This window comes from Mesorhizobium loti, assembly GCA_014189435.1.
In the GTDB taxonomy this organism is placed as follows: Bacteria; Pseudomonadota; Alphaproteobacteria; order Rhizobiales; family Rhizobiaceae; genus Mesorhizobium; species Mesorhizobium loti_G.
This window is the reverse complement of sequence record CP050293.1, coordinates 2,584,812-2,700,154: the sequence shown is the minus strand read 5'-3', so window position 1 is coordinate 2,700,154 and position 115,343 is coordinate 2,584,812. Positions and strand designations below refer to the sequence as shown.

At 59.6% G+C, this 115,343-nt stretch carries 105 protein-coding genes, 1 tRNA gene and 15 pseudogenes (1 of these 121 only partly in view); 55 read left to right on the top strand and 66 right to left on the bottom strand.

Annotated elements, in window-relative coordinates; all coding sequences use genetic code 11:
* The 4 genes and pseudogenes from HB777_13085 to HB777_13070 all read right to left on the bottom strand — a co-directional run.
* On the bottom strand, window positions 1-3,297 hold the beginning of the coding sequence (locus HB777_13085) for an autotransporter domain-containing protein (protein ID QND64722.1). The gene continues 3,324 nt to the left of window position 1, outside the view; the window shows 3,297 of its 6,621 coding nt (coding positions 1-3,297); it begins with the start codon at window positions 3,295-3,297; the stop codon falls past the left edge of the window.
* A 312-nt stretch (window positions 3,298-3,609) separates the two neighbouring features.
* The gene (locus HB777_13080; GenBank protein QND64721.1) at window positions 3,610-5,283 is read right to left on the bottom strand and encodes a hypothetical protein; all 1,674 of its coding nucleotides are present in this window, start codon (window positions 5,281-5,283) and stop codon (window positions 3,610-3,612) included.
* A 338-nt stretch (window positions 5,284-5,621) separates the two neighbouring features.
* Window positions 5,622-5,740 (bottom strand) — tRNA-Ser (locus HB777_13075).
* Window positions 5,741-5,767: 27 nt separating this feature from the next.
* Window positions 5,768-6,007 (bottom strand): annotated as a pseudogene (locus HB777_13070) (Lrp/AsnC family transcriptional regulator).
* Window positions 6,008-6,255: 248 nt separating this feature from the next.
* Between HB777_13070 and rocF the strand changes: the two are divergent.
* From rocF to HB777_13055, 3 genes are all read left to right on the top strand, one after another.
* A complete protein-coding gene (gene rocF / locus HB777_13065) occupies window positions 6,256-7,188 on the top strand; it encodes an arginase (protein QND64720.1) in 933 nt (310 codons plus the stop codon).
* A gap of 2 nt (window positions 7,189-7,190) precedes the next feature.
* Window positions 7,191-8,246, top strand: coding sequence for an ornithine cyclodeaminase (locus tag HB777_13060; protein ID QND64719.1), 1,056 nt, complete (start codon window positions 7,191-7,193; stop codon window positions 8,244-8,246).
* 229 nt (window positions 8,247-8,475) lie between these two features.
* Window positions 8,476-8,946 carry a MucR family transcriptional regulator gene (locus tag HB777_13055; protein ID QND64718.1) on the top strand — a complete coding sequence of 157 codons (471 nt, stop codon included), beginning with the start codon at window positions 8,476-8,478 and terminating at the stop codon, window positions 8,944-8,946.
* 132 nt (window positions 8,947-9,078) lie between these two features.
* Here the strand turns inward: HB777_13055 and HB777_13050 are convergent, their stop codons facing one another.
* Window positions 9,079-9,996: a LysR family transcriptional regulator gene (locus HB777_13050; protein QND64717.1), complete on the bottom strand. Its 918-nt coding sequence runs from the start codon at window positions 9,994-9,996 to the stop codon at window positions 9,079-9,081.
* A gap of 272 nt (window positions 9,997-10,268) precedes the next feature.
* On the opposite strand from HB777_13050, the gene HB777_13045 reads away from it, so the two are divergent.
* From HB777_13045 to HB777_13030, 4 genes are all read left to right on the top strand, one after another.
* Entirely contained in the window at window positions 10,269-10,928 is a 660-nt protein-coding gene (locus HB777_13045) for an ABC transporter permease subunit (GenBank protein QND64716.1), read from the top strand.
* Between the two features lie 13 nt (window positions 10,929-10,941).
* Window positions 10,942-11,691: an ABC transporter permease subunit gene (locus HB777_13040; protein ID QND64715.1), complete on the top strand. Its 750-nt coding sequence runs from the start codon at window positions 10,942-10,944 to the stop codon at window positions 11,689-11,691.
* Between the two features lie 51 nt (window positions 11,692-11,742).
* A complete protein-coding gene (locus HB777_13035; protein QND64714.1) occupies window positions 11,743-12,591 on the top strand; it encodes a transporter substrate-binding domain-containing protein in 849 nt (282 codons plus the stop codon).
* 74 nt (window positions 12,592-12,665) lie between these two features.
* Window positions 12,666-13,919 (top strand): CapA family protein, encoded by a 1,254-nt coding sequence (locus HB777_13030; protein QND64713.1) that lies wholly within the window; start codon window positions 12,666-12,668, stop codon window positions 13,917-13,919.
* A 16-nt stretch (window positions 13,920-13,935) separates the two neighbouring features.
* On the opposite strand, the gene HB777_13025 is transcribed toward HB777_13030, so the two are convergent.
* Window positions 13,936-14,448, bottom strand: a complete 513-nt coding sequence (locus tag HB777_13025; protein QND64712.1) for a helix-turn-helix transcriptional regulator — start codon at window positions 14,446-14,448, stop codon at window positions 13,936-13,938.
* A 166-nt stretch (window positions 14,449-14,614) separates the two neighbouring features.
* Between HB777_13025 and HB777_13020 the strand changes: the two genes are divergently transcribed.
* Window positions 14,615-14,851 (top strand): helix-turn-helix domain-containing protein, encoded by a 237-nt coding sequence (locus HB777_13020; GenBank protein QND64711.1) that lies wholly within the window; start codon window positions 14,615-14,617, stop codon window positions 14,849-14,851.
* Between the two features lie 279 nt (window positions 14,852-15,130).
* Entirely contained in the window at window positions 15,131-15,376 is a 246-nt protein-coding gene (locus HB777_13015) for a helix-turn-helix domain-containing protein (protein QND68768.1), read from the top strand.
* A 186-nt stretch (window positions 15,377-15,562) separates the two neighbouring features.
* Here the strand turns inward: HB777_13015 and HB777_13010 are convergent.
* The 15 genes and pseudogenes from HB777_13010 to HB777_12940 form a co-directional block, all read right to left on the bottom strand.
* A pseudogene (locus HB777_13010) lies at window positions 15,563-16,562 on the bottom strand (hypothetical protein).
* Window positions 16,563-16,640: 78 nt separating this feature from the next.
* Entirely contained in the window at window positions 16,641-17,465 is an 825-nt protein-coding gene (locus HB777_13005; GenBank protein QND64710.1) for a deoxycytidine triphosphate deaminase, read from the bottom strand.
* Window positions 17,466-17,467: 2 nt separating this feature from the next.
* Window positions 17,468-18,049 carry a hypothetical protein gene (locus HB777_13000; GenBank protein QND64709.1) on the bottom strand — a complete coding sequence of 194 codons (582 nt, stop codon included), beginning with the start codon at window positions 18,047-18,049 and terminating at the stop codon, window positions 17,468-17,470.
* On the bottom strand, window positions 18,046-18,864 hold the full coding sequence (locus HB777_12995) for a hypothetical protein (GenBank protein ID QND64708.1): 819 nt from the start codon (window positions 18,862-18,864) through the stop codon (window positions 18,046-18,048). The genes HB777_13000 and HB777_12995 overlap by 4 nt, the downstream gene beginning before the upstream one ends.
* Window positions 18,861-19,391: a C1 family peptidase gene (locus HB777_12990; protein ID QND64707.1), complete on the bottom strand. Its 531-nt coding sequence runs from the start codon at window positions 19,389-19,391 to the stop codon at window positions 18,861-18,863. The genes HB777_12995 and HB777_12990 overlap by 4 nt, the downstream gene beginning before the upstream one ends.
* A 119-nt stretch (window positions 19,392-19,510) precedes the next feature.
* Window positions 19,511-20,530 (bottom strand): ImmA/IrrE family metallo-endopeptidase, encoded by a 1,020-nt coding sequence (locus HB777_12985; GenBank protein ID QND64706.1) that lies wholly within the window; start codon window positions 20,528-20,530, stop codon window positions 19,511-19,513.
* On the bottom strand, window positions 20,523-20,879 hold the full coding sequence (locus tag HB777_12980) for a helix-turn-helix transcriptional regulator (GenBank protein QND64705.1): 357 nt from the start codon (window positions 20,877-20,879) through the stop codon (window positions 20,523-20,525). The genes HB777_12985 and HB777_12980 overlap by 8 nt, the downstream gene beginning before the upstream one ends.
* Window positions 20,880-20,888: 9 nt before the next feature.
* Window positions 20,889-21,251 (bottom strand): hypothetical protein, encoded by a 363-nt coding sequence (locus tag HB777_12975; GenBank protein ID QND64704.1) that lies wholly within the window; start codon window positions 21,249-21,251, stop codon window positions 20,889-20,891.
* Between the two features lie 70 nt (window positions 21,252-21,321).
* Entirely contained in the window at window positions 21,322-21,708 is a 387-nt protein-coding gene (locus HB777_12970) for a 4'-phosphopantetheinyl transferase superfamily protein (protein ID QND64703.1), read from the bottom strand.
* 720 nt (window positions 21,709-22,428) lie between these two features.
* Window positions 22,429-27,615 carry an AAA family ATPase gene (locus tag HB777_12965; protein QND64702.1) on the bottom strand — a complete coding sequence of 1,729 codons (5,187 nt, stop codon included), beginning with the start codon at window positions 27,613-27,615 and terminating at the stop codon, window positions 22,429-22,431.
* Between the two features lie 129 nt (window positions 27,616-27,744).
* The gene (locus tag HB777_12960; protein ID QND64701.1) at window positions 27,745-27,900 is read right to left on the bottom strand and encodes a hypothetical protein; all 156 of its coding nucleotides are present in this window, start codon (window positions 27,898-27,900) and stop codon (window positions 27,745-27,747) included.
* A 40-nt stretch (window positions 27,901-27,940) separates the two neighbouring features.
* Window positions 27,941-28,369 carry a hypothetical protein gene (locus tag HB777_12955; protein QND64700.1) on the bottom strand — a complete coding sequence of 143 codons (429 nt, stop codon included), beginning with the start codon at window positions 28,367-28,369 and terminating at the stop codon, window positions 27,941-27,943.
* Window positions 28,370-28,859: 490 nt separating this feature from the next.
* Window positions 28,860-29,051: pseudogene (locus tag HB777_12950) on the bottom strand (peptidase S26).
* 68 nt (window positions 29,052-29,119) lie between these two features.
* Window positions 29,120-29,368 (bottom strand): annotated as a pseudogene (locus HB777_12945) (DUF2840 domain-containing protein).
* 110 nt (window positions 29,369-29,478) lie between these two features.
* Window positions 29,479-29,940 (bottom strand): hypothetical protein, encoded by a 462-nt coding sequence (locus HB777_12940; GenBank protein QND64699.1) that lies wholly within the window; start codon window positions 29,938-29,940, stop codon window positions 29,479-29,481.
* Window positions 29,941-30,097: 157 nt separating this feature from the next.
* Between HB777_12940 and HB777_12935 the strand changes: the two genes are divergently transcribed.
* Complete coding sequence (locus HB777_12935) at window positions 30,098-30,853, top strand: hypothetical protein (protein QND68767.1); 756 nt, start codon at window positions 30,098-30,100, stop codon at window positions 30,851-30,853.
* A 35-nt stretch (window positions 30,854-30,888) separates the two neighbouring features.
* A complete protein-coding gene (locus tag HB777_12930) occupies window positions 30,889-31,233 on the top strand; it encodes a hypothetical protein (GenBank protein ID QND64698.1) in 345 nt (114 codons plus the stop codon).
* A gap of 2 nt (window positions 31,234-31,235) precedes the next feature.
* Here HB777_12930 and HB777_12925 read toward each other — a convergent pair whose 3' ends face one another.
* From HB777_12925 to HB777_12900, 6 genes are all read right to left on the bottom strand, one after another.
* Entirely contained in the window at window positions 31,236-31,829 is a 594-nt protein-coding gene (locus tag HB777_12925; GenBank protein ID QND64697.1) for an SOS response-associated peptidase, read from the bottom strand.
* Window positions 31,830-31,901: 72 nt separating this feature from the next.
* Window positions 31,902-32,060, bottom strand: coding sequence for a DUF982 domain-containing protein (locus tag HB777_12920; GenBank protein ID QND64696.1), 159 nt, complete (start codon window positions 32,058-32,060; stop codon window positions 31,902-31,904).
* On the bottom strand, window positions 32,061-34,100 hold the full coding sequence (locus HB777_12915) for a phosphatase PAP2 family protein (protein QND64695.1): 2,040 nt from the start codon (window positions 34,098-34,100) through the stop codon (window positions 32,061-32,063). It abuts the gene before it with no gap.
* Between the two features lie 11 nt (window positions 34,101-34,111).
* Window positions 34,112-34,663 carry a phosphatase PAP2 family protein gene (locus HB777_12910; protein QND64694.1) on the bottom strand — a complete coding sequence of 184 codons (552 nt, stop codon included), beginning with the start codon at window positions 34,661-34,663 and terminating at the stop codon, window positions 34,112-34,114.
* Between the two features lie 86 nt (window positions 34,664-34,749).
* Entirely contained in the window at window positions 34,750-35,967 is a 1,218-nt protein-coding gene (locus HB777_12905) for an MFS transporter (protein ID QND64693.1), read from the bottom strand.
* Between the two features lie 32 nt (window positions 35,968-35,999).
* Window positions 36,000-36,542, bottom strand: coding sequence for a chromate resistance protein ChrB (locus tag HB777_12900; GenBank protein ID QND64692.1), 543 nt, complete (start codon window positions 36,540-36,542; stop codon window positions 36,000-36,002).
* Window positions 36,543-36,650: 108 nt separating this feature from the next.
* On the opposite strand from HB777_12900, the gene HB777_12895 reads away from it, so the two are divergent.
* The 3 genes from HB777_12895 (at window position 36,651) to HB777_12885 (ending at window position 39,356) form a co-directional block, all read left to right on the top strand.
* Window positions 36,651-37,580, top strand: coding sequence for a diacylglycerol kinase family lipid kinase (locus HB777_12895; GenBank protein QND64691.1), 930 nt, complete (start codon window positions 36,651-36,653; stop codon window positions 37,578-37,580).
* A gap of 21 nt (window positions 37,581-37,601) precedes the next feature.
* Window positions 37,602-38,483: a metallophosphoesterase gene (locus tag HB777_12890; GenBank protein ID QND64690.1), complete on the top strand. Its 882-nt coding sequence runs from the start codon at window positions 37,602-37,604 to the stop codon at window positions 38,481-38,483.
* A 213-nt stretch (window positions 38,484-38,696) separates the two neighbouring features.
* Window positions 38,697-39,356 carry a cation transporter gene (locus tag HB777_12885; GenBank protein QND64689.1) on the top strand — a complete coding sequence of 220 codons (660 nt, stop codon included), beginning with the start codon at window positions 38,697-38,699 and terminating at the stop codon, window positions 39,354-39,356.
* Here HB777_12885 and HB777_12880 read toward each other — a convergent pair.
* Window positions 39,341-39,538, bottom strand: a complete 198-nt coding sequence (locus tag HB777_12880; GenBank protein QND62433.1) for a hypothetical protein — start codon at window positions 39,536-39,538, stop codon at window positions 39,341-39,343. The two genes, HB777_12885 and HB777_12880, sit on opposite strands and share 16 nt — an antisense overlap.
* Between HB777_12880 and HB777_12875 the strand changes: the two genes are divergently transcribed.
* The 10 genes from HB777_12875 (at window position 39,455) to HB777_12830 (ending at window position 48,246) form a co-directional block, all read left to right on the top strand.
* A complete protein-coding gene (locus HB777_12875; protein ID QND68766.1) occupies window positions 39,455-39,850 on the top strand; it encodes a hypothetical protein in 396 nt (131 codons plus the stop codon). The genes HB777_12880 and HB777_12875 overlap by 84 nt on opposite strands.
* Before the next feature lie 107 nt (window positions 39,851-39,957).
* A complete protein-coding gene (locus HB777_12870; GenBank protein QND64688.1) occupies window positions 39,958-41,439 on the top strand; it encodes a multicopper oxidase family protein in 1,482 nt (493 codons plus the stop codon).
* Window positions 41,440-41,469: 30 nt separating this feature from the next.
* Window positions 41,470-41,910, top strand: coding sequence for a CopG family transcriptional regulator (locus HB777_12865; GenBank protein QND64687.1), 441 nt, complete (start codon window positions 41,470-41,472; stop codon window positions 41,908-41,910).
* 14 nt (window positions 41,911-41,924) lie between these two features.
* Window positions 41,925-42,452, top strand: coding sequence for a TlpA family protein disulfide reductase (locus HB777_12860; protein QND64686.1), 528 nt, complete (start codon window positions 41,925-41,927; stop codon window positions 42,450-42,452).
* 25 nt (window positions 42,453-42,477) lie between these two features.
* A complete protein-coding gene (locus tag HB777_12855; protein QND64685.1) occupies window positions 42,478-42,789 on the top strand; it encodes a hypothetical protein in 312 nt (103 codons plus the stop codon).
* Window positions 42,790-42,827: 38 nt separating this feature from the next.
* The gene (locus HB777_12850; protein QND68765.1) at window positions 42,828-43,532 is read left to right on the top strand and encodes a redoxin domain-containing protein; all 705 of its coding nucleotides are present in this window, start codon (window positions 42,828-42,830) and stop codon (window positions 43,530-43,532) included.
* A gap of 46 nt (window positions 43,533-43,578) precedes the next feature.
* Window positions 43,579-44,367, top strand: coding sequence for a DsbA family protein (locus HB777_12845; protein QND64684.1), 789 nt, complete (start codon window positions 43,579-43,581; stop codon window positions 44,365-44,367).
* On the top strand, window positions 44,364-44,927 hold the full coding sequence (locus tag HB777_12840) for a hypothetical protein (protein ID QND64683.1): 564 nt from the start codon (window positions 44,364-44,366) through the stop codon (window positions 44,925-44,927). Before HB777_12845 ends, HB777_12840 begins: the two co-directional genes overlap by 4 nt.
* A gap of 358 nt (window positions 44,928-45,285) precedes the next feature.
* The gene (locus HB777_12835; GenBank protein ID QND68764.1) at window positions 45,286-47,025 is read left to right on the top strand and encodes a DUF882 domain-containing protein; all 1,740 of its coding nucleotides are present in this window, start codon (window positions 45,286-45,288) and stop codon (window positions 47,023-47,025) included.
* Window positions 47,026-47,262: 237 nt separating this feature from the next.
* Window positions 47,263-48,246, top strand: a complete 984-nt coding sequence (locus HB777_12830) for a murein L,D-transpeptidase (protein ID QND68763.1) — start codon at window positions 47,263-47,265, stop codon at window positions 48,244-48,246.
* Window positions 48,247-48,338: 92 nt separating this feature from the next.
* Here the strand turns inward: HB777_12830 and HB777_12825 are convergent, their stop codons facing one another.
* Window positions 48,339-48,929 carry a transglutaminase-like cysteine peptidase gene (locus HB777_12825; protein QND68762.1) on the bottom strand — a complete coding sequence of 197 codons (591 nt, stop codon included), beginning with the start codon at window positions 48,927-48,929 and terminating at the stop codon, window positions 48,339-48,341.
* 427 nt (window positions 48,930-49,356) lie between these two features.
* On the opposite strand from HB777_12825, the pseudogene HB777_12820 reads away from it, so the two are divergent.
* Window positions 49,357-51,329 (top strand): annotated as a pseudogene (locus tag HB777_12820) (M23 family metallopeptidase).
* A gap of 136 nt (window positions 51,330-51,465) precedes the next feature.
* The gene (locus tag HB777_12815; GenBank protein ID QND68761.1) at window positions 51,466-52,134 is read left to right on the top strand and encodes a DUF1007 family protein; all 669 of its coding nucleotides are present in this window, start codon (window positions 51,466-51,468) and stop codon (window positions 52,132-52,134) included.
* Between the two features lie 105 nt (window positions 52,135-52,239).
* Here HB777_12815 and HB777_12810 read toward each other — a convergent pair whose 3' ends face one another.
* On the bottom strand, window positions 52,240-52,980 hold the full coding sequence (locus tag HB777_12810; protein QND64682.1) for a pyridoxine 5'-phosphate synthase: 741 nt from the start codon (window positions 52,978-52,980) through the stop codon (window positions 52,240-52,242).
* A gap of 668 nt (window positions 52,981-53,648) precedes the next feature.
* Between HB777_12810 and HB777_12805 the strand changes: the two genes are divergently transcribed.
* A complete protein-coding gene (locus HB777_12805; protein QND64681.1) occupies window positions 53,649-54,065 on the top strand; it encodes a DUF305 domain-containing protein in 417 nt (138 codons plus the stop codon).
* Between the two features lie 45 nt (window positions 54,066-54,110).
* Window positions 54,111-54,443, top strand: coding sequence for a four-helix bundle copper-binding protein (locus HB777_12800; GenBank protein ID QND64680.1), 333 nt, complete (start codon window positions 54,111-54,113; stop codon window positions 54,441-54,443).
* 209 nt (window positions 54,444-54,652) lie between these two features.
* On the opposite strand, the gene HB777_12795 is transcribed toward HB777_12800, so the two are convergent.
* Entirely contained in the window at window positions 54,653-55,462 is an 810-nt protein-coding gene (locus tag HB777_12795; protein ID QND64679.1) for a YdcF family protein, read from the bottom strand.
* A gap of 60 nt (window positions 55,463-55,522) precedes the next feature.
* Here HB777_12795 and HB777_12790 point away from each other — a divergent pair, with 60 nt between their 5' ends.
* The gene (locus HB777_12790) at window positions 55,523-56,119 is read left to right on the top strand and encodes a cytochrome b (GenBank protein QND64678.1); all 597 of its coding nucleotides are present in this window, start codon (window positions 55,523-55,525) and stop codon (window positions 56,117-56,119) included.
* On the opposite strand, the gene HB777_12785 is transcribed toward HB777_12790, so the two are convergent.
* The 4 genes from HB777_12785 to HB777_12770 form a co-directional block, all read right to left on the bottom strand.
* The gene (locus tag HB777_12785; GenBank protein QND64677.1) at window positions 56,102-56,536 is read right to left on the bottom strand and encodes a DedA family protein; all 435 of its coding nucleotides are present in this window, start codon (window positions 56,534-56,536) and stop codon (window positions 56,102-56,104) included. The genes HB777_12790 and HB777_12785 overlap by 18 nt on opposite strands.
* Window positions 56,537-56,542: 6 nt before the next feature.
* Window positions 56,543-58,048, bottom strand: a complete 1,506-nt coding sequence (locus HB777_12780) for a multicopper oxidase family protein (GenBank protein QND64676.1) — start codon at window positions 58,046-58,048, stop codon at window positions 56,543-56,545.
* Between the two features lie 49 nt (window positions 58,049-58,097).
* Window positions 58,098-58,562 carry a Cu(I)-responsive transcriptional regulator gene (gene cueR / locus HB777_12775; protein ID QND64675.1) on the bottom strand — a complete coding sequence of 155 codons (465 nt, stop codon included), beginning with the start codon at window positions 58,560-58,562 and terminating at the stop codon, window positions 58,098-58,100.
* Window positions 58,563-58,637: 75 nt separating this feature from the next.
* Window positions 58,638-61,172 (bottom strand): heavy metal translocating P-type ATPase, encoded by a 2,535-nt coding sequence (locus tag HB777_12770; protein QND64674.1) that lies wholly within the window; start codon window positions 61,170-61,172, stop codon window positions 58,638-58,640.
* Between the two features lie 189 nt (window positions 61,173-61,361).
* Here HB777_12770 and HB777_12765 point away from each other — a divergent pair, with 189 nt between their 5' ends.
* The 3 genes from HB777_12765 to HB777_12755 all read left to right on the top strand — a co-directional run bounded on the left by HB777_12765 (window position 61,362) and on the right by HB777_12755 (window position 65,240).
* Window positions 61,362-61,565 carry a heavy-metal-associated domain-containing protein gene (locus HB777_12765; GenBank protein QND64673.1) on the top strand — a complete coding sequence of 68 codons (204 nt, stop codon included), beginning with the start codon at window positions 61,362-61,364 and terminating at the stop codon, window positions 61,563-61,565.
* Window positions 61,566-61,675: 110 nt separating this feature from the next.
* Window positions 61,676-64,273, top strand: a complete 2,598-nt coding sequence (locus HB777_12760; protein QND64672.1) for a multicopper oxidase domain-containing protein — start codon at window positions 61,676-61,678, stop codon at window positions 64,271-64,273.
* A gap of 22 nt (window positions 64,274-64,295) precedes the next feature.
* Window positions 64,296-65,240, top strand: coding sequence for an NAD(P)/FAD-dependent oxidoreductase (locus tag HB777_12755; protein QND64671.1), 945 nt, complete (start codon window positions 64,296-64,298; stop codon window positions 65,238-65,240).
* A 56-nt stretch (window positions 65,241-65,296) separates the two neighbouring features.
* Here HB777_12755 and HB777_12750 read toward each other — a convergent pair whose 3' ends face one another.
* On the bottom strand, window positions 65,297-66,370 hold the full coding sequence (locus HB777_12750) for an FAD-dependent oxidoreductase (protein QND64670.1): 1,074 nt from the start codon (window positions 66,368-66,370) through the stop codon (window positions 65,297-65,299).
* A 235-nt stretch (window positions 66,371-66,605) separates the two neighbouring features.
* Between HB777_12750 and HB777_12745 the strand changes: the two genes are divergently transcribed.
* Window positions 66,606-67,211, top strand: coding sequence for a TetR/AcrR family transcriptional regulator (locus HB777_12745; GenBank protein QND64669.1), 606 nt, complete (start codon window positions 66,606-66,608; stop codon window positions 67,209-67,211).
* Between the two features lie 156 nt (window positions 67,212-67,367).
* Here the strand turns inward: HB777_12745 and HB777_12740 are convergent, their stop codons facing one another.
* Window positions 67,368-67,607, bottom strand: coding sequence for a hypothetical protein (locus HB777_12740; protein QND64668.1), 240 nt, complete (start codon window positions 67,605-67,607; stop codon window positions 67,368-67,370).
* Between the two features lie 199 nt (window positions 67,608-67,806).
* On the opposite strand from HB777_12740, the gene HB777_12735 reads away from it, so the two are divergent.
* Window positions 67,807-68,175, top strand: coding sequence for a hypothetical protein (locus HB777_12735; GenBank protein QND64667.1), 369 nt, complete (start codon window positions 67,807-67,809; stop codon window positions 68,173-68,175).
* A gap of 73 nt (window positions 68,176-68,248) precedes the next feature.
* On the opposite strand, the gene HB777_12730 is transcribed toward HB777_12735, so the two are convergent.
* The 17 genes and pseudogenes from HB777_12730 to HB777_12650 all read right to left on the bottom strand — a co-directional run bounded on the left by HB777_12730 (window position 68,249) and on the right by HB777_12650 (window position 81,674).
* The gene (locus HB777_12730) at window positions 68,249-68,533 is read right to left on the bottom strand and encodes a hypothetical protein (GenBank protein ID QND64666.1); all 285 of its coding nucleotides are present in this window, start codon (window positions 68,531-68,533) and stop codon (window positions 68,249-68,251) included.
* Window positions 68,534-68,558: 25 nt separating this feature from the next.
* Window positions 68,559-69,047, bottom strand: coding sequence for a cupredoxin family protein (locus HB777_12725; GenBank protein QND64665.1), 489 nt, complete (start codon window positions 69,045-69,047; stop codon window positions 68,559-68,561).
* Window positions 69,048-69,090: 43 nt separating this feature from the next.
* Window positions 69,091-69,639 (bottom strand): annotated as a pseudogene (locus HB777_12720) (multicopper oxidase domain-containing protein).
* Between the two features lie 9 nt (window positions 69,640-69,648).
* Window positions 69,649-71,289 carry an IS66 family transposase gene (locus HB777_12715; GenBank protein QND64664.1) on the bottom strand — a complete coding sequence of 547 codons (1,641 nt, stop codon included), beginning with the start codon at window positions 71,287-71,289 and terminating at the stop codon, window positions 69,649-69,651.
* A 76-nt stretch (window positions 71,290-71,365) separates the two neighbouring features.
* Window positions 71,366-71,710: an IS66 family insertion sequence element accessory protein TnpB gene (gene tnpB / locus HB777_12710; protein QND64663.1), complete on the bottom strand. Its 345-nt coding sequence runs from the start codon at window positions 71,708-71,710 to the stop codon at window positions 71,366-71,368.
* Window positions 71,707-72,093, bottom strand: coding sequence for a transposase (locus HB777_12705; protein QND64662.1), 387 nt, complete (start codon window positions 72,091-72,093; stop codon window positions 71,707-71,709). Before HB777_12705 ends, tnpB begins: the two co-directional genes overlap by 4 nt.
* 78 nt (window positions 72,094-72,171) lie before the next feature.
* A pseudogene (locus HB777_12700) lies at window positions 72,172-72,987 on the bottom strand (multicopper oxidase domain-containing protein).
* Window positions 72,988-73,005: 18 nt separating this feature from the next.
* Complete coding sequence (locus HB777_12695) at window positions 73,006-74,457, bottom strand: TolC family protein (protein ID QND64661.1); 1,452 nt, start codon at window positions 74,455-74,457, stop codon at window positions 73,006-73,008.
* On the bottom strand, window positions 74,454-74,687 hold the full coding sequence (locus HB777_12690) for a hypothetical protein (GenBank protein ID QND64660.1): 234 nt from the start codon (window positions 74,685-74,687) through the stop codon (window positions 74,454-74,456). Before HB777_12690 ends, HB777_12695 begins: the two co-directional genes overlap by 4 nt.
* Before the next feature lie 91 nt (window positions 74,688-74,778).
* Complete coding sequence (locus HB777_12685) at window positions 74,779-75,192, bottom strand: hypothetical protein (GenBank protein ID QND64659.1); 414 nt, start codon at window positions 75,190-75,192, stop codon at window positions 74,779-74,781.
* Window positions 75,193-75,684: 492 nt separating this feature from the next.
* Window positions 75,685-76,683, bottom strand: coding sequence for a DUF1624 domain-containing protein (locus HB777_12680; protein ID QND64658.1), 999 nt, complete (start codon window positions 76,681-76,683; stop codon window positions 75,685-75,687).
* 282 nt (window positions 76,684-76,965) lie between these two features.
* Window positions 76,966-77,178 (bottom strand): cold-shock protein, encoded by a 213-nt coding sequence (locus HB777_12675; protein ID QND64657.1) that lies wholly within the window; start codon window positions 77,176-77,178, stop codon window positions 76,966-76,968.
* A 186-nt stretch (window positions 77,179-77,364) separates the two neighbouring features.
* Entirely contained in the window at window positions 77,365-77,943 is a 579-nt protein-coding gene (locus HB777_12670; GenBank protein ID QND64656.1) for a DUF922 domain-containing Zn-dependent protease, read from the bottom strand.
* Between the two features lie 1,816 nt (window positions 77,944-79,759).
* Window positions 79,760-80,053 (bottom strand): DUF982 domain-containing protein, encoded by a 294-nt coding sequence (locus tag HB777_12665; GenBank protein QND64655.1) that lies wholly within the window; start codon window positions 80,051-80,053, stop codon window positions 79,760-79,762.
* A 13-nt stretch (window positions 80,054-80,066) separates the two neighbouring features.
* Window positions 80,067-80,534, bottom strand: coding sequence for an ETC complex I subunit (locus HB777_12660; protein QND64654.1), 468 nt, complete (start codon window positions 80,532-80,534; stop codon window positions 80,067-80,069).
* A gap of 68 nt (window positions 80,535-80,602) precedes the next feature.
* Window positions 80,603-81,112 carry an Hsp20/alpha crystallin family protein gene (locus HB777_12655; protein QND64653.1) on the bottom strand — a complete coding sequence of 170 codons (510 nt, stop codon included), beginning with the start codon at window positions 81,110-81,112 and terminating at the stop codon, window positions 80,603-80,605.
* Window positions 81,113-81,203: 91 nt separating this feature from the next.
* Entirely contained in the window at window positions 81,204-81,674 is a 471-nt protein-coding gene (locus HB777_12650) for an Hsp20 family protein (GenBank protein ID QND64652.1), read from the bottom strand.
* A 248-nt stretch (window positions 81,675-81,922) separates the two neighbouring features.
* Between HB777_12650 and HB777_12645 the strand changes: the two genes are divergently transcribed.
* On the top strand, window positions 81,923-82,177 hold the full coding sequence (locus HB777_12645) for a hypothetical protein (GenBank protein ID QND68760.1): 255 nt from the start codon (window positions 81,923-81,925) through the stop codon (window positions 82,175-82,177).
* 182 nt (window positions 82,178-82,359) lie between these two features.
* On the opposite strand, the gene HB777_12640 is transcribed toward HB777_12645, so the two are convergent.
* Window positions 82,360-82,674, bottom strand: a complete 315-nt coding sequence (locus tag HB777_12640; GenBank protein ID QND64651.1) for a DUF982 domain-containing protein — start codon at window positions 82,672-82,674, stop codon at window positions 82,360-82,362.
* On the opposite strand from HB777_12640, the gene HB777_12635 reads away from it, so the two are divergent.
* On the top strand, window positions 82,655-83,092 hold the full coding sequence (locus tag HB777_12635) for a hypothetical protein (protein QND64650.1): 438 nt from the start codon (window positions 82,655-82,657) through the stop codon (window positions 83,090-83,092). The two genes, HB777_12640 and HB777_12635, sit on opposite strands and share 20 nt — an antisense overlap.
* A gap of 491 nt (window positions 83,093-83,583) precedes the next feature.
* Here the strand turns inward: HB777_12635 and HB777_12630 are convergent, their stop codons facing one another.
* Both HB777_12630 and HB777_12625 read right to left on the bottom strand, forming a co-directional pair.
* Window positions 83,584-83,853: a protein usg gene (locus HB777_12630; GenBank protein ID QND68759.1), complete on the bottom strand. Its 270-nt coding sequence runs from the start codon at window positions 83,851-83,853 to the stop codon at window positions 83,584-83,586.
* A 37-nt stretch (window positions 83,854-83,890) separates the two neighbouring features.
* Complete coding sequence (locus tag HB777_12625) at window positions 83,891-84,238, bottom strand: hypothetical protein (protein ID QND64649.1); 348 nt, start codon at window positions 84,236-84,238, stop codon at window positions 83,891-83,893.
* A 337-nt stretch (window positions 84,239-84,575) separates the two neighbouring features.
* On the opposite strand from HB777_12625, the gene HB777_12620 reads away from it, so the two are divergent.
* The 7 genes and pseudogenes from HB777_12620 (at window position 84,576) to HB777_12590 (ending at window position 89,936) form a co-directional block, all read left to right on the top strand.
* A complete protein-coding gene (locus HB777_12620; protein QND64648.1) occupies window positions 84,576-84,890 on the top strand; it encodes a co-chaperone GroES in 315 nt (104 codons plus the stop codon).
* 49 nt (window positions 84,891-84,939) lie between these two features.
* Window positions 84,940-86,568 (top strand): chaperonin GroEL, encoded by a 1,629-nt coding sequence (gene groL / locus HB777_12615; GenBank protein QND64647.1) that lies wholly within the window; start codon window positions 84,940-84,942, stop codon window positions 86,566-86,568.
* 58 nt (window positions 86,569-86,626) lie between these two features.
* A pseudogene (locus HB777_12610) lies at window positions 86,627-86,900 on the top strand (hypothetical protein).
* 45 nt (window positions 86,901-86,945) lie between these two features.
* Entirely contained in the window at window positions 86,946-87,263 is a 318-nt protein-coding gene (locus tag HB777_12605; GenBank protein ID QND64646.1) for a DUF982 domain-containing protein, read from the top strand.
* Window positions 87,264-87,287: 24 nt separating this feature from the next.
* Window positions 87,288-87,530, top strand: a pseudogene (locus HB777_12600) (DUF982 domain-containing protein).
* A gap of 259 nt (window positions 87,531-87,789) precedes the next feature.
* Complete coding sequence (locus HB777_12595; protein QND68758.1) at window positions 87,790-88,869, top strand: PAS domain-containing protein; 1,080 nt, start codon at window positions 87,790-87,792, stop codon at window positions 88,867-88,869.
* Between the two features lie 114 nt (window positions 88,870-88,983).
* Window positions 88,984-89,936, top strand: a pseudogene (locus tag HB777_12590) (IS481 family transposase).
* A gap of 345 nt (window positions 89,937-90,281) precedes the next feature.
* On the opposite strand, the pseudogene HB777_12585 reads toward HB777_12590, so the two are convergent.
* A pseudogene (locus HB777_12585) lies at window positions 90,282-90,635 on the bottom strand (transposase).
* 187 nt (window positions 90,636-90,822) lie between these two features.
* Between HB777_12585 and HB777_12580 the strand changes: the two are divergent.
* Both HB777_12580 and HB777_12575 read left to right on the top strand, forming a co-directional pair.
* Window positions 90,823-92,331 carry an IS21 family transposase gene (locus tag HB777_12580; protein ID QND64645.1) on the top strand — a complete coding sequence of 503 codons (1,509 nt, stop codon included), beginning with the start codon at window positions 90,823-90,825 and terminating at the stop codon, window positions 92,329-92,331.
* Window positions 92,328-93,140, top strand: a complete 813-nt coding sequence (locus tag HB777_12575) for an ATP-binding protein (protein QND64644.1) — start codon at window positions 92,328-92,330, stop codon at window positions 93,138-93,140. The genes HB777_12580 and HB777_12575 overlap by 4 nt, the downstream gene beginning before the upstream one ends.
* Before the next feature lie 289 nt (window positions 93,141-93,429).
* Here HB777_12575 and HB777_12570 read toward each other — a convergent pair.
* Both HB777_12570 and HB777_12565 read right to left on the bottom strand, forming a co-directional pair.
* Window positions 93,430-94,031 (bottom strand): annotated as a pseudogene (locus tag HB777_12570) (IS630 family transposase).
* A gap of 491 nt (window positions 94,032-94,522) precedes the next feature.
* Window positions 94,523-94,695, bottom strand: a pseudogene (locus tag HB777_12565) (IS701 family transposase).
* 322 nt (window positions 94,696-95,017) lie between these two features.
* On the opposite strand from HB777_12565, the gene HB777_12560 reads away from it, so the two are divergent.
* Both HB777_12560 and HB777_12555 read left to right on the top strand, forming a co-directional pair.
* On the top strand, window positions 95,018-95,236 hold the full coding sequence (locus tag HB777_12560) for a hypothetical protein (GenBank protein ID QND64643.1): 219 nt from the start codon (window positions 95,018-95,020) through the stop codon (window positions 95,234-95,236).
* Between the two features lie 14 nt (window positions 95,237-95,250).
* Window positions 95,251-95,481 (top strand): DUF768 domain-containing protein, encoded by a 231-nt coding sequence (locus HB777_12555; GenBank protein QND64642.1) that lies wholly within the window; start codon window positions 95,251-95,253, stop codon window positions 95,479-95,481.
* Window positions 95,482-95,548: 67 nt separating this feature from the next.
* On the opposite strand, the gene HB777_12550 is transcribed toward HB777_12555, so the two are convergent.
* Complete coding sequence (locus HB777_12550; GenBank protein ID QND68757.1) at window positions 95,549-97,399, bottom strand: EAL domain-containing protein; 1,851 nt, start codon at window positions 97,397-97,399, stop codon at window positions 95,549-95,551.
* Between the two features lie 1,724 nt (window positions 97,400-99,123).
* Between HB777_12550 and HB777_12545 the strand changes: the two genes are divergently transcribed.
* Window positions 99,124-99,321: a hypothetical protein gene (locus HB777_12545; GenBank protein QND64641.1), complete on the top strand. Its 198-nt coding sequence runs from the start codon at window positions 99,124-99,126 to the stop codon at window positions 99,319-99,321.
* A 154-nt stretch (window positions 99,322-99,475) separates the two neighbouring features.
* A complete protein-coding gene (locus HB777_12540; protein ID QND64640.1) occupies window positions 99,476-100,432 on the top strand; it encodes an IS481 family transposase in 957 nt (318 codons plus the stop codon).
* A gap of 19 nt (window positions 100,433-100,451) precedes the next feature.
* On the opposite strand, the gene HB777_12535 is transcribed toward HB777_12540, so the two are convergent.
* Entirely contained in the window at window positions 100,452-101,291 is an 840-nt protein-coding gene (locus HB777_12535; protein QND64639.1) for a GGDEF domain-containing protein, read from the bottom strand.
* A gap of 786 nt (window positions 101,292-102,077) precedes the next feature.
* The gene (locus tag HB777_12530) at window positions 102,078-102,341 is read right to left on the bottom strand and encodes a DUF4242 domain-containing protein (protein QND64638.1); all 264 of its coding nucleotides are present in this window, start codon (window positions 102,339-102,341) and stop codon (window positions 102,078-102,080) included.
* A 143-nt stretch (window positions 102,342-102,484) separates the two neighbouring features.
* Here HB777_12530 and HB777_12525 point away from each other — a divergent pair, with 143 nt between their 5' ends.
* The 3 genes and pseudogenes from HB777_12525 to HB777_12515 all read left to right on the top strand — a co-directional run bounded on the left by HB777_12525 (window position 102,485) and on the right by HB777_12515 (window position 104,394).
* On the top strand, window positions 102,485-103,381 hold the full coding sequence (locus HB777_12525; protein ID QND64637.1) for a LysR family transcriptional regulator: 897 nt from the start codon (window positions 102,485-102,487) through the stop codon (window positions 103,379-103,381).
* Window positions 103,382-103,725: 344 nt separating this feature from the next.
* The gene (locus HB777_12520) at window positions 103,726-104,082 is read left to right on the top strand and encodes a hypothetical protein (protein ID QND64636.1); all 357 of its coding nucleotides are present in this window, start codon (window positions 103,726-103,728) and stop codon (window positions 104,080-104,082) included.
* A 153-nt stretch (window positions 104,083-104,235) separates the two neighbouring features.
* Window positions 104,236-104,394, top strand: a pseudogene (locus HB777_12515) (transposase).
* A gap of 702 nt (window positions 104,395-105,096) precedes the next feature.
* Here HB777_12515 and HB777_12510 read toward each other — a convergent pair.
* Window positions 105,097-105,565, bottom strand: a pseudogene (locus HB777_12510) (IS5 family transposase).
* 676 nt (window positions 105,566-106,241) lie between these two features.
* On the opposite strand from HB777_12510, the gene HB777_12505 reads away from it, so the two are divergent.
* From HB777_12505 to HB777_12495, 3 genes are all read left to right on the top strand, one after another.
* Window positions 106,242-107,108: a class I SAM-dependent methyltransferase gene (locus HB777_12505; protein ID QND64635.1), complete on the top strand. Its 867-nt coding sequence runs from the start codon at window positions 106,242-106,244 to the stop codon at window positions 107,106-107,108.
* A gap of 531 nt (window positions 107,109-107,639) precedes the next feature.
* Complete coding sequence (locus HB777_12500) at window positions 107,640-110,222, top strand: EAL domain-containing protein (protein ID QND68756.1); 2,583 nt, start codon at window positions 107,640-107,642, stop codon at window positions 110,220-110,222.
* A 1,430-nt stretch (window positions 110,223-111,652) separates the two neighbouring features.
* Window positions 111,653-113,779, top strand: coding sequence for an EAL domain-containing protein (locus HB777_12495; protein ID QND64634.1), 2,127 nt, complete (start codon window positions 111,653-111,655; stop codon window positions 113,777-113,779).
* Between the two features lie 297 nt (window positions 113,780-114,076).
* On the opposite strand, the gene HB777_12490 is transcribed toward HB777_12495, so the two are convergent.
* Together HB777_12490 and HB777_12485 are read right to left on the bottom strand one after the other, a co-directional pair.
* Window positions 114,077-114,487: a rhodanese-like domain-containing protein gene (locus HB777_12490; GenBank protein QND64633.1), complete on the bottom strand. Its 411-nt coding sequence runs from the start codon at window positions 114,485-114,487 to the stop codon at window positions 114,077-114,079.
* Window positions 114,488-114,600: 113 nt separating this feature from the next.
* Window positions 114,601-115,026: a hypothetical protein gene (locus tag HB777_12485; protein ID QND64632.1), complete on the bottom strand. Its 426-nt coding sequence runs from the start codon at window positions 115,024-115,026 to the stop codon at window positions 114,601-114,603.
* Between the last annotated feature and the right edge of the window lie 317 nt (window positions 115,027-115,343).

The window sequence follows — 115,343 nt, the reverse complement described above, 5'->3', positions numbered from 1 at the left end:
GACGATCAGCTTGCCGGCCGATACCGTGGTCACACCCGTATAGGTGTTGGCGCCGTTCAGCGTCAGCGTGCCTGCGCCGCTCTTCGTCAGCGGACCGCTGCCGGTAAGCTGGCCGGCGAAACTGCTGTTCACCGCCTGGTTGACAGTCAGGGCCGCCGCCCCAAGGCTGACAGCGCCGCCGCTGCCCGACAGCGACGACATCGACAAGGCAAACCCGTTGAAATCGAGTGTGCCGCCATTGACCGTGTAGGCGGTGTTGGCGACAAAAGCCCCCGCCACCCCAGCCCGCAGCGTGCCGCCGCTGACCGTCGTGCCGCCCGTATAGGTGTTGGCTGCCGCGAGTGTCAGCGTTCCCGTACCGAGCTTGGTCAGACTGCCGCCCGCCGAGCTGAGTGCGCTGGCATAAGTGACGGTCTGCCCATTGGTGTCGATGCTGTAGGCTTGGCCAGCAGCGGTCGAGAAGCGGCCGGAGTAGTCGGTCTGGTTGGCAGCGCTGTATTGCAGTGTGCCGCCGGTGAAGCTGAGTGTGCCCGAGGTGCCGAGCGCACCGGCGCTGCCTGCATTGAGAATGCCGCCCGCGAAGGTTGTGCCGCCGCTGTAGGTATTGGCGCCCGCCAGCGTAAATGTGCCTGCACCGATCTTCACCAGACTGCCGGGGCCGAGGTTCTCGCTGATGGCGCCGGAATAAAGCGTGGACGTGCTGTCGCCGCCCGTGGTCAACGTCGTCGCGCCCACCCCGATCCCGATCGTGATATTGCCGCTGCCGGCAAGTGAGCCGATCGTCTCGGAGTTGGCGACGGAAAGGGTTCCCGGCGCGTTGACGACGACGGCGCCCGTATCGGCGATCGCCGCGCTATTAGCCAGTTGCAGATTACCGGCGTTCACCGTCGTGACGCCGGTATAGCTGTTGGCTCCGATGAGCGACAGCGATCCGCCGCCGTCTTTCGTCAGCGTTCCTGCGCCGGTCGCAATCCCGCCGGACACGACAATGGACGCACCGGTCTGGGGACCGATACTGAGGTTCCGGCCGGTTCCCCCGATTCCCCCTGTGATGGTCAGGATGCCCGCATCGGCGTTGATGCGGGCGGCCGAGCCCAGCGTGATCGGGCCGCCATAGGCATTGGCCCCGGATACGTTGCGCAGCGCGCCGCCATTGGCGACGCCGGTCCCGTTCAGCATCAGAGCCTCCGAGGCGACCGTGATGCCGCCCTGCAACTCCAGCGCCGCGCCGCTGGCCACGGTGGTGCCGGAAGCCGCGGAGCCGAGCGCAGCGGCGCTCTGGATGTTGAGCACGCCGGCCGAGATCGTGGTCGCGCCGCTGTAGCTATTGGCTCCCGAGAGAACCTGTGTGCCGGCGCTGGTCTTGGCCAGCGACAGCGCGCCCAATGAATCGATGAGGGTCCCTGAAAAAGTAGTGCTGCCCGAGGAGGGCGCGACGGTTAGCGTCGCCGCGTCGCCAACGGCCCCATTGACAACAAGCCCGTTGCCGGAAAGCGACTTGATCGTGTTGTCAAATCCGTTCAGCCGCAGCAGACCGGTGAGAGCGACATCGGAGTTCGGCGACAGCGCGCCCGCGACATTCGCCCCGAGGGTGCCGGTGTCCATCACCGTGGTGGTGCCGCTGTAGGTGTTCACCGCCGACAAAACCGCAAAGCCATTGGTGAAGGTGACTGGGCCGCTGCCGCCGAAGCTGTTGCTGAAGATTGTGGTAGCGCCGCCCATGTCGAAGGTGCCGCCACCGGCATTGAGGGTAATGGGGCGGGTGCTCGCCAGATTGACGTTGGCCGTCAACCGCAACGTGCCGCCGTTGAAGGTCAGCCCGCCAGAGGTATTGCCGAGGTTGGTATCCGATGAAATCGACAGGATGCCGCTATTGAGCGACGTGCCGCCCGTGTAGGTGTTGATGCCGGACAGCGTCAGGGTGCCGGTGCCGGTCTTGGTCAGCGAGCCTAAGGTACCGGCAACGGCACCGCCATCCTGGATCACGCCGGAAAAGATGGACGAGAGATTGCTGCCTCCAACCGCCAGGTTCTGCGCGCCGAGCTTGACCGTGCCGTCACCCTCGATCGAGCCGACCGTGGTGCCGCCGTTCGTGAGCCCCGAAATGTCGAGAGAGCCGGTGCCGTTCAGGATGAAACGCGCGGTTCCGCCGCTGCCGTGGACAGCTATAAAGGCCTGGCCGCCGTTGTTGGTGGTGATGGTGGCGCTGCCGGCCCTGCCGGCAGCGGCGAAATTCACGACGCCGCCGGCGTTGTTGGTTATGGTGGCGCTGCCGGCGGTGCTGTTTTCGCTGAAATTCAGCGTGCCGTCGTTGATGATGGTGGCGGCGCCCGCCGTGGCGGTCTGGATGAAAGTTATCGTGCCGCTAACGTTGTTGGTGATGGCGGCGCTGGCGGCCGTGCTGTAGTTCTTGAAGTCCAGGGTGGCGTTGTTGGTGATGGTGGCGGTGTCGGCGGTGCCGCCGAGGACGAATGCGACCCCGCCGTTGTTGGTGATGGTGGCGCTGGCGGCGGTGCTGGAATCGGTAAATTGCAGCCCTCCGAAATTGGTGATGCTGGCGGCGCCGGCCGTGGTGTTGTTTTGGAACTCAATGGAGCCGTTATTGGTGATGGTAGCGCTGCCGGCCGTGCTGTTGTTGGCAAATAGGGTTTGATAATTATTGGTGATGGTGGCGCTGCCGGCCGTGCTGGTGGTGGAGAAAGTGAGCTGGTAATCGTTGGTGATAGTGGCGGTGCCCGCCGTGCTGTTGTAGTAGAAATGGATTTCGCCGCCGACATTGGTATTGATGATGGTAGCATTGCCGGCCGTGCTGTTGTCCAGGAAATTGACGTTGGCGAGATAGTTGGTGATGATGGCGCTGCCGGCCGTGCTGGTATTGAAGAAACTCAGGCTGGCGCCGGCTTTGTCAGTGATGTGGACGGTGGCGCCGTTCGTCACGACACCGGCGCCGGTGAAACTCATTGCGCCATAGATGGTGAAATAGTAAGTCGGCGCCCCGGCGACGAATGTCCAGCCCCCAACGGCGGTGTTGTCGTCGAACCGGTCGTCCACCTGCAGGTCGGTGTGGCTGGACGCGCCGAAGGTGGCGGTGCCGTCCGGCACGTTGCCTGAATCCCAGTTGCCGCCGTAGAAGTAAAAGCCCGTACTGGGATTGGTGCGCCAGATCGCATCCGCCGCCGCCGCCGGGGGTGTCGCGACGCACAGCGCTGCCACGGCGCCCAGCGCCATCGCGGCGTCACGACGGCGCTCGCGAAGAGCCGAGGCCGGGCTTTTCATCTGGACTGAACGATCGAACATATCCCGCCACCTGCACGTTGACCGAAAAATCGAGCCGGTGGTGGCGTCGCCCAGAGCGGCTCACCGTTTCATGGAAACGCTGAACCGCTCTGTCTCTTTGTCTGGCGCAATTCCCGACGGAAAAAAGCGTTTTTTCCTCGAATTGCTCTAGCAGCCAATTGTTTGGACAGTATTTGAAGATCGCAAGAAAACACCCCTGCCGGGGCTGGTGGTGAGCCAGGTCAACCGGAGACTGGCATGCTCACGCCGTTCTAGTGGGCATGTTGCCTTGTTTTTATGCGTCCGCGCACCGCCAATGCAGGCGATCTTCGTTCAGGCTTCAGCGGAAAGGCCGATACTGGCAAGGACAAATGCGGGAATCACCTGCTCGCCGTGCAGATCTGACACGTGCGCGATCATGCCGCCCATGACGTTGGCGCGTGCTTGCTCCGAGATAAGGTGACGCGCCGACGTGAAGTAGAGATACTCGATCGCGCTGCCGGCGCCGACAGGACCAATCGCGGCAAGCGCATCCGCCGCCGACGCCGGCAATTTCTGATCCGCCGCCGCCATCATCCAGCCGATCATCAAGGCGATCTCGGGTGGGCAAAGCGGACCCATATCGGTTATTTCAGCGGCGGCAGCGTCCAGCGCGGCGCGGTCGCCGGCGGCAAGCAGGGCGATACACTTCAGCACCCTCATGTGCAGATGAAATGCGAGGCCTAGTTCGGCCATCCCGATGCCGCGGTCAAAGAAGCTGACGGCTTCGTCAAAACGGCCGCGCGCATAGCGTAATTGGCCTATGATGGGCAAGGCCGCGGCAAACTCCGCGGTCCGCGCGAAGCCGCGCTCGGCAAGATCCTCCGCCAGATCGAGATGACCCCGGCTGATGAAGTACAACAGCTTGGCCGCCGCCAACATCAGCAGCGGGTTTTCCTCGATGGTGGGAAGGCACTCCAATACGGTGGCTTCGATCTCGCTTTCGATCAGGTCACGCTCGTCGAGACTCATTCCGCCGAACTGCCCGGTCAGCACAAGGCGCGCGAACAGATGCATGCACCATTGCAGCGCGGTATCAGCGTCGGAGGGATTGTGCTCGCGATCCCTGCTCAATTGCTCGCCTCGTGCCAGCCACATCGGATTTGACGTCGATAGCAGGCCGGAGGCTTTCTGCAGGCGTATTTCGGGTGATGCGTCCACGGGTGTACCGAGGCCGGTCGAGGCGTCGGCAAGTGCCTGCCGAAGGACATCGGTGACTGCGTTTGAAATCCGGGCCGCATCGTTTGCGAACGATGTTGCGGGGGCGCTGTCGAGACGCAGGCTGAACGCCTTCACGATGCGCTTCGATGGCATGTCCCGCAAGGTGACCGCGCAATTGATGCGGCCGTTGTCGGCGTGAAAGTTCACCTGCAGGAAATAGTGCAGCTTGTCGGTGGCGGCGGGGTACCAATTTTCGGCCACAACCACGACCTTGCGAGCGCCAATGCTGGCGGCGATCAGGTCGCGAAGCTGCTCGACCAGGGAAGACGCTTGCTGGGCGAAGGGATGTCCCTGCAATCCGTAAGCCGGCCCGATAACCAGGAATCCATCGACCGGCTCCGTCGCAGATGGTGCAGCCGGTGCCGCCGGAGATGGCGATGCTATCCAGACATAACCCTCGCCATATTGCGTGGCGATATATTTTGGCGATTTGGCATTATCGTTTAGCTTTAGCCGCAGCCGGTTGACCAGAAAATCGATGTTGCGGTCCGATCGATCGGATTCCAGCGAAGTGATTTCGTCGAGCAGACGAGTGCGGCGCATGAGGCGTTGCGGGTTACGCGAGAAGGCGAGCAGCAGCGCGCGCTCGTTTCGGGTGAACTGAACCGTCTGCCCGTCGCGGATCGCGAAAAGACACGTTTCGTCGAGGATCAAATCTCCGAAATGCAGATTTTGTGTTTTTCCCATTCCCAACCCCATGGCGCCCCCGCGGAGGCGACGCGCGCCACGGTCGACGAAGACCGGCAATATGTTACGCCGTCATGCCATGATGCCATGCCCCACGACGCGCGCCAATCGATAAGGATCAAAGGCCGGCGAGATCTTTGGATCGGTCAACCCGAACCAGGGCATGCAGGTCAAATCATCTGGCTTGAGCTCAAAAGCGCGACAACTGTGGCAACGCCGCAACACTAATGTCGAGCACTGCCAAATCGGGCTGCCGTTGCGCCGATAGACGTGAACCTTCCCTTCGAGAATCGCGTGCTTCCCTGCGGACGTGCAAGTTTGCGCAAGAGATGTGTAAGCGCAGTTTCGGCGTCCTAGCCAAGCAAGGCTATTTTAAGTGACTGATTCCATTGAAGGAATGGCACGGGCAGCAGGGCTCGAACCTACGACCTGCGGTCATGGAGACCGAATATCCTTATGTCAGCCTTGCCCGAGTCGTGCGCGGCGTGGCCAGGAGCAGGCTCGTTTCGCTGCCCGTTATGCCAGCAATTAGGCGGATGCGCCGTAGCACGGCATCGAAATCGGTCAGTGAGGCGGTCCCGAGTTCGACCACCAAATCCCAGCGGCCATTGGTGGTGTGGATGGTGGAAACCTCGGGAAGACCGCCCAGCGCCCGGACCACGCGGTCGGCAGCGTGGCCCTCAATCTCGACCATCATGATGCCCCGGATGCGCTGATCGACGGCGTCGGCGCGCAGCACCACGGTGTAGCCGATGATCTCGCCCGACCGTTCCAGCCGCTCCATACGCGCCCTGACCGTGGCGCGCGAGACGCCGAGATCGGCGGCGAGATCCGACACGCTGCGGCGCGCATCATGGCGCAGCAAGGTCACCAGCCGTTCATCCAGAGCATCCATGATGGTACCATTTCGATCAATTTCGCTTCCATTATGATAAGTCATACTTTCCGGATTGCCAATTTTGCCTGTTCATATCGCCAGCTCGCCATGGTCTCCTCGCGGGCATTCGAACTTGGGCGCCGGGAAAACAAAAAATGCGTTGCAGAATCGTTGGGGCACCGGTGCAGGACGGCGCTGGCAGAATGGGATGCGAAATGGGGCCGAGTGCGCTGCGGACCGCAGGGCTTGCCGAGATGTTGTCCGGCCTCGGCCACACCGTCGAGGACATGGGCGCCGTCCAGCCAATGCCGGCAAGGCGCGTCGTGCATGGCAATTTGGCGCTGAAGGCCTTGCCCGAGATATCGGCCTGGACATCGGCCATTGCCGAGGCCGCCTACGCGGCAAGCGAGGACGCCATGCCGATCCTCCTCGGCGGCGACCATTCGATCTCGGCCGGGACCGTGTCGGGCCTTGCCCGCCGCGCCGCAGAGGCCGGTCGCCCGCTGTTCGTGCTGTGGCTCGACGCGCATCCGGATTTCCACACGCTCGACACCACCGCCAGCGGCAATCTGCACGGTGTTCCGCTCGCTTATGCCAGCGGCCAGCCGGGTTTCAGCGGCTATTTTCCGGATCTACCGGCGGTGGTCGATCCCACGCGTATCTGCACCATGGGCCTGCGCAGTGTCGACCCGGCTGAGCGCAGCGCCCTCAACCAGGCGGGAGTGACTGTGCATGATATGCGCGCCATCGACGAGCATGGCATCGCACCGCTGCTGCGCGCCTTCCTGGCGCGCGTGTCTGATGAAGACGGGCTGCTGCATGTCAGTCTCGACGTCGATTTCCTCGACCCCTCGATTGCGCCGGCCGTCGGCACCACGGTTCCAGGCGGTGCGACGTTCCGCGAGGCGCATCTGGTGATGGAGATGCTGTCCGACAGCGGCCTCGTCTCCAGCCTGGACCTGGTCGAGTTGAATCCCTTTCTGGACGAGCGTGGCCGCACCGCGACGCTGATGGTCGACCTGACGGCCAGCCTGATGGGCCGCCGCATCATGGACCGTCCGACCCGCAGCCATTCCGGGAGCTTTTGATCATGACCACGGCAAAGCTGAATATCGTCCCTTTCGTCAGCGTCGACCGCATGATGAAACTGGTGATCGCCATCGGTGTCGAGCGCTTCCTGACCGAGCTCGCCGGCTACATCGAGGAAGACTTCCGCCGCTGGGAACTGTTCGACAAGACGCCACGCATCGCCTCGCACAGCCATGATGGCGTCATCGAACTGATGCCGACGAGCGACGGGCGCCTCTATGGCTTCAAATATGTCAACGGCCATCCCAAGAACATGCGCCAGGGTTTGCAGACGGTCACCGCCTTCGGCGTGCTCGCCGATGTTGGCAGCGGCTACCCGATGCTGCTCACGGAAATGACCATCCTGACGGCACTTCGCACCGCCGCCACCTCCGCTGTCGCGGCCAAGTATCTGGCGCCGGGCGGCACGCGCACCATGGCCATCATCGGCAATGGCGCCCAGTCGGAGTTCCAGGCCATCGCCTTCAAGGCGCTGACGGGTATCGATCGGCTCAGGCTCTACGACATCGACCGGTCAGCCTCGCTGAAATGCGCGAAGAACCTGGCTGGCATGGGGTTCGACATCACCATCTGCGAGACCGGGCAGGAAGCGGTTGAAGGTGCCGGGATCATCACGACCGTTACCGCCGACAAGCAGTGCGCCACAATTCTGACCGACAACATGGTCGGCTCCGGCGTTCACATCAACGCCGTCGGCGGCGATTGCCCCGGCAAGACGGAACTCCACAGGGACATCCTGCTGCGCTCCGACATTTTCGTCGAGTTCCCGCCGCAGACCCGCATCGAAGGCGAGATCCAGCAGCTGGATCCCTACCATCCGGTGACCGAGCTCTGGGAAGTGATCGCCGCCAAGGCGCAAGGCCGCCGAGACGCCAAGCAAATCACGCTGTTCGATTCAGTCGGCTTCGCGATCGAGGATTTTTCGGCGCTGCGCTATGTGCGCGACCAACTGCAGGCGACCGGCCTCTACGAGGAGCTCGATCTGCTGGCCGATCCTGACGAGCCACGCGACCTGTTCGGCATGCTGCTGAGGGCGGCCATGCAGCCGGCGGCATAACAAGGCTCGCTCAAAAACTGTATCCGCCCTCCTGCCCAATCGCGCTTGCATCTTCATTGCTGGGCGGTGCCGCGCCCGAACTGGTTCATGCGGAGTTTCGTGACCCATGCGCCGGCCGCGTTCCTCATCGTAACTTCTTGTCTTGTGCACCCGGTGCGCTTTGCTGTAGCGAGGCTGCTGACGTAGATCGGGGCTACGGTAAATAATGAGCAGATGAAAGTTTGACCAAATGCCTGAAGATCTTATCAACTCCGACGCGGAATTGTTGGAGATGACCGCCGACATCGTTTCCGCCTATGTCAGCAATAACCCGGTTCCAGTTGCGGAACTCGCTCGTATAATTGCAGATACTCATGAAGCGATCAGCAAGCTGTGGGGAGCACCCGCACCCAAAGCGGAAGAGAAGCCGACACCCGCTGTCCCGATCAGGAAATCGGTGACGCCCGATTTCATCATCTGCCTGGAAGACGGCAAGAAGTTCAAATCGCTCAAACGGCACTTAGGCACCCACTACGATCTGTCGCCAGATGCGTACCGCGCGAAATGGGGCCTGCCCTCTGATTATCCGATGGTTGCGCCGAACTACGCTGCGGTGCGATCGGCGATGGCGAAGGCGATCGGCCTGGGACGGAAGGCCGTAGCGCCTGAGCCTGAAGCGGCGCCAGCGAAGCGCCGCAAGATCGGCATCAAGACGAGCTAACATCGGGGCTATTTTGCTCAAAAGGCCCGCGTTCTGTTGCAGGGGCGCGGGCTGATCGTTTTCTGATAGAATGAACCCTTACCCCTCATTCAAAGGCAGCCGCTGTCGAGGACACCATCCCTCAACGGATTGTCACCCTCTCGCAGACGGCATCTGGGAAAACGCGGCGATGATCGCCTCGAGCGACACATTCAGTGCGTTGGAAAAGGTCCTGCCCTTCTGCCAAATCGCAACGTAGTGATAGAGCGCGGATGGTTCCACCGGCTTTATTCCCAGGTGAAACGCAGCGTATTCACGCGCGATGATCTCATTGGTGATCGAAATGCCCAGGCCCGCGGAGACGTATCCGGCTTCGTGACCGTTGCAATCGAATTCCACCAGTATGTCTGGCTCAACGCCGGCGAAGCGCAACGCATTGAAGTTCATCTGGTGGGCGGCGAACTGGGGATCGATATCGACGATCGTTTCCCCCGCCAGGTCGTGAGCCTCGATACAGGTCTGTTTTGAGAAGCGATGGTCGGGATAAAAGATGCATACGTTTCGTGCCGACCCAAGCGGTGCCCATTCGAACAGGCGTGGATCTAGGGGCAATCTCGAGATTCCGATATCCGCACGCCCAGCCAGGATGTGCTCGCCGATCTGCTCGTAGCTTCCAGAAATCGACCGGACATTCGAAGCGGTCTTTGAGTGGATGATCGCCACAACCTTGGGCAAGGTCACGAAACCGAAAACAGAAGGCGCGGCAATCGCGATCCTCTGCTTTTCGTCATTCTTCATCGCGAAGATCGACGCTTCCAGCCGATCCAGGGACGTCAGGGCAAGTTCCACGTTTCGCAGGAGTTCCCAGGCTTCCTGCAAGGGGACGATGCGGTTAGCCGATCTCTTGAAGAGTGTGATGCCGAGCGTGGTCTCGAGTTGCTTCACATGTTGACTGACGGCCGGCTGGCTTATCCCGAGCGCTGCCGCTGCTCGCCTTGTCGAACCGGTCCGCAACACTTCCCGGAAGACCTTCAGCTGACGGAGCTTCAGGTCGCTCTGCAGCAACTCCATTCCCTGCGCTCCTTTCCCTGATAACGCCACCCGGGAAGCAGATAACGCCAACCTGGGGAGCAACGAGCCGCCTCAGTATATAACGGTGCGTTATAGATAAAATAATAAAAATTATAGATTGAGTATGTAATTTCAGGCGCTAGAATTAGCCAATATCTTAAATTAACTCCAAATTACAAATATAACAATTCGCAACCTTGGGTTATACGACTTGGTCCGAGTGACAAAGGCCGGCGTATCCTGCGGTAATTGCGGATCGAGGAAAGCGCCCCATGGGTGGTTTTACTACTCAGTTTGTTGTCGCACTCATCGTGACCATAAGCTTGGCCCTTGTCAGCGGCTGCCTTGGTACGGCATTTGGTTTGTTCCTGGCGATTTCGAAGGGCACGGCACAACCGCGCCTCAACAGTGTCGTGACGGCCTACACGACGGTGGTCCGGGGTGTACCAGAACTTCTCATTATCCTGCTCATCTACTTCGGCGGAACGACCCTCGCCAGCAAGATCGCCGGCCGGTATGTGGAGGTGAACGCATTCACCGCAGGGGTTATCGCGCTCTCGGTCGTTTTCAGCGGTTATGCGACCGAAGTGTTTCGCGGCGCGATTGCGGCAGTGCCAGCGGGTCAAACCGAAGCGGCAAAGTCGCTTGGGCTGAACGCCTGGCAGCGCTGGATGTTCGTCATCGGACCGCAGATGCTGCGGTTGGCGCTGCCTGCCTATGGCAATCTCTGGATATCGCTCTTCAAGGATACCGCGCTGGTTTCGATCGTCGGCCTGACCGACATCATGCGCGTTGCGTATGTGGGGGCCGGATCCTTGCGCGCACCGTTGACCTTCTATCTTGCGGCCTCGGCTCTCTATCTCTCGCTGACCACCGTCACGCTGCTGTCGATCCGGCTGGCTGAGCGGCGCTATCCGGCGCTCGGCCGGTAGGAGGGAGCGACCCATGAACCTCGGCTTGATGCTTGACGCACTGGTTGTCCTGCCTTCGGGCGTTGGTCTCACACTGACCCTGACGGTCCTGTCGCTGACGGCCGGATTTCTTGTGTCCGTGCCGCTGGCCTTCATGCGCGCGTTTGGACGTCCCGGCCTCTCGCTCGCGGTGCTTTCATACACCTACGTCATCCGCGGGACGCCGATGCTAGTTCAGCTCTTCCTGCTCTACTACGGCCTTAGTCAGATCGCGGCGGTGCGAGCCAGCATCTTCTGGGTGATCCTGCGGGATCCCTTTTGGTGCGCCCTGCTGACATTTTCGCTGAACAGCGCGGCACACACCACCGAGATCCTGTGCCGCGGTCTCCAGTCGGTGCCGAAGGGTGTCACCGAGGCGGCCACGTCTCTCGGCTTGAAACGCTTCCAGATCGCTCGCCTGGTCACCTTCCCGATCGCTTTCAGGATATCGCTTCCGGCCTACGGGAACGAGGTCGTGGGGATGATCAAGGGTTCGTCCCTGGCGAGCACCGTGACGCTGCTCGAGATCACGGGCATGGCGAGACAGATGGTGTCGACCACGTTCGCGCCGTACGAGATCTTCATCGTCGCCGGAGCGATCTACCTATCGCTCACCTCGATCGCGGTGAAAGCGACCCAGTTGCTGGAGCGATGGCTTTCGACCGACGGCAATCGTGTGCATCGACGCAAAGCGCGCTTGCGACCGGCCTTGCCTGATCCAGAGATCACGACGCCCCTGCCCTGACCTGCGGGTTTTTGGCGGCCCTTTCCATCTTAACCAACGAAGAGGTGCATCATGCGCATACCCCTAGCTATTGCTGTTTCTATCGCATCCCTGATGTCGGCATTCCCGGCCGGCGCGCAAAGCGAGCGCGTCATTTCGATCGCCTCCGAAGGTGCTTCGCCTCCCTGGGACAGCACCGACGCGAACGGTCAACTTTACGGCTACGATATCGATGTTGGACAGGAGCTGTGCCGCCGCATCGCGATCAAATGTGTCTTCGTTCCGCAGGATTGGGACGGGATCATCCCGGCGCTGCTTGTCGGCAAGTTCGACGTGATCATGTCTGGCATGGCGATCACGGAAAAACGCAAGCAGAAGATCGCGTTCTCAGTTCCCTACGCCACCGGCTTCAACCAGTTCGTTGTGCGCAAGGACCTGGGTCTCGATCCTGGCGACACCAAGGAGAAGGTCAATCTTTCGACCATCGGCGACAAGGAGAAGGCGACCATTGAACGCCTCAGATCGAAACTCGCCGGCAAGGCGATCGGGGCCCTGCGCTCGTCGAATTCGGAAGCAGTCGTGAAGGAAATGCTGGGCGATGTCGTGACCATTCGCAGTTATGACAGCCAGGACAACATGAAGCTCGATCTTGCCGCGGGTCGCATCGACGGCGGCCTCGCCGACTATTTCACCTGGCGGGATTTTCTGGAGACGCCTTCCGGCTCGGACGTGGTGTTTTTTGGCCCCGAACTGAAGGGTGGGCTCTGGGGGCCGGGCGTCGGCGCCGGCATGCGCAAGGACGATGCCGAACTTCTCGCCAAGTTCAACGCGGCCATCGACGCGGCCACCAAGGATGGAACGATCAAGGCGCTGAGCCTGAAATGGTTCAAGAGCGATATCTCACCGGCCGTCTCGCAATAGGCGGCAACCGACTTCGACATTGACGTGGCGCTGGCCGGAACGCCGGCGCCCTCCCCTCCTTCAAGGCGAGCCCCATGAAAGACCAGTTCTGCGCGGTCGTTACCGGCCAATCCCTGATCAAGCACGACATTCGTGGCGTCAAAGACGAACGCTTCATCGCGGTTGTGGACTTCCTGCGCCAAGGCGACGTCGTCTTCACCAACTTCGAGTCGACAATCCTCGGCAAGCACGGCGGGTGGCCGACCAAGGGCAAATACTTCGGATATTCCAGGGCTGAAGTGCTCGACGCATTGCAGGCGATCGGTTTCAACGCGCTTGCACTCGCAAACAACCACGCCTTCGATCTCGGAGCTGGCGGTATCCTCTCGACGCTGGAGGAGGCGGAGGCGCGCGGTTTCCTGCATGCCGGCATCGGAGCCGACGAGACGGAGGCCAGAAAACCGGGCTGCAGCCGAATGGGCGCGCGCGAGGTCGCGCTTCTCGCGATGGATGCAGGCCCTGGCCCGACCAACATGTATGCCGAAGACCGCACGGCCTTCCGGCCGCCTCGGCCCGGCGTCAACCGTCTGAACACCGTTCGCAAAATGGGGGTGCCGGACGGACATTTCCGCAGACTGGCAAGGCTGGGCGCTCATTTGCAAAGCTCCCCCTTTGAACTGGCCAACTATGCGCAACCGGAGGACCCGGTAGAGGTGTCGGCCGACAAGGAGATTGATTTCTACGGCACCGTGTTCACGCAAGCCCCCGATTTCGGCCGTCTGATCGAAGTCGATCAGCGAAGCGCGAGTGTCCATCTGTCCGCCATCCGGCACGCGGCGGCACAAGGCGATTTCGTCATTGCCTATCTGCACCACCATCATTGGGAACCAGGTTGGCAGGACGTGCCGCGCTGGGTACAAACCTTCGCCCGGATGTGCATCGACGCCGGCGCGAACCTGTTCGTCAGCCACGGCGCTCCTGTGCTGCAGGCCGTGGAAATCTACAATGGCTCGCCGATCTTCTACGGCCTCGGAAACTTCCTCTTCCACGTCCACCCCGACGAAACCGAATGGGATCCACCGGAAGTCTGGCAAAGCATCGTGGCCGCGTGCCGCTATGATGCGGGCGGAAGCCTCGCAGAAATAGACCTTCTGCCGGTCGTGATCGGCGCGGAAGCTCAGTCTCTCGGATCAGCAACGGGCAGATTGGTACCCGTCGCCGTCACTGGAAGCGCGGCGCGAGACATCCTCGAGGGATTCGCGACCCGCTCGCGGGCGTTCGGCGTCGAAATCGAAGTGTCCTCGGCTTGCGGCCGCATCGCCGTGCCCGCTGCCCGAAAATTCGGCTGACAGGCCCGACTGGCCGTCAGGCCGTCTTGTGTTCGGCCGGCGCGGCTTCGTCGGCCGTCTCGCTGTCCGCCTTTGTGTCTAGCAGGGCCAGTTCTTCTCCTAACGCTGAGATCAGGGACGAGACGCGACCGCGCACACGCGGCGGAAGATTCACTAGCCCCTCGATCAGGCGCCGACCTTCCGCGCTCGCAATGAAATCCAGGCGCTCATCGACCGGCAGGGGCCGCGCCTCGACGCGGGTCTCATCGTTTCCCGGCAGGCCGTCGAAGAAGCGGCTGACGGGGACGTCCAGCGACGTAGCGATCTCGTAGAGCATCGACGCGCTCACGCGGTTCCTCGCGTTCTCGTATTTCTGGAGCTGCTGGAAGCTGATGCCTATGGATCGGGCAAGCTGGCCTTGCGAGACGTCGGATTGGACGCGAACCGTCGCAATCTGCCTGCCGACATGCTGATCGGCGGGATGAGGGTCACTCTCGATCTTTGGCTCCGGCCCCGTCCGAAGGAGGACGGAGCGTTGCGGTTTCAACAAGGCCTTTTGATCCTCCACAAGTCAGTCGGATAGAGAGTCTGTCGCGTACGCAGCTGGCTCTTCGGACCGAAGTTATCTGCAGATCGAATCGCCATTTAATATACCTTATAGGGTGCAAAATGACCCTATAGGTGGCAAAGAAAATCTGCCTGCCGATTGTGGACTCATGGTCAGTCCACGACAGATTCGAGCCGCACGGGCTTTGCTTGGTTGGTCGCAGCAGGAGCTTGCTGACAAGGCAATTGTATCGCTGAATGCGCTGGCCCGGTTGGAAAATGGCAAGGTAGATTCTCGGATCAGCACTTTGCAGGCCATTGAGGCGGCTCTGACAAAAGCGGGTGTCGAATTCTTGTCCGCTGGTCAAAAGGGTGAAGGTGTACGGCTCTTAGATCCTCATGCTTGAATGTCCAGTTGGCGGAAACATACGATCCCACGAGATGAAGGGGTTAGATAATCCAAACTGCTTTCCCTAAATTAGCCGATTGGCCTAGTCGTGGTATCGTCGGAATCACCCATGATCCGAGTTCCCCGAAACTTGGTTGTGGTCAGACTGGGATGACTGCCGACGCACGCCCCCAGCCGAGTCCTTACGCCCTGCCCTGTGAGCTTCGGCCGCAGAAAGGCTTTCGTGATCGATTTCATATCAGATGAGCCATAAGAGATCAACTTGAAATTGGATGATATGAAAGAAATTACCGGCGTCCAGATCAGAGCAGCGCGAGCGTCGATACGTTGGAGCGCTGAAGATTTGGCCGATGCAGCTAGCGTGGGAGTGGCGACAGTCAGGCGCGCAGAAGCTGCGGATGGCGTCCCTCCGATCACCATAGCAAATCGGAACGCGATCCGTGGTGCCCTTGAAAAGGCGGGCATCGAGTTCATTCCGGAAAACGGCGGTGGCGCTGGCGTGCGCTTGGCCAAACGGCAATAGCGAACGCCGAACGCATAGCTTCGAGCGATCGTCCCAATCTGACACCGACTTCCGGTCACTTCGCGGCAGGTGTGGCCATGCGCAATAGGCGACATTGAACGACCGAAAAGGGCCGGGACTGTCCGTTTTTGGATTCGCACCGCTAATAGCTAACGTCTACGCTGATAGGCCACTCAGAGGATAGCGCTAGGACGACAATGCCAGCGATAGTTGCGTTGCAAAACGCACGCTATCTTCCGCTACCGGCAGTTCGACCTTCCATCGGGGCGGAAAGAAAGGGGGGCGGATCCTCGAAGGCTTGCGCGATAGTGCTGCTTTATGCGGGTTCGCCCCGAGACGCCGGCAACTTCGGGATGCGCTACCCGAGCATACTTCGAAATCTCGCAAAAAGGTTTTGGCAGTCGATTGGCTGCAGCGGCCGAGCGCCCAAGCCGGCAAAATGCAACCCAAGCCGAGCGAATGCTCCAGCTTGGCTGTCAGTCACCTGGTAGATGATGTCTTCAGCAGACAGCCCGCCGGTGTCGACGAAGCACTTGGAGATGCCGTCGAGTGCGCCAGGTCCAGCGACGACGAAGGCGGATTCGTCAAAGTCCAGCATGGACGAGTAGTTCAGGTCGATCGCGTACTGAAACGCAAGAAAGCGCCCGAGGCCGGGGTAAGGGACAAGGAGGTCAAAGACTTCGCGGAGGCTTCGAGCCTTCGCGACCCGGGCTGGCAAGCCTTCCTCCATCATCATCTTGAGCAAGGCGATATGGTTGGCGTGCTTTCTCACCGAGCCCAATTTCGGTGCCGGCATGATGTAGGCCGCAGAATAAACCGTCTGGCCGCCAGCCATCATCCGGTCCAGAGCATCGGACATCTTCCCCAGTGAGGTGCTGGCCCAAGACAGTGGCCCGATGGTACGCTCGAGGGACTCCCACGTTTCGATCTTGTTGAAGATCTTGAACAACAGGGTGCGGAAGAACAGCTCCTCGACGCTTTGCGATCGGGCATCGTCGTACTGGACGTGACGGATTAGGTACTGGCTTACGCGATCTGCCGCGCGATAGGCATTCGTGAAGCGGTACTGGCCAATAATCGGGTCGTTGGTCCAAGGACCGATCGGATCCTGCAGGCGCTTAAAGTAAACCTGTTGGCGCTCGTGGGCAAAGCGCCAATAGGTGTCCATGACTGGTGAAAATTCCATTCGAGTGCTCGTGGCAAGATCGGTCCTTCCTAGACCTTGAGGCCACGCGACGAAAGCAATAAACGGCGTCGCTAACAGCTAAGGCGCTGAGGACTGGCCTGCAGGTGTCGCGGGTTGTGCCGCTGTTGGCGCTGCCGGCGTTGCGGCTGGTGTTGCGGGCACGGCTGGGGCCATCGACGCAGCGGGCGCTGTCGGTGTAGTTACGACCGTGACCGAGGGAGTAGCCGACGGCGGCGGTTTGGTGAACTGGCTGACCGTCAGGGTAATGCCGATGCCGAGGAGCAGCGTCCCCAGCCACCACATAATTGCTTGCTGCTTTTCGACTGTCACCAGCCGATCGGAAATCCTCTTATCGGTTTCGTTGATCTTGAACTCGAGGCCGGAAAGCGACTGGATACCGTCCGCAATATGCTTCACCAGGTCAGGTGGAATGTCCTTGTAGCCGATCTTGTCGCCCATCGGTGTCTGATCGCGCAGGTCTGCAAACCATATGTGGAAGCAATCTTCGCCACGGAAAAGGTGGACTGAACTCGGTCCGGCGTTGAACACCGAGAAAATCAGGCGCCCACGAAAGCCCGGGTCGACATGGAACCCAGAGACGTTGACAAGCCCTTGGAACTTGTAGCGGGCTCGTATCGAAATGAACGCTAGCGCATCCTCTGGTATATAGACGCTCTCCTCGGTGATCAGCAGGGCGAACTGGCCTGCGGGGATCTGGAAGTGCTCGCCAGGGTTGAGAATCTTCTTTGTCTTCAGCTTTGTGTCAGTGCCGACCCCTGTGGGCGAGACGTAAATCTCCGCCCCGATCGTCAGCCGATAAGTGGCCCTGTCCAGGAGCTTAGGTTCGTAGGGTCTGATGAGATCGACTAGGCGGCGCTTCAGCTCGTCGTTGCCCCAGAACATCTTCAGCCCCCCTCTGCCAGGGTCCGATGGAAGATCGAACGGCGTTCGATGAACCTCAGCCGATTGCGATAGCGCTCGACGAGATCCAGCTTCAACCCGGCCGCGTATCCAACCACGAGCCTGAATAAGGCTAGGTTGCTTTCGCGCATCATTGTGTTGAATGGAGCCATTTCCAGATGGTCCCAGGACTCGCACGCCTTCGCGAGGAGTCCCGTAGAAATGGCGAATGACCGGATGAATGTGCTCTGACCCTCAGGTAAGCGAATCGGCACTTCCCCGAGACCGGAAATCGAAGCCCACTCTTCTGCAACAGCCTTGCCGAGATCCTGGTTGATCGTGTTGGCGGTGGCGAGCGTGATGATGAAGGCATCCGTGAGAACCGCCGCGAAGCGATCCGCATCGGCAGCCTCGAAAAAGTAGGCAACGTACTTGGCGTTATGCAGCGCCATGTGTTTCACTCGCTCCGCTAGGGGTAGGATCACCACATCCTTGTGAAACCTTTCGTCATGGCGCAACTGCTCAAGCTGCAATTCGTAGACGAAATCGGCGATCGAGAACGAACCCTTGCCCGCAAGCGTGGTCATGCTGCCTCCTTAATCGTGTAAATCTGCCGACTTGTCGCCAGCAGCGCATCGATATCGCCTAGATTCCATCTACCACCATCGCCGGTGTCCAGTTTGGCATAGGTCGAATTAATGGTGAGGGGGCCAATCTCTTGCCCCGCCTCGTGGGCCAAGAAATACTGCAGGCGGGCAAGGCCGATCAGATTTCCAAGTAGGCGCTGGACGTAATAGTGGGAGCGATAGGTAGCGTTTAGCCGGACCTTTCCGTGGTCCAACTTGATACTGAGGTGCATGAGGCAGGGCAGGTGTCCGTACAAGGGGCGGCGATCGGCCGCCCCGTTGTAGATGGCAATGTCGTCGCCAACCGCCTCGTAAACCTCCATCGCATTGCCCAGCCCGAGCTCAAAAGTGGCTTTGTATTGCCCATGCCCTTGGATCTTTTTCAGAAGATCCTTCAGCGGATTATAAATGGTCCCGTCTCGATCCTTCTGGCGGAGGATGCGCATGGCATAATTGCCCCACTGCCTATCGGCTCGCACGGCGTGAATCCTCGCCATCCGCTCTGGATAGGTTTCGAAGACCCCGTCCTTGCCGCCTCGAAGGTAGTCCTGCAGCGGAAAGATCGTTTCGGCTACAGTGTTGACCGAAACCCCACGGTGTCCGACGAGGAAGTCGTCCACGCCACCCAGGACTTTGGCGTCCGCTTTGGAAAGAGGCGATGGATCGGTGATGTGAAGGAATACGTCGAAGTCCTCATGCTCCGGCAGCGGTCGCAGATACTCGCAAGCTGCCAACCAGACCTCAGAAGTGCTTTTGCCCTTGATCAGTTGCATCATTGTTCTCGCTTCGAAATGACGGCTGTTTCGTAGAGTTGCGCGTCCAGGTAAGCCTCAGAAACCCAGGCGTAGCCTTTCAGTCCCCAGGCCGTGCCCCAGCTGTTTCTTATCAGCACGTAGAGATCGCCGTTCTGGTGGTGCCCGTATCCAACGGCGAGCACGGCGTGACCACCGCGCTCCGGATCTGCTGCTGAGACGTTGATACGTCCGCCCTGGTCTGGGATCCTGAAACCGTCGGTGATGACCAATCCCAAAACGACGACGCGTTCCTGATCCAGCTGCTCGCAAATCTCCTTGGCCTCGAGTTCGCCGACGTCAGCGTCCGCATGAAATAGGTCACCGAGGTCGTCAGGCGGCACCCAGTCAGGCGGGTACAGCTGGATCACTTGATAGGGCCAGATCGCCTCTAAAGGCTGACCATCATCCTGGATGGCGGAGGCAACCGCCACCATCGCTACACCCATGTCAGGGTCCGCGCCGGGCGAGCGGGCGACTGACTGGAAGTATAGGTACTCGATCGACAGCAAGCCTCCGTCCCCACGCGAGTGCTGGTGGGCACTCGAAGTTGCGAATGCGAGGCAGCAGGTTCGTCGCCCTTGCCTTCCTGCCGGTGGCAAGTCTGAACGGAAGTCGACCTTTTTTGCGATCATCGCTGGATACCTCGACGTCGCAATTCGGTCCTCGACAGGCCCTTATCTTCCTTACCATCCAGCACAACCCGAAGCTGGAGGTCGACCTCATCGTCACCTTCGCTGTCGGCCACTTGACGTTCATGCAGACGGATCTCAGCAGAGCCGCGACCAGGCGGTCTGGCGATCACGGTACGTCTGGCTGGTGAACCATAAACAAGCGGCTCGCGGGAGAAATCCGACTCATCCGCCAAAACCTCGTAGCCGGCGCGGTCGAGGTCGCTCAGATCCCAATAATACCCGCTGTCCACCATCTCATCGAGATCGAAGCGAAGAAGATCGTCGGGATTGCCGCTGACCTTTGAGCCAGAGTCTTTGCGCGTGAAGCGCCAGACGTCCGCCCAGGAGTTTTCTGGCTTGAATGTTTTGCCTGCGGACGTCTTAAGCTGAGTCACCTTGGCCTTGCGGAGAATCTCTACGTCGGCGCGACTTAGGAACTGATGGCCAGCGAGGCCCCAGCAGGTAGCGGTGTAGCTCGCGCCCATGCGTAACGACAGCTGGTAGACCGTGTCCGGATTACGGAGATGGCCAGTACCCCATTCCTGCGCTTTGGCATGGTGAATATAAAGCCAGCGCGGCAGGAGGAACTCTGCGGCGAACGCTTCTGCCTGGATTTCCTGGATATCGCCCTTTGATCCCGAGAAGGGATCGCGAGCAAGGATTTGCTGCTCTTTGTCGATGCTGCCCTTATGCTCGAGGATTACGTGCCCCAGTTCGTGCGCGGCTGTGAACCGTTGGATGTGCAAACTGCGCTGCGTCGTAACCATGATGCCGCGCAAGGGCGCAGGCAGACAGAAACCCAACGCGGAATCTAGCGGCTTGAAAATCAGCGCGATATCGAGTTCGACGACGGCCTCGAAGATGTCGACCTGTCCGCCCGTCTCAGTGGCCCGCTTCTCTAGATCCAAAGCCCGATGAACGCGCTTTGCTTCCGCAACTGCCCGTAGCCTTGCCGCAGACGTTGGCGATCTAGCCATTGTCCGTTTTCTTTACTGGTCGAGCCTGAAGGAACTCGGCGAAGCGAAGTAGCTCCTCTCGATCCGCGTCAGAAAGGTCCTTGGCAGCCCGCGCCAGTGCCGTGACGCTCGCGGGGATCTGCTCCGGTGTAGCCTCTCCGGTTAGGTACTCGATCGCTTGTCCGTAGAGCCGCGCTAAGTTGGCTAGTTCTACGGCATCAACCTTTCGCCGGCCGTTCTCAATCTGCGAGATCGCCGACCGCGGTATGCCGAGCGCGTCAGCGGCGTCCTCCTGCTTGAGTTCCTGATATTCTCGAGCTTTGCGCAGGCGTTCGCCAATCTCCTGCCATCGATCCCTTTCGTCTGCCATCACATCCTCTTACGCTGCAGCCTTCACGAGCGGCTTCTTGACCTTCAAATCCTTCGTGTAGACCCGCCGAAGCAACGGCACCAAATGGTCGACCATCTCTTGGAAGTCGTTGTAGCCACCCGGCTTGATGATCTCCGGCGGCAACTCAATGCCAAGGATCTCTTCCGTGATCACAGTAGTGTCCACAACGCGCTTGGAATCAATCGCAGGCCTCGCCGAGACGACCGACCCGCCAGTGCCACTCGGAGCGGATGTAGAGATAAGGTCGTCGATCGAAGTGGTTTCGTTGTCGAACCACTGCTTAAGACGCTCAAGAAGCTCCGGCTTCTTAGCGTCGAAGGTCTTCCCGAGATCATCGATGGTCACGTCCATGGCATACCTCGTGTTCGAAAATCGAACATATATATGGCTTCTGCGTTAGAAAAGTCAACTCTTGTCGAAGTCAGCGAGCGACCGCAAAGAAGATTGCGGTCGCGCCGGCCACGCCGTCCTTGCAAAAAGTGTCAATAATCATAAGGCCTTGCCGACCTCTACCAGCGATAGCGTTCATACGACGCAGGGCGCCTTTCGAAAGGCGCGCCGTCCCCGGCAGTTCGATTTCGATGCATGTCCATTGCACGCCCCCGGTCATACCGGTCCCTAGGGCCTTCGAGCATGCTTCTTTGGCGGCGAACAGCGTAGCCACGTATTCTGCGTTGTCCCAAGACGGTGCTCTGTCCAGCTCGGCTGGCCCAAGGATTTTGTTCGCCCAAGGCCGACCCAGGTGCTCCAATGAGTGCCGTATCCGTCCGACACTCACAAGGTCACTGCCCAGTCCCATGATCTTCATAGTCTGGGCCTCTGCGGTTCAAAGGGCGTGATAGAATTCGGCAAGGCTCGTCGACCTCGAAGTCTTCGGCGGCAACTTAGAATACGTCGTAGGCGACATGTGAGCCAGTTCGCGTGCTTGATCGGTTGTCATCACGACGAAGGCAGCCTCGTTAAAGTCGACACTGTCAATAGCCTTGAACTCACCGATGTCCGACGCCACAACCACTTGGTCATCTTGTAGAGCGGCCGCCGCTTGGCGGCGCGGGCATTCAAGGCCATCAGGAACTGCGTGCTTTCGGTTTTGCACGCCAAGTCGAAATTGTTCGGGATGACGACGCACCTCGAACGTTTACTGGCTGTCACTTGCTCGCCTCCTTCAAAGCAATGGTTATGATCTAGCACGCAATGAGGCTTAGTTATATCGCTACGGTGACGACGTCCGAATGCCACTAATGCCTTCGACCAACTCTCGTCGCTGTTCGGCCTATTGCGCATATCAAGGTGGCGTCAGGAGATCTGGGCAATGGTGATGGACGAACTTGCCGCCTCGCTTGTATGCTCGGATGTCCGCATTTGGGATTCGACTGGGGTCGGCTCACCGATCGACATGAGGCAATGAACCGCTGGGCCGAATACGGAGCGATGACGACCCCGCGCGACTCACGCGAGGAATCGGCTGGCTTTGTCCACATCCCCATGCCGCGTTCGCCTTCCGCGCCGGTAGCGTAGCATCAACCTCTCAGCTTCCCCCATCCGGATGCACGACCGATGCCTGCGTGTCGCTGGCCGCCGCTTCGACTCGCAGCTCCAGCTCGTGCGCCTCAGCGACGCCGACTCCGGTCAGATTGCCCAGCGCGCGGTCGATCCGGCCCCGCGCGGGATGCGCCGGGATCAGTAGGTCTGGCTGCTCGGCGAACGCGGCGCCGAACCAGCGCACGACGCGACCGCCGAGGCCGGTGGTGATCCACAGGCCGGCGGTGCGGGTACGGTCGAACCACGCCTCCACGGCATCAAGGACAAAGTCGAGGTGCCGCGCTTGCGGCGCAACGAGGAGCAGCTTCATAGTGCAAAGCGCCACGAACGCCGTGGGACCGCCTGGCAACAAGGGTCGGATTGTGGGTAGCAACGGGTCGACGCGGTCGAAGAGTGCTGGCGGGATATAGCTATACGTTCCGTTGAATGGATCGTGGGTATTGAGGAGCATCTTCGCGATAATGCCGCCACTATTCATGTCGATCCGCGAGCTTGCAGGATCGTCGGCATATTTCCACCGCTTGAGCGCGATCACTCGCTTCACCAGCTTGGCCCGCAGATCAACAGGCCGAAAAGCGGGACGCTGGGGATCATTGAAATAGAGCGCGTCGGCCTCGTGCATGACCGTCTGTGCGACCTCACCGAAGGGATCGTCCGGCAATTCGGTCACGAGCTTCAGATCGGTATCGAACGACGCAGGCGTGCCGTCGAGCAGCCGCTCGGCGAACAGCGCATAATAATGCAGGTTCCAGTCGTGGGGATCGCGGTCGATCTCGATATCAACCGACAGCCCCCACCCGTTCATCCGCGCGGTCCAGTCGGCATAGGCCGCTACCACTTCCTGCCGCCACCCGATCGATCTTTTGGGTGCGGCCCGGATTATCGCTAGCCACTGCGCCGCAGCCGCACTGTCAACGTAGACGGTCTCGATCGCCTCGTCTTCCTTGACCTCTACCGGTGTTGCTGGCCCAGGAGCGCGGATGCGCGAGCCGCGGCGCAGATGTGGACGCTCCTTTGGCCATGTCGGCCATGCAGGTTCGGCACCGCTATCCAGCCAGGCGACCTCGGCCGCGACGGCTGAATCTATGGCCGCGGCTCGCTTCGCTTCGCAACGCGCATGATCGGCCTCGTCCTCCTCCTCATAACTCTTCCAGCGCCGGGTCATGCTTCCAAAGGCTACGCGCATCGCCGCCTTGAGGAGCCTGGGCTCGATCTTGAGGATCCGCGCGAGGCCGGCGGAAACGGCCGGCGCTGCGGGGCGGTCCTGGCGCGCCGCGAGCCGGATCAGCGCATCTCGATCCGCGTTGCTCCCCTTGCGCGCCCAGAGATGGATCAGCGCAAGCGTCGCGATCGCCGGGCGATTGAAGCGCAGCATATTCTGCGAACCACCGAAGCGATCGGACTGCTCTTCCAACGCGGTCGCGACAACTTGACGGACCCACATCTCGTGCGTCGTGAGCAACGCGTCATCCCCATCGCGCGCCACCAGCAAAGCAGTCGCGATCAGCCGCGTAGAGCGCGATTTGAGAGCATCGGTATCACTGTCGTCGGGGAGCTCGCCCTCTGCATATTCGACCGCATCGTGTGCCGTTGAGGCGGTGGCATGTTCGCCTTCTCCACCCATAGCCAGACTGATGCGCGCCTCGATTTCGGTCGATCGGAGGAACTCGCCCCGGTACTTCTCCATCGCTGCAAGATGGGCGGCCTCATCCGCCGGCGGCCGATAGGCTAGCTTCCCCTCCCCGATGTCTGTCCAGTTCGACCGCTGAAGCATGTTGTTGGCACAGCGTGCGATGAATCGCGCATCGCTCCAGTTCGAATAGGGTTCATAGGGCTCCAGGGTCTCGATTGCGGCGCCCAGCTGCTCACGCAGACGGTTCGCTATGGTATCGTCGCCCATATAGTGGGGCACGATATCAAACAACGACGCGCCCCGTGACGGGCGGGCTTTCAAGTCGGCAAGTTTGGCCTTTCCATCAGGTTCCTTCCCTATTGGGAAATCGATCCCCGACCCGATGTGATCATGGGTCTGCCGGGCGCGGTCGGCAGCCAGCAGCTCAGGGGCTGCGACAAACGGCGCGAGAGCATCACGACCGACATCGAAATGCGACAGCAGCACGTCGACCGCGACGAGCAGATAGGCCGCACAGCTGCCCTCGGGTCCAAGGATGTCGGTGAGCACTTCATAGACGGGTACGCCGTCGTCGAGGCGCTGCTGGCTCCACGCCTCGAGGGCCTTCAGTCCGGAGGCCGCGGAATATTCGTTGCACTGGTCGCGAGACCACAAGTAGCTCGAAGTCCAGGGAAAGAAGCGCGGGCCATGGCCGAGATCGACGGTGAAGCCGTCGTCTTCCAGCGCACGCCCGTCGGTGTTGAACGCGATCGCTTCCGCAACCAGCGTTCGAATCAGTCTCAACCCTTCGGTCGCGCCGGACTCCAACAGATCGAGGAATGGCGGCTGCGCTGGCGAGGCCGGCAGATAGTCGCTGTCGGCGAAGGTGAAGGCTCGCTGCATCGAGCGGTCACGACGGCCGCGCCGCTCCCTCTTGTCAATGAGGCTCGACAGTATGAGGTCCGTAAGCTCGGCCGGCGCAACCGGCGCGATCACCTTGGAAAACGGCTGGATCGCCTTGACCTTGTAGCTGTCTCGCTCGCCGCCGACTTCCCCTAAATAAGCCTTCAGCTGATCGGGCGCGAATTCGCCAAGCAACACCGCAATCAGGCGCAGCTGCTCGATCGCGTTGCGCCTTGCGTCGGTCGCCAGCCCACCGAGGCTTCGCTCTCCAGGAATCGTCACCTCGACGTCGCGAACATCGAGCTGACGCAGCCAGCCGAAAAGCATGACGGCCGTCTGCTCGGCGAACGATCGAAGGTGCTTGAGAAGATAGATCTGTATCTGGACCAGCTCGACCACCGCGCCGATCGCGGACATCGGGATCTCGGCAGCATGCGCCACTGCCCAGCGCAGAACCAGAATTGCCGACCCGGTAATATTCGTACGATAGGATCGCGGGAGATTGACCTTTGACCCGTCCGGTGTGGTCATCAAGTCGGCCGTTGCCACAGTCTCGGTCGCCGCGATTATCCTGCACAACTCGATAAGGAGAGCTGCATCGTCCGCCAATAGACCAGCGCTGCGCTTTTCGAGCAGTTCGAGGCCGGCCTCCGACCGCGGCAAGGCGAGGATCGCCTGGCGCCGCCATGATCCGTGCGCCCCTTGCGGAGACAGATGCGCAAGCAGATCGGTCCAGGCGCTGTAACTTGTCCCCTTCTCGAGCGCGAGGCGGCCGGCGAACTCGATACCGCGCGCAACGCGCGGCGATACCGGCACACTCAGATCGAGCTCGGTCAGACGGCTCGGATCCTCTGCGATGTAGTTCCCGATCGCCCAGTCGCGCAGCACGTCGTGATAGAAATCGAGCCGGTCGCGACGCACTTCCTTGAGCGTGAGCGTCCCGACCAGATGCGACCGAGCAGCAGAATCCTCGGTCAGATCGATGCCGCTTTCTCCCTTCAAGGCACTGGCCGCGAGTGCGGCCAACAACCGCTGCGCTGCGCGCACCTCGGGAGCAGGCGTGCCGTCCGCTCTCTTCCACCACAGGTCAGCCATTGCCGCTTCGGTGCGAACCTCGGTCGCGCTAGGGACCGTCAAAAGCCGGGATAGCCGATAGAGATTACGAGCAAGACCGGCGGCGGGATGCTTGGGGTCGAGCAGCAACCGGAGGTCGGGTGCCTGATCGACTAGTATCTCGACTTCATCTTCCGACAGGGACCCGACGCTTACTCGGTGCGCGCCGCCCAGGACGGCAACTATCCCTTCGTCGAGCCAGGATTCGACATCGCCATGTCCGACCGTGCGCATGGTTGCGATTACCGTGAAGCCGGGGATCGCGCTCGCCGCCCGCATGAGCTCGATGATCGTGCGCTGGCGCCCACGATCATCGAACATGTCGATGCCGTCGATGAAGAGCGTCGGGCCGCCGCTCGCAGCCAGATCGGTCAGGAACTCGACCGCCGAACCCGGGATGCCGAGCGCGTTGGAAAACGACAGCCAGCCGCCTGCCGGCGTCGCGTCGCGGTCGAGCACGATAATCGGCGCCTGGCGCGCCATGCGTTCGGCGATATCCCGAAGAACCCCGGATTTGCCGACACCGCTGTTCCCAAGGATTTCAATGAACCGATGCGATTCGGATGCATCGTCGACGGCAGCGATAGCTTCTAATCGCGGCAAGGTCACACCCGCCACGCTCGTCCCGATATGGGCAAGCGTATTCTGCGCAAGCTCGGCGAGCCTTGCGCGCGCAGGCCCATAATCGCGGTCGCCGGCAAGCCGGAAGCCAGCCGCGGAGAGATCAGCCCTGAGGCTATCTCGATCGATTTTACCGCCAGTGGTCCCGGTCTTGATCGACAGGTCGGTCAGCCGGCTCCACAGCGCCTCTGCGCGGTCGACATCCTCGTCCGCCAGCGCTGCGCGCGCGAGCGCCTGACCATAGGCCCGGGCGATCGGCACCGTCGCTTCGAAATCGAACTCGAGGATGAGCATTCGCCGCAAAAGCGACCAGATCGACTGGTCATCGTCAGCAACGCCGCCCACGATCAAATGCTTTCTCGTCGTCGCGACGAACTCGCGCATGTCCTTGCTCGCAACGCCGATGGCGTTCATGCGGTTGAAGAACGCTGTCGCGCTATCCGCAGTTCGCGCCCATTTGAGAACATCCTGATAGGCGCCAGAAATCTTGCGGCTGGTCCGCTGAGTCGCGATACCGAGAAAGTGCCGGTCTTCCGGGACAGAACCCACCACGCTCCGCGCGATTTGCGACGCGACATCCTGATAGACGGTATCGCCAGGCGAGAAGGTGATATCCCGCTTCGACTGGATTTCGAGGATGAAGTCGCCCGCCGATCCCGCGCCCGAGACTATCAGGTCATCGAGCTTGAACCCTTGCTCCGTGCCTTGGAACCGAACGCTGACGGCCCGGGCGTCGGGCAAGCCCGGTGCCCGATTGCCCGTCAGCAGCGCGAGCAGATAGAGCGCGCCGAGCTCACCTTCGATATATGCACCTGCAGGCCCCCGCGATGCCGGGCTCGAACCACGCGCGATTTCGGAGCTGGACTCCTGTTCCATCATTGAGATGATTTGCAGGGAGTCTTCCTTCCGATCAAGTGGAAACAACACTTTGCTCCTGAACGATCGGCAGGTTCTGGCTTTGTTGAAAACAGGTGAGAATGGCTGAGATGAGGCGCGAAGCGGCCATTCGCATTCCGGCGCACACATGCCAGCTGCTAGATCGCATAAAACATTTCAGGAAAAGGCCCATTCCTCGTCGGCCGGCGTGACCAACCCCTGCCGCAGCCGGCTGTGAAGTTGATGCCACGACGGGTCCGTCACGAAGCCTTTCATGCTTCCACATGCCTCGGCGAAGGAAATGTCGCCCAAACGGTCGATAAGGTCACTCATCCCGCCGTTCCTGCCATTTAGGAATAGCTCGAATGGATCATCATCGCACTCGATTATCCTCGTCGTCGATCTGCAGAAAGGCGAAACGGCCTGCGAACATTTTTGGCCAAAGCATCAGATTGGCTGCCTTGATGGCATGTGCCGGCCGCTCGAATTGGGTCTTGGGCAGAAGATTGCGTAGCCGCGCGAGCGCCTCGCCCTCAACGTTTGGCTCCGTCGGCACAAGCTCAAACCCATAGGAGCCCGGCCCGGCCAGAAGGTTGTATCCCGCCATCCGGCTTCGGCTCAGGCCAAAGACGTTGACCGGCTTCCCGTCGACGGTGAGCCAGCCTGGCCCCTTGCGTGGCTTTTCAACGAGGCTCACCGTCGAAACGGCGTAGGAAACATAGGTCGAACAGCCATGCGCCGAGAGGCCAAGGAGGCTGAAGATATGCGTGTAATAGGCTTCCGGCTCCATAAGGAGAAGCAAATGAGGGCCTGTCTGCAACACGCGGCGCCTTTCGAAATCCCTGCAGATTTCCGAGGCGGTATCGGTCGATAATCCGTTTCGTGTCGCTGCCTTCCTGATGATGTCGAGTAGTTTGGTGAAGGCTCGAAACCGGATTTCTGGCATGGACCTGGAAGCTGGCGCCTCGAACAGGCGAAACGCATAGTCGCGTATCGGCCGGGAATGATATGAGCTCATCCAGGGGTAGAGTGCCGTCAGCGACCCTAGGACAGCCTGTTTCGCATCTGCACCTGCTGTTAGCTCTTCCACCTCACGATTCACCTTTTTCTTGCGTCTGAACGACACCGACGCTCAAGCACGAAATACTGATGAGGAGCACCACTCCGAAACTAAAGAAAATTGTCGAAGGAAATGCTCGATCTCCTACAGCGGCGGCGATGCCGAAGACGAGTAATCCGAACACCCCGGCTACACTATGCATAATGCCTTTTGCCCGGCCTAACAGATAAACGGATACGCCAAGGATGCGCTTCAAGAGTGGCACGCCCCTCGGCAGATAGCCGCGATCAGAGAGGAACGCCGCGAGTGGCTCGGGCGCGTCGACGGCGACAAGATCGGTGACCTCGAAGGGTCCGTCGAAGTCGATCGTGTAGAAGCCGATCGGTGCGCTAGCTGACGCATTCCAGATGAGCTTCGTGGGCATCGAAGTGAGGCCGGGATAGCCGACGCCGATAGTTGCGACAACGCTGGCCAGGATGATCGCGGCGCGCGTCACGGCCCGGTCCTCTTGCGCAGCAGGAAGGCGCGATGGTGGTCGAGCGTGTAGGCGCGCGGCTCGTGCCCGGCGGTTATCCGGTTGTGGATGTGCCGCCAATGATCGGGCGACACCGACTGAGGCTCTATGCCGAGGCGCTGGATGGCGTCGATCGCCTGCAGCACGCGTTCGACACTGGGCCAACTTACGACCTTCAGCAGGATGTCGCCGCCGGGACGAACTAAGGGGAGCGTCTGATAGGCTTCCCGATTCTCGACAGTCCGCCCGCTGATCGGCGACGATGCGATAGGAATTGTCCAACCCAGCGCCGAGTTGGCCTGGACGAATTAGATGAGGTCTTGCATCCGTTCGCCCCTCAATTGCGTGGCAGCTTGTGAATTTCCAGCCTGACAGGCCCTCCCCTGTCACAATTCGTGCAGAAGAGCGCTCGCTCGACCGAACTGAACAGAGCGCCTTTTCCATAGCGTTCGATGAGCCCGGCAGGCTTTACCGTTGCATGGTGCGAACAGGATCTGCACCAGGCCCGCAACACATGCCACTCGCGAAGATCTCCGAGTGCCACATCGAGGCCCGCATGAACGCTGCCGTCGATGATGGCCTGTGGCGGGATATTCACCTCGCCTGGTGTCAGGATTTTCTCCATCACATGCCGACTGTTGTAGTGGATCAGCAACATGCCTGGCCGCCGCCGGATGGCAGCTTGCCAGGCTGCCTGACTCACCGTTGAATCGGGGGAACGCGAAATAGTTTCTGACAGAGCCTTCTCCTCGCGATCCCAAACTTCGATCCGAAAATTGTCTTCCGCTGTTTTTGCCATAGCTTCGCCGGCTAGCGCGATTGACGCCGAGCCATGGTCCTTTGCTGCTCCAGATCACGCTGAAATAAGGAACATATTCCTCTCTCGTCAAGAGTGCGCTTGACTCTGTGTTCTCTTTTTGTTCACTATCGGCGGAATTAGCCATAGGAGGCGAACCATGGAACTTCGCTTGAACATTCAAGACGCCACCCCCCAAGAGCTCGAACGCGGTATCGCGGCAGCCGAAACGGTGTTTGCACGCGCCGGCATTACAGCTTTGCAAGGCGCGGAAGGGCTGTTTGCGCTGGAAGGCTGGGATATCAAAGGCTTTCCAGAAGACGACAGGCCGACCGAGGACGAGGATCGGGCTGCCACGGTCTGGTTGGAAGCCGATGAGGCTGCGGCGGCGGCATGTTGCGGGGGCTGGCCGGCGGAAAAAGTGCCGCACCATCAGGTCATGGAACTGATCAACGTCCCCCGCACGAAGCTGCAAGCCGAGGCGGTTCCAGACACCTGGCCAGAGCGGAAGCAGCTATATCCTGACGTCGTCAAGCGGCTGGAAATCACGGCCGGTCCGGACCGCCAGATCGATTTCGATATTGCCTTTGTTCTTGGCTGGGTTCCCGACCGGCCGACGCTGGATCGGGTTGAGCCGCTTTCGGAGGATGGCGACCGTATCCCCTTCTTCACCAGCGACCTTGCCCAGGTCGAGGAGATGGCGCGCAAGGCGCTCAAGGACTGGACAATCGAGATTGACCGAGATCCCTGTGATGCCCACGTTTTCGACCCGGCGGCCGGCGACGACGATGATGAATTGCGCATGGCCGCATGGCGTGATTTCGACGGCTCCTTGCATATGGAAAAGCCGCCGGCAAATCCTGCGATCGCGCTGACGCTGGCAATGATGCGCGGCCAGTCAATGCATTTCGAATAGTGGTCAAGCGCAGTCGGGGCTCACCGACGCCAGCGGTGATCGACCGCGACTGGCCACACCAGGTTGCGCTTCCGGATGACCTCTGCACCGACCGGAACTTCACCATGATCGCGAAGTTCTGCCAGGAACGAGGGCTTAAGCACCAGACGCGGCAGGTGCAGGCGATATGGCCGAACGGGAAATACGAAACCTTTCGGCTCCATTGCTTCGGCGAAGCCTCGTCTGCAAAGGCGTTTCTTGATCACTTCGAGGGGCTGATGTTCGATCCGAAGCGAGATCGGGAGCATGGAAAAGTGCGCGGCGTCTGGCGCCGCACGGGCGAATACACGCCGGTTCTCGATCTCGGCCCGCTCAGCGTGCCGGAGATATTACGAAGCTAAAGTCACGAGCTTTCGGCGCGAACCGTCTCCACCGAAAGCGAACCGGCTGGAAGCGGCCGCAAAAGCTCAGCCTCAGGCTTTGTTAAATTGATCCAGGCCGCCCAATTATCCGGCTGAAGGACCACCACCTGCCGGTTGTGATATGGCGCGACGTCCGGCCCGGGATCGGTCGTCAGCATGGTGAAGGTTGGCGGCTTGTTGCCGACGGCTTCACGCCAAAGCCCAGCGACGGCCATGAATGGAGAGCCGGTGAGCGTGAAGCGATGTTTCGCCTTCGGATACTTCGTGCCGGTGAATTCGAAGAACGCGGACGCAGGAACGAGGCAGCGTTTGCTATTCCCGAATTGCCGGCCTGCTGAGCGGAAGTTGAACACAGGGCCGCCTTTTGGTCCGGTCGGCGGAAATCCGAACGTCATCGATGCCAGCTCGATAATGTCGCCGGCGGCACACATTATGGGCGCCGGATCATTGATGTGGACGTCATCCGCCCGGGGCAAATCGAGTTCTGTTTGGTGGCTGGGGATTTTGAGCGCCAGCGACGCAATCATCCGGCAATATTCGGCCCAAACGACATGCTGCTCGTAATCATTGCACATGGAAAGCTCCAGACCTCGGCGACCTCGGTTGATATTAGGGCAAGCGAAGGCGCCATGGAAAGCGACGGGTGCTCAACCCCAAGGTTCCCGTTCAATCAGAATGCCCACCTCCTTTGCGGCCTCAACAAAGGCCTTCCGAGCGTCGCGGGTCTCTTTGATCGCATCGAGAACACCAAGGCAGGCTTGTCGACGCATCCCCTGCCCGATCTCGAGGACCCTGCCGAGCGCCATTCAGGGCTTCCCGTGCACCTCGCGGGCCAACAGAACCTGGCCGTCCCAATCTGAGCCCGCGATTCCGCTGGTTCGGGAAACGAGGCGTCCTCCGTTGAGAACCTCAGCCAGCGCATTTCGCGGTGTGTTGACGTCGGGCTGCGTCGAGACCAGCGTGACAAGCGAAAGGGGATGATAGAGACGCTCCTCGACGACGGACCCAATCCAGAGCGGAGCGGTCTGTCCGTTGGTAAGCTCGAGATCGGCAGCCCACAGCCGGAGCACAAGACGAGTATCCGGGAATGCAACGTCACCGGACTGCTCAACAAGGGTCAGGCTGGGAAAGCGCCCACCGGCCAGAGAGGGAACCACCGGAAGATTGGCCAGACTGGCCGATCCCGTGAACCAGGTCAGAGTGCTCAACGGCACCCAAGCTGGCGGTATGTTCCAGCCTTTCGGCAGCAAGACATTCTGCAAGCTTTGCAAGCTACCGGCCCACTGGAACGCCAGCGGTTCTTGCGTCTCGCCGGTAAGGTCGATGCGTCGCACCGGCAGTTGCTGCCAATCCGACGCCCACCAATCGGCGGCCACCATGGATTGCGTCGCGCTTTTGACGGCGTATCGCTGGATATCCGTCGCGTGGCTGCGATAGATATGAATTCCTCCCGCCAGGATTAGCGCCGCGCACCCGACGGCCAGCAGCCTGCTCGATTCAATGGGCTCGGTTTGCCGCCGCAGATAGGACAGTCCAAGCAGCGCGAGCCACGCGGACCCGAACGCCAATCCGCCAAGCACGTCGGACAGCCAGTGCGCACCCAGGTAGAGGCGTGAGAACGCGATCATGAATATCAGGAGCGCGGCGCCGAGAACGACTGGGAGGCGCAAGGCGGGGCGAAGGTCACGCGCGATGAGGAAGGCGAGGAATCCGTAGAGCACCATGTTGATGGTGCTGTGGCCGCTCGGAAAGGAAAACGCGCTCCAGCCGGAATAGAGCAACTCACCGGGCCGAGCACGATGCAATGCCACCTTGATGGCTGTGTTGAGCGCCGATGCGCCGGCGATTGCAGCGACCCAGTAGGCGGCCGTGCGCCAAGCCCGCTTCCAGGCAAGCCACAGAAAGATGATGATTGTGACCGCGACCACGACGACGGTGTCGCCGAGTTCGGTGATGGCGATCATCACCGCATCGCCGGGTCCGGTGCGAATATCCTGGAGGGCGCGATAGATCGCGCCGTCGGCAAGTACCAACGGGTCGCCACTAACGACATCCTCCAGAACGCCTAAGAACAGCCAGGCTGCAGCGATGAGCAGAACCACTGGTAATCCGAGAGCCAGCACCTCGCGTAGCGAGGGATCGAGCAAACTGGTGAGATTGCGTCCAATCCAGGTGTCGTGGGCGCCGGCCCAGGCCCGCAGCCGTTCCACACCAACGATGAGCAGGGGTATGCCGCGGCGCAACGTCCAGCGCACGACATGCAGAACCAGCCAACCGGCCAGGACTAAAACGAACAGCAGGATCGCCAGCGGCTTTGCGGCGGCACCGAAAATGCCGAACGCGGCACCGACCAGCACACCGGGCAGGATATGTGAGGGAGCCCAGGCGAGCGCCGAAGCGATATTCACGGTATAGAACCGCCTGACCGACATCCCCAGCATACCGGCGAGGAGCGGAATGAAGGCGCGGACTCCCGGTGTGAAGCGGGCGAGAAAAATACTCTTGTCGCCGTGGCGCGCGAAAAACGCTTCGCTGCGCTCTATTAGTTCGGGGTTGCGGTTCAGTGGCCAGAGACCAAGAATCTCGCGGTGGTATCGATGCCCGAGCCAGAATGCAAAACCATCACCGGCGATGGCGCCTAAAATGGCCGCGACCAGCAATGGCCAGAGCAGCAATACGCCGCTCGGCACCAGGGTGCTAAGCGCGAGGATCACGGCGGTGCCGGGGATGACGACCCCGATGATCGGAAGCGACTCCGAAAGCGCCAGGAGAAAGACCGCCAGATAGGCCACATGCGGGTGCGCCGTCAGGAATTCGGTCACCGATGAGACCAAGGACGTCAGCATCCCGAGGCGTCCTATAGAATGCTGGTGACGAGGCGGTCGATGCGGGTGTTTTGCCGATAGATTGCGCGAACGGCGTAGGCGGCGACAACCCCGGTCAGCGCTCCGCCCAGAACGTCACTGGCGTAGTGGGTTCCGATATAGACGCGCGAGAAAGTGACGAGCACAGCTGCGGCGAGGAAACCCAGCCCAACGCGTGGCATACCATTCAGGAGAAACGCCGCCGCGATGGCAAAGGTCGCAGTTGCGTGGTCGGAAGGGAACGAGGGATCGGCGCTGTGGGCAATCAGGAGATGGGTCACACCGCCATCGTACGGCCGCATCCGGTGGATGAAGAGCAGAATAAGCTGATTGATGGCGAGGCCGAGAAGGAATGAGAGCCCCGCCGCGACAAGGACGTGACGGACCTGCGGTCTGTCGGTGCGTCGCCACCATTGAACGGCGACGGCCAACACCAAAACTGGCACACCAATCGTGGAAATCCAGATCATCAGAAAATCGACGGCCGCGCTTCGCCCTGCCAGCCCATTGATTGCATGTGTTACCGCGGCGTCGAGTTCATACATAGGCAGGCAGCTCCTAGGTTCGGTGGTAGGTTTTCGCGCTTGGGGGCAATTGATGGGGGGAGTGCCACGGGTGGCGCCGACTGTATTCAGGCATTGGCCCGCCCTCTCAGCCGACCGCGGATGACAAACAATCCTGCGAGCGTCAGCACGGTGAAAGCGGCTCCCGCCAGGAAAGTCCCTTGCGGCCCCGTTTGATCCCAAAGCGCACCGGCGACGACGCTGGCGACAAGCAGCGCGACACCGGTCACAAGATTGAACATGCCGAAGGCGGTTCCGCGTAGCTCCGCTGGCGCCGTCTCGGCAATCAAGGTTGCCAGCAAGCCTTGCGTGAAGCCCATATGGAGGCCCCAGAACACGACGCCGATCCCGACCCACACGATGCCTGTCGCAAAGGCGAGAACGAGATCGGCCAGCAAAAGTAGGACAATGCCAGCGGCCAGAAGGGTCAGGCGGTTGACGCGATCGGATAGCACCCCGATGGGATAGGCTGACAGGGAATAGGCAAGGCTCATGATCACCAGCACGATCGGGATCAGCGCTAGCGGCAGGCCTATCGATTGCGCGCGCAAGATGAGGAAGGCTTCGCTGAACCGCGCGAGCGCAAAGACTGCAGCGACCGCCACGACCCACCAATAGGTCGCCCCAAGTCGGCGTAGTTCGTCGCGATGCAGCGGCATCCGGACGCGGCGCCACTTCTGCGGGCGCTCCGGTTCTTTAACGGCGACGAGGATCAGCCCAACGGACAGGAATGCCGGAATGACAGCGATCCAGAACACCGTCTGAAAATGATTGGCGGTCCACCACATCAGGCCCATGGCGATGAGCGGTCCGAGAAAGGAGCCGATCGTGTCGAGCGACTGGCGAAGACCAAAACTTGCGCCGCGCAAATGCGGCGGGGCGATGTCGGCGACAAGCGCATCGCGTGGCGCGCCGCGAATGCCCTTGCCGATACGGTCGATGAAGCGTGCGGCGATGAGCCATTGGATCGAAGACGCCAATGGAAAGATTGGCTTGGTGAAAGCGGCGAGACCGTAGCCGAGCGCGGCGAGGAGTTTGCGCTTTCCGAGCCAGTCGCTTAGCGCGCCCGAAAAAACCTTCGTGATCGCGGCCGTCGCCTCGGCGATGCCCTCGATGATGCCGACTGTGAGGGCGGAGGTTCCAAGCACCGTCACCATATAGACGGGCAGCAGCGCGTGGATCATCTCCGACGAGATGTCCATGAGCATCGACACGAAGCCAAGGATCCATATGCCGGTCGGGATGCCTTGCCGGGCAGCAGAGGGATAGATCACCTCGGTCGTCATCGCGCTTGCTTCGTCATCTTTGACGTCTGCCCTCACCGGTTCTCGGCATGAGCATCGAAAACACGCTGGGCGTAGCCGTCGAGCAGCTTTTCGCAGCCGCGCAGGCGCTGGGTTGCCTCTTCGGCCAGCGCCGCACCGTAGAAATCGATCTTCTTGATCTTATCCAGCCAGCCCTGAAGCTTCTTCAGGTCGGTATCTTCCTCTTCAAGTTCGGCATAGGTGAATTTGTTGATTGAGATCTCCTTGGCAATTTCGGCCTCGTAGTCGTCGCAACGTCGCAGAAACTCCCGATACTGGTCATCGCGATCGGCCTTGAACCGTGCGACAACCTTCTCCTCCTGGGCGTTGTCGAGGGCCACTGTTTCGAGAAGCACGGCCTCGCCGCCCATTTCGGTGATGTCATTGTCCAACATCTTCAGTCGCCGCACATGGTCGTCGGTCTTGGGCAGCAGACAAACGCCATTTTGCAGATAGACGGCCCCCATTCCCTTCAGCCGCCGCCACAAAGCAACGCGCTTCGTGGCGGGCTCCGGAGGTACTTTGTAGGTGAGGAGAAGCCAGTTGATTTCAACCATCGCAACATGGTAATGCAACGGCCGTTACAAGTCAAAGGCAACATACAGCAATTCGTCCCCTTTGGAAGGCGTTTGGACTCTCACCCCAACCGTGCAAATGGCGCAAAGATGACAGTTTTGGTCCTCCTTAATGCGAGCGCAGGCACCATTCAGCGCAACAAAGGCGAGGACTTCGAAAAGCTTATTCGAGGTGGGCTTCAGGCACGAGGGATCGAGACCGAGGTGCGACTTGCAGAAGGCCGCGAGATCGCCGAGATGGCGCACAAGTTCGTCCTGGCGAAATCGCCCGGCGGTAAGCCGCCGACCCTCGTGGTCGGCGGCGGCGATGGCACTATTGGTTCCGTAGCGTCGGCAACGGCGGGAACAAACGTCGTGCTTGGTGTCCTGCCGCTGGGCACCCTCAATCATTTCGCCAGGGATCTGGGTTTGCCGAATGATCTGGAAGCGGCCATGGACGTCATCGCGGCGGGCCACGTGCAGAAAATCGATGTTGCGGAGGTGAACAGCCGGGTCTTCCTCAACAACTCGTCCGTCGGCATCTATCCGTTTCTTGTCGCCGAACGGTCCGCAGAGCAGAAGCGGCTAGGGGTAGGAAAGCTTGCCGCTCTCGGTCCGGCGCTTCTCCTGATGCTCAAGGCATCATCCTGGCAGCGGGTCAGAATCTCAATCGACGACAAGGGGCGAGAACAGCGGACCCTCTGCGTGTTCGTTGGCAACAATTTCTACGATTTGAGCAAGCTCGGCCACCGCAACAGCCTTACCGCTGGGGAACTGTGCGTCTATGTCGTGAAGCAGCAGTCCTGGCTCGGACTTGCGCTGCTACCCTTCAAGGTCGCCTTCGGTTTGATCGACCCAGTCCGCGATGTGGAACTATTCCGGGTGCAAAGTCTTGAGATCAGGGCGCGCCGACAACGCATGCGAATTGCGATGGACGGTGAAACCGTCGAGGCGACAACTCCGTTGCGTTATCGGATACGGCCTGGTGCACTGCGGGTTCTCGCACCCGTGTTGACGAAGGCCACCCCTCGAGACTCATGATTCTGGTGAGGTATGGGCTTGATGAAGACGATTGCCCATCTTTCCGACCTGCATTTTGGCAGAATTGACCAGACAGTATCCGATGCACTCGCTGCCGACGTTTGCGCAGCCAACCCTGACATTGTTGTCGTCTCGGGAGACATGACGCAGCGCGCGCGCAAGGAAGAATTCACGCAGGCACGGGCATTTCTCGACACGTTGCCATACCCGCAACTCGTCGTGCCGGGTAACCATGATGTCCCGCTCTACAACCTGTTCGCGCGCTTCTTCACGCCGTTGACGCGTTACAAGCGCTATATTACGGCGGATACCGACCCGTTCTATGCCGATCCGGAGCTGGCCATCGCTGGGATAAACACCGCTCGGTCGTTAACGATCAAGGGAGGCCGTATCAACAGTGAGCAGCTCGCGTGGGCGAGACGAAGTTTTGCCGATCAGTCGGATGAGACGACACGGATCGTGGTGACACACCATCCCTTCGAAGGCGCCAGCGCGAATGATGACGACGGTATCGTCGGGCGGGCGAGGATGGCGATGGGAGTATTCTCACAAAGCCGCGTCGATGTGATCCTGTCCGGACATCTGCATCTGAACCGCATCGGTTCGAGTGCGGTCCGATACGATATCGAGGGCTACTCCGCCTTGCTGATCCAAGCAGGCACGGCGATTTCTTCGCGCCGCCGGCAAGAAGCCAATTCTTTCAACCTTATTCGGATCGAGCGGCCAGAGATCCATCTCGAGTGCCGGGCGTGGGACCTCGACGAGGTGAGATTCGTCAGATCGACGAGCAAAAGCTTCCGGCTCGGACCGTCAGGCTGGGCGCCAACAGGCGGAACTATTCCCACGCTCATACAAAACGTTGACGACGGGATTGTACGGGCCGACGATCGGATACTCGGATAGCAGCCTTTTTAGCGACTATGCAAGCGTCCTGACCCAACGAATTTGTCTCGCTCATCGTAACCGACGTTCTGCTTTCGCTCGGACGTCTGCTTCGCAGAACTCTCGGTCAAAGATCGCAAGCGGTCTCACGCGGCCGAAACCATCATTGGCTTGCACGTTCCGTCGCATCCGGCCTGGAACTCCTATATGCTTGGTGGAAGGCTGGAGGTCGCAATGGGCGCAGAATGCTGCGGACATGACCACGAACCGTCGAAGCAGGAAGACGCGTCGTATAGGCGCATTCTTTGGGCGGTACTGGGTATCAACGCGGCAATGTTTGCGGTTGAAATCGGCGCTGGCGTCGCGGCAGGGTCTGCCTCGCTCCAGGCTGATGCACTCGACTTCCTTGGCGACGCCGGCAACTACGCCATCAGCCTGTTTGTGGTCGGCATGGCTTTGCGGCACCGTGCCATGGCGGCGTTTGCCAAAGGCGCAACTATGGGTGTTTTCGGCCTCTGGGTGATCGGTGTAACCGTTTGGCACGCAACGCATGCAACCCTTCCAGAAGCGTCGACAATGGGTGCGGTCGGGCTTGCTGCGCTGCTAGCCAACGCCGCCTCGTTCGGGCTGCTGTGGGCCTACAGAGGCGGCGACGCAAACATGCGCTCGGCATGGATTTGCACCCGCAACGATGTCCTCGGCAACCTGGCGGTGCTGTTGGCCGCGCTGGGTGTTTTCGGTACTGGCGCAGGCTGGCCGGACATCATCGTCGCAGCCATCATGGCGGGGTTAGCTCTCCAGGGCGCGATCGTCGTCCTGCAACAGTCGCGCGCCGAATTTAAGCCAGGCAAGCGCGGCCTTTACAAAAAGAGCGCCCGTCAAATTTCAAACTGAGACACGACCGCATCGGCGACCGAGGCTTGTTCATTGTCCCGAAGTCGCAGCGTCCAGGGCTTGCAAATGCCGCCTTTTGAGGCCAGCTTGAACAGATGATGGCACACTGGTCGCCAAAGCATATCCTCGTCATGCTCCTTGCGGTCTTCCTGACCGCTGGGTTCAGCCTTGCTGGCGCCCAAGCGAGCGTCATGTCGGCCAAGATGACGATGACGGCCGAGAGCGGCATGGCGATGGCTCCAGATACCGGCATGGCCAAAATGGCCGATAATGCCATGAATGGTGACTGCAAGGCCTGCCTCAAGGGCGTAGGCGACAACGGCAACCCGATGCACTGTCCGCCGACGTGCATCGCTCCTGTGCTCGCTGTGCTGCCGGAAGACCTCGCCCTCACCGTGGTTCCGCAGGCGCAACAGCCATCGGCGCTGCCAACTCCGCTCCTGCATGGGCGAAGTTCCCTGCCCGACCCATCCCCTCCACGACCAGCGACCTGATCTGACGCCCAAGTCTCCTGCCCCTGGCAGTTGACCTCTGCGTCTGGTCGTCTTTGCGCGCGCTCCGCGTGCCGAGATCAATTCGCACAAAGCAATGACGAGACCCGATGCCGCTACGCGTCATTGGCCTCGTGGGTCCAAAGGGTCCAAACGTGAATACCGATTTCAGTTTTGCTGTTTCGCGCCGCAGGTTTCTCATTGCGGCGGCGGGCGTTGCCTTATCCGCATCGATGCGCCCCGTGCGGGCATCCGCTCCCGACGAACGCCGGATCAGGGTCGCGCCGGGCCAGGCCCGGTTCATCGGCCCTGACGGTCCGTCTACGCCGGTCTGGGCCTATGACGGCACCGTTCCCGGCCCGATGCTGCGCCTGCGGCAGGGCGAACCGGTTCGCATCACCGTCGAGAACGGACTGGATGAGGACACCACGGTTCATTGGCACGGTATCCGTCTACAAAACGCCATGGACGGCGTGCCGGGCCTCACCCAGCCAACGATCAAACCGGGCGAGAGCTTTATCTACGAATTCACTCCGCCCGATGCCGGCACCTTCTGGTACCACCCGCATGCCGACAGTCTCGTGCAGCTCGGGCGTGGGCTCGCCGGTGCCCTCGTTGTCGAGGAGCGCGAACCCCTTGCCGTCGACCGCGACCTCTTATGGCTGCTGCAGGACTGGCGGCTTGCCGCCGATGGGCAGATCGCCACCGGCTTCGGCAGCGCGATGGACGCGGCGATGTCGGGCCGGGTGGGCAATGTCATCACGATCAACGGAGCGCCTCTGGCTGATCAGCCGGTGCATGCTGGCGAGCGCATCAGGCTGCGCTTAGCCAATGCTTCACTTGCCCGCATGATGGCGCTGCGCTTCGAAGGCCACCGTCCGGTCGTCGTCGCGATCGATGGCCAGCCCTGCGACCCGCATGAGCCGGCGGATGGCCGCCTGGTGCTGGCGCCGGCCATGCGCATCGATGTCGTGCTCGACATGCAGGGCGACCCCGGCAGTCGCCATGCCGTGATCGACGATTTCTATGACGGCCTCGCCTACACGCTGACCACGTTTGCCTATGACAATGCGACGCCGCTGCGGACCCATCCGCTCGACGCGCCTGTTGGCCTGCCGCGCAATCCCTTGCCCGAACCCGACCTCACCAAGGCCGAGCACCAGCAGATCATGCTGCAGGGCGGCATGATGGGTGGCGGCAAGCTCGCCGGCATCGGCGGCATGATGGGCATGGCGACGCCCGGCATGGGCGGAGGTGCAGCATGGGCGATCAACGGCATGTCGATGACCGGTGACGGCCACGCCGGCATGGCGCCGCAGTTCACGCTGAAACGCGGTGCTACTTGTCATCTCACCATGCGCAACGAAACCGCGTGGTGGCATCCGATGCACATCCACGGCTTCAGCATGCTGGTGCTGTCGCGCAACGGCTCGCCGGTGCCGCACCGGCAATGGCAGGACACGGTGCTGCTCGCCCCCAAGGACACGATCGAATGCGCCTTCGTCGCCGACAATCCCGGTGACTGGATGCTGCACTGCCATGTCGCCGATCACCAGATGACCGGCCTGATGACCGTCTTCCGTGTGACCTGAACCTTTTCATTCAACCAAAGGAGAACCGCAATGAAACTGACCTATCGCCTCGCCGCCCTTGCTTTGCTGATCGCAACGCCGCTGCCCGCTGTCGCGGCAACCATCAACGCGGTGATGTACAAGAACCCGCAATGCAGTTGCTGCGAATCCTACGCCAACTATCTGGAGCACAACGGCTTTAAGGTCGACATCAAGCCGGTCAACAATCTCTCGCAGATAAGCAGCGATGCCGGCGTGCCCGCCGATCTCGAAGGCTGCCATACGCTGATGGTCGACGGCTATGTCGTCGATGGCCTGGTGCCAGTCGACATCGTCAAGAAGCTTTTGACGGAGCGGCCAGCTATATCAGGCATCACACTCGCCGGCATGCCGACGGGCGCGCCTGGCATGGGCGGTGAGAAAGCCGAGACCTGGACGATATACGCCTTCACCAAGGACGGCAAGGCACCGACCGTCTACGCCACAGAATGAAACCGGCTGCGATCATGAGCAAACTGGCTGTGGTCCTGGTTGGCGTACTGTTGGCGGTTCCGTGGCCTGCATCGGCCACCGGACCGCCGCAGAATTTTGCCGTTCACGAGGCTCCTGTCCCGGTGCCGGAAATCCGCTTCGCGGACGGCGCCGGCCAGCCGAGAACGCTTGCCGATTTTTCCGGCAGGGTCATCCTGCTCAACATCTGGGCGACATGGTGCGCGCCGTGCCGCAAGGAAATGCCGACGCTCGACCGGCTGCAGGCAGAGATCGGTGGGCCGGACTTCGAAGTCGTTGCGCTGTCGATGGATCGCGGCGGCCCCGACAAGGTGAAAAAGTTCTTCACAGAGATCGGCATCGAGCATCTCGCGCTCAGCATCGACACATCGGCCAAGGCGATGTTTACGCTCGGCGCCCCCGGCCTTCCCATGACATTGCTGATCGACGGCGAAGGCAAGGAAATCGGCCGGCTGATTGGTCCGGCCGAGTGGGATGCGCCCGACATGGTCGCGTTCATCCGCAGCCATTTCGCCGCCAAATGAGGCCAAATGAGAAAGGAAACGACAAATGGCCACGACAGAACTCACCCAAACCAGGCAGGCCTCGCCCGATAGCTCCTCGACCATCCGCCATTATCTCGGCGGTCGGCGCGGCCAGATAGCCGCCGGCGCCGTCATTGCCATCGCCGGCCTCGCCTTCAACTGGACCTGGTTGGTCGCCGCGGGAATTGCGCCCCTGCTGCTCAGCGTGCTGCCTTGCGTCGCCATGTGCGCGCTTGGCTTGTGCATGAGCCGGATGACCGGCAGCGGCTGTCCGACCGAGAACGTTTCTGCAAAAGCGGACGGGGACGGCGATGGCACCATGAAAGGCGGTGGCTGATGCTTGTCCGGGTTCCAGACGAGCCGCAGGCGCTTTCCTTGGCTTTGAGCGTGCGCCTGCTGCGCCGCCTGATCGCACTGACGGCGCTGATCGTGGGTTTCGCGCATAACGCGCAAGCCCACTCGCTAGATGACGTCAACGCCCTGCTTGAGGGCGACGAGAAGTATTTCCAGCCGATCGACAGGCCAGCGCCCGATTTCACGCTGCGCACCGCCGATGGACGCATCGTGCGAATGGCCGATCTGCGCGGCAAGGTCGTCGTCCTTCATTTCATCTACACATCGTGCCCGGATGTCTGTCCCCTGCATGCCGAAAAAATCGCCGAGATCCAGGCGATGGTGAACGGCACGCCGATGAAGGATCAGGTCACCTTCGTGACCATTACCACCGATCCGACAAGGGACACGCCGGACGTGCTGCGCAAATATGCGCCAGCGCACGGGCTCGACCCGGCCAACTGGCTGTTCCTGACCACGACCCAGGATCAGCCGGAGGACACGACCCGCAAGCTGGCGGAGGAAGCCTTCGGCCACAAGTTCACCCTCACCGATGACGGCTATCAGATGCACGGCACGGTCACGCATGTGATCGACAGGCAAGGCCACTGGCGGGCGAATTTCCACGGCCTGAATTTCGCTTCGGTCAATCTCGTCACTTTCGTCAATGCGCTCACCAACAACATCGAGCGTCCTCACGATGAACCGGACGAAGGCTGGCTGGCTAAATTGAAGAACCTCTTCTGACGCTGCTTCACCGACGTGGCTAAACCACAGGGAAAAGGAGACGCATATGATCACCAACGCGAACGACGCAAGACGAGATGGCGGCGCAATTGTCAGCGCCCTTACGCTTATCGGCTTGGCAGCATGGCTCCTGCTCGGCCTGCAAGGCATGGAGCGACCGGCGATGGCGGCCGGCGAAATGTCCCAGGATCAGTTCGACCAGCGCGTGCACGACTACATCATCGCGCATCCCGAGGTCATCATGGAGTCGATCCAAGGATTGGAAGCGCGCCAGCGCGACGCCGATGCGGCCGCGGCCAAGGCTGTTCTCACATCCCGCGCCGACGACATCTTCCGCGACAAACAAAGCCCGGTTGGCGGCAATGCCGAGGGCAACGTCACCATGGTCGAGTTCTTCGACTACAACTGCCCCTATTGCCGCCAGGTGGCGCCGATCATGGCGCAAGCGGCGGCCGACGATCCGCAGCTCAGGATCGTCTACAAGGAATTCCCTATCCTCGGCCCGGATTCGGTGTTCGCGGCCAAGGCGGCGCTCGCCGCCGAGCGACAAGGCAAATATGGCGCGTTCCACAAGGCGCTGTTCGGCGCCAGGACAAGGGTGACCGAGGCCGTGGTGCTCAGGGTCGCGGCGGAGGCCGGCCTCGACGTGCCGCGCCTGAAGGCCGACATGCAGCAGCCGGACATCCAGGCGCTGATCGACCGCAACATGGAACTGGCCCAGGCGTTGAGGATCACCGGAACGCCAGGTTTCGTCGTCGGCAACCAGATCTTTCCCGGCGCGACCGACCTTGCGACGATGAAGAAACTGATTGAACAAGCGAGGGCAGGCAAATGACAGGGATATCGCACCCAAGCCGACGGACGGTTATTCTGGGCGTCGTTGGCGCCGCGACGATTGCGGGCTTTCTTAGGGAATCGGATACGGCAATCGCCGCGGATGATCCCGGCCTTGTGAGCCGCTTCAAAGACCTCAGCCAGAACGGCAACAGCACGTGCTCCGCCAAATATACGGAGTCGATCGCCACCATGCCGCCGACGTCGCGGATAAAGGGCTCGTGTTGCAGCCCGATGGAAATGAAGCGCTACGTCGAGCAGGTCAACGGCTTGGCCAGATACCGAGACATCGCGATGATCCCGAGCGATCCGTACGATATCCCGGCGGGCGTCGCGCAGAAGATGATGCCTTACTACGATGTGAAACTCACCAGCGCCGAACAGCAGACCTACGACCATGCGATGGCAAATTCCGAGGAGAAGGGTCCGTGCTGTTGCCAATGCTGGCGCTGGAAAGTGTATGGCGGACTAGCGAAATACCTGATCCACGAGCACGGTTTCACCGGCAAGCAGATCGTCGATGTATGGAACCTGTCCGACGGCTGTGGCGGCGACATGTAGAGGGGTGACGGGGATGACCCTGCCGAGATCACCACCACAGCGGCGCTGCGCTGCCTCCGGAATGCTTTGCTGCCGGAGGAGTTAGCCGCGTCGCTGATCGGTTTCGCAGAATATCTCCGTGGGATCTCGGAGGCGCTTCGTCCAGCGGTTTGTCAGCAACGTACACAACATTTTTGCCGGGATATCGCCACGGTGTTACCGCATTTCGGCTCCAGGTAAGCGGTGATTAACCATTTGGGATCGATATCGGATGTGAGAACCACGCATCCGTTTGGGCAAATCCGGGGACAAACGGCAGCCTGCAAGGCCTTTTGATTTGAACAAAGTCGAACGACACAGCAACGGGCGGCACTATCACATTGGCGTCTGGCCGAGATGGCTGGCAGCGGTGATTGTTGCGTTTGGTTTCCTTGCCGCAGCCGCGACCGGCGCAAGCGCCGAAACGCGCTCGCTGAAACTCTATCACCTCCACACGCACGAAAAGGCCGAGATCGTCTACAAGCGCAATGGCCGGTACGATCCGGAAGGCCTCAGGAAGATCAACATCATTCTGCGCGACTGGCGTCGCAACGAACCGACCAAGATGGATCCGCGCCTGCTTGACCTGGTGTGGGAAGCCTACCGGCAGGCAGGCGCCACAGACTACATCCAGGTCGTCTGCGGCTATCGCTCGCCGGCGACCAATTCGATGCTGCGCAGCCGCAGCCGCGGTGTCGCCAAGGAAAGCCAGCACATGCTGGGCAAGGCGATGGACTTCTACATTCCGGGCGTACCGCTGAAGAAGCTGCGCAACATTGGCCTGAAGATGCAGGGCGGCGGCGTCGGCTACTATCCGTCGTCGGGTTCGCCCTTCGTCCATATGGATGTCGGCAATGTGCGTCATTGGCCCGGCATCAGCCGCCAGGAACTGGTCAGCCTGTTCCCCAATGGCAAGACGCTGCATGTGCCAAGCGATGGTAAGCCGCTGCCCGGTTATGCACAGGCGCTCGCCTCCTACAAGGCGCGCAAGGGCTCGGGTGCTCCGGCCATCGAACTGGCAAGTGCCGGCGGCAGCACCAAGAAATCCGGTGGGTTGCTCTCTGCTTTCTTTGGCGGCGGCGACGACGAAGCCGACGACAGCGCCGATGTCCAGACGGCTTCGGCCGCACCCGCGCCCAAGCCAAAGAGCGTGAAGCCGGCGGTGGCCGCTAAGAGCAGCAAGCTGCCTGGCATTGCGATCGTGGCGCCGAAAGATGCACAGCGTGCCGAGATTCCGCAGGTTGCCGACGATAATGCCGCCGCTCCGGAGCCGCAGAAGGACACGCCGGAGACGATCATCGCGGCACTGCCGGCGCGCAGCATTCCACTGCCTGATTTCGCACCGCGTCCGAAGGCCGATGTTAGCTCTCAGACGCCGCAGAATGTTCCGTCCGGCACGGCGGACTCCACGGCCGCCACCGAGCGGATGCTGGCGACAGCGCAAGCCCCGGATGTCGGCTATTCGGCGCAGGTCGCGCTCAGCAGCGTTCCCATGCCAAGTTGGCGTCCAGACCATGCTGACCTTACGCCTCAAGATAACGACGCGCTGGTGCAGAGCGATGCGGCATCACACAACCCGACTGCCGCCGACGCCCTCCCGGTGCAGCCGCGCGAGCGGCCAGACAAGGCCGTTGTCGATCAAGCCAGCGCGACCGACGGATATCAGGTCGCCTCTCTGTCGGCGTTCAACGAGCCCTCAGGCGTCGGTGCCGCATCGCCTCGCAACGCCATCGCTGCCCGTCCGGCGGGTTCTGATCCGGTTCTGGCAACCAGCACAGGCGTGAAGACCACGGGCAAGGAATCCAGGGCCACTGCCGGTGACCCACAGCATGGTCACAGGGCAGCCGTTGTTCTTGCCGCCGCGCCTCAGGCCGCGCGCTGGGCGCTGAACAGCGGCGAGAATGTCGCCACGGTTTCCAGCGCAACGACAGCGCCGCGCTATGCCTACAATATCGTGCATACGCCGCCGAGCGAGGTGTATACCGCCGGCTTCCTGCCGGACAACCAGATGGCCGACGCCAACCGGTTCACCGGCAACGCCGTCAAGTTCCTGTCGGTGGCACGCTTTCAGACCAAGTGACGGATTGTTCAGGCTTGAGGAGCCGCACTCATCCACTGTCGATCATCCGATGAACGCCACTGGGCCGTCCATTTCACACCAGCAAGCGCAGTCGAATTTCGTTAACCCTGCTGACGGACAATGCTGCCACTGCTATGTGAATCTTCTGCGGAATTGGACTCACCCATGGTGGAGCCGCACCGGAAGCTGGATCCTAAAGATGACGAGAATACAGTGAGTCAGAAACTGTCCAGATTCTTGATTTTGTCCGCGCTTGCAATTTTTGTGTCGGGGTGCGTGTCGACTGTTCTCGAAGTCGCTGACAAAGCAAACCAGCCGATCAATGCAAGCCTCGTCAGCGATATGAGCAGGCGGAAAATGACGCCGGCCGATCCGATTCTGATCCGGATCTTCAAGGATGAGAGTGAGCTGGAGATCTGGAAACGTGATCGCTCTGGGCGATACGCGCTTCTGAAGACCTTTCCGATGTGCCGCTGGTCCGGCAAACTTGGACCCAAAACCAGGAATGGTGACCGTCAGGCTCCAGAAGGGTTCTATCAGGTGTCCGCGGGCATGCTGAATCCGAATTCTCAGTATTATCTGTCATTCAACCTCGGTTACCCCAACAAGCTGGAAAGCGCCCTTGGCTATCGCGGCGAAGCGTTGATGGTTCATGGTGCATGCTCATCGTCGGGTTGTTTCGCGCTCACTGATGCCGGGGTTGCGGAAATCTACTCGGTCGTCCGGGAGGCCATAAGGGGCGGTCAGTCATCATTTCAGGTACAGGCTTTTCCATTCCGGATGACCCCGGAAAACATGGCGAAGAACCGCAATGATCCCAATTTTGATTTCTGGACGAACCTTAAGCAGGGTTACGACAATTTTGAAGTGACACGCCGTCCGCCGAAGGTCTCTTACTGCGATAGACGGTATGTTTTCGACGCGGAGTTTGAAGGTGGCGATCCACGCGATCCGCTCGCTTCCTGTCCACCTCTGCTAAATTCGGAAAATGGTGCTGTGGCCGCTCGAGACGATGCCGATGCACGCAAGACGGCAGCCCTTCTCGCTTCCGGCGCAACCATCGAAGCTCATGCCTATTCAGATGGAGGCATGCACCCAAGCTTCCGGAAACTTCTCCAAAGCCGTGGCGCCGCGGCCCTTGCCAAGAAAACGTCGTTGGACGACGTGCCGATTAGCCGGCCGGAGGCCGCCTTGGCGGACCCGCATAGTCCGAGTGAATGACGAATGGATCTGGGTTCTAAGGCGTACGGGTGACCTGCCCAGGCGCATTGAATATCTGAGAACCGGCGGAGCCGAATACAAATCAGGATGTTCTACTGCACCGCTCCGACGAGCATTGGCTGGCCGTCCCGGATCGAGACCCAGTGTCCGGTGTTGCCGACGGCCTGACGCTTCAAAAACTGATAATCTGTTTGATCCCACTGGCGGACCTTGTCAGTCAGGTTGTCCAAAATATAGTCGCCTTTGTCGGTGCGGACCGTCAGCACCGCATGGCCTTCGCCGTCCGGCTTGCGCAGGACAGTGATCAGAAGATCGGCCAGCGACATTCCCATGCGGTTCAGTTCACGGCGCTTCTCGAGGACGTAGTCTTCGCAGTCGCCGACGCCCCTGTTGGGATAGGCCCAGACTTCATCCTTGCCGTAAATGTCATAGTCGCTCCTCGGCTTGACAGCGGCGTTGACCTTGGCGGTCACGCTGGTCAGCTTGCGCCACAGCGCATCGGTCATGGTTGCGGGTGCGAGATTGGTTGGGCGGATCGAGCACTCGGCCGGATTGGTCTTGCAGAAATCGTAGTGTCCTATCGGCTGCGAGGTGGGGCCGCCCGTTGCCATCGGATGCGCAGCATCCGCTGGCGCCACAGCCCATGCCAAAACAGCCAGTCCGGCTGCAATTCCGGCAGCCATGCGCACGATCTGCGCCGTCGAAAAGGAAAACACTGCCCCGCCCCGCGGTCCCTGATTGTTAACGAAATGTTAACGGCCATTTACACTGCGTGTCAATGATGGGGACAGTCAGATCAGCGACATGGTTACTCACATGCGGCGGGGCGGCGACTGCGCGCCGGGAACTAGAGGGGCTCCGGCTGCCTTCCTCTCAGCAGCGAGGCATCCATAGCACTTTGCTCGACAGCATCGCCACCATGTGGATCGCCACGTTTGGACCTAGCCTGCCGCCTCATTGCCATCGGAAACCGATCTAGACGATGAGGCCGAACCAACAGAGTCCCGCTTTGGTCAGCCGCGTCGTTGACTTTGCCAGCCGTGACAGGCACTTGTTTCGGCTCAAACACGGCAAAAAGCCGTTCCGCCCGGGTAAGAAGCGCCTTTCTGAATGCACGACACGGTCGATGTCATCGCTGCGCTCGGCAATGAGCCGCCGCTGGTCGCGGGTGGCCGCAGCCGCCCCCTGACCGGCGCGAGATTTCGGCGCGCTGGCTGTCGGGCACTTTTCTTACTGGCGTGACCTCGAGTGTGCTGATGGGCGTGGCACTGTTCGCAGCGGTTGATGGCCACCAGCAACTGGCGACCCCGCCCGAAATCGCCGAGTTGGCCCACGTCGAAAACGGCGGCGATTCCGGTGAAGTCGCCAAGACGACCAGGCTGGTGGCGCTAAGGCAGATCGCCAAGGCAAAGGACCGCCGGCGCATGGAAGTGTCGATGGTGACCAAGGTTGGCGACCGCGACGTCATCCACACCATGCCCTTCGTGCAGATCAAGATGTCGCTTGCCGCCGGACACACGACCAACCGCCCCTACCCGCCCTTTGACCCGATGCAGGTGTTTGCTGACGACGGCGCCGCGCAGCCGCCACCCACCGACGCTGGCGTCAGCCAGATCTATGGTGCCAAGGTCGAAAGCGAGATGAGCTTGAAGACCGTCGATTTCCCGATCGAAACGGCGTCCTTCGATGAAAAGAGCGACCTGTCAGCCGACGAGGTGGAAAAGGTGGTGCGCGGCGCCGGCGCAGGTCTGAGCGAGGGCGCGGTTCAAGTGGCGTCGCTGCATTATGTCGACCCGCAGCGATTCGGCGAGGCCTTTGCCGAAAGCATGGCCGGCTCCTACGACGTTAAGGTAGTGCCGGAAAACGTTTCGGTGTCGCCGCGGGCCGTTGCCGACGATCAGACGCCGGCTTTCGCCGAGGAGATCATTCCCTTCACCAAGGACCTCGACATTACCGAGGCCTTCGCTGATTCGGGCTACACGGGCCAGGACGCCACCGGCATGGCCGAGGCGATCGCCAAACTGCTCAATGCGCCGGCGCTCAAGGCGGGAACAGTGTTGCGCGTCGGGCTTGAGGTGCATGGCGACGCCGCCAAGGTCGTTCGCACCAGCGTCTACGACAAGACCCAGCACATCGTCACCATCGCGCTCGACGATCATGGCCAGTATGTGCCTGCGCAGGAGCCGGAACCCAATCCCGAATTGCTGACGGCGTTCGACGACTCACCGCCGGTGGTGGTGCGTGGCAATTTGCCGAACATTTATGATGGCATCTACCGCGCCGCCTATTCCTACGGCATGTCGAAAAAGATGACGCAGCAACTGGTCAAGCTGCTGGCGTCTGATGTCGACTTCCAGTCGCGGCTCAATCCGTCGGACCGCCTTGATGTGCTGTTCTCGCAACCGGACAGCGACGACCATGCGTCCGACGAGTCCGAACTGCTTTATGTTTCGTCGACCTTTGGTGGCACCGTCCACAATTTCTACCGCTTCCAGATGCAGGACGGTAGCACCGACTATTACGACGAGAACGGCAGCAGCGCCAAGCAGTTCCTGCTGCGCAACCCGGTTCCCAATGGCAGATTTACCTCTGGTTTTGGACTTAGGCGTCACCCGATCCTAGGTTACGTCAAAATGCATACCGGAACAGATTGGGCAGCTCCAATCGGAACGCCGATCATTGCCGCCGGAAACGGCGTCGTCGAGAAGGCCGGATGGGCAAGCGGCTATGGCAAGCAGACCATACTGCGCCACGCTAACGGCTATGAGACGTCTTACAATCACCAGAACGCCTTTGCCGAAGGCATCGTGCCAGGCGCACGAGTGAGGCAAGGACAGGTCATCGGCTATCTTGGCTCGACCGGTCTTTCCACCGGTCCTCATCTCCATTACGAGTTGATCGTCAACGGCACCAAGGTCGATGCGATGCGCGTTCGCCTGCCAGTCGGCAAAGTGCTGAAGGGCGATGATCTTGTCGCCTTCAACCGCGAGCGCCAGCGCATCGACGACCTGCTCAAGCAGCAAGACAGCGACCACTTGTGGATAGCGAGCGTCAAGGGTGATGACTGTGCAACAATTTGCTAAGATTCTGCGACAGGTCCAACACTCCGGCCAACGCCCAGTTTGTTAGGTTTGAATCGAGCCATTCACTTGGGAGCTTGTGTTGAAACTTTTGTCGCATCCGCCCCAAGATTTGCTCTCCCGTCTTGGAGGTGTGCCGATGAATCGCAAAGCGGCATCTAGCATCGCATCAATCGCGCCGATGATAGCCTTTTGCCTGACGGGCCAGGCAAGCGCGCACCCACACGTTTTTGCGGAAGCAAGCCTCAGTATCACCCTTTCCCCTGACCAGTCGTCTGTAGACTCACTGCAGCATTTGTGGCGATTCGACGAAATATTCTCCAGCACGGTGATGATGGAGTTCGACAAGAATCTCGATCTCAAGCTCGACAAATCAGAGATGACTCTTGTTTCCGAAACGGTCTATGCATCGCTTGCTGATTACAAATATTTTCAGCTCGTAACGGTCGATGGAAAGGATATTTTGATGGATCCTCCACCATCGCTCACGACAAAATTCGAAAATGACCAGTTAATTATCTCATTCGAATCAAAGCCCAAAAAGCCCTTAATGCTTGCTGGAAAGATCGATTTCGGGGTTTACGATCCGAGCTTCTACACTGCCATCGATTTTCTGACGGATGACAATTTGGTGGTCGACCGGTTGCCGACAACGTGCTCTCGCGCTGTCATAAGGCCGAATGCCGACGAGGCCATTTCGCAGAATCAGAAAACTCTCACGGACGCGTTTTTCAACGATCCCGCCGGGACTGACATGAGCAAGATATTCGCGACGAAGCTTGAATTGTCCTGTAGGGCAAAAGGCTAGCTGGTTTCGCGAGTCATAGCCAGCGCTCTGACATGAACGCGACGCCGCGGATCAGGCATCGATTAACTGAGTCCCCCAGTCCTTTGCCTTTGACGGGCAAGCGCCCTACCAGCCGCAGGCTTTCAGAAACCGCCCGACTGTACCGGCCATGCCATATTCCAATGCATCGGCGGTCAATCCATGTCCAATCGACACTTCGGCCAACGCTGGAATGCGCATTAACAAAGCCGGCAGGTTCTTCACCACAAGATCGTGCCCGGCATTGACCTGGAGCCCGGCGGCAAGGGCGGCGTCAGCGGTTTTTCCCAATCTTTCCAGCTCCTTCTCAGCTTTTGCGGGACCGGAATGATAGCTGCCGTAGGGGCCGGTATAGAGCTCGATCCGGTCCGCGTCGGTGTCTCGCGCGGCCGTCACCCCTTCGGGATTCGGATCGGAAAACAGCGACACGCGAAAGCCTCCCTTTTTCAGGCGCTTGACGATCGGTGTCAGGAACGCCGCTTCAGTAGCGAAGTTCCAGCCATGGTCGGAGGTCGCCTGGGCAGGATCGTCCGGCACCAGCGTCACCTGCTCCGGCTGGTGCTTTTCCACAAGCGCCAGGAAATCCTCGCTCGGATAGCCCTCGATGTTGAACTCCGCCTTGGGGAACTCGTCGTCGATCAGCGCCCTGATCTCCGGCAGGTCGGAATGCCGCGTGTGCCGTTCGTCGGGGCGCGGATGCACCGTCAGCCCGTGCGCGCCGGCGGCCAGGGCAAAGCGCCCGAGCCCGGTCACGCTCGGCCACGGCAGGTCGCGCCGGTTGCGCAGCATGGCGATGGCGTTGAGATTGACGGAAAGCTTCGCAGGCATGGCTTCGGATCCGGGTGTTTTGGCAGGGCATCTATACCGCCTTTGACGGGAACAGTAAGCATTGCGAGCTTCCGCCGACACTGAAGAGTTCGTGGACGATGCATCAAAATAGAGTGGTCGCTATGGTGGCGCGACATCGTCTCACTCCGGTCCTTCAAGCCTAGCTAGGTTGGGTGAGGAGAATTGCTGGGCTTTCCCCGCCCTTCCCTGGGAACCAAACTGACAACTGCCCGTTTGCCAACCGTGCCGAAGCTCCAGCAGATACACCCACTCTTTATGGCAATTTGCATCACTGTGGTGGTGTTTGCGGCCGCTGTTTTCGTGCCCGGCAGTTCAGGTCAGTTGCAGACCAGATTAGTCACAACCCACATCCAGGCGTCTGAGGCCTATCCCGCCATCAATTGCCATCAAGACATTTTTGGCGGCGCCAATTGTTGTGCATCTCTCCACTGCACGGCAGGCATTCCCCCGAGCGGCTTGTCGCCAACTTTTGGTCAGCAAAGATCAGACGGGGCTGGCGACACCAGCGCTCTTCCTCCGTCTCAGGTCACGGGTCGACTAGACCGACCGCCAAAGCGGACTGTTTTCCACGCCCGGCGGCTCGCCCCACTCGTTGGATAACAGCCGCGCTGCAGTCCGCGATCAACTCAAGAGATAGGAGAAATACCATGAACAATATCAAACTCGCCCTTGCGACCGCGACGTTTTTGGCCGGAGCAGGTTCGCTCGCTCTTGGCCAGGAAATGGCATCCCCGTTGCCCGAGCAATGCCGCCAGGCCGATCAGATGGCGCCTATGCCAGGAATGGAAATGTCGAAGGCTGACATGGACGACGCGCATCAGGCATACATGACGGCGATGGAGAAGATGGACCCGGCCATGATGGAGGGTATCAAGGCCAAGGATGCTGACGTGGCCTTCATCTGCGGGATGATCGCCCATCATCAGGGCGCGATCGATATGGCGGAAGTCGAGCTTAAGTACGGCGACAATGCCGACGCTAAGAAAAAGGCGCAGATGGTCATTGATGCTCAAAAGAAGGAAATCAAGGACTACACAAAGTGGCTCAAGACCAATGCAAAATAGTCAGGCGCGACCGCATTGGATACCTACGTTCAAAGGAGAATTGCCATGCACCAACTGAGCCCGAAAATGAGGGCCTGCATCGAGGAATGCTTGCGCTGCTATTCAACATGCCTTTCGACCGCGATGGGCCATTGTCTGGAAATGGGCGGAAAGCACACCGAGAGGAACCATTTCACCTTGATGATGGCCTGCGCCGAGATCTGCCGAACATCGGCGCATTTCATGCTGCTCGGCTCGAAGCATCATAAGCATGTCTGCGGTGAATGCGCGGAGATCTGTGGCCAATGCGCGGATGATTGCGAGCGCCTCGGCGACATGCAGGAGTGTGTCGACGCTTGCCGGCAATGCGCAGAAGCCTGCCGCACGATGGCTGGTTAGCCACAACTTAAAGACGGGGCGCTGAATTACAGCGCCCCTTCTTGCCACTGCCGCGAAGTCACCAGGTACATACATCCTTGCGAACTACCTGAACACATCTGTGTGGTCACCTACCTAGACAACTGCGGGGGGTTGGCTGCGGAAGGAAGGCCGCGAGGGAGATGAACCAAACCGGAAGTTGCGCCACCGAATGAACACCGCAGGCATCGTCACAAGCGCTCCGCCCAGGGCGAAGGAAATACCTCAGCCGTCATGCCGGCAATCCTGTAGGTCAGCAATCCGAACCATTCATGCGCGGCGAGATCGGTCGCAGCAAGACCGACGGCGATCGAACCAGTCGGGCGCTTGAGATCTGCTATGCCGCGCGTTCGATAGTCGACCGGATAAGGGGTCACGTCAAATCCTGCGGCCCGAAAACATCCGATCGCCCTGGGCATGTGGCTAGCGGATGTCACAAGAAGCCAGATCTCGCCTGGCTTGGGTCGAACCGAGGCGGCGCTTTCCCTGCCGTTTTCGCAGGTATTTCGCGATCGTTCCTCCATCTCGATGCGCTGCGGCGACACGCCGAGCGACACCAAGATATCGCGAGCGACCTGGGATTCCGTCAGTGTACTGGCGCCGTGAATATGACCTGACCCTCCGGAGAGAAAAATTCTGGCATCCGGATAGCGCCTGCTGAGATCGACAGTCGCCGTCAGCCGTTCTCCCGCCTCATTCATCGCCAAGGTGTCGCGGTCGCTGCTGATATGGGTGTCGACGGCTCCACCAAGCAGGATGATGCCGGTGACGGGCCCATCGATAACCGGTTGGGGGAAGCGGTTCTCCAGCACCATCAACGCAGCCGGTCCCAGAGGGCTCCAACCGCAGATGGCGAGCAAGAGAACCGACGCTATGATGCACCCCCGTCCCAGGCGAGATCTGCCGAGGAGCACGGCAAGAATGCCGATCAGGCCGAGGAGCGCGACAAGATTGGAAGGGAGCAGGAAAAACTCGATGAGCTTGGAGATGACGAAAAACATCACGCCCTCACGCGCGAATTTGATAACCCGCGGGCCTCAGAGGTGAGAGAGAGTCCTCGCATGCGATGGCATTTCGGCATTCGTCTGCTGCATTGGCTGACCGTGATCGCGCTCGCGGCGCAAATCGCCATTGCCTTCGGACCGATGAACGGGCCGGGGATGGCGACGATGAACTGGCTTCCGCTCCACATGTCGATCGGCGTGACGATCCTTGCCATCATTGTCCTCAGGCTTTGCTGGCGCATCTTCACCCAGCCCCCTGTCAAGCACACCACACGCTCCGTGCGGTTTGCGACCGCTTTCTTTCACGTGTTTCTCTACGTCATGATCCTTGCCGTCCTGATAACGGGATGGCTCGGCTACCGGCCAATGCCTTTCATGCCTCCCGCACGGCTTTTCGGAAACCTGCATGTGCCGTTGGCGCCATCCGTCGGCGGACTGTCGGCAAGAGCTTTCGCGTTCATCCATGCAAAACTGGTCTGGATCATGCTTGGATTTATCGGCGTTCACATCCTGGCTGCGCTTGTGCATTTCCTGGTGCTTCGCGATGGTGTCATGCGCACCATGTTCTTTGGGCGGCTGGACATCGCTTCGCGGGAAGAGGACGCGCAGCTTGCGGTCGGCGATGAAGCCGGCTGCTCACCCGATCGCCCATAATCCTCCGGCAATGACAACCGCGTACCGCGCCGCCTTGCCCAATGCGACGAGAGCAACGAACACGCCGAGATTCACGCGTGCCGCGCCTGCCGCAATGGTGAAAGCATCTCCGAAAACCGGCAGCCAGGCAAACAGCAGAGTCCATTCGCCAAAGCGTCGGAACGTCCGGCTGGCCTGCTCATAGCGCTCGGGAGTTACAGGAAACCAGCGCCTGGTCTGGAGCGAGTCGATGCCACGCCCCAGAATCCAGTTCACCACGGAGCCGAGCGTGTTACCGAGCGTGGCGACCGCAAGGAGCAGCGCCGGATCGCCGCGACCCGAGACGATCAGGCCGGCGAGCACCACTTCCGATGAGACCGGCAGGATGGTTGCGGCGAGGAACGCGCTGACGAACAGCGCGCTATAGAGCGCCGCCACCTCGGCCTATGCCTGCACGTCGACAATGCCCATCATGCCGAGCTGCTCATGCTCCAGGATGTGGCAGTGATACATGCGTGGCCCCGGCCGGTCCTGGCGCAGCAAGAGCCGCACCGTCTCGCCGCGCGCGACGTTGACGGTGTCTTTCCAGGCCAGGTAGGCCGGTTTCGAAACCTGGCCGTCGCGCTCATGGTCGACCACCTGAAACTGCGTCCCGTGGACGTGGAACGGATGGTCCATGTCAGCCTTGTTGACAATTTCCCAGAGCTCGACTTGTCCTGTTTTCGAGACGACATCGATGCGGCCCATGTCAAAGGCGGCGCCGTTGATCAGGAACCCCATCTCCATGCCGCTGGCGTTCATGGCCATGGTTTCGGTGAACACGAAGCGACGGTTGACGGCGGGGGCACCGATCCGCGAGATCGGCCGCAGCCGGTCCGGCAGCGGCGGAACCGGCTCGGCCGGCGTCTCCGAAACATTGACCGTCAGCAGTGTCAGGCCTGCATCGGCAGGCCGGCCTGCGCCCATCCAGCCGCGATCGTAGTCGAGCGTGTACAGCGTGGCGGGGCCGGGCTTGTCGAATGATACGATCAGTTCAAGGCGTTCCGCGGGACTGAGAAGGATCTCGTCGACTGTGATCGGGGTCTCCAGCAGACCACCGTCCGTTCCGATAACTGTCATTGACGCTTCAAACGACAGTCGAAGGAAACGTGCGTTTGTCGCGTTGTAGAGCCGGAAGCGCCGCTTCGTGCCAAAGGGCACCGTTACCTGAGGATTCTTCTGTCCGTTGACAAGTACATGATCGCCGACGCGTCCGTTCATCAGGTCGACCATCGTGTTGTCCGGCATGGTGCCATCGGCGGCGAGGCGAAGGTCGGTAAACACCAGCACGGTATCGCCATAGGCGGCCGGGATCGGATCGACCTTCGGCTTGACCACGAATGCGCCGGCAAGACCACGATAGACTTGCTCGGCCGTCTTGCCGTGCGGATGCGGATGGTACCAGTATGAACCCGCGCTTCCTTCGGGCAGTTCGAAGCTGTAGGTGCGGTCGGCGCCGGTTGCGACGGGGTCCATCGGATTGCCGTCCTGGTCAGACGGAACGGGCATGCCATGCCAATGGATGGTGCTCGTCTCTTCAGGAATTCGGTTCGCGAATGTGATCTCGACGCGGTCGCCCTCGGTCGCTTCGATCAATGGCCCTGGACTCAGGCCGTTGTAGCCAAGGATGGGCGTATCCAGCCCTTCCGCAAAACGCACCGTGGCGGACTCTGCCGTCAGCTTCCCCCTGAACAGGCCGGGGGTGCGGGCATCGTTGGCGAGGCGAGGCAAGTCGCGAAGTGTTTCTCCTTCACGCAGCACGGCCGCGCCTTGCGGCGCTGCGGCCATATCGTGACCTGCGTGACCGCCCATATCCATGCCGGGCATGTCATCCATCTTCATTTGAGCGATGGCGCGCGGGCTCGCAAAAACCGTCACAAGACCTGCCGCCAGAAAAGCGCGTCGATGCATCTGTTGTCTCCTAGGTCAAAGACTGGCCCGCGTCGGCGCGCGGTATGATTCAGAAAGCCTGCCGTTGCCTGGCGATCTCGCCGCCGAGCTTCGGGCGCTTGGACGACCTGGCTGGTCCGGCCTCGTGACCGCTGGAAAGGTTCTCGATGATCGGGCAGTGCGGCCGACCATCCCCCTGGCAGTGCTCCGCCAGATGCCGCAGCGTCTTTGACATATCGCGGAGTTCGCGCATTTTCCGCTCGAGTTCGGCGACATGTTCCATCGCAATCCGCTTGACATCGGCGCTCGCCCGCGAGCGATCGCTCCATAGAGCAAGCAGATCGGTCATCTGGTCGACCGAAAAGCCAAGATCACGCGCCCGGCGGATGAAGCCGAGCGTATGAACGTCGTCGCCGGAATAGACCCGGTAGCCAGCGTCGGTGCGGGTAGCGTTCGAGATGAGTCCGATCGACTCATAGTAGCGGATCATCTTGGCCGAGACGCCTGATTCCGCGGCAGCTTCACCTATGTTCATGATTGCATTCCAGGCTGGCAGTCCCGGCGACATCAGATCCGGAGCTTGGGGCAAAACGCATCGGCATCAATTCTATCATACGACCTGCACCGAAAAATGGCTGGCCTGTACCCTGTCGTCGATCGGCGCTCGGAAGCGCCTGAGACGCAAGGCATTGGTCAGAACGAAGACGCTGGACAGCGCCATGGCGCCCGCCGCCAACATCGGCGACAGGAGCGTGCCGTTCAGCGGATAGAGCACGCCAGCGGCGACCGGGATGAGCGCGATGTTGTAGGCAAAGGCCCAGAACAGGTTCTGGCCAATGTTGCGGATCGTCGCCTTGGAGAGCGCGATCGCGTTCGCGACACCGCGGAGATCGCCTGACATCAGAACAACATCGGCGCTCTCGATGGCGATGTCCGTGCCAGTGCCGATCGCTATGCCGACATCCGCCGCCGCAAGTGCTGGCGCATCGTTTATGCCGTCGCCGACGAAGGCAACGCGAGCGCCGTAGGCGGCAAGCCGTTTGACGGCCTCGACCTTGCCGTCCGGCAGCACCTCGGCGACGATTTCGTCGATGCCGATACGCCGCCCGATCGCCTCCGCCGTACGGCGGTTGTCACCGGTTACCATGGCGACCCGAAGACCAAGCGCATGCAGCGCCGCTATAGCTGCGGGCGTCGATGCCTTGATCGGATCGGCAACGGCGACGATCGCCGCAAGCCTGCCATCAATGGCAGCATAGAGTGGGGTCTTACCCTCGTCGGCAAGGCGCGCTGACGCCGAAGCAAAGGTCGAGATGTCCAGGCCGAGATTGATCATCAAGCGATCAGCACCGACCTCGATCTTGTACCTTTCGACGACAGCTCTCGCCCCGTAGCCAGGAATGGCCTCGAAATTCTCGACATCGACAAGCACAAGCCCGCGCCGTTCGGCCGCCCGCACGATCGCATCCGCGACTGGGTGCTCGGACCGGGCCTCTACGGAGCTTACGAGCCGGAGAACGTCGGCTTCGACAAAACCGTCAGTCACGACGAAATCGGTCAGTTCGGGCCGGCCCTCGGTGAGCGTTCCGGTCTTGTCGAGGGCAATGACCGTAGCATCACGCAGAGTCTGCAGCGCCTCGCCCTTGCGGAAGAGCACGCCCAGTTCGGCCGCGCGGCCCGTACCGACCATGATCGAGGTCGGCGTAGCAAGGCCCATGGCGCAAGGGCAGGCAATGATCAGAACGGCAACGGCGTTGACCAGGGCGAAAGACAGGGCCGGCTGCGGACCCAGCACAAGCCAGGCGCCGAAGGTGAGCAAGGCGGCCGCGATGACGGCCGGCACGAACCAGGCGGTCACCTTGTCGACCAGCGCCTGGATCGGCAGCTTCGAGCCTTGCGCAGCTTCGACCATGCGGATGATCTGGGCGAGCAGCGTTGCCGAGCCGACCTTTGTGGCACGGAAGGAAAAACTGCCGGTCTTGTTAATGGTGCCGCCGACCACTTCTGAGCCGATACCCTTGGCGACAGGCAGCGGTTCGCCGGTCATCATGGACTCGTCGACGAAGGATGATCCCTCGACGATCTCGCCGTCGACCGCGATCTTTTCGCCCGGGCGGATCACCACTACGTCACCAACCCGCACCTCGGCGAGCGGCACCTCGACCGTGACGCCGTTCTTGACGAGGCGCGCAGTCTTGGGCTGCAGCCCGACGAGTTTCTTGATCGCCTCGCTGGTCCGGCCTTTGGCCCGCGCTTCGAGATAGCGGCCGAGCAGGATCAACGTCACGATCACGGCTGCCGCTTCGTAATAGACGTTGGCAGTGCCTGCCGGCAGGACATTGGGGATGAAAGTCGCGACGAGCGAGTAGGTCCAGGCAGCACCCGACCCAAGCGCCACCAGCGCGTTCATGTCTGGCGCGCCCCTGAGCAGCGCCGGCATTCCCTTCTTAAAGAAACGCAGGCCGGGGCCAAACAGAACAATCGTGGTCAGGACGAATTGCAATCGCCAGTTCCAGTCGCCGAGCGTCATCATCACCCAGTGATGGAAGGCTGGCATAAGATGGGCGCCCATTTCGAGTATGAACACCGGCAGCGTCAAAAGCGCAGCCAACGCAAGCAAACGACCCAGCGTTCGAATCTCGGCTTCGCGCCCGTCGCGCTCACGGTCCTTGTCTGCGTCCGGCAAGATCTGCCGCGCTTCGTAGCCGGCTGCCGCCACCGCCCCCTCGAGCGCGGCGGCCTCGATGGTGCCCGCGATGATGCGGACGGTGGCACGCTCCGTTGCCAGATTGACGCTGGCCTCGGTTACGCCCGGCACAGCCTTCAGCGCCTTTTCGATGCGCGCCACGCAGGAGGCGCAGGTCATCCCTTCGATGGCGAGTTCAATCGTATCTGCGCGCGTCTCGTAGCCAACGGCCGACACTGCAGCGATAACGGGAGCAAGGTCCGGCTTGCCGGAGAAAGTCACCTCGGCACGTTCGGTCGCCAGATTGACCGATGTCCCGACGACGCCCGGCGCGGAGGCGATGGCCTTTTCGACGCGTCGCACACACGAAGCGCACGTCATGCCATCAATGCCGATCTGAATTTTGGAACCAGGAACCGAAACGGGTTCGACTGGCGTGTGCGGGGTAACGGCGTTCATGGGTTTGCAACTCCATCTTGGGTGGCTGCCACACCATATAAAGGTTCCCACGATTGGAAGGTCAAGGGGAAAAATACGATCAGCACTCCAACGCAACCGCGACGATTACATCGACGAAAAAATAGGCCCTTGACCTTCCAACGATGGGAAGCCCCATAACGTGTCTATCAGCAAAAAAGGAGAGCTGCCATGTTGAAATTGAAAGTTCCGGATATGAGCTGCGGTCATTGTGCCAGCACGATCGAAAAGGCCGTAAAAAGTGTCGATCCTGCAGCTAAGGTCATAGTCGACCTCGGATCATCGATGGTCGCCGTGGAAACCAAGGCGGACGAAACCGCTATCCGCGACGTCATCAAGTCTGCCGGCTACGACAACGAGAAATTGGCGGCCTGAAGGATATCAGGCGCGGCCGGCGGATCATAAACGCGCCGGCCGCGTTCATTTGAGGCTTGGTACGCTGGGCCGTCTGATAGAATGCGGCGAGAAACCAAGGGCGGACCCTGATGCTTATCCAACCAATCGACTATTTTCTCGTCGCCTGGTTCGCAATTGCCGCCGCCTCGACGCTCTATGTCGGCTTCGATCAATACCGTAACAACCCCGAACCAGTGGTGATGAAATGGGGGTTTATCCTGGTGACCCTCTATATGGGTCCGATCGGACTGCTGCTCTACGTGCTTGCCGACAAGGAGCCGCGCCCAGGCGGGCATGAGGCCTTCACCAAGTCGCTCTGGAAGCAGGGCGTCGGCTCAACGATTCATTGCGTCGCCGGCGATGCGACCGGCATCATTCTTGCCGCCGTGATCACCGCGTCGCTCGGCCTGCCGATGTGGCTTGATCTCATCGTCGAATATCTGGCCGGCTTCGCCTTCGGGCTTTTCATCTTCCAGTCACTTTTCATGAAATCGATGATGGGCGGCACCTATTGGGAGAACGTGCGCAAGAGCTTCCTGCCCGAGTTCATCTCAATGAATTTCATGATGGCCGGCATGGCCCCGGTCATGAGCTTCCTGATGATGGGTCGCGACATGCGCGCGATGGAGCCGACGGAGCTTCTGTTCTGGGGCGTGATGTCGATCGGCGTCATTGCCGGCTTTGCACTCGCCTACCCTGCCAATGTCTGGCTGGTCGCACGCAAGCTGAAGCATGGGCTGATGACGCAGCGCCCGCAAACCGCCGAACCCGGTCAGGAGAAAAAGCACGCGCACGGCGGGGCATCCGACATGGCGGAAGAAGGCCATGCCGGACATACCGGGAAGACCGCGCCTGCGAAAGCACCGGCGAAAGCAAGGGCACTTGCACAGGCGAAGGCATCAGCACAGGCGAAGGCACCGGCAGAGGTGACGGAAGATCATTCTCATGATCACGGCGGCAACACTGGAGAGCAGTTGCAGGGCCGCCCTGAATTTCCCGTCGTGGCTACGATCGGCCGCCATCCCATTCATCCGATGCTGGTTCCCCTGCCGATCGGGTTGTTCGTCGGAGGACTTCTCTCCGATCTGGTTTTCTGGATCAATGGCAATCCTTTCTGGGCGACCGCCTCCATTTGGCTCATCGCGGCGGGATTGGTGGGCGGCCTCGCCGCCGCCGTCGCCGGCTTGACGGATTTCCTCGGCAGTCCGCCAATTCGCAAGCTCTATCACGCCCGCTATCATCTCGTCGGCAACCTCATCCTGCTGGCCATCGCGGCAATCAGCGTGGCCGTGCGCCTTTCCCTTGGTCCGGCAGATGCCGTATTGCCGTGGGGGCTGATGATGTCGACAGCCGTCGTTGTGCTGCTTGGCTACACCGGCTGGCACGGCGGCGAGATGGTTTTCGGGCATGGTGTCGGAATGCGGCAGCACGACCATGGTGCTTCTCATCCAGCACAGGCTCAACCCGCCAAGGGCCAACACGCGCAGATGCAAATGCATCATGCTGACGCTGGCGATCATGCTCCGCAAGGCCATGACATGGCCTCCCACACGGGCAAAAAGAGCGGCGGCCACCAAATGGAGACGGACGCCACGACGCCACAGATCACTGCCCTTGGGGTGGTGTCCCTGCTGGCGCTTGCGATCGGCATGATCGCACCTGCGAACTGGATTAATATGAGCCTGTCTGCGCGCGATGTCGGCGGAGCCATTATGCCCCCCGGCATGATCATGGATCGCGATACGCCGGCCGCTGCCATGCGCGATATGGCGGCGGTCGATCCGCGGCTGGTGAGTTTCAAGGCTGATCCCGCAGCTCAGGGAGGCGTGGTCCTCGAACCGCGAATCGAGAACGGCGTTAAGGTATTCGATCTCGAGGCTTCGGTTATCCAATGGTCGATTCTGCCCGGAGTGACGGTCGAGGCCTTTGCCTACAACAAGCAGGTTCCCGGTCCGACGCTGCGCGTTACCCAGGGCGACCGCGTTCGCATCAACGTCACCAACCGGCTGCCCGAAAGCACGACCGTGCACTGGCATGGCCTCGATGTGCCCAATGCGATGGATGGCCCGGCCTATGTCACACAAAAGCCGATCGAGCCCGGCGAAACCTTTTCCTACGAATACACGGTCGAGCAGTACGGCACATATTTCTATCACACCCATGATCATGTCGACCGTCAGCAGGCGCTCGGCCTCTATGGCGCGCTGATCATCGACCCGAAGAATCCGGCTGACGCAATCACCGCCGACCTGGAATACACCGTTCAACTCCAGGAATGGCTGAAACGGGAAGGGCTGACCTTTCCGTCCATGCCGATGGACGGCGGCTTTCCTAACTTCTTCACCATCAACGGCAAGTCTTACCCCGCGACGGACACGATCAGCATGAAGGTGGGTCAGTTGCTCAAGATCCGTTTCGTGGGATCCAACACCACCGCCATCCATCCGATGCATATTCACGGCGGGCCGTTCCAGGTCGCCGCCATCGACGGCGCGACGCTGCCCCAAAACGCCCGGTATACGGCCGACACCGTCAATGTCGGGCCTGGGCAGAGGTTCGACGTCCTGTGGCGGGCGCTTCGGCCAGGCAAGTGGCTGCTGCATTGCCACATCCCGCATCACACGACGAACAACAATGTTGAAGAGAAGGGCGGCGGCGGGCTCACAATGGTCATCGATGTCAATTAGCGGCGGCCGAGGTTTTTGATAGATGCCCCCAATCCCCGGCGTGCCAGCCAACGCGGCCGAGCTGCTTGATTGTCTGATTGTTGGAGGAGGACCGGCCGGATTGACGGCGGCCATATACCTTGCTCGCTTCCATCTCTCGGTCCTGGTGGCCGACAGTGGTGAGAGCCGGGCTGATCTGATTCCGCTCACCCGCAACCTTGCAGGTTTTCCCGATGGGATCGCGGGATCCGAGCTTCTCACGCGCATGCGGGAACAAGGAAAACGTTATGGGGCACGCCATTGGGCTGGAAAGGTGCTCTCCTTGCAGGGAGGGCCCGGCATGTTTACGGCCCACGCAATGGAAGGGGTGTTTCAAGCGCGCACCGTGCTGATGGCAACAGGCGTCTTCAACCTGAGACCGAGCATGCCTGCCGATGTCCACGATGAGGCTCTGGCGCGTGGATTATTGCGTTATTGTCCGATTTGCGATGGTTATGAGGTGACCGATAGTGCGGTCGCGGTCATCGGAACCGGCGAACACGGAACGAACGAAGCGGAGTTCTTGCGCAGTTACACCGCTGATGTGACTTTGATTGCACCGACGGGCAATCATGAGCTCGACGCAGCGCAAAGATCGCGTCTCAAGAACGGCGCCATTCAAACAGTTGACGGTCCATGTCTCGATTTTGAACTGATGCAGGATGGCATCGCGATAGCGACACCGACTGGCCGCCGCTCGTTCGCAACGGTCTATCCAGCGTTAGGATCCCATATCTGTTCGGAACTTGCGGCTGGGATGGACGCCGAAGTATCGCGCGACGGATGTCTTATCGTCGATAACCACCAGAGAACCTCGGTAGCGGGTCTATATGCGGCGGGCGACGTGGTGCGCGGGCTCGATCAGCTGTCCTATGCCATGGGACAAGGAGGTGTCGCTGCCGTTGCAATCCGAAACGACCTAGCTCGCTTGACCCCGTTGCGGCGGTAGCCTGGCGGCATTCGTGAGATGCATTCCAATATGGCCGCGTGCAGTGTTGCAACAGTCTACAAGGGTCCCGTAGGGCCATCCTGCCGATGTTTTGTATGATCGCCCTGCCCCAGGAAAGCGTTGCCGGCATTGCCCCTGCCAGAAAGATGGCGACCGGCAAAATACCTGATCTTGAACAGCGCAAGGGCAACAAAGATCCCGATCGCTGCATACGATCCGAACGTCACGTAGGTTGGATTCGGACCCGACAATCCTTCGAAACCGTAGCGAAATATCGAGACAGCAGCGCCAGCATGGAGGATGACCAGCGCGGCCACAGCCAGCGCCGTTGCGACCACCGGAACGAATCGCCTCCACCCACGGCCGGCGACACCGCCGATTATGTTGAGATCGAATCCGGTGAACGTCTCGGCCTGTATGCTAGCCTCGTTCACTCCTGAACCGCCGAGCATCGTCTTCATGGCGCTGACCATCTCCGGCAGCCCGGAAATGTAGTAGACCGGAAGCAGCGGGTCATCGACATGCTTTGCAAGCATCGAGTGGGTTATGCGCCCGGTTTCGCCGGTCCATGAATGCGCCGACCGTGCTGCTTCGGTCATCGTCGCAACCAGTTTGAAAGACGAATTCTGCGCCGCGAGCTCCTGCAATTCCCGGAGATACGCGGCGTCCTCCGGCCGCCGGTTCGAGTAGAGCAGCAACAGCCTATGCGACAGCTTTCGCTCGACCGCATCCTTTATCATCGAGAAGGCCGGAACGATGCCGATGCCCCCGACGAGAAAAGCGGCGGGCCGCGAAGGATCCTCGTGCAGCGCAAAAGCCCCGTGCGGAACATCGAGCAGCATCTGCATGAGAACCTTGTCTCCGGTTTGCAGGCGGCTGAGAACCCGCTTGAATGCCGTGTCACGCATCCTCATGGCGACAACCAGATCGGCTTCCTGAGGTGTGCTGGCGAGCGAGAAAAACCGGCTATCGCCCTCGCGGTCCGTTTCGGGAGGCTTAATGAGCGTCATCCGCACATGTTGGCCGGCCTTGAAGCGAAAGCCGTCCGGTCTCTCGAACACGAAAGCCCAGCTGTCTTGCGCAATCTGCCTCTTGCCCTTCAACGCCACTTCAAATGAAGCCTTCTTCATCGAAGCGCCCGAGCGACCATGCATGCGACGAAAGTGTTCGTGATCCATATTGGTCCTGTACGCGAGATGCGCGGCCTGGGGCCGAGAGCAGGCTTGCCGCCTAAGCCATCGGTCATTGAAAATGAACAAGGCGTGCGGTATCGGACATTGTGTGCGGAATTCTGTCAATGAACGGGATGCCGTGAACGTCCGGAAATGAACACTCGACCTGAAATTTCTTTGAATAGAGTAGGATATGGCAAACGGAACGATCGACCGTCGCATTGCCCGCACCAGAGGGATGCTGCAGCACGCTTTGATCTCGTTGATCCCCAAAAAGGGTTATGAGGCAATCACGGTCGAAGATATCTGCGATGTGGCCAACGTCGGCCGTTCGACCTTTTATGCCCACTACAAAAGCAAGGACGATCTGAAGCGGCGCGGTCTGGACGAGCATTTGCGCTCCCTGCTCACCGACCAGCAGCGAGAGGCGCTTGCGACGACGGGAGACAGTCGCAGCCGAAGCTTAGCCTTCAGCCTGGTCATGTTCGAACATGCGCGCGACCATCTGGGATTGTACCGGGCCTTGGCCGGCGGTCGCGGCGGCGATGTCAGCCTTGGCGGCATTCGCCAGATACTTTCCGACCTGGTGCGCGACGAACTCGCCGCAACCGCCGGCAAGAGTTCGGAGGCAACCCCGCGCGAACTCGTCGTCCAGTATGTCGTTGGCGCCTACATGGCCGTGTTGATCTGGTGGCTCGACCGGGGCGCGAAGCCGTCGCCCGCTGAGGTCGATGCGATGTTCAGGCGTTTGGCAACCGACGGAATCCTGGCTCACCTTGCCGAAGGCGGTTCACATTAGGTCGCCAGATCTGCAGTTTGTTTGTCTCCAAGAGAGAGTTGCACACCCACTCAGACACATCGCTACATGATCGCGATGTCGTCCACGGTGACGCCGTGCCACGTGAAGACGAACGAACAAGCCCCGCACGCGGCCACGAAAGCCGCGTTCATCGGACTAAATGCCGAGCATCTTCTTGGCTTCGTTGAGCGCAGCCTCTGATCCTGCATGATCGCCGGCGGCATGCAATTTCTCGCCTTGGGCACGCAGTCCTTTGACCTTGGTCATATCGGCCTCGGCGAGGGTCGCGGACGGCAACGCGGCGTCGATCGCGGCCATGATGGTCGGGCATGAATTTGCAAAAGCGGCAGCTGGGATGACCGACAAGAAAAGCGCAAGAGAAATTGAACGTAACATGGTTGTTTCCTCCCTGCCGGCCCCGAGACGACCGACAAGCCAATAGTACATGGCGGCGCCCGGTGCGGCAATCACCACGCGGGTTGCGGCCTCTCATTCGGCAGTGGCCATTGGCGCGGCCCGCTACCGGCACAGGGAATCGATTCTGAACATACATGCGATAGGTGATAGTATCGTCTTCGATCCTCGGGAGGAGGACATGCGCGCCATTGCATTTCTTGCCGGCGTTTTGGTGGCTACGCCCTCGATAGCGGCGGAGCAACTGGTCTTTTACGCTGCCAGCTTTCCAGATGCGACGTCGGTCCAGCTCAGCGTGCGAAACAACAGCGTCTCGCAAGATCGGGACTATGATTTTGACGTCGCTATTGGCCTGGTCGAGACAGACGCGAGCGGCGCCGTTAGGTATGAAGATCCCGCCAGGCATAGTGCGCGCGTTCGCTGTAATTATCCCGCCTATGTCGGCGTGGGCACGCGAAAATACCCTATGGGGATGCCTCTGAGCGGCTTCGGACATGATGATTGGAAAGAAAATCTCTGGATGACATTCTGCGCGGCTCCCTCATCGTGACTCCCTGCTCACAGCATTGCCCGATCGAAAAGCAGCCGCGGGTTGATTTTCAACCCGCGGCGCCAGTTCCGGGTCATTTGATGCTGGTGACCGTGATGCGTCCGTTGACGCGGTCGGCAATAAACTCGATCGCCTGACCGGTTTTGACTTTCTCAAGCAAACCCTGGTCCGCGACGACGAACACCATCGTCATCGCCGGCATGTCGAGATTTGTCAGCGGTTCATGTTTGATCGTCAGCTTTTTCTGTTTGGCGTCGACCTTGATGACTTCGCCTTTGACGTATTCCTGCGCAAGCGCGCTCCCGCCAATGGCGAGCATGAGCGCGAGTGTCGAGAGCGTCTTTACCAACAATGTCATGGTTTCTTCCTTTGCGGTTTGGTGGTCAGTTGGCGACGCTGATGTCGCCCTTCATGCCGGAATCGTAGTGTCCCGGGACCAGGCAGGCGAAACCGAATTCGCCGGCATTGGCGAACGTCCAGATGATCTCGCCCCTGGCGCCGGGCGCCAGCCGGATCGAGTTGGGATCGGCGTGTTCCATCTCTGGGAATTTTTCCATCAGCGCCTTGTGGTCCATGATCCCCTCATGGACATCCATGACGAACTCGTGGTCGACTTGCCCTTTGTTGACGAACTTCAGGCGAACGGTCTCGCCCTTCTTCACCTTGAGCACGGCCGGTTGGAACAACATCGTCCCGTCGTCCTTCTCCGACATGGAGATGTTGATAGTACGCTTTGCGATGCCAGCTTCGCCGGGGTTGCCGATCGCCATCGTGGCGGCTTTGTCGCCATGTCCTCCGGCGTGGGTTCCACTGGCAAGAGCTGCTCCGGAACTGACCGCCATCAAAACGGCCGCTGCTAATATACGTTTCATGCTGCACATTCTCTCATTGTTGAGGTTGAGGGGTTTCGGTTTCTCATCCCTGTTTTCCGTGACCGCCGTGCTCTGCCGGGACCATCGTTTTTGCGTCGCCTGACTTGGTGGGGGCTGGAACATCGCCGGTCCACTCGTAGGCCACGGTTCCTTCCGGATGTCTGTACCATCCGGGATCGGCGTAATCGTTCGCGGACAGGCCCTCGCGCACCTTCACGACCGAGAACATGCTTCCCATTTCGATAGCGCCGAACTGACCCCAACCGGTCATCATCGGAATCGTGTTGTCGGGAAGTGGCATTTCCATCTCGCCCATGTCGGCCATGCCCTTGTCTCCCATCGCCATGTAATCCGGCAGAACGCGTCGGATCTTGTCGGTGACCTTCGAGTTGTCGACACCGATAAACGTAGGCACGTCATGGCCCATGGCGTTCATTGTGTGATGCGACTTGTGGCAGTGGATCGCCCAGTCGCCCAAGTACTTGGCATCGAACTCGTAGGCCCGCATCGCGCCGACCGGAATGTCGATCGATACTTCCGGCCAGCGAGCCTCAGGACGTGTCCAACCCCCGTCGGTGCAGGTCACTTCGAAAGTAAGCGGTCAGCCGATAACGTCAGGCCTAAAGTTCCAAGGCATGAGCATTTCGATTTCGGATGCCGGCCAGCCTTGAGCGATGCGGGTCAAGGTCTGCGAGAGCCAGTCGAGCGGATCGACGCTGTTCATTTTGCAGGTTTGCAGCAAGGTGGCTACCGTCGCCCAGGTTCGTCCACCGCCGTGGCTGCCGGCGAATAGACTATTCTTTCGCGTGATCGTCTGGGGCCTGATTGCACGCTCGACGATATTGGAGTCGATTTCGATGCGACCGTCCATCAGAAAGCGTTCCAGCGCCTCCCGCCGGGTGAGCGCGTAGCGGATCGCCTCGGCGGTCTTGGATTTTCCGGAGACCTTGCCCAGTTCCGCTTCCCATAGATCGAAGAGGCTCGCGACAATGGCCACGGACTTTTCCTGACGCAGCGCGGCGCGGCTTCCGGCATCCTTGCCGCGAACCTCGTCCTCGACCTTCCACAATTCGGTCATGGCGATGATCGAATCCGTCGCGGCCTGCGAGACCCCGCTGATGTGCAGGTCGTAGAATTTGCGCCGCAGGTGAGCCCAGCACCCGGCGAGCCGGATTGTTTCATTGCTGCCGGCTTTGGCCCGTGCCTTGACCAGGTTGGTATAGGCCGAGTAGCCATCCACTTGCAGGATACCGCTGAATCCGGCGAGGTGGCGCGCCACGCAATCCGCACCTCTGCTGTCTTCAAAACGATAGGCAACCATTGGCGGACTGGTTCCGCCATAGGGTCGGTCATCCCGTGCGTAGGCCCACAACCAGGCTTTCGTGGTTTTCCCGGAACCAGGGGCAAGGGTGGGCAAGGTCGTCTCGTCGGCGAAGACCCTTTCGCCCTCCTTGATGCGCTCCAGTATGTAATCAGCAAGCATCTGCAGCTCGAAGCCCAGATGCCCCATCCATTGCGCCATCAACGACCGGCTGATCTCGACGCCGTCGCGCAGATAGATCGCCTCCTGCCGATAAAGCGGGAGGCCGTCGGCGTATTTGGAGACGGCGATATAGGCGAGCAGCCGCTCCGTCGGCAGGCCGCTTTCGATGATGTGCGCCGGCGCCAGAGCCTGGACCACGCCGTCACGGCCCCGGAAGGCGTATTTGGGACGGCGCGTGACGATGACCTGGAACTTCGGCGGCACGACGTCCAGCCGCTCGGATCGATCCTCGCCGATCAGAACCTTTTCAAGCCCCTCGCAGTCGGCCGGGATTTCCGGCTCGACGACCTCCTCGATGCGTTCGAGGTGGGCAGCAAAGCCCTTGCGCGGACGCGGGGCGCGCTTCGGCTTGTTCCCGACCGCGCGGTCGAGTTCGCTCCGGATTTCCGAAAGGCCGGTCTCGACCTCTTCGAAGGCAAAGGAGGCCTGCTCGTCGTCGATGGCCAGGCGTAGCCGCTCGGAACGCGTGCCATGTTGCGTGCGCTGTAAAACTTTCAGGATTGACGTGAGATTGGCGATCCGCTCGCTGGCGCTTTTCTCGACAGCTTTCAGCCGGGCGACCTCCGCCTCAGATGCTGCGATCCGAGCGTCGGCGACTGCGATCCGGGCCTCGCTTGCAGCCTGCTCGCGAGCCATGGAAAGGATCATCGCCTTCAGCGCATCAACGTCGTCGGGAAGGGCAAGACCCGGTAGAACCATGGCAAGCAACAGAGCACAAAAACAGCCGCTTTCCCAACCGTTCCAGCCGCATGATTCATCTTGCCGCAGGCCGGTTTCAGCCCGTCGATAACGGCCGCCTGACCCTGGCCGGACGAATCTTTTTCCAGTCCAGTCCGGCCAGAAGCGCCATCAACTGGGCGTGGTCGAGACGCATGCGCGCGGCCGATATCCCCGGCCAGCAGAAGCTGTGATCTTCCAGAGTCTTCGAATAAAGACAAACCCCGCTGCCGTCCCACCACACGATGCGAACCCGGTCCGCACGCTTCGAACGGAATACGTGAAGTGCCCCCGAGAATGGGTCCAGGCCGCCATCCCTGACCAGCGCCATCAAAGATGCCGCGCCCTTGCGGAAGTCGACCGGCTGGCACGACACGTAAACCACCACACCGGAAGCGATCATGCCTTACGAACCGCGCGGATGATCCTCGCCAGGCGATCGGGATCGACATCGCCGCCGGCGCGCACCACTGCGTCGCCAATGACGATTTCCACCGTGTCGCTGCCCACCGCTTCAAAGCGCGTGAACTTCGCCGGCTTGCTCGCTCCCTCCGTCAGTGGCGCAACCATGCCCGACGAAAGCGCCTTGCGGCGCCACGCATAGAGCTGCGAGGGGTCCAGCCCCTCGGAACGCGCAACCGCCGAGACATTGCCCCCTGGCGAGAACGCTTCGGCGACAAGCCGTGCCTTCTCTTCGTCCGACCGATGGCGCGGCTTGCGTCGGGACGGCACAGGCTCCGCCGTCAAAATCTCGAATGTTCGATGATGGCTCATACTGTCGCTCATAGGATTCTCCGCATGATTCATGCTGAAAATGAGCGATCAACCGCCTGCACGCTACGTGGGGATGCCTACGCGCTTACCTTCGAAATCGTAGCCATGCATGTGGATCGGATGATTGGTCATGGTCAGGTTGCCGACCCGGACCCGCACTTTGTCGTTCTTGGACACGACAAGGTGGCTGATGCCGGGGAACAGGCGACTGTTCCAACACCACAGGTTGAAATCAGTCATGGTCATGATTTTCGGAACGTACGATCCGGGCTCGATGTCGTAGGCGTTCAGCAGAAATACGAAGTCGCGGTCCACCCGCATGAACTTCGGGTCCTTCGGATGGATAACGAAGAAGCCCATCATACCCATGGCCATCTGCACCATCTCGTCGGCGTGCGGGTGGTACATGAAGGTGCCGCTCTTCACGAGATCGAACTCGTAGACGAACGTCTTGCCGGGAGGGATGCCGGGTTGGGTTAGGCCGGTCACGCCGTCCATGCCCGAGGGCAGGATCATGCCGTGCCAGTGCACTGTGGTGTGCTCGGGTAGCTTGTTGGTCACGAAGATGCGGACCCGATCGCCCTCGACCGCCTCGATGGTGGGACCGGGAGACTGGCCGTTATAACCCCAGAGATAGGCGGTCATGCCAGGCGCCAGCTCCCGCTCAACCGCCTCGGCGACGAGGTGGAATTCCTTCACACCATTGTTCATGCGGTGGGGCAGCGTCCAACCGTTGAGCGTCACCACCGGCTGGTAGTCCGGGCCGCTCGTCGGAAATATCGGTGGATGCATGTCCGGCGATTCCATGACAGCGGCGTCCGGCAAGCCCATCGCAGAGGTCTTGGTCCATGCCGTGGCGCCGGCGAGCAGAGCTCCCGCGCCGAGTAGCTGACGTCTTGAAAGCATCTCTTCTTCTCCTTGAGTTCAGTGGCCTTCGGCTTCGGCCGCGGCCGGTGCGTCGCCGCCCCCGGGCGAGCTTGCGCCGCCGCCATGGATGGCAGTTCCGAGATTGACGTCGGCCAGCCAGAAATTGCGCTTGGCGTTGAGGGAAAGCATGATCGAGCCGATCTTCGCGCGGGTGTCCGCCAGAAGCTCGAACGTGTTGGTGATCATGCCGTTGTAGGTGAGGACCGACTCCGCCTCGATCTTTGTTCGCAGCGGCACAACACTGTTCCGATAGTGCCGAGCAATGTCATAGGTCGAGCGGTAGGCGTCATAGGCGGACCTGGCCTCGGACCGAATGTTGACCGCCTTTTCCGCCATCCGGTTTGCGGCTTGCATGTAGGCGAACTCGGCCTTGCGCATGCGGGCCTTGCCGGTGTCGAAAATCGGAATCACAAACTCGAGTTCCAGAGTGGGGGAGACACTCGTCTCCGTTCCGCCCTCTTCCGACTCCTCCCGTTCCACTTCCACGCCGGAGAGAAGTTCGAGATCGGTGACGTAGCGCGTCGCCTCGGTAAGACCATAGGACTTCGCCAGCGCTTCCAGCTCAAGCTTCGCGATCTCAAGGTCGACGCGATTTTTTAGCGCCTCTGCCTCGATGGTGCGTTTGGCCTTGGCGACCTTCGGCATGGCTGGAAGCGTGTTGGGGACTGAGTAATCGACGTCCGGCCCCCATAGACCCATCAGCCGGGTGAGATCTTCCTTGGCGGTCCGGGCGGCGAGCCGCGCCTCCGCCGCCTGACCGGTGATCTCGGCGTAGAAGACGTGTTCGCGGGCCTGGCCGGTCTTTGTGAAGGCGCCCGTCTCCCCAAGTTTTTGAGCGAGTTCGGAGGCGGCGTCGGCGGCGACTTGCGCCTTGTTCAAATAAGAAACGCCTTCCCGGGCCGACACAGCATTGATCCACGCCCGCCGCGTGTCAGCAGCGAGCCGTAGCGTTTCCTCGGCGGCCCGAAGCTGGGCTTGGCGGAAGCGTGCATCCGCGACCGCAACGCGTCGCTGACGGGTCATCAGCGCGAGGATGTTGCCGGCAACAGCCCCCTCAATCGTGCGTACGGGATCGATGCCGATCATTCCAACCGAGATTGTCGGATTGACGAGCATCCCTTCCTGCCAGACATCGGCCGCCGACAGACCGATCTCGGCGTAGGCGGCCTGCAAGCCTTTGTTGTTAAGCAGGGCGACCTGCACCGCGACGTCCGCACCAATGGTCTTCCTCTGTACCAGGCTATTCACCTGCGCGGAGAGAGCCTGCGCGGCCTCGCTGGACTGCACCCAAGCCGTCCTCTTGCCGGTCACAGCTCCGGCGCGTGCCGCGACTGTCGTGAAGCCCGCGATGGGGTCGGAAACGCTGTCAGGGCCAGCGGTGGTCGTACATCCTGCAGCCACCAGCGAGATGGCTATGGCCGCACCCATGTTCAGGAACCGGCGCTTCATGATCCGGCTCCCGTTTTTGCAGGTGAACGTTCTTGATTGAGACGCCGCCAATTCTGCGGATCCACCGGTTCCCTATGGCTATAGTCGGCGACGACCGGGTGATAGTGCACATCACGGACGCCCAGCACAGGATCGGCCGGGTTGAACGATGGAAGCACGGTCGGTGGTGTGGTTACCGCGCATCCGGCAACCAATAGCGATGCGAGCATCGCGGAGCTTGCGATTTTCATTGTAGACCTGAAGCTTGACATATGCGTTTGGCCACGCGGGAACGAATTCCCGACGTTGCGCGCGAACGCCCTCCGGAGAGAGCGCGTCAGTTCAGATGTGTTTGGGAGGTCTGATCAGGGTGGAATATGCACCGAGCGGTAGCACAGTGGCCACTATCACTGCGAAGCAGCGGCTTGCCGTGCGGTTGATACCGGGGCAGTCCACGGGCACAGCATGTGCCGGCGCGCAATGGACCTCGCAGTCGTCACTCGCCGATTTTTCGCCATCAGGATGTTTCTCATCCACATCGCTTTCATCCGCGATGTTGTGATCGCCAACATCGCTGCCACTATCGTGATGAGATTTCTCGACCTGAAGCGTCGCTCCGGAGTCGCTGTGAACACCTGCGGTGTTAGCGCTTGCGAAGAGGCCCGGCTGGAGAGAAGACATAACCAGAAACACGACAGCCAGCATCGCGCGGAGCGACGCAATTCGTGCGATCGAGATTCGGCCAAGGCATTTCATTGGAGCCCTTGGGACAATTGTTCGCTTGGTTTGTCAAGACCAATTGCCGTCAATTTGTTGCAGTGCAACCAGACATAGCCGCGAATAGCCAACTCCGAAGCCGCTCATGCTTGACATGAGAATGCACCGACGCGTCGCATCAGTCCGATGTGGTCACAGGCTCGTTTGCCAATAAAAAGGCCGGACTGTGAGAGTCCGGCCAACTGTGAAGGTTGGAACCTCCAAAGGGGAACGCGCCGGACGAATGGGAGGAGATATCCGACACGCTGCACATATGAGTCACACCGATGATGTTTCAATGATGTAATTGTGGGCCACGACGATGTAATTGTGGGCCACGACGGAGATGCTGCCCTCCGACGAGGATGACGACGTCGTGCAGCGGTGAGCCCACCTTACCCGGCTCTTTCGCCTCGGACCGGCATCTCATCCGCGAGATCATGCAGGGCAAGGCGCGGGCCAACGTAAGAGCCCGGGTCAGTGGCCTGTCGGTCATTTGGCACCTTCCTCCATTTTGATGTCTGTGCTGGCGGTGCACATGCGGACGAGGTCACCCAGATGCGCCCTCCATTCCGCAGTCTGATCGTTGTTGTTGTAGAGCCGATCAAGCGAGGCCTCGCCCTCCAGCGTATCGAGCATGCAGCCACAATAGCTGGAGCAGAATTTGCTGCCGCGCGACTGTTCGCACGATAGCTGGCAGGTTTTCAGGAAGTTAACCTGTGGGGTTTCAACCTTGGCCGGCATCACTTGCGAAAACAGCCAGACACAGCCGATCAGCAGCGGCTGGTGGATCAGGTAGAAGGCGAGGCTGTGGCGGCTGATGAAGACCAGCGGGTTGGCCCAGCGGCCGGGTGCGAGGCTTGCCAGGCGCGCCCGTACGCCGGAGGTGGAGGCAAACTTCGCGGTGGCGACCCCCGACAGCACCGCGCCGAACCACGGGAACAGCGGAACGTAGTCGTTGGAACGCGGATTGATGGCGGAAAGGCCGACCCACCATAGCCAGGGACGGTCGAAGGCCTCGAAGCGCAGATAGACGGGCGCCGCGATGACAAGCGCGGCAACGGCAAGCGTCAGCAGCGCCGGAAGGCGTAGGAAGGCGAGACCCAGCAGGCTTGCCAGCGCGATCTCATGCAGTATGCCAAAGAAGATGAAGCCGTCCGGCATGGCGATGCGGGTGACGACCGAAATGGCGATCGCGGCTCCGGCGACCATGGCGAACCGCTTCCAGAAACCGTTCCAGCGGATTTGTCGGCCATGGGCGAGGTACAGGCTGACGCCGACCAGGAACAGGAAGGTCGAGGCGATGCAGCGCGCGTAGATCTTCCACCAGCCGAAGGCGGTCAGGCCCGGATCAGTGTAGCCGAAGAATTCCAGATCCCAGGTGAAATGGTAGCTCGCCATGGCGATGAACGCGAGGCCGCGCAGGACGTCGATGGCGACGATTCGCTTCGATTGATCTCGAACGGATGCGGTCCGCGTAAGGATGCTCATGGTCTCGCGATCTGGTTCAGCTCGGGCAGGACGACTATCACGGGTGCGCCGGGTGAAAGAAGCTGGCCGCGCGTGGCATCAGTAGCGGTTGCGCCGTTGCATCCTGCATCAGACCTTCCGTGTGTGAGCTTACATCACATCGAGGCCACTTTAGCTCAGCACGATGTATCGCCGCCTCAGGCAGTCAACCGATCTAGCGGAGGAAACGAACCCCAATCAATGTCGACCGAACCCAGCTACCGACGCTCTTCGCGGGGCTCAGGCTTCTGCCCAGACAGAAAATCAGCCTGCTTTGCTGAGACTGCCAGCAGAAGATTTACCGGTACGGCGATCCTGCTCGACCTCATAGTTGATCTTCTGGCCATCAACCAGGGTTGAGAGGCCCGCGCGTTCGACTGCGGAAATATGAACGAACACATCTTGACCGCCGTTGTCGGGCTGAATGAATCCAAAGCCCTTGGTGCTGTTGAACCACTTCACGGTGCCAGTAGCCATATGCGTATTCCTTGTAAGCCAGACCGGTTGTGTCGAGATTGAGATAGAGGCAGAAACGCGAAAAATTGCAAGCAAGGGATCCTGCAGCCAAGAACCACAGCGATGGGGGGTGTCTCGATGGCCGCCAAGGTGTCCGCAGTTATCTTTCCCTACTGGACGACCCTTCCTTGGAAATCGAACGTCGATTTATTCGAGCGTATACGACGGGAGGCTGGCCTCATGCTGATCCTGCGCCTTTTCGGAATTCTCGACAATCTGTTTGGCAGCGCGATTTAATGACCGCTCCAGAGCTGCACATGCTCCCGGGGCCGTGGCGCCGTGGGTCAACTTGCTAACCTGTTTAGCTGCCTCCAGGGCAATCGTTTTGTGGCCATCCTCATGGGCCTTCAGCTCCTGAAAGTAATTGTTCCAGGCCGTGCGCGTGGCTGGATCGGCGCGCGCATCGTCTACCCAGGTCGGAAGTAGAATTCTGAGCTTGAGTATGATTTCATCCGACGTGACCTGGCAGGAGTTTCCGGTCGCCGCAAACCTGAAATTCCAATCCCAGTGATCTGCGACCTCGCCTTCAATAATACCGTCTCCGTCCCTCTTGGCCACACGGTGCAGGTCGTCATGGATCGCTTGCCGGCTAAGGCCTCGCAATTGATAGGTCGAATAGGTGACGTCGAGTTTTACGTCAGATCGCGCCTCCCCTGCACTAAGCGTGAAGACGAGGCCGCAGAGAACCGCAGCGTATCTGCTCATACTCGAGAACTGGCGTATCATGTTGGCACTCCTTCAATCGCGTCGGTCTGCTCACAAGTAAACAGTTGGAATGTATTACGGCCGCTGCTGCAGCCGTGATAAGTATTACGATCGCCGATTGACCGCATCACAAGGGTTGTGAAGCCCTGCAGCACTGGCCATAGCCCCCATCCTACACTGCTTGACCGAATTTGGAGCACCGATCAGGAAAGATGGCGGCTGTCGCAACGATGATGCGCAATGGTGGGCTTCCCGATCCAAGCAACCACAAGATCATCAAAGTCTACAACTGACCAGCCTTGCGGCTGAAGCCCGTCGCCCTCTTGGCGACGGGCCCACGCAACAGATAAGCCGCTTCGTCCCCAGACGCTGTGCCTGCGTGCTGTTGAACGCTCCCCACGGCGCCTGCCCCATGCGCAGCTAAGCGTGATAGAAGGCGAGCCGACATAGCGCTCCCTGTGCACTCCGCATGAGGCGAAGCAGGCTCGCGTCACGCTCGCCGCCAAGCAGCTCATGCTTATCAATCAAGGACCATTTGGCCTTCAGTCAACTGGTCGAAGGGCCGCTCGGACATTCTATTCGTCGCTTCGAAAACAAGCCTTCGAAGCCATGTCTATCCACAAGATGGAAAATGGCATCGGCTTCGCCTGATAGCGGTTCGCTGAACTGGACGCGCCCGCCGGGCGTGCGTCGAAGGGCGCCCCTTCTCGATGGTCACCCAACCTACCGGCTGGGCGCTCTAAAGCAGACGGCGTATAAACCGCAGTTCTGCGCGCGTCCGCAACAGCGGACAGTTGTCGCGCGCAGGACGTAGGAAATTCGCCCCCGCCGCGGGTGGTGAACAGGACAGCCGTAGGAGCGTCAGCATAGCGCCGGCCGCAGGACGGGACGCGGAACCGACTGTCCCCGTCCGCGGCGGTCCGCATGTCTAACAGATCGCCACCGGTGCGGCCAGCCAAGGTTCCGCGATCGCACCATTTCGCATACTTTAGTCTGCTCTAAATTGTTGTTTGGCGGCGATTCCAATGCCGTCAAGGCCAGTGCGGGCTTTCAGGCAGTTGTCTTCACCGGCAAAACCGCGCTGGCCACAGCTCATCCCTGAGCGGCATCCAGCCGTCCAAAAGCCGGCAGTGCCTTCTGCTGAACTGCCTCCGTGCGAACGCCTGACGCTTGGGACGTACGACGACTTTTAAGACACTCTCGTCTGTCGTCCCGGTCTGGAAATGCCTCACCAACTCCGCGGCTATGTCAAGAGCGTCCTCGGATTCGGGAAAATAGCCTCGCTCGTGACAAAGCGCGTCGAAGACGCCTTTGAGAATGTTGAGATCGGACGGATAGATCGCCTGGTCGCAATTGTTGGCGGATCGGTCAAGCATCAGGCGTCTCCAAGGGACGAGAGGCTTGATCGGACGAAGGCACACCCTGCCATCAGCCGGCCTAGCCGTCATTTAAAAATGTTCCGACAATTTGATCTGTCGCACTGCTGCCAGCGTTTCGTAGAACGCAACGCCTTCACGGACAAAATAGGAGCCGGAATCCAAGAGACCAGGAGACGTGGGTATCGGCATGGAAGAAAGTCGGCGGAAACCACGAGAAGGGCCAAGCCCTTGGATCGCTGGCGATTACTTCGAGTTGGCACTTATAGGCCCGAGAACGCAGGAGGAAAAGCCCGAGAATCGCGGCAGGGCGGTGGGTTCTGGCAGCCCGTGGAACTGGCGCCCGGCCCTATCGGAAGATTGGACCGAAGACCGGCAGTTGAGCCAAATGAGCGACCGTCCAATAAGCCCTTGGCGCCGTCCCGTCAGGAATTGATGGGGTTTCCCCAGCGGACTATGCGTCACGTGTGGTGGCTCTTGTGCTGCTTTTGAGCGTCGACCCGTGGCGAAAAATCGGACCTGGCCAACACGCCAGCAATCCTGGCAAAGCTGACAAATGCCTGCCGGGCCTGTTCGGTTGTCATCTGCCCGGCGATCGCCGCGTTGCAGCTTCTCACTGCGCAACTGAATACCGGCCCCCGACGAGCCTTTGGCCATTGATTCAGGAACACAAGTGCTTCCCGCACTGTGTCGATATCGTGGACTACGTCGTTGGTTTTAACCTGCACGGGGGCAAGGAAAGCGAGATTGGACATTGTTACCTCCCTGTCAGTGCATGTTGATGCAGCTCCCGCGACACAGCTCTTTCGCTTGGGGCTGCCGGACGGGTAGCTGCTCACGGAAAAGGTTTCGAACGTTTGGTCGAGGCAGCTCTGGTGGAACGGGCTGCGCGACATAATCCAGTTGCAGTTTTAGAGCGTAGGTCTCGGCCGCTTCCCTGGTCGGAAAGTTCAACTCCACCTGGGTCAGAGTGTCATCGCCGCCGGTGTAGCCCATCAAATGATCGATAGAGGGTGGCGTCCGGCGTTCGAAGATCAGCCGCCACTGCCGCGGCATAATCCGCGCTGAAGTCACGACTGATCGGCCGGTGCGGAAGATGCGCGCCGAAACGTGGCGGGGCAGCGGAACCCGGGTGGGATGGAACACCATCGGCAGGTTGGTGCTCGCGGCCTGCGAGGTCTTCTGGGAAATGCGGTTCGTTTCCTTGTCTCTTGTAAGCGGTTCCGTCATTGACATCCCTCCTCTTCGGCGAAGGATAAAGGATACCGGCCGGACCCCGCTGGCCCGGCCGGCTTTGTCGGCGATCATTTGCTGCCGTTGATCGCAATGCGTTTTGCGCTTGCCTGCGCTTTTTCGGACTTCGGCAGCGTTACGGTGAGCACACCGTTCTTGAACGTCGCCGCCACCTTGTCCTCGTCGACCTCGCGGCCCATACCAAAGCGCCGTTCAAAACGCCCATAATAGCGTTCGCTGAACTGGCGATCCTTGTCCTCGGTTTCGGATTTCTTCTCGCCGCGAAGCGTCAGGACGCCGTCTTCCACCATCACCTCGATGTCTTTTTCCTCGAGGCCCGGCACCTCGGCTGTCACCTGGATTTCCTTGTCATTCTCCGAGAATTCGACGCTTGGCCAGGTGCCGGTTCGAGGAGTCATGCGGCCAAACACCGTGGGGGTGTCAAAGCCGCGGAAGACTTCATCGAAGAGCTTGTTAACGTCGCGATGCAACGACATGAATGGATCCACGTCGCCACCGCGATAGACACTCGGAGCTTGGTTGTTGCCCCGGTTCCAGGGTATCAAGTCACGTACACTCATTGTCCTTTCTCCTTTCCTTTGTGTTATGGGGCGCAGCCAACACCCCCAAACGTCGGGACGGGGGGCGTTCGCGCAGGCCGATCGCCAAAGATCAGGCGGCTACGTTGCCTTCGATCCGCTTCGACGCCGGCTTCTTGCAGGGGTCGGCGTTGATGGCAACGCGCCGCGGCTTCATCTCCTCGGGAATTTCTTTCTTGAGGTCGATGACCAGAAGTCCGTTTTCGAGCTTTGCTCCGACAACGCTCACATGATCGGCCAGTTCGAAACGGCGGGCGAACGGCCTCAGCGCCAAGCCATGATGGAGGTACTGAACCTCCTCGTTCTCTGCCTTGGCGCCCTCGATCACGAGCAGGTTTGGCTCGTGTGTGATCGTAAGCTCGTCCTCGCTAAATCCGGCGACTGCAATAACGATGCGATAGGCATCCTCGCCAACCTTGGCGATGTCGTAGGGCGGCCAGTTGTCCCCATTCTGGGGCGGGCTGGCGTTCTCGAGCAGGTTGAAGACGCGATCGAAGCCGATGCTCGACCGGTAGAAGGGGGAAAAGTCCAGGTTCGTTCTCATAGCTACATCCTCCTTGGAGCAACATAGGTACGAGGAGCGCCAAGAAGCCCGGCGCTCCCTGACAGTGTCGGCCCCTCAGCGACCGACGATTAAAAAGCTGGGAATCGATTTGCGCAACGTCAAGGGGTTTCGGAATCAGTTTTCGGGAGCAATCAGTGTCTGTCGGTACGCGCATTCAAAGGTCGGCGCTGCTGGAAAGCACTCTCTCAAATGCCCATCTAGTTCGCGGATATTGGAAGGAGGAAACGATGGCTATGACTCGCGAAGACGTTGTCTCGGTCCTCGGACCCATGGACAACGCGACGATTGCGGAAATCATCGCGTCCGGTGCCTCGCTTGAAGAGTTGAGAGAGGCATGGGCATGGGCTTTTGGTGACGAGGCGTTGATCAACCAAGGCCGACCGCTGCCGGGAACGCGGGTGGCAGCTCTAATCGACCTGATTGAGCCCGACGAAGAAGACCTGGCGGACCCGGCCAAAGCAGGCCCGGGCGCCGGCTATTGAATCGTGACGTGCCGTCCAGGTCCAGGCAGACGCGCTCAATCGCGCGATCCGCCTGGCAAGTTGCTTCTGCCGAAGAAGGCATTCGAACCGCATGAAAAGGCAACAAGGGTCTCGGCCTTCGCCCGTGCTCCGAAGACACGCCGCTCCGATGCTGAGGCGGTATGATTACCGCCGCAGCGGATTTAGCCGTCACTTTCTAAAAGATGATCCGCACTGCTGATCTTCGGCCCTGTCATCCACGGCGGCGCCGCGGGCAGGTCCTCGATGACACCGACCCTACGTGCCCAAGTCGTAAAGGCCTTGTTCGCCGCCTCGGCAGACTTCCGACCATCGTAGGCGGAGTAGCATGTATCACACGCCGCTGCCTGGAGGAGGCCCCGCCTTTCAACCGGCCATTCTTCCAGAAACTCTATCGCATCCATGACACAGCCGATCTTTTGGAGACCATAGCCGTCGTCTCTTACAAAAACCGGCTGTTTGAACGTCGTACTTTCCATGGTGACCTCCCTTCAAAACCTTGAGCGGCAACTGATCCTGACCACCGTGCGCGGCAATGATGTGTGTTCCCGGCAAAAGCATCCCGACGAGCTTGGCGAACGCCACCGCAAATCAGGACGGAAACGGGATATTCAAAGAAGATCGTTTCCATGCGATCCTTCTGCTCCTATCCGGCAAGCCGCACTTGGCGCACAGGAAAAAGATTGGAAACACGTCTTTTCAGTTCAAGGGGCTGACGAGACGAACAGCAGCACCGTCCATACCCGCTCCCGTCCCGCATGGTGGTTCGAATGGGAGAACGTCATCGCCGGCTGGAGCGTAGCATCCACGGCGGCCTCCTATCCCGCGGCGCTGCCGCCGATTGCGCGATCTTTTGGTAGAAGATCGGCACGATGCCATGGAGTTCTCCCAAAATAAGTATCCGATACATTTTGCACTTGGAAATTCGCAATAGATCAGTACAATAAGAATATGAAAACGGCGAACACTACATACTCCGTGTACAACCCGCCAGCGCACGGATTACCTTTTCTTGCGGTCATTCTGGCAGCTGACGGCACCGTGACGGCACGGGCCTTCGATACTGCTGAGGAAGCTGCGGCATTCAACCGCCAAATGGCGCGATCACAATTTCCGGGAAATCGGACGCACTAACCCACCGACGGCGAACGGCAACCGCGCTTCCGTTGTTGGAGAACCCGCCGCGAAGTCCCGGAGTGGCGCTACGAACCCTGCGTTATCGTCCGTCCATCAAAACTGACCGAAGCGGGCGCATTGGCTTTATTGGCGTTATGGCTGCTGCACACCGCCATCAGCGTCAACAAAGAGGGATTTGGTGCGACGGTCTTGACCAATAGCCTGACGACGGCGAACTGCCGCACCCGGCCCGAGCGGACCCGGGGCGCCGGCTATTGAATTGTGAAGATGCCGTCTACAGCCTGCCATTCGGAAGACCGGATCAGGCGGTGATGGGCGACGCGCACGGAATGGAGCGCGCCTTCGAGTTCGCGCTCCCAGTAATCCAGAACCCCTTTCAGCGTCGGGAATTCCGGTGCGAGATCGTATTCCTGCCAGACGTAGAGCTGCAAAAGGCTTGGATGATCTGGAAGGTGGTAGTGGATCTCCGCAGTTGTGAGACCGTAGCCCTCGATCTGCAGCCGGAATTCCCTGCTGACGATGCGTCGCTGACCATGCGTCTCTCCTTCTCAGGCACGTTCAAGCATCAAGTCTTTGTGGGCGTTCTCGATCCCGCCGGTCCTTGAAGTCACAGGCAACGTCTGCGCGGATGTCGTCCAGGCGGCGAAGTGCAGCCATGACGGCATTAAACGTCACCGGCCCCGCAGCACCCGGCGGCTTTCGCAGCGCAGGCATGGATTCGACAGCACAAGCATCCGACGCCCATGAGGCAAGGATGGCGCGCTTTTCCTGAATATCGAGCGTGCGGTCGCCTACCACCTCGTCGGGGTGATTAAAATGCCGCGCCGGGAACAGCAGGCGGTCAAGGGAAAGATCAGAGGTTTCAGGGGCGATCGAGGGGATGTTTTTCGACAAGGTTCGTTCCATCGATGGTCTCCGTTTCCTAACAATCTCCTTGGCATCGTGTTGATTGCAGTGACCCCCTTGGGGACTCCAACCAGCCAGAAAATTATGTAGAGGTCCGGCAAAATTTCAAGACATGAAACGCGGGTGTGATGAGCAAATAGCTGCATGAATCCATGGCGCTAGCACCCCTGTCGGCCCGAGTGTCAAAATTTTTTGAGCGACCTCTTGAAACATCAAAATCGCAAAACTAGCTCGATATGCGCGCGGTGCCGAAAGGGTCGCGCGTTCCGCGCCGGGCCCGCTTCGGATGCGGCGCGGAGGAGCTTCTTAAACACTGTTTGTCCATAAGGAGAACGACATGACGTTCCGTCCATTGCACGATCGTATCCTGGTGCGCCGCATCGAGGCCGAGGAAAAGACGGCCGGCGGCATCATCATCCCCGACACCGCCAAGGAAAAGCCGCAGGAAGGCGAGGTGATCGCCGCCGGTCCGGGCGCCCGCGACGAGAGCGGCCAATTGCAACCGCTCGACGTCAAGGTTGGCGACCGTATCCTGTTCGGCAAATGGTCCGGCACGGAGATCAGGCTCAATGGCGAGCATTTGCTGATCATGAAGGAATCCGACGTCATGGGCGTGGTCGAGGCCGAAGTCCTGGCTAGGAAGGCTGCCTGATCGGGGTCTTAATCAGTCAAAATGCTGCCTTAAAGGAAGGAGTTGAAAGATGGCTGCCAAGGACGTCAAATTCCATACCGAAGCCCGTGAGAAGATGCTGCGCGGCGTCGATATCCTCGCCAATGCGGTGAAAGTCACCCTCGGTCCCAAGGGCCGCAACGTCGTCATCGACAAGTCGTTCGGCGCGCCGCGCATCACCAAGGACGGCGTTACCGTTGCCAAGGAAATCGAGCTTGAGGACAAGTTCGAGAACATGGGAGCTCAGATGGTGCGCGAGGTTGCCTCGAAAACCAGCGATATCGCCGGCGACGGTACCACGACGGCAACGGTGCTCGCCCAGGCGATCGTCAAGGAAGGCGCCAAGGCCGTTGCCTCGGGCATGAACCCGATGGACCTGAAGCGCGGCATCGACAGGGCCGTCGAGGCGATTGTCCAGGAGTTGAAGACCAACGCCCGTAAGGTGACCAAGAATGACGAGATCGCTCAGGTTGGCACCATCTCGGCCAATGGCGATGTCGAAATCGGCCGCTTCCTGGCCGAGGCGATGCAGAAGGTCGGCAATGAGGGCGTCATCACCGTCGAGGAGGCCAAGACCGCCGAGACCGAGCTCGAAGTGGTCGAAGGCATGCAGTTCGACCGGGGCTATCTCTCGCCCTACTTCATCACCAACCAGGACAAGATGCGCGTCGAGCTCGAAGAGCCCTACGTGTTGATCCACGAAAAGAAGCTGTCGAACCTGCAGGCGCTGCTGCCGGTACTGGAGGCGGTCGTGCAGTCTTCCAAGCCGCTGCTGATCATCGCCGAGGATGTCGAGGGCGAGGCACTGGCGACGCTGGTCGTCAACAAGCTGCGCGGCGGCCTCAAGGTCGCGGCCGTCAAGGCGCCTGGATTCGGCGATCGCCGCAAGGCGATGCTGGAGGATATTGCCATCCTGACCGGCGGCACCGCGATCTCGGAAGATCTCGGTATCAAGCTCGAAAACGTCACGCTCAACATGCTGGGCCGCGCGAAGAAGGTGGTGATCGAGAAAGAAAACACCACCATCGTCGACGGTGCCGGCTCCAAGAGCGAGATTACGGGCCGCATCAGCCAGATCAAAGCACAGATCGAGGAGACCACCTCCGATTACGACAAGGAGAAACTCCAGGAGCGGCTGGCCAAGCTGGCTGGCGGCGTCGCCGTCATCCGCGTCGGTGGCTCGACCGAAGTCGAGGTCAAGGAGCGCAAGGACCGCGTCGACGATGCCATGCATGCGACGCGTGCCGCGGTCGAGGAAGGCATCCTGCCTGGCGGCGGCGTGGCGTTGCTGCGTGCCGCAAAGGCCCTGGACAACGTCCAGGCTGACAACACCGACCAGAAACACGGTATCGAGATCGTGCGCCGTGCGATCGAAGCGCCCGTGCGCCAGATCGCCGAAAACGCCGGCGCCGAAGGCTCGATCATCGTCGGCAAGCTGCGTGAGAAACAGGAGTTCGGCTGGGGTTGGAACGCACAAACCAACGCGTTCGGCGACCTCTACAGTCAAGGCGTCATCGATCCGGCCAAGGTGGTGCGGACCGCGCTCCAGGATGCCGCATCGGTCGCCGGTTTGCTGGTGACTACCGAGGCGATGGTTGCCGAGAAGCCGAAGAAGGAACCCGCAGGTCCGGCAATGCCGGGCGGCGGCATGGACTTCTGACGGGAACAGCCGTGTCCGCGCCCGTGGGCGCGGACACCCCTGACAGATGGGTGACGCCATGAACATGATGAAACTAGAAGTGATCCCGCCGCCCTCGCGAGCGGCCACCGACCTGAACTACGAAGCGGATCTGAAAACCGCGCTAGACCCGGTTCTATCGGAACTCCTTGATAGGGCGGAATACGCGGGTTGGGATCGGCGCAAAGCAACATACACGGTGATGTTTCTGGCCGCGCGGTGTCTCACCGACAGCAAAGGCCCCCCCTGCAGCAAACGGGAGTTCGATAGGCTTAGGCGCTGTGTACGCCAACCTTTCGCGCAACGCGACGTGAGCAGGCTTCCGATCGATTGAACTAACCACGTAAACGGAGGAAAACTTGGAACACAATCAGTTTCAGCATCCCGTGAGGGTGCTCGTGGGTCTTGGGTTTCCGACCGACATTCAAAGCGTAAAAGAGGCTTTCGTCCTGCTGGATGAATGGCCGCCATCGAAGCGGGACGCTACTCATGGCGTCGCGCTCAATGCCTGCAGGGCAGCCCTCGCCGGCGAGGTGGATGCCGAAACCGCTCGTAGCACTTTCGTTGCCTTCGCCCGCCGCATGGATTTGCTTGTACCGGCCGCAGGAGAGATCGTCGCGGCCAAGGCAGTCGGCGCCTTGGGAATCGCTTCGGGAGGGCACAGGAGACTTGTGTAATCGATCGGTAGATCGGAGGAAACTATGAGGGATATTAGATTTCCCGAACCAGCGAGACTGCGCCTGAAATCCGCAAGGGGCGCATCGTTGCCAGTTCCTGGGAAGCGCTCGAGTGCCTTCACAACCAATGGCCAGAATGGGCGAGAGGACCAAGCTCAGGCAGCCTGCCGCGCTTGCCGCGACTCCTTGGACGGTTGGCGGGCTGCGCAACATGCAAGACGGGCCTTCTTGAAAGCGGCCCGTTGTGCCGGTTTGGTCCAGCCCTGACGGCTGGGTGAGGTTAAGCAACGAACGTCGTTCTCCGAGGCCGATCTTGGTTTGCAAACGACGTAATGTGTGTCTAATGGCAAATGGCTGAATGTCAGGAGGGCGCCGGAAACGGCCGTCGGCGTCTGGCGCACGTCTGGTTTGCATGCACAAGCGGCGCGTGAAGAGTCGACTGGAGACCCCAGTGCGGGTTTGGCGATGGCAGGCGGAGCCCATCGTTGATATTGGTGGCGCTCATACACAGTACGGGGTCTCGCAGATGACATCCGATCCAGAGAAAGCCCAGTCGGTCGAGCAATTGCTCGATACACCTGACCTTGCCACCGCGCTTGAAAGTGAACAATTTAAGAAGTTCCTCGACCAGGTGCCCATCGCGATCGCCGTCTCGGACCTGGGTGCTAAGGAGCGCGTCGTTTATGCCAATCCGGAATTCGAGAAACTGTCAGGCGTCAAGGCGGCGAAGCTTACCCGGGAAAACTGGGCGGCGCTTTCCGGCGTCGGTATCCACCAGCAGAAGGACCGACCGCTCGTCGAGGCCGTGGTCGAGGAAACTGATTTCGTCGGCACGTTTCGGCTGGAGCGAGAGGAAAACCAACCGATCGTCGACGTCTATTCCAACGTCATTGAGGACGACAACGGCAAGATCTGCTTCCGGCTGGTAGCGCTGGTCGACGTCTCGGCCCATGGCGAGACCGACGCGCGATCAGTGGAGGAGCGCGTCCGCGAGAAGGACACGCTGCTGCGCGAGCTGCAGCATCGGGTAAAAAACAACCTGCAGATGATCACCGCGCTGATCCGTCTCGAAACCCGAAACGCCCCCGAGCCGGACCAGAAGCGCTTCGAGAGGCTCGCTGGCCGTGTCGACGCACTGGCGATCCTCTATCAGACGCTGTCGGCTGACGAGCAGAAGGATGAGGTCGATCTCGGCGTATATCTCAGCCAAATCGCGTCCGCGGTCATGGCCTCGCATGCGGTCGAAGGGATCCGCCTCGACATGAAGGTGGATACCTACCCGGTCTCGATCAACGTTGCCATGCCAGCCGGGCTGGTCGTGAACGAACTGCTCACCAATGCGCTCAAACATGCCTTCAGAGGGCGTGAGGGCGGCACGATAACGCTGCACAGTATCGTCAATGGCGATGGCTGCCGGGTTACCATCGCGGATGATGGGATCGGCCTGCCTGAGGGCGAAACCTGGCCCAAGCCCGGTAAGCTTGGCGCGCTGATCGCGCGCTCGCTGACAGAGAACGCCAAGGCGGAGTTCGAGGTCAACTCGAGTGCGAATGAGGGCACGAGGGTGACTATCGTATTCAAACGGTCGGCAGCGGCGGTTGGCTGAAGCGGTCCTAGCCGTCTTGCATTGCCTTAGGTGTGAGCTTTCGGGAGGTTGTCCATTCGGACCGGACCGGGGAGACTGGAGTTACCACGCTGCAGCACTCACCGGAGGATCCGAATGAACATTTACAAGAATGCCCGTCTCACGCCGCTGCGTCGAGAGGAGATGGCGCTGTCGGTCATTGAGGGGCGTCTTTCCCAAGCCCATGCGGCGCGCGTCTACGGCGTGTCGGCGAAGATCGTGGCGCGCTGGGTCGAGCGCTATAAGGCCGAAGGGCGGGCCGGCATGATCGACCGTTCCTCGCGGCCCGCCCGTATGCCACAGGCCACCGCTGTCTCGATCGCCGAGCGCATCGTGGCGTTGCGGCGGCAACGTTGGACCGGCAAGCATATCGCCATGGAGGTTGGCGTCTCGCCCGCCACTGTCAGCCGAGTTCTCAAGCGAGCTGGATTATCACGGCTGAAAGATATCGAGCCGGCCGAGCCGGTTCGCCGTTATGAGCGCGAGCATCCCGGCGACATGATCCATATCGACATCAAGAAACTCGGGCGATTTGAACGGGTTGGGCACCGCATCACCGGCGATCCGCAAAGGGCAAGTCGCGCGGCGTCGGCTGGGAGTTCGTTCATGTCTGCATCGACGACGCCTCGCGCATCGCCTTCTCGCAAATCCTGCCGGACGAGCGCAAAGAGAGCGCCATCGCCTTTCTCAAGGCGGCGGTCGCCTACTACGCCAGTCTCGGCGTCACGATAGCGCGCGTCATGACCGACAACGGCTCCTGCTACAGATCGAAGACCTTCGCCAAGGCCTGCCGCGATCTCGGCCTCAAGCATGTCAGGACAAGGCCCTATACACCCAAGACCAACGGCAAGGCCGAGCGCTTCATCCAGACGGCGCTGCGAGAATGGGCCTATGCCATTGCCTACCAGACATCCGATCACCGCGCCGCCGAACTGCCTGTCTGGCTGCACAGATACAATTGGCATCGCCCACACGGCAGCCTAAAGTCCAAACCACCTATCAGTCGCCTCGATCTAACCCTGGACAACCTGTTGAGGCTCCACACTTAGGGAAGCTCGATTTCTTCCGCGATAACTTCGAAGCCAGCAAGTCTCGATGGAACGAAACTGGTCGAGAGAGCAACATCGGTTACGTCGCACCCTTCGTCATCAAGATCTGCCGATGCGAGGGCGGTTATGCCGAGCATCAAATGTGAACCAGTGACCATGCTTCCGTGATGCTTCCGTGAGAAGGACTAGACTAGCGCCCTTCCGCGGGAATCACTATCGGCTAACTACATGATATTCATATACAAAATGATGCACCAGGCAGGATGCGAACCTGTGACCTCTGCCTTCGAGAGCAAGTGTTACATTTCGTTGAAGCCGTTAAACCTCGCCGCTCGCTAGAGCGTTTCACGTTTTGACGGAAGCGTATCCGGCGTTTACGAAGTAGTTGTTGCATTCGGCTGCCTCGATCGTTTCGACGAGGTGGCCGATGTGGCGCCAAGTGTCCTCGACGGTGCGCTTCTGAGCCTGACGCATCCAGTGTTTGATCTTTGCGAAGGCCTGCTCGATCGGATTGAGATCCGGAGAGTAGGGCGGCACGTACCAGAGCCTTGCGCCGGCAGCCTTGATCATCTGCCTGATGGCCGCCGACTTATGGCTTCCCAGATTATCCATGACGACGATATCGCGGGGCTTCAGCACGGTGATGAGCTGCTGCTCGACATAGGCGCGGAAGCATTGGCCGTTGATCGGACCGTCTACGGCGCGGCAATCAACCTGGAAGGAGCGTCAATCAGGATGGGAGCGTCGCCAGGGACGTCACGGAGGGAGGGCGTAGCCCGACTGGAGGGACGTTCCTGGCGACGGCGCGAACCCACATAGGGTTCACGCCGTCTGGTGATCGCGATGTGTCGGGTGCATTTCTTCTTCCCGCTCAAAGGAAGAATGAATGTCCGGCAGTCACATCACGGATCAACAATCGAGGCTCTATATGCAAAATCGCCAGAAGCACAGTGTCCCTGTCGCGGCCGCCAAATCAGGTTTCAGCCCATCCACTGGTTATCGGATCGAATCAGACCCCCGTCCACCAAGCGAGAAGAAGGCCAAACACGAACGACGTCGGCCTGATCCATTGGAAGGGATATTCACCGAAGAGGTGGTTCCCATGCTGCAAAGCGCTCCCGGCTTGCGCCCTGTCGGCATTCTTCGTGAGCTTTGCAAGCGTCATCCCGAGCTCGATTCTGGTATTCGCCGCACACTTGAGCGCCGGATCCGCGCATGGCGCGCGATCCATGGAGGAGATCAGGATGTCATATTCCGGCAGGTTCACGAGCCGGGACGCATGGGGCTGTCGGATTTTACCCATGCACCGGGCCTCAAGGTCACGATCGCCAGCGTGACCTTCGATTACCTGCTCTATCACTTCCGACTTGCATACAGTGGATTCGAGCATGCCGAGATTGTCGAAGGCGGCGAGAGTTTTGCCGCGCTGACAAGTGGTTTGCAGAACGCCCTTTGGTCTCTCGGCGGCGCGCCGCGCGATCACCGCACGGACAGTCTTTCGGCTGCATTCCGCAATCTCAATGCCGATACCGCACAGGACATGACAGATCGGTATGAAGCGCTTTGCGCCCATTACGGCATGAAGGCCAGCCGCAACAATCGCGGCGTCGCCCACGAGAACGGCGCGGTCGAAGGATCCCATGGCGATCTGAAGCGGGAACTGGAGGATGCTCTTCTCCTGCGCGGAACGCGTGACTTTGCGGACGTCACCAGTTTTGCCGCCTTCATCGACGAGGTTGTCGGCCAGCGCAATGCCCGTCGGGCCAGGGAGATCGCCATTGAGCGCGAAAGCCTGCTGGCGCTGCCGCGCAAGCGCCAGCCCGAAGGCGAAGACGAGATCGTCTACGTCACCAGCAGTGGAGGGTTTACCCTTCGCCGGGTCTTCTACACCGTTCCTTCACGGCTGATCGGACATCGGCTGCGCGCACGGCTCTTCAAGGAGCATATCGAACTGTTCCTCGGCGGCACGTCCCTGATGAAGCTGCCGCGCGTCAGAGGCCAGCTCGGCCCCACCCAGCATGTCGTGAACTATCATCACGTCATTCATTCCCTGCGCCAGAAACCGGGGGCTTTGCCCAGACTCGGCTATCGCGATCAGCTCTTCCCCAGGGATGCCTATCGCAATCTCTACAATGCCGCCATGGAGAGGCTGCCGGAACGCGATGCCTGCCGCCTGACGGTGGAACTGCTGAGCCTGGCCCATGAGCGCAATGTCGAGGCCGCACTCGCCCACGCCATCCAGGGCGAGCTCGATGCGGGAACCTTGCCGACGCTTGACGGCATGCGCGCCCGGTTCGCGCCGAACCCGGCCTGTGTCCCGCAGGTCAGCGTCAATCTGGGTAAACTGGTCGATTACGACAGGCTTATCGGCACCCGCGTGGAGGTCACGGCATGAGACCCAACGATCCTGTCGATACCGCGCGCTTGTCCCTGATGCTCACCGATCTGCGGCTGCCGGGCATCTCCAGGGCCTGGCACACCTTCGCCGAGCGGGCTGACACCGAAGGCTGGCCGGCTTCCCGGCTGCTGGCGGCGCTTGCTGAGTTCGAGGTCGCCGAACGCGAAACGCGGCGTATGCAGCGCCACCTCACTGAAGCGCGTCTTCCTCCGGGGAAAACCCTCGATGCCTTCGACTTCACGGCTGTGCCCATGGTCTCGAAGGCCCGGGTCATGGCATTGGTCGCGGGAGATGTCTGGTTGAAGAACGGCGCCAATCTGATGCTGTTTGGCGGGCCAGGCGGCGGAAAATCGCATCTGGCGGCCGCCATCGGCGTCGGGCTGATCGAGAATGGGTGGCGTGTTCTGTTCACGCGTACCACCGACCTTGTTCAGAAACTGCAAGCCGCCCGCCGCAATCTCGATCTCGAAGGGGCCATCGCAAAGCTCGACAAGTACCATCTGCTGGTGCTCGACGACATGGCGTATGTGACCAAGGATCAGGCGGAAACCAGTGTGCTCTTTGAGCTGATCAGTGCGCGATACGAGCGCCGCTCGCTTCTCATCACCGCAAATCAGCCCTTCGGTGAATGGGACAAGGTCTTTCCCGACAAAGCCATGACGTTGGCCGCCATCGACAGACTGGTTCATCACGCGACGATCTTCGAAATGAATGTCGAGAGCTACAGGCGCAAAACCGCAATATCCCGTTTGACGGAAAACAGCGATGGCACGCCGGCAACGCTGGCCTCGGCCCTCGCTGATTGACGCGCCGCGACAAACAAACGTTAGGATAGATTGTCGCGCAAATGAAGGCCGGCCTCCCGCTTCAAACGGAGGCCGGCTTTTTTGGTGCGTTCACAGCGGCCCGCGGCAAACATCTGTCATCCTGATTGACGCGCTCCGCGACAATCCAAAAACCGGCCTGGTGTCGCGCAGCGTCAACTACGAAAAATAGCCCTTGCAACTCACCGATTCACAGCCCATCTTCACCAAATCGCGGCCACCAAACTCTTCATCCTGATCGTCGCGCTTCCCATCCAAATTGTCGCGCCATACCGTCGAAGACGCAAGGCGCCGCGAGCCGATCCCAGCGCAGCGCGCCAGGAGGGTCAGCGTGCGCCAGTGGCCGTGCGGAGCCAAGCCACGCAGCCGCTTGCCCTTCGGCCCCCAACCGCGCAGCGGAGCCATGTTGGTCTTGATCCAAGTCTCATCGATGAAGACAAGGCACTGCGGATCGAGGCCCGCCTGCCAGGACCGCCATCGCTGACGCCTGCGGGCAATATCAACCCTCGCCTGCTCAAGGGCGAACAGCGTTTTTTTGAAGCTCAGGCCCTCGCGGCGCAGGAACATCCAGACCGTATTGTGCGAGACCTTGATCCCGCGCGCATCCAACTCGTCCTTCAGCCGATGCAGCGTCAAATCAGAGGTTTGATGGATCCGCTCCACAATGAAAGCCCGATGCGGCTCCAGAACGCGCTTGCGGTGTCCACCCATCTTGCCCGGTACCACCGAGCCGGTGGCACGGTAACGCTGCGACCACTTCACCACAGAGGAAACAGCAACGCCAAAGCGCGATGCCACCGCACCGCAGTTCTCGCCCGCTCCAACTGCCTCAACAACGCGCTCATGAAGATCGTTTGAAAGGGCTCGCGTCATCAGATGCTGGCCTCCATCCAGCCAGCATCTTGAATCAGAACCTACGCGTTTTGGGGATCCTCTTTGTCAACCCGCCTAGTTCACCCTGCGAACAGTGTTCGCTGACAGGTCCTGCCAACATCCCGCGCACCGGCAGAGGCGTGGGCTAAGACGCGCGAGGCGCTTCCCCGGCGTAGGACAGCGACGAAGGCACGCCTCGCACGTACATGACAGCGTTGCGGGCGGGACAAGAGACGTGTCAGGAAGGCTTCACGACTCGGCCAGCCGATTGAGCGTCAAGCCTATTCTCGTAAATCCGCGCTAGCCGTCGCGGGCAGTCTTGGCACGCTCCCGTGCGCAGCCGACAAGTATGCCCCCAAAGGATGCAGGCGAACCCGCAACGTCGGTGAGGCAGCGGCGGCAATGCGGGACCTCGTGTTAGGGGCGGCCGTTCGAGCCTGGCGACGATGGCTGCGCGGACGGCTGGAAGGGTCGGCTGCGGTGGCGGGCCATTAGCTTGTTTTTTCCCGCTTCGCCTGTTTGAGGCGACGGGATTGGAGGAGGCGTAGGCGATGATGGTCATGAGCGCGTGCCGGTGAAGCCCTGTCCATGATAGTCCCTCGAAGTGGTCGAGCTCTTCCTTCAACTGCTGATGCGCCTGCTCGCAGATCCAGCACGCCTTGACCATGAACAGCACGGATGGAACGCTCTCGCGCGCTTCTTGTTCGATCCCCCGAAAAGCGATCGATACACGTGTCCGGCACGATATCCAGACCGATTCTGGTAATCTTCTCTATGGACGGCACTCCCTCATGTGATTCGCGACAGCCACACTATGGCACCTCGATGCGGGGAGCGGAGGCCGTCCCATCAGGTCAGATGTCGCCCACATCATTGAACAAATTCGAAAGTTTATATCAATATTTATATATAGATAGCGAATCTCGCGCCAATAAGCAGGAACGTCGGCCACTTCCGAACGTTTATTTTGTGGAAGGAAGAAGATCATGAGCCCCCGTGGCCTCGACTTCATCCGCAAATGGACGGCAAACAACATTGACGTGCGGCTTCGCTATTTAGGGGAAGGCCGCGCCCACATGCTTGCCATCACCTGCCGTATGGACGCCTGTGCCTTGTCGATCAGCTTGCAAGAGATGGAAGATGAGGTTGGGGACATTGAAGTCGCCTTCATCAGGTTCATCGAAGGCCGGCCGACGATCCTGTGAAGAGGGGAAAGCAGATGTCCATCGCCGCCTCGAACTTTCTTGAGAAATGGATCGACGACAACATCTTCGACAAGCCGTGGAACGCGGAAGGCGGCCCGCTCGCTCCCATCGCTGCGCGTCTCGCCAAGCGGTGCGGCCAAGACGCGGTGGCGAAGGGGCTCACGGTCAAGGCGATCGAAGACAATGTCGGCGGCCTGAGCGACTTCATGGCCGAGGCGATGGGACGGCGCCGCAGGGAAAGGTAGCAAATCGGAGGTGTGCGAGTGACGACCCCAGTCGACGCTGAGACAAGAGCCGTCCTGGCACTTCCGTCTATGCGATTGCCGTGGTGGGAAAGTTGCGTTCCGTCTGACGGCGCTGATCTGGCTCGAATGGCAGCTTTTGAGCAAAGCTTCGTAGCAGACGCGTGGTGGTCAAAGCATCTGCGGGTCGGGCAAAATGAAAGCCTTGACCGAATGTACAGCCGAGTTCGCGGAGACGCTCATGCTGCGCAGAGCACTCGATGCCTTCTGCGATAATTTTCTTGTCCAGTTTTCGCGCAATGTCGATCAGCGCTTCGACAATCACCTCGCTCGGACGGTCGATCAACATGCGATCGACGAAGGATTTGTCGATTTTGATGATGTCCACCGGAAAACTGAGAAGATGCGTCAGCGACGCATATCCAGTGCCAAAGTCATCGAGCGCGACAAGCATTCCTTTTTCTCGAAGACGCTCAATAGCTCGGACCGTGTCGTTGCCGGGATCGCCCATGAGCACTGTCTCGGTGACCTCGAGCACAACGTGCTTCAATGACACGTTGGCTGCATCGAAGGTTTTCGAAAGACGGGTTTCAAGATCGTTTCGTCTGAAATCGGCAGCCGACAAATTGATGCCGACGTGCTGGAATGGAATGCCGTTCGCGATCCAGGATCGAACGTCGTTCGCGATCTGTGAGAGTATGCTGTCAGTCAAACGGCAGGCAACTTCCCGATCCGAGAGCGCTGCCTGAAAGTCGCCGGCCGCGACAATACGGCCGTCGGTCGTTTTGATGCGAGCCAACGCCTCGAGCCCGATGATTTCCCCGGTGTCGAGGCGAACGAGTGGTTGATAGTAAGCGACGACCCGCTTGTCGGCGAGCGCCTGGTCAACCTCTCTGATCATTTCTATCCGGCAGGTGATTGCCGTGCGTAGGCCTGGCTCGAATTGAATATAGCCGCCGCGGTTCGTCTCTTTGGCGTGATAGAGGGCAAAGTCTGCATTTTGACGAAGCAAATCGGCGTTCGTCCCATCAATACCGTACACCACGCCACCCGTCGTCACCTGAGGGACGATCGTATTTCCGTCGCTATGGAAAGGTTCCTTCATGGCGTTGCGAAGGGCGGACACCACGAGGGATAGGGCAGCATGGTCCGGACATGGATCGACGACAATGGCGAATTCATCGCCTCCGAGGCGACATGCTAAATCGAGTTTCGCGTTTCGCAATCGCGATGCGACTTCCTTTATGAGGGCGTCGCCCACCATGTGTCCCATCGTGTCGTTAATGAATTTGAGATGGTCAATATCGAGCAGGATCAAGCCGAAGGATGTCGGACCGGCACGTGGCTTGCGGGTGATCAACTCGTCGAAACAGCGTCGGTTCGGCAAGTCCGTGAGTTGGTCGTAGAATGCCAGTTGATGGTTTTTCTTCTGGATTTCCATCTGCGCGAGGGCAATCCCGCACAGATTGACGCACGTTTGGACGATCAGCCGCTCCAGATCGCTTGGACCGCGTTTCGTGCGATAGTAGAAGGCGAATGTAGCAACAACACGCCCCTCGCGGGCCTTGATGGGGGTTGACCAGCAAGCCATCAGACCAAGAGGAAGGGCCAACCCAGTGAATGGCGCCCACAGCGGATCGATGGAGATATCAACGACCTCAATTGGTTTTCCGAAATAAGCCGCTGTGCCGCACGATCCGACGCTCGGACCAATCGCAAGACCTTCCAATGCGTCGGAGTAGTGTTTTGGGAGACTCGGGGCGGCGACGGGATGCAAACGCCCCTCGATGTCGACAGACAGGATTGAACAGATTGCGGTCGGGGCAAGCCCCTCGGCGCGGCGGCACAAGAGTCCCGCGACAGCGTCGAACTCCATGCCCGTGGCAATGGCCTCCAGAATTTCGTTCTGAAGAGCCAACATGTGAATATTTGGATTTTCGTTCACCGCAATCCTCAATGACGTGGCGAGGACTAGGTCACGTTGAAGTTATTAAAACATGTTGAAGTTCTGGACAAATTGAGCAGGCTAGGCACCAGCGTCTCCTTCCGTATTTGCCAAATCGGCGTCAAAGCCCGATCCCGCGAGCTATTGCCTTGGCTAATGATAGAGCTGCCAGAATTTGTTTTGGGAGAGCGATCAAGATAGTCAGCGTTCGTCACCCCTCTGCTACTCAAACAAGCAATACCTGCCCTGATTATGGCGCACGCCACGGACCACGAGCACGTCGTGGCCCATCGGAACTGCGGCCAGTCCGGTTCCTCGTAGATATTGGAATTCATTCTCCGCAAACGGGAGAGATACTATCCGCGTAAATGCGGAGATTGCCGCCTACATTCTCCGCAAAGTGTCGATCTGAGGGCCACAGCTATCTATAGCGCCCGTGTCTGACCCGAACTACCTCACTCCTAGGGAAGTCGTTGCTCGCTACCGCGGACAGCTGAGCGAAGGGACACTTCGCAACTGGCACTGCATGCGCATCGTGCCCTCGTTCCTCAAATCAGCAAAGCAATCCTCTACGCGAGCGGCCTTGTTGGTCGTCGTCATGGATAGGTCTGCCTAGGCCGGGTCTAGCGCTTAACCTTCGGGGTAATCTCTTCGACCCTGGATGGGGGGCCAATCAATTTGCAAAGAGATGCTCGAATGCCAGTGCGTCGATTCAAAATTCGCCCCCCAATCAACCGCTTGCCTGGTCATGCTTGGCATATGCCCTATTTTATTTCAGCGACTGTGACATGGAGGACCGGAATGGTGGCCGGCGAAAACAGATGACGTGCAAGTCAATTAGGGGACGTGGACGGCTCAGATTGCCGAAGGAGGCAACGGTAATCCTGCAGACGTTTGAGAACCAGGCCGCTGGGGAGCACTTCGCCGAAGGCCAACGATTGGGGCTTGGCCTCCCCGGCAAGCCGCCCATTGGCGATCGGTGTTGATTGAGGAGAGAGCTGTGAACGACATTTCCGAGGCGCCGGCGAAGCGCCCGACTTCATTGTCAACGACGTTGTCAACGTTGCTGAATACACGGATCTAGGCGTGGTAGTGACATTGGTTGATGCGCAAGGAGGTCGCGTGCGTCTTCACCTAAAAATCGGCATGGGTGAGCTGCTCTGCGATCGAATTGCCAACGCCCTGGAGTGCCGGTATGGCGAGAATTCCTAGAATACGACCTAGGCCCGCTAGCAACATCGTCGTGCGCCAGGGCGCTGCGGTACACAAACACAGCCGCAGCGTAGAGAAAGCTTATAGCGGTATGGTGAATGACCGGTTAATAGGCTTAGCGTTTCGAGGCGCCGGTACGGCTGAAAGCCAAGGCGCCAGGCGCTTGGGGGTAAGCCGGGCAAAGCGGGTGCCGTAGGCGGGTCAAGCGCGCGGCCGGGATCATCGAAAACAACGAATGCAGGTGGTCTCGCTTCGCTCCTACCTGCAACCGGGGAGCGCTACCGCCTTTATGGTTTCTTTACAAACGACCGAGTAATTTTGCCGGGCTGGGCGTTTGATGACACTCTCGTTTGGCAAACTAGGCCCGGTGTGGTCGTGGGCACCGGGCACAACGCCATAAGACGTTTTGAACGCCTCTCGGCCCGTTCCGTGCTTTCGAGCCGGTAGCATTGGATCTTGATGGGGCGACATCAGCCAGGGCCCAGACAATGACCAAAGTCACCAAGCGCTACAACATGCAGCGAGCACATAGCGGGACCTGGTCGATCATCGACATGTTCACGGGGCAGCCGGCGATTCTCGACGGCGTTCTGTTGGTTGGCCTGAAGCTGCTAGAGGCCGACGACATACTGTATAAGCTCAATAACCTGGACTTGAGCGACAGGATGGCTAAAGGAATCGCCTGAATCTACTGGCGTGCACGTGCCATATATAACTCGTCTCTGGCTATCGCTTTTGGCCTGTTAGGCGCTCTAGATGTGAGCTTTCAATAGGTTGTCCATTCGGACCGAACCGAGGAGACTGGAGTTACCACGCTTCAGCACTCACCGGAGGGTCCGAATGAACATCCACAAGAATGCCCGTCTCACGCCTCTGCGTCGAGAGGAGATGGCGCTTTTGGTGATAGAAGGCAGCCTTTCCAAAGCCCATGCGGCGCGGACTTATGGTGTGTCGCCCAAGATCGTGGCGCGGTGGGTCGAGCGCTACAAGACCGAAGGCAGCAAAGGCATGGCCGACCGTTCGTCCCGTCCCAACGTCATGCCGGGTCTGACCAGCCAGGCCGTGGCCGAGCGCATCGCCGTCCTGCGCCGCCAACGGCTGACCGGCAAGCACATCGCCATGGAGGTGAGCGTCTCGCCCGCCACCGTCAGCCGGGTTCTCAGGCGTGCAGGGTTGTCGCGTCTGAAGGACATCGCACCAGCCGAACCGATCCGCCGCTACGAACGCGAGCATCCCGGCGACATGATCCACATCGACATCAAGAAGCTCGGGCGATTTGAACGGGTTGGCCACCGCATCACCGGCGATCGCACCGGCCAGTCCAACAGTCGCGGCGTGGGCTGGGAGTTCGTTCATGTCTGCATCGACGACGCTTCGCGCGTCGCCTTCTCGCAAATACTGCCCGACGAGCGCAAGGAAAGCGCCATCGCCTTCCTCAAGGCAGCGGTGGCCTATTATGCCAGCCTTGGTATCTCAGTCGCGCGCGTCATGACCGACAACGGCTCGTGCTACAGATCGAAAGCCTTCGCCAGGATCTGCCGCGAGCTTGGCCTCAAACATATCCGCACAAAGCCCTATACGCCCAAGACCAATGGCAAGGCAGAGCGCTTCATTCAGACCGCGCTCAGGGAATGGGCCTACGCCATTGCCTACCCCACCTCCGATCATCGTGCCGGAGAACTTCCCGTCTGGCTGCACCGATACAATTGGCATCGACCTCACGGCAGCCTAAAGTCCAAAACACCAATCAGCCGCCTCGGCCTAACCGAGGACAACCTGTTGAGGCTCCACATCTAGTCGGCAACGGTAGGCCTGTTTATCTGCTGCGTGTTTCGCTCACCAAACCTTGCGACTGATGGTCGAACGAAACGCGGTTCCGCCCATGTTGTTTCGCGTCAAAAAGGCAGCGCCCCGCAGCGCGTAGGACATCCTGAGGATCTGCATCGCGAGCAATTTCCGCACCACCGATGCTGACAGTCACCTTCACGCCGTCTTGTTGCCCTTTGATCCAGGGAAGCCCCTCGATATGCCGACGAATGTTCTCCGCAATTGTAATCGCCCGGTCTTTGCGCAGGTCTCGCAGCAAGACCCCAAACTCCTCCCCGCCAAGGCGGCCAATTGAGTCACCGGGGCGTGTCGTATAGACGAGTGCCTTTGCAATCCGAAGCAAAGTCTCGTCACCCTTGGAATGTCCGTGCTCGTCATTGATTGAGGAGAAGTGATCCGGGTCGATCAGGAGAAGCGTGTCGTATTCTCCTTCGTCGCGCCTTCTGTCCATCCTTGCGATGAATTCACCGCGGCTGAGGAGCCCCGTCATTTGATCGTGGCTCGTTACGAAAGTCAGCCTCTCGTGCGCCTCTTTCAAGGCCGTATGCGACTTCTCCAACTTGTCACATGTATCCTGGATCGTTTCCGACTGGTTGAAGATGTAGGAAGCGACGGGCATCCCAATTAAAATGGGGATGAAGGTGCATTCCACCCAACTCAGCCAGTCGATCGGCATCTGCAGCGCAAGTCTCGCGGTAAACGACAGACCGAAGGTCGCGACGACTGCGATTACTGTCACGACCAATGATTTGCCCAGGATACGTTTGGTGCGCGGCGTCATATTGCTTGTGTAGCCCTTGGCGCTGAACAGGCCGTTACCAAGTCGCATAAAATCACTCTGGTCCTTGAGACACAGACGCGTGAGTGACGTGCCAGGCAAGTATGCGTTGCGATTCGGACGTGCGTAAACCCAGAAGATCTGTGATGTCGATGAAAACGCAAGCGTCTCTGGGCGACAGGGGGGCGACAGGGGGGCGACAGGCGGCCCGAAATCCGGTCTTGGCCCCATTTTTGACTGAAGTGCGTTAGCTCTTGCTAAAGGTTTCCGCCCAACAATAAAAATCGGAGCATCGGATCAGCTAGCGCGGGGTGAACCACACGAATTGGCCTGGCTCTAAGTTGATGGGATGCCAGGCCCCGACAGGAGGGTGTTATGAGACTGGCTGCAGCGATCCTCCTGGCCACGGCGACTATGATCGGCGTAACCATCGCAGACGAGGACGACGACTATATCGACTGCGTGCTCAATACGGCGGCAAAGATCATGAAAATCCAAGTGGTCAAGGACCCGGCCAAGGCGCTTGAGGAAGCACGTAAAAAGTGCCGGTCTCCACCGCGTCTAACCTATAACCTAGAGAGCGCCAAGCGAACGCCTGTGGCTTGGGATTGGCCTACATTAGCATTGGCGCATATGTTGCCAGCCGGCGCCGCCCCCCAACAAGCCCCGCCGGTCATGCCCGGCTCCCTCCCTGGCCTACCCCGCCAAAGGGTACCGGGCCGCTGCTTTCAGCGCCCATCTTTGCCTTGCCGTAGGCGTTCGGGCTGGCGTCGGGCGGTATAGATCAGCCAGCCGACCCTTTTGCTAAACAACCAGCCGCCAGGGCGGCATCGTCGGTCACGGCGTGAGGTCAAGTGCCGGAACGATGTTGTTGTAGGGCAGGCCTGCATCGTCGTTCAGACGTTTGACATCGGCATCGGATCTGGCATCGAAGAGACACATGCAACGTCCGTCCTCGGGTGCAAAGGTCGAGCGCAAATATTTGATCTCCGTGCCCGCAGATGACATCTCAGCCGCCTTGCTGATCGCAGCTTTCTGCGCCCTGCCAAGGGCTTCCATGCTGATCCCTTTGAGATCCCGTTCTACCATATAGACGCTCATTTCAATCTCCCTTTCTTGAGCCATGCATCGCTAATTGACCGCGACCTTGGCCATTTGGGAACAAGTTGTTTTCTATCGATCCATAGCCGACAGTTATCGAACGGCGTGGTATCGTTCCTTTTGGCTTCCGTGGAGGGGCAACCGTGGAGATGTCTCAGGTCCGATATGTATTGGCGGCTATAGAGGCTTTGAACTTCACCAAAGCGGCAGCACGATGCAATGTGTCGCAGCCAGCTTTGACTAAGGCGATAAAGACCCTCGAAGATGAACTTGGCGCGGCCTTGTTCCACAGGGAAGGAAAGCGTGTTCTCCTGAGTGAGTTCGGTCGCTCGCTTCAACCGCATTTGCAGCACATCATGCAGGAGGCGGACACGACTCGAACTTTGGCCGACAATTTCAGGCTTTTGGATCAGGTGCCCATCCGCCTTGGCGTCATGTCAACCATCGGCCATGTGAAGCTGTCGCGGTTCCTTGCCAAGTTCCAGAAGGAGTTCCATGGAGTAGATCTTGAAGTCAGTGAAGCAAAAGTAGGCGATCTGAAAAGCCGTCTCGAAAACGGCGAACTCGATCTGGCCGTCCTCAATCCCCTCGACGGCCTTGGCGATTTCTTCCGTGTCCAGGAACTCTACAAGGAACGCTATGTCGTCATATTCCCGCCCGACCATCGGCTTTCGGCAGTTGACGCCGTCCGGTTGAGCGACCTCTCTGACGAACCCTATGTTGATCGCCTGTCATGCGAGATGCGGGACATGGTGATGAATGCTTGTCGACAGGCCAATGTGAAACTCTACGCCCGTTTTCGATCTGAGCGCGAAGACTGGGTGCAATCGATGGTGCTCGCCAGAATTGGCTTCGCCTTCATGCCGGAATACTCCGTCACGTTGCCCGAACTTCTGCAGCGACCGCTTGTCGAGCCGTCGGTGACGCGGACCATTTCCCTTGTAACGGTGCCGGGGAGGCAATTCAGTCCAGCCACTGCGGCTATGGTACGCTCCGCCCATAACTTCGACTGGCCGGGTTCTACGATCTCGGCGATTTGAGTCCAACAATCCGCATGAGCGGTTTACTGAGGTCGCCCTCTCTGGCGCAGCAGAGCCTCCAAATATTCTTGCGTGACGAATTCAGCAAGGTTGGCAAAGGGTCGGCGGTCCGGTGAGCGACCGACCAATGACGGCTTCCGGCAGTGCTGCTGCGTCATTCATATGGCCGGGCGGTTTGATCACCTTCCACCCGCCGCAGTCACTTAGAAATGTCTAGGGTCAGGACCCATTGATCGGCCAAGCTCGACGACTGCTTTCGAACGGCAGAGTTCCCATTCGGCTGTCGCTATTACCGCCGTGTTGTGAACAGATTGCTCCCAGACATGGGAAATCAGGAGAAGAATATGTCAGTCAACACAGATCATAGAGACCCCAAGACATGGGATCCTGAACTGGATGCAGTGATCGTGGCGCCAGAGAACCATATCGTGCTGCACGAAGACGACTTCATCCGCGTACTGTCGGTCCGTTTGCCAGCAGGCGAGACGGAAAAGCCGCACCACCATCGCTTTCCGTCCGTCATGATCATTGATCGGGGTATCAAAGCGCGGGATTTCGACGGCGTTTCCCATCAGGAAATAAAGCGGTCCTCGTCGGACCAGGGTGAGCCGCTGCTGCCGGTAGTGGTCAGGCTGCCCGCCCCAGGCGTTGCACTACATCGAAAACCAGGACACCAAGGCGTTTCATGGCATCCGAATTGAGTTCAAGAAGGGATTCCCAACCGAAAGAGGGTCAACAGCTGGTCCGTCATACGGCTATCCCGACGAACCGGTCCGCTAGGCTTGGGACCTGATGATTTGCTCGCCCCGGGGGATCCTTCGGCTGCTTCAATGGTGGCGTGAGGGAGCACTGGGATGAGTGAATTGTATTGGCTTTCGGATGCGCAAATGCGCCGGATTAAACCGCATTTTCCGCTATCGGACGGGGTGCCTCGCGTTGATGATCGACGGGTCATCAGCGGGATCATTTTCGTGATCAGAAATGGGCTACGCTGGCGAGATGCGCCGACCGACAAGTGGCTCTTCATACATCATAGTAAGTGCGCATATTGAAGCGTTTCTTGGCGTCCCCGAAATGTCGACTCCACACTTCGATTTGAACCACTAACGATCACGGTAAACCAAAGTCACCGCAGCCATCGTAACATCTACCAAAGCGGACAACAGGCGAGTAACGCGGTCGAACTGCTCCTCTGGCTCCGTATCGAGAATGCGATATCCGCGCAGCGTCGCTAAACGCGATTCATACAACGGATTCTTAGTAGTCGAGTCGGATAACATTGCAGAACACAGTCCCATATAATTCCGAAGCTACGCTACATGGCATCCTTTAAAAACCGCTTCAGTTTTTCTTCTCGCCCTGACAGGCTGCATGCTTGGATAATAGTGGGTGAATAATCATAGCCAGAGTGATGTTTTTCGCCATGGTAGCCTGAGCTCTTGCCGGCAGCCCCAGCGTCGCTGTGAGTTCAGTTCACCGCCCCTCTCGGAGCGTCTGGATCAGCGGGCATTCCGGCAACGTACCTGCGCACTAGCTGTGAGCTTTCAGGAGGTTGTCCATTCGGACCGAACCGGGGAGACTGGAGTGACCAAGTTCGACCGCACCGGTCCTCGTCTTGAAGCGGTCGTTCGACGCATTTCCGACAATGATGACGCGGCGCAACGCTTGCAACTTGCCAATGATTTGACTGAGTCAGAAAAACGAAGTCGAATCGACAAGGAAATGGCCATGGTGATATCGGCGACGTTGCCCGGCGTCAGCCCGAAAGCGACTGGTCGGCCGCGATCATCGGCCAAAGCATGGATTTTTGCTCGTTCTTCCACCAGGCGAGCGGCCGACCACTTCCGAGAACTCCCCCTTTTTGAGCCTGCCGCAGAGCGATGCGCCTTGACGTGGCTACTATCGATGGAGAGCTCATCCGGAACAGGTCCGGCAGCAGCCATCTTCTCGAAGATACGCTGCCAGAGGCGGCGCTGCGACCACCTGTTGTAGCGATTGTAGATTGGTTGGCGGACCATAGGCTGCAGGCACGTCGCGCCAGCGGCAGCCGGTCTTGAGAACATGCAGGATGCCCGAAATCACCGTGCGATCATCAACCCGAGGCTCCCCCGCTTTGCCGTTAGGAAGATGCGGCTCCATCGCCTTCCACGCCTCATCCGACAACCAAAACAGGCTCTTCGACATCAGCTCGGCCTCCAGCGACTCGTTGCAGGTCAATAATATCAAACGAAATCAGTTAATTGTGTAGGCTCTCAACCTAGGATGCTCGCAGGGCATTCGAGGCGGCGGCCAAGGAGGAGAGCATGTTCCTCCCACCTGCTAGATTTCCAGACCGTCCGCCATGACGAGGGCCACGAGACTCGACCCAATATTTTCCGGACGCGCATCCTTCCAGACGCAGCCGAACAGGGAAGCCGGATCCGCATATCGTTCGCGCCGGGCACTCTCTGGCCCTCGCATATTGCGCGGCGGTCACCGGGGCGAGGTGCGAGCTATGCGCCCTACATGACGCCCGGTCGCTCCGCACCGCCTGCCATTGATGAGAAGGAATACGCGCGGAAGAAGTTAACTGGCGGCATTCCTAGTTCGACAGTTTGTCAGTCCGAAGCCGCGGAAGTGGAGCTCAGACGAGCTGTCCGGCAGCCGTCTTCGGGTCTTCATCCTGGATCCTCATGGACTTTGTTCGAACCAACGTAGGCCTTCACCTCAGAAACCGGCGCCATCTCTCCGGGTTATGGCCTTGCGACGTAGGTGGCTCACCGCCCACCGGCCCCGCATTGACGCGCGATCCTTTCGCTGCAAAGATATATTAATGACTTGTTAACCAAGCGTCAGTCACCGCTGGAAATTTGGGGGTATTTTGGAACCGTTTCTGGGTGCGAACCGCCTCAATTGGGATGATCGGGCCGAACTGCATTCGACCGACACAACGGGCAGCTACCAGATCGAAAATGTGCTGGCAGGCGGCTCCAATCTCTATGAACTGGAAACGGGCGAGGTCGGTGATATTGCCGGTAAGGATATCGTCCATTTGCAATGCCATATCGGGCTCGACACGATCAGCTTGAAGAATCTCGGCGCGGGCAGCGTGACCGGCCTCGACTTTTCACCGACAGCGATCGCAGCTGCGCGAGATTTCGCTGCGAAGGCAGGCACTGATGTACGCTTCGTGGAAGCGCCACTATTCGAGGCAGTCGAAGCGCTCGGCCGGACCTTTGACATCGCTTACGTTACCTGGGGTTCGGTAAACTGGCTGGACGATGTGTTCCGCTGGGCGCGGGTCGTTGCCGATCTCCTGCGACCAGGCGGCCGGCTCTATATGGCCGAGGGCCATCCGTTGATGTTCCAGTGTGATCGCAAGGCTGCGGCGCTGGAGTTTAAGCACGATTGGCGAACGCCTGTAGCTCGACCGATCGCATGGAACGAGGAACGGACCTATACCGGCGACGACCGCATTTTGAAGCATCCTCGGTATTATGAGTGGATCCATCCGATCAGCGACGTGGTGAACGCGCTGATCTCAGCGGGGCTGACGCTCGATTATCTGAATGAGCATGACACGGTTTCGTGGCAGCACTTTTCATTTGCAGTGAGGGCAGGCAAGGATATGTACGGCTTGCCAAAGAACTCTCCCAAGATCCCAATGGCCTATTCCATTGGCGCGACGAAGCGTAGCGTCGGTAAAATACCATATCTTGTTGCTCCCAAGGTGATCGAGGGACACTAGCAACGATTGAATCGGCCCTTTGAGTTGCGGGTAACAGTCAATCAAGTTCGCACTGACATGACCCGGTCAAAGCACATGACGATGTCTCGCGCCTCGAGTCCACGACCCGCAAACGCTGTCTATGCAAGCCACGGCCCCCACGGTCTTCGGCGAGTAGAGGTTCCTGAGGGCAGCAATCCAAGTCGCTCCAATGCTCACCGCTAGCCGACGGACCGGCTGGAAACGGCATGGTTCCCCGAGGCCGAGGGCTGCTCGAGCGCTGAATGCCGACGGTGGCGGGCCATCCTGGCCGTTCCGGCGCCGACGGTGGTGTCGACACATTCGGGAGGGGCCAGTAACGACATCACGGTCGGAAAGTGCAAAGTTTTCAGGACTGTGAAGTTCAAAATTAATTAATGAAAGCTAATGTTATATCGGCGGGTCGATCCGAGACCTGAATAACAGGGGAGTTTCACCCTATTGGCTCTTTTCGGCGCTAGGTTTGGCGGCATAAAGGAAGCCGTTTTTTCGTCGGCAAATATTCCGGCGGCAGTGGCGGTTTTGGTTATTGCCATCAGCGCAGCGTATGCCGACCATCAGAACAAAATCGTCTCGGACCAAACCGCCCGCGCGGATGTCCTGGCCAAGGTCAATCTGATCCGCGCCAAGCTAGAAGGGAACATCAACGGAAATCTTCAACTCGTGCGTGGGCTGGTCGCGACGGTCGTAACTGAACCCTATATGGGACAGCAACGCTTCGCTTCGCTCGCGAGCAACCTGTTTAGCGGGGACTCGCAATTGAACAATATTGCCGGCGCGCCCGATCTGGTCGTTTCCCTGATGTACCCGCTAAAGGGCAACGAGAAAGCGGTGGGCCTCGATTACCGCAAGGATGATCGGCAGCGCGACGCCGCGCTACGGGCGCGAGACGAGCGCAAGTTGATTCTTGCCGGTCCCGTCGACCTGAAGCAGGGAGGCCAGGGCTTCATCGGCCGTTTTCCGGTTTTCGTGCCGAGTGCGGGCAACACTGAAAGATTCTGGGGCATCATTTCCGCCGTTGTCGACGTGCCGCGCCTGTACAAGGCGAGCGGCCTGTTTGATGATGATCTCGGGATTGACATCGCACTCATCGGCAAAGACGCCCGCGGCCCAAGCGGAGATCAATTCTTCGGCGATGTGGGCGTCCGCAAAAGCAATCCAGTGACGGCCGAAGTCCTGCTCCCGTCAGGTTCGTGGCAGATCGCAGCCATCCCTAAGAACGGCTGGCCTTCGACGCCCAGCAACGCGTGGTTCTTGCGCGCGGTCATGGCCGCGGCCGGGGCGCTGGTTGTGACCCCATTCTTGATCACAGGTCGTCTGATTGGCGAGAGACAGCGCAACTATGCGGAACTGCGTCGATTGTCGAGACGCCTGGAACTCGCTTTGGAGGCGTCGGCCATTGGCGTTTGGGAACACGATCTCGCGACCAATGACCTGTCGTGGGACGATCGTGTCAATGAAATATATGGCAAACCCAGCGATGGAGGACGTCGCGGCTACTCGGATTGGGCGGGCGCAATTCACCCCCTCGATTTAGCCGGCGCCAATGCAGATTTCGACAATGCCGTGGCCAGCCGCGGAACATATTCGTCGGAGTACCGGATAGTTCGTCCGGATGGCGAGATTCGTCATGTCCGATCCAGGGCGACGATATACCAAGCCACGAATGAGACACCCAAAATGATCGGTGCGGAATGGGACGTTACAGCCGACGTCCTGCTGAATAGCGATCTGGTTCGCGCAAAACAACTGGCCGAGTCTAAAAATGCAGAACTCGAAGCGGCCAGGGCGCGCATAGAGCATATCGCGCTTCACGATTCGCTGACTGGTTTGCCCAACCGTCGTTACCTCGACCAAGTGTTGGAAGAGTACGCGGCAAACGCCAAACGCGACGGCGGATATGCGGCCCTGCTTCATATCGACCTGGATCGGTTCAAGCAGATCAACGATACGCTTGGCCACGCCGCGGGCGACGCGATGTTGGTTCACGCATCCACCGTCCTTCGATCCAAGGTCGAGGATGGGGGATTCGTCGCTCGGATCGGAGGAGACGAATTCGTCGTGCTGTGCACGGTGCATGACGATGTCATACAACTGGCGCTGCTGGCTGACCGCGTCATCAGCCAGATGAGCGAACCCGTCTACTATCAGGGCCACCGATGCCGTTTTGGTGTTAGCGTGGGAATTGCGGTCGACAACGGAAAAGACGTCGAAGCCAAGCACCTGCTGATGAACGCCGACATCGCGCTGTACCGAGCAAAGAGTCGTGGGAGGAATCGACGCGAATTCTTCACTGAGGCGATGCAAAGCGAAATCGTCGACACAAAGCGGATTGCCGACGAAGTTCTCGGCGGCCTTGAGCGCAACGAGTTCATACCCTTCTACCAACCCCAATTTAGCGCAAAAACGCTCGAAATTGTCGGAGTCGAGGCGCTTGCGCGATGGAGACATCCAAAAAAGGGTATTTTAGCTCCAGATGTCTTCCTAATGATTGCGGAAGAACTAAACGTCGTCTCGACGATCGATCGAACCATCCTGAACCAAGCCCTTTCGGATTTACAAAGCTGGTCTACTGCGGGGCTTAATATACCGCGCGTATCAGTCAACGTTTCGGCACGGCGCCTTCAGGACGAAGAACTGATAAAGAGCTTGAGAGATCTGAATATCAAAAAGGGAACAGTTTCGTTCGAACTTGTTGAGTCCATTTTTCTTGACAAAAACGATGATCTGGTGACTTGGAATGTCGATCAGATTAAGCAACTCGGGATTGATATAGAGATAGATGATTTTGGTACGGGCTATGCCTCCATAGTCGGCCTACTCAAGCTGCAGCCTCGCCGACTGAAGATAGATAGGCAGCTGGTCATCCCAATTGTCGAATCGCCGCAACGAAGGCAGATTGTCTCATCGATCATTGAAATCGGAAAGTCCTTGGGTATCGAGATCATAGCGGAAGGCGTCGAGACGATGGAGCACGCACGCGTGCTCAAGGGGTTGGGTTGCGACATACTGCAGGGTTATGCCTTCGGGCAGGCGTTGGATTCCGACGGACTAAAGGTCTTTGTTCGCTCTCGGAGCCTGCGCGCGGCCAGCTAAGTGTCAAATCGGATTTTGACAGGCACGATTGGGTCGGCTGGGCTGTCGGTGCTGAGCGGTTCGGCCCGCCGGAGATGGCATAGTTACCGTCGCTCGCCCCTGGGCGACCGCCAGTCTCGATCGTCCTAAAGAAAAAAAACTGCCTAGAGGAACCGAGCGGGCCTTTCTAATGGCGCTATTTTGGGAAAGCGTACTCCCACAGATTGCTGGCGGGGAATTGATGAAAAAGGCCGCCCTTAGGCTGAGCCAGCAGTACGACCATGATCGCGACCCACACAGGCGCCGGCCAAGAAACGTGACTTGGCCGATTTGTCGTTCGGGCAAAATCGATCGAGCCTGTTTCAGGTGGTGGTCATAAGTGCCTTTAATGTCAGGCCAGGGCGCGGAGCAGAACCAACGCTCCCTCGCGCCGGATTGATGCGCGTAGCCAGATAATAGGCTTGGCCCGGCGTGTGGTAAATATGCTCGCCCAACTCAACCGGTTAGAGAGAGGTGACATGTTTCACGCCCTTTGACGCTGTCAGCACCTATTTTTGCTGGAATTGTGGGCAGCGAGTTGCGAGGCATCGTAGCGTCAGCGCCGAAAAATATAATCGACCTGATTGAGCGGAGGGTTTAGCAAATGAGTGGCTTTATTCCGGTTGGATTCCGAAAAATTAATGAGTTCGCGGCGAACAACGGGGTGGAGAAAGTGGGGGCATTGCTTGCCGCCGGAGAGCTTGAGGCTTTTCGCTTGAACCCATGGGGCGAACTATTTCCCATCGAGCGCGCGGTTTGGGACGGGCCTATGGCGACAGACATACTGTCGTTCGGGAAGATCAATGGTCGGCACCTAGAGGCAATTATTCGCCCGAGAGCGGAGAGGTTGTCTTGGTCAGGGTGCCAAAAAAGGCGCCAAGGCCCATGAGGCCAGCGACTAATAAGGGAGGGCGCCCTACAAAATATGATTGGATTGCAGCCGCGGCGTTCTGCGCCATGTTCGTAGTTGAGAATGAATACCCACAGCATCAGAGCACGCTTTGTGATGAGCTTGAGCGTTGGTTTTCAACGAACTGTCCTTCCCGGCCCGATCGCGGCGACATCGAGAGATTCGGTAAGACCTTGTACAAGAGCCGTCCGGTAAAACTCTAGTTCACCCGACATTCACCAGGTTGTTCCGATGATTTCAGCCGCGGGGGGCTGTCGGATTGAGCTTTCTGGCGCATCCTCGGGAATGTCCCCAACGGCGGCAAACCAAGCCCTTTTCAAGAGCATCTGCGGCTTTGTGATTTGACGGCTCATGGCAATGGTCATTGCTGGGCCACTTCACCATTCTGCAGTTAGCGGTGAGCGACCAAAAACACAGAACTGTAAAGAGGGAATTTTTAACTTTCCGCGTGCAACCTTAAGTGGGGTAGGCTTTTTGGGCTAATGCCTTTCAGGGAAAAATCATGCGTTCGACGCTCTCGATTCGAGCATTTCTTACGCTGTTTACTACGGCGTTTGTCGTCATTGCGCTTGGTCTGGCGGTATATGCGTCGTTGAGGCTGGTTGAAATTCAAAGCAAGACCGCAGCCGTTGGCAAGAAATGGCTGCCATCAATGCAGACACTCTACCAGCTTGATGACCGCGTTACCGAATTCAGGATGTCCGAGATTTATCGTGCGTTGGCGCCCGACCAAAAGACAAAGGATCAGATCGAGTCGACGGCCGACGATCACCGGCGCGCCATCGAATATCTCGAAGACGATTATGCGACCGCCCTAGGCCAGAGCCATGGGTCGGACCTGGACCCCTTCCGCCTGCAATTCACAGCTTATCTTGCGCAACATGACGCCTGGACAGGAGGCCGCACCAGCGGTGCGGCTGACATGCCGGCTCGGAATGACAGTGCGTCGCAACGTCTTTTTCAAAGTACCGTCGATTCCATAGATCGACAGATAGACCGCAACAAATCCGAGGCGCGAACAGCGGTGAATGAGGCCGCTCAGATCGTGCACAACACGCTGCTGGCAATGCTTGCGATATCCGGCGCTGCTACTCTTTTTGCGGTTTGGATTTTGGTCTGCGTTCGTCAAAAAATCACGGGTCCGTTGGGTGCAATAACCCAAGCGCTTTCTAGTCTTGCTGCCGGAAACCGTGATGTTCGAGTCCCGGAAGTTAATCGCAGTGATGAGATCGGCGACATGGCAAAGGCATTTGACGTCTTTCGTGCCAACGCCCTCGCTCTGGAACATGCTCACGAGGCGACGCAAGCGGCTCAGGAACAAGCTCAGGCGCTGGCGCGACATGATCCCATGACAGGTTTGCCAAATCGTCGAGTTCTCTTTGGCGATCTGGAATCTGCCGTTGCCCGCGCGAAACAGGGTTCCACGATCTGCTCGGTGCTAATGGTAGATCTTGATCGATTTAAGCCGATCAATGACCTACAAGGCCACCCGGTCGGCGATCTCGTTTTATGCGAAGTTGCAAGACGCCTCCGGGAGGCTGAGGGAAAGAACCACACGGTCGCTCGTCTGGGCGGCGATGAGTTCGCCATTATCATCGAGACGGACGTGCAGTCGCACCGCGAGGCTGTGCTGCGCCTGGCCGGCAAAGTGCTTACTGATATCAGGGAACCGATCACTGCTGCTGAAAGCAGAGTCGAGATCAGCGCGAGCATTGGCATCGCATCCTGTCCAGATGACGGGGATGATCCCGAAAGCCTGTTACGCGCCGCTGACATCGCAATGTATCGAGCGAAGCGCGACGGCAGTGACACGTTCCGCTTCTTTGAACAGAGTATGGATGAAGAGCTGCGTGGACGAGCATCTCTTGAGACCGACTTTAGGACGGCGCTCGCGGCAGGAGAGATAGAGCCTCACTATCAACCCCTTGTCGATATGCGGGATCGCAGCATTTACGGATTTGAAATGCTTGCTCGATGGCAGCATACAGTGCGCGGCTCGGTTCCCCCGGACGTTTTTATTCCGATTGCAGAGCATCTTGGCCTTATTGGCGATCTCACATGGTCGATACTTCGCAGGGCATGCCGGGATGCTAAAGAATGGCCGGAGAGCATTACCGTCGCTCTCAATGTCTCCCCCATGCAACTAAGAGACCCTGCCTTTCCGACCCAAATTCTCGCGATCTTGAACCAGGAGGGCTTCTCCCCCGAGCGTCTGGAAATCGAAATTACAGAGACCGCACTCATAAGTGACATTGAAACCGCCAAGTTGGTTCTGAGGGCTTTGAAGCTGATAGGAATAAAGGTGTCGCTCGATGATTTCGGCACAGGGTATTCAAGCCTATACCATTTGCGCGAATTGAAGTTCGACAAGATCAAGATCGACCGCTCATTTGTCCAATCGATGCCGCTAAACAGTGAAAGCGAAAAGATTGTCGATGCGATCCTAAGCCTGGCAAAAAGCTTGGGCCTCCCGACCGTGGCTGAAGGCATTGAGAGCACGGACGTACTTGGAAAACTGGCCACAATGGGATGCGATTTCGGGCAAGGATACTATTTCGGCAAGGCTATGACGGCAGAAAAGGCGAGTGAATTGCTTGGCGAGCACAAAAAAGATGAATTGGTAGCTTAGTTTAGCAGGCTGTTGAAGAAGTCTGCCGTAGTGCCCTGGGGATGACTTCGTCGGCGTTTTCGAATTTGATCTGGATCGAGCTGTCGTCGAGAATTCGGCGGAGCCACTGTCTGTGACCTTTTTCATCTAGTGGTGCAAATCAGACGGATGGTACCCGCCGGCTGGGAACTTCGTACGTGAGGTCTCCGTTTCCGAACGCGAGGGGACGTCCAGCCGAACGTCATATCGTTAGCCATTCATTGCCATTGGCGGCTACCCTCCGCCAGCCGTTTCTCGTCGCGATTCCCCCGACGCAAGCTACTTTTCAACGATCTCGTAGCCGCTCTTTTTCCAATCGATCATTCCGCCCGATAAGTGTGACACTTGGCTGAAGCCGAGTTGCGTCAGTTCCCGGGCTGCTATCTCGCTCATACGCCCACTTCGGCAATAGAGTATGATCTTTGCGGTTCTATCCTTCGGCAGCTTGTCAAGATTATCTGCAATCTTGTCGAAGACAATAAACGCGTCAGTATTTTTGATCTCACCCTCATACGGCGTGTGGACGTTCACAAAGAAAAAATCCTTTTTCTCCAGCAACGCGGCCAGCTGAAAACTCGTGAGCGTCGTGAACTTTACTTCCTCCGCCAGGGCCGAGCCGCCGAACATCGCGGCCGCTATCGCGATCAGAAGGGCGGTCCGTCGATTGATTTCACTTCTTTCCGGTTCCATTTCGCTGCCTCCATATTCCTGGGTAGCTCGCTTCGATGCGTGGCGGCGAGAAACGTCCCGAACCGCCACCACGCACCCGCTACAGAGGGGAGCTCAAGCCCCCCGCAATCCAGTCACGCGGCCTTCAGATAAATTACCCGCATGACGGCAGTGACTTTCCCGGGATTCGTGGCTCCCTCCTTGGTGCTGCCCTTGCTGCAGCTCCACACGTCGCCTTCCTTGGCCGCAAACTCCATCGCGCCCGCCTTGACTTGCAGTTCGCCTTCGGTGATTTGGCACACCATGTCGTCCGTCATGGCATCGCCAACGGGAAAAACTGCCGCAGGCTGAAAGACGACGTCGATCATCTCGACGTTTTTGTACGCGGCAATTGTTGACGCCCGCTTGCCAAGTTCCACAACCCTCACTCCCGGGAAAAGCTCCTTGCCGTCGGTCGCGCCATAAGTCTTGGCGGCTGCTGGTGTCGCCGAGGCCAACAGGGGCGTTGCAGCCACTGTCAGACCGAGTGCAAGTGCGGACCTGCGATTCACGAATTCCATGGCTTCCTCCCTAGCTAAATCGTTCGCTAAAGTAGGCGAACCGAATATAGTTGGGCCGCTGCGGCCAAGAGTCAATCGGCACTTCCGATTTGGTCTGTCTCGCTCGCGCTCATACGCGCTCGTGGTGGCGAGAGGCTCCGGGAGTTTCACCCAAACCTCTCGGGTCGTCGTACGATGCGCATCGCACCAGTTGCTGGCGTCGGCTTCGATTGATGTCCGGTTTGGTCCAGACTCGGACCATTGGCAACGACGAATGGCCTCTCCGTTCGCGGGTACCAAGTGTCAGATTTTATCCACTAGTGGTTGCCGCCTGACAT

Bases quoted from the DNA above. Each gene is read 5' to 3' on its own strand.
- HB777_13005 (QND64710.1), bottom strand. From the start codon at position 17,465: ATGTTCTGGGGCAACGACGAGCTGAAGCGCCGCCTAGTCGATCTCATC.
- HB777_12920 (QND64696.1), bottom strand. From the start codon at position 32,060: ATGGCGCTCGGCAGGGTCCTCGAGATCGGGCAGGGGATGCGTCGACAA.
- HB777_12905 (QND64693.1), bottom strand. From the start codon at position 35,967: ATGACGACCGAGGTGATCTATCCCTCTGCTGCCCGGCAAGGCATCCCG.
- HB777_12800 (QND64680.1), top strand. From the start codon at position 54,111: ATGCACCAACTGAGCCCGAAAATGAGGGCCTGCATCGAGGAATGCTTG.
- HB777_13015 (QND68768.1), top strand. From the start codon at position 15,131: ATGAAAGAAATTACCGGCGTCCAGATCAGAGCAGCGCGAGCGTCGATA.
- HB777_12595 (QND68758.1), top strand. From the start codon at position 87,790: ATGACATCCGATCCAGAGAAAGCCCAGTCGGTCGAGCAATTGCTCGAT.
- HB777_12695 (QND64661.1), bottom strand. From the start codon at position 74,457: ATGAAGCGCCGGTTCCTGAACATGGGTGCGGCCATAGCCATCTCGCTG.
- HB777_12970 (QND64703.1), bottom strand. From the start codon at position 21,708: ATGAAGATCATGGGACTGGGCAGTGACCTTGTGAGTGTCGGACGGATA.
- cueR (QND64675.1), bottom strand. From the start codon at position 58,562: ATGAACATAGGTGAAGCTGCCGCGGAATCAGGCGTCTCGGCCAAGATG.
- HB777_12625 (QND64649.1), bottom strand. From the start codon at position 84,238: ATGGAACGAACCTTGTCGAAAAACATCCCCTCGATCGCCCCTGAAACC.
- HB777_12730 (QND64666.1), bottom strand. From the start codon at position 68,533: ATGACATTGTTGGTAAAGACGCTCTCGACACTCGCGCTCATGCTCGCC.
- HB777_12740 (QND64668.1), bottom strand. From the start codon at position 67,607: ATGTTACGTTCAATTTCTCTTGCGCTTTTCTTGTCGGTCATCCCAGCT.
- HB777_12575 (QND64644.1), top strand. From the start codon at position 92,328: ATGAGACCCAACGATCCTGTCGATACCGCGCGCTTGTCCCTGATGCTC.
- HB777_12555 (QND64642.1), top strand. From the start codon at position 95,251: ATGTCCATCGCCGCCTCGAACTTTCTTGAGAAATGGATCGACGACAAC.
- HB777_12885 (QND64689.1), top strand. From the start codon at position 38,697: ATGGGCGCAGAATGCTGCGGACATGACCACGAACCGTCGAAGCAGGAA.
- HB777_12665 (QND64655.1), bottom strand. From the start codon at position 80,053: ATGTCCAATCTCGCTTTCCTTGCCCCCGTGCAGGTTAAAACCAACGAC.
- HB777_12975 (QND64704.1), bottom strand. From the start codon at position 21,251: ATGGACGTGACCATCGATGATCTCGGGAAGACCTTCGACGCTAAGAAG.
- HB777_12535 (QND64639.1), bottom strand. From the start codon at position 101,291: ATGCGACTTGGTAACGGCCTGTTCAGCGCCAAGGGCTACACAAGCAAT.
- HB777_12690 (QND64660.1), bottom strand. From the start codon at position 74,687: ATGAAAATCGCAAGCTCCGCGATGCTCGCATCGCTATTGGTTGCCGGA.
- HB777_12550 (QND68757.1), bottom strand. From the start codon at position 97,399: ATGTTGGCTCTTCAGAACGAAATTCTGGAGGCCATTGCCACGGGCATG.
- HB777_12860 (QND64686.1), top strand. From the start codon at position 41,925: ATGAGCAAACTGGCTGTGGTCCTGGTTGGCGTACTGTTGGCGGTTCCG.
- HB777_12530 (QND64638.1), bottom strand. From the start codon at position 102,341: ATGAGCGTCTATATGGTAGAACGGGATCTCAAAGGGATCAGCATGGAA.
- HB777_12790 (QND64678.1), top strand. From the start codon at position 55,523: ATGCGATGGCATTTCGGCATTCGTCTGCTGCATTGGCTGACCGTGATC.
- HB777_12725 (QND64665.1), bottom strand. From the start codon at position 69,047: ATGAAACGTATATTAGCAGCGGCCGTTTTGATGGCGGTCAGTTCCGGA.
- HB777_12705 (QND64662.1), bottom strand. From the start codon at position 72,093: ATGAGCGACAGTATGAGCCATCATCGAACATTCGAGATTTTGACGGCG.
- HB777_13055 (QND64718.1), top strand. From the start codon at position 8,476: ATGCCTGAAGATCTTATCAACTCCGACGCGGAATTGTTGGAGATGACC.
- HB777_12960 (QND64701.1), bottom strand. From the start codon at position 27,900: ATGAGTGACCTTATCGACCGTTTGGGCGACATTTCCTTCGCCGAGGCA.
- HB777_12915 (QND64695.1), bottom strand. From the start codon at position 34,100: ATGCTGACGTCCTTGGTCTCATCGGTGACCGAATTCCTGACGGCGCAC.
- HB777_12620 (QND64648.1), top strand. From the start codon at position 84,576: ATGACGTTCCGTCCATTGCACGATCGTATCCTGGTGCGCCGCATCGAG.
- tnpB (QND64663.1), bottom strand. From the start codon at position 71,710: ATGATCGCTTCCGGTGTGGTGGTTTACGTGTCGTGCCAGCCGGTCGAC.
- HB777_12490 (QND64633.1), bottom strand. From the start codon at position 114,487: ATGGAACCGGAAAGAAGTGAAATCAATCGACGGACCGCCCTTCTGATC.
- HB777_12735 (QND64667.1), top strand. From the start codon at position 67,807: ATGCGCGCCATTGCATTTCTTGCCGGCGTTTTGGTGGCTACGCCCTCG.
- HB777_12810 (QND64682.1), bottom strand. From the start codon at position 52,980: ATGCCTGCGAAGCTTTCCGTCAATCTCAACGCCATCGCCATGCTGCGC.
- HB777_12935 (QND68767.1), top strand. From the start codon at position 30,098: ATGGAACTTCGCTTGAACATTCAAGACGCCACCCCCCAAGAGCTCGAA.
- HB777_12580 (QND64645.1), top strand. From the start codon at position 90,823: ATGTCCGGCAGTCACATCACGGATCAACAATCGAGGCTCTATATGCAA.
- HB777_12655 (QND64653.1), bottom strand. From the start codon at position 81,112: ATGAGTGTACGTGACTTGATACCCTGGAACCGGGGCAACAACCAAGCT.
- HB777_12520 (QND64636.1), top strand. From the start codon at position 103,726: ATGTCAGTCAACACAGATCATAGAGACCCCAAGACATGGGATCCTGAA.
- HB777_12795 (QND64679.1), bottom strand. From the start codon at position 55,462: ATGTTTTTCGTCATCTCCAAGCTCATCGAGTTTTTCCTGCTCCCTTCC.
- HB777_12865 (QND64687.1), top strand. From the start codon at position 41,470: ATGAAACTGACCTATCGCCTCGCCGCCCTTGCTTTGCTGATCGCAACG.
- HB777_12750 (QND64670.1), bottom strand. From the start codon at position 66,370: ATGAAGAAGGCTTCATTTGAAGTGGCGTTGAAGGGCAAGAGGCAGATT.
- HB777_13020 (QND64711.1), top strand. From the start codon at position 14,615: ATGGTCAGTCCACGACAGATTCGAGCCGCACGGGCTTTGCTTGGTTGG.
- HB777_12855 (QND64685.1), top strand. From the start codon at position 42,478: ATGGCCACGACAGAACTCACCCAAACCAGGCAGGCCTCGCCCGATAGC.
- HB777_12675 (QND64657.1), bottom strand. From the start codon at position 77,178: ATGGCTACTGGCACCGTGAAGTGGTTCAACAGCACCAAGGGCTTTGGA.
- HB777_12495 (QND64634.1), top strand. From the start codon at position 111,653: ATGCGTTCGACGCTCTCGATTCGAGCATTTCTTACGCTGTTTACTACG.
- HB777_12770 (QND64674.1), bottom strand. From the start codon at position 61,172: ATGAACGCCGTTACCCCGCACACGCCAGTCGAACCCGTTTCGGTTCCT.
- HB777_13035 (QND64714.1), top strand. From the start codon at position 11,743: ATGCGCATACCCCTAGCTATTGCTGTTTCTATCGCATCCCTGATGTCG.
- HB777_12900 (QND64692.1), bottom strand. From the start codon at position 36,542: ATGGTTGAAATCAACTGGCTTCTCCTCACCTACAAAGTACCTCCGGAG.
- HB777_12985 (QND64706.1), bottom strand. From the start codon at position 20,530: ATGGCTAGATCGCCAACGTCTGCGGCAAGGCTACGGGCAGTTGCGGAA.
- HB777_12645 (QND68760.1), top strand. From the start codon at position 81,923: ATGGCTATGACTCGCGAAGACGTTGTCTCGGTCCTCGGACCCATGGAC.
- HB777_12685 (QND64659.1), bottom strand. From the start codon at position 75,192: ATGAAATGCCTTGGCCGAATCTCGATCGCACGAATTGCGTCGCTCCGC.
- HB777_12995 (QND64708.1), bottom strand. From the start codon at position 18,864: ATGATGCAACTGATCAAGGGCAAAAGCACTTCTGAGGTCTGGTTGGCA.
- HB777_12815 (QND68761.1), top strand. From the start codon at position 51,466: ATGAATCGCAAAGCGGCATCTAGCATCGCATCAATCGCGCCGATGATA.
- HB777_12805 (QND64681.1), top strand. From the start codon at position 53,649: ATGAACAATATCAAACTCGCCCTTGCGACCGCGACGTTTTTGGCCGGA.
- HB777_13045 (QND64716.1), top strand. From the start codon at position 10,269: ATGGGTGGTTTTACTACTCAGTTTGTTGTCGCACTCATCGTGACCATA.
- rocF (QND64720.1), top strand. From the start codon at position 6,256: ATGCGTTGCAGAATCGTTGGGGCACCGGTGCAGGACGGCGCTGGCAGA.
- HB777_12540 (QND64640.1), top strand. From the start codon at position 99,476: ATGAACATCCACAAGAATGCCCGTCTCACGCCTCTGCGTCGAGAGGAG.
- HB777_13000 (QND64709.1), bottom strand. From the start codon at position 18,049: ATGACCACGCTTGCGGGCAAGGGTTCGTTCTCGATCGCCGATTTCGTC.
- HB777_12895 (QND64691.1), top strand. From the start codon at position 36,651: ATGACAGTTTTGGTCCTCCTTAATGCGAGCGCAGGCACCATTCAGCGC.
- HB777_12840 (QND64683.1), top strand. From the start codon at position 44,364: ATGACAGGGATATCGCACCCAAGCCGACGGACGGTTATTCTGGGCGTC.
- HB777_12845 (QND64684.1), top strand. From the start codon at position 43,579: ATGATCACCAACGCGAACGACGCAAGACGAGATGGCGGCGCAATTGTC.
- HB777_12670 (QND64656.1), bottom strand. From the start codon at position 77,943: ATGATACGCCAGTTCTCGAGTATGAGCAGATACGCTGCGGTTCTCTGC.
- HB777_12680 (QND64658.1), bottom strand. From the start codon at position 76,683: ATGAGCATCCTTACGCGGACCGCATCCGTTCGAGATCAATCGAAGCGA.
- HB777_12715 (QND64664.1), bottom strand. From the start codon at position 71,289: ATGGTTCTACCGGGTCTTGCCCTTCCCGACGACGTTGATGCGCTGAAG.
- HB777_12545 (QND64641.1), top strand. From the start codon at position 99,124: ATGACCAAAGTCACCAAGCGCTACAACATGCAGCGAGCACATAGCGGG.
- HB777_12745 (QND64669.1), top strand. From the start codon at position 66,606: ATGGCAAACGGAACGATCGACCGTCGCATTGCCCGCACCAGAGGGATG.
- HB777_12660 (QND64654.1), bottom strand. From the start codon at position 80,534: ATGTCAATGACGGAACCGCTTACAAGAGACAAGGAAACGAACCGCATT.
- HB777_12875 (QND68766.1), top strand. From the start codon at position 39,455: ATGGCACACTGGTCGCCAAAGCATATCCTCGTCATGCTCCTTGCGGTC.
- HB777_12760 (QND64672.1), top strand. From the start codon at position 61,676: ATGCTTATCCAACCAATCGACTATTTTCTCGTCGCCTGGTTCGCAATT.
- HB777_12640 (QND64651.1), bottom strand. From the start codon at position 82,674: ATGGAAAGTACGACGTTCAAACAGCCGGTTTTTGTAAGAGACGACGGC.
- HB777_12765 (QND64673.1), top strand. From the start codon at position 61,362: ATGTTGAAATTGAAAGTTCCGGATATGAGCTGCGGTCATTGTGCCAGC.
- HB777_12870 (QND64688.1), top strand. From the start codon at position 39,958: ATGCCGCTACGCGTCATTGGCCTCGTGGGTCCAAAGGGTCCAAACGTG.
- HB777_12980 (QND64705.1), bottom strand. From the start codon at position 20,879: ATGGCAGACGAAAGGGATCGATGGCAGGAGATTGGCGAACGCCTGCGC.
- HB777_12890 (QND64690.1), top strand. From the start codon at position 37,602: ATGAAGACGATTGCCCATCTTTCCGACCTGCATTTTGGCAGAATTGAC.
- HB777_13050 (QND64717.1), bottom strand. From the start codon at position 9,996: ATGGAGTTGCTGCAGAGCGACCTGAAGCTCCGTCAGCTGAAGGTCTTC.
- HB777_13060 (QND64719.1), top strand. From the start codon at position 7,191: ATGACCACGGCAAAGCTGAATATCGTCCCTTTCGTCAGCGTCGACCGC.
- HB777_12910 (QND64694.1), bottom strand. From the start codon at position 34,663: ATGTATGAACTCGACGCCGCGGTAACACATGCAATCAATGGGCTGGCA.
- HB777_12650 (QND64652.1), bottom strand. From the start codon at position 81,674: ATGAGAACGAACCTGGACTTTTCCCCCTTCTACCGGTCGAGCATCGGC.
- HB777_12755 (QND64671.1), top strand. From the start codon at position 64,296: ATGCCCCCAATCCCCGGCGTGCCAGCCAACGCGGCCGAGCTGCTTGAT.
- HB777_12940 (QND64699.1), bottom strand. From the start codon at position 29,940: ATGGCAAAAACAGCGGAAGACAATTTTCGGATCGAAGTTTGGGATCGC.
- HB777_12485 (QND64632.1), bottom strand. From the start codon at position 115,026: ATGGAATTCGTGAATCGCAGGTCCGCACTTGCACTCGGTCTGACAGTG.
- HB777_13030 (QND64713.1), top strand. From the start codon at position 12,666: ATGAAAGACCAGTTCTGCGCGGTCGTTACCGGCCAATCCCTGATCAAG.
- HB777_12825 (QND68762.1), bottom strand. From the start codon at position 48,929: ATGGCTGCCGGAATTGCAGCCGGACTGGCTGTTTTGGCATGGGCTGTG.
- HB777_13040 (QND64715.1), top strand. From the start codon at position 10,942: ATGAACCTCGGCTTGATGCTTGACGCACTGGTTGTCCTGCCTTCGGGC.
- HB777_12925 (QND64697.1), bottom strand. From the start codon at position 31,829: ATGTGCAATGATTACGAGCAGCATGTCGTTTGGGCCGAATATTGCCGG.
- HB777_12780 (QND64676.1), bottom strand. From the start codon at position 58,048: ATGCATCGACGCGCTTTTCTGGCGGCAGGTCTTGTGACGGTTTTTGCG.
- HB777_12560 (QND64643.1), top strand. From the start codon at position 95,018: ATGAGCCCCCGTGGCCTCGACTTCATCCGCAAATGGACGGCAAACAAC.
- groL (QND64647.1), top strand. From the start codon at position 84,940: ATGGCTGCCAAGGACGTCAAATTCCATACCGAAGCCCGTGAGAAGATG.